The sequence below is a fragment of the Terriglobia bacterium genome (genome assembly GCA_020072785.1).
In the GTDB taxonomy this organism is placed as follows: Bacteria; Acidobacteriota; Terriglobia; order Acidiferrales; family UBA7541; genus Acidiferrum.
Genome location: JAIQGG010000006.1, coordinates 57,672 through 173,014 on the forward strand (window position 1 = coordinate 57,672; position 115,343 = coordinate 173,014).

Genomic DNA, 115,343 nt, shown 5'->3' on the forward strand with positions numbered 1-115,343 from the left:
CGCTGGTCTTCCAGGGTAATGAACATCATGTTCCGATGGTTCTTGGTGCCCACATGCCGGAATGTCACCACCCAGCCGCACAACGCCACGCGTTTCCCGTGCAGTTCCTCCAGGGCGTCGCTCCAGATTTCGCCGTTGCGCGGCAGAAAGTCCAGCGGGTGCCCGCTGACGCAGACCTCCAGGATCTCCCGCTCGTAGCGCAGCTTCTGCTGCGGCGTGTACTCCGGTGCAGGCATCGCCTGCAGCGCCACACCCAGTCCGTCTTCGGACACGGCCTGCGAAAACAGGAGTTCTGACGTCCCGCAGGGCTCCGAGCCGCTGGGGGTTCGGAGCCGGGGGGCCGCTCCGGGTCTTTTTACCTGCAGCAAGTTCCACTGCCAGAGCAGCTCCGGGCGCGTCCTGGCGCAGACCTCCTCGAACGCGCCGCATTTAATCAGCGCCTCGATCTCGTCGCGCTCGAGCGGCACGCGGCGCAGAAAATCCGGGAGGCCGCGAAAGATGCCGCCGGTTTCGCGGGCGCGCAGGATGGCGGTGATGGTTTCGAGGCGCAGGCCTTTCACCTGCAGCAGGCCGATGCGCAGGGCTTTCTTCCCGCCGGTCAAGATCTCTGCGGTGTACTCCATCCGCGAATGATTCACCGACGGCGGGCGCACCGCGATCCCCCAGCGCTTGGCCTCCTCCACGTACGCCGAAACGTGATAGAAGCCCGCGCCGGCGCTGCACATCGCCGCCAGAAACTCCGCCGGGTGGTGCGCCTTCAGATAGGCCATGCGGTAGGAGAGGTCCGCGTAGGTTGCGGCGTGTGCCTTACAGAAGCCGAAACCCGCGAATTTCTCAACCATCTGCCAGGTCTCTTCGCGCGCGCTGCCGGCCAGTCCCATCTGCGCGGCGGCTTTCAGGAATTTGGCGCGCAGGCGCTCGCGTTCACGCTGCCCGGAGAATTTCGCGGCCGAGCGGCGCACGATGTCGGCTTCCGCCAGGGACATACTGCCCACGGCCTGCGCGATCTGCATCACCTGCTCCTGGTAGATGCACACGCCCAGGGTGCCGCCGAGGATCTTCTCGAGCGCCGGGTGCGCGTAGGTAATCCGTTCTTTTCCGCGCAGGCGCTGCAGGAACAGCTCTTTCGAGCCGTACTCCGACGCGCCCGGGCGGATCAGCGCCAGCGCCGCGGCGATCTCCTCGAGCGTGCGCGCGCGCATGGCCCGCAGCAGCCCGCGCATGCCCGGCGATTCGATCTGAAAAACGCCCATGGTGCGGCCTTCGGAGAGCATTGCGCAGGCGGCCGGGTCGTTCTCGGGAATGGCGTCGAGGTCGATCTGACGGGGGCGCGGGCGCGGCGTCGCGCCGTCCGGAGCAACCTGGACCTCCCGCGCAACGGCGCGTTCGCTCGCGCGTTCGATGTCGCGCGCGATGTCGCGCTCGCTAGCGCACTCGATATTGTCCAGCGCCAGGGACATGGTGGTCAGGCCGCGCTGGCCGAGCAGGTCCATCTTGATCAGGCCCAGGGCCTCCACGGCGTTCATGTCGTACTGCGTGACGACGATGCCTTTCGTGGCGCGTTCGAGCGGCGCCAGTTGCGTCAGCGGCCGCGCGGAAATCACCGTGCCGCAGGGATGAATTCCCAGGTGGCGCGGCGCGTCGTCCAGGCGCTCGGCGACGTGCAGAATCGTTGGCCACGGTTCGTGGTTTACCGGCAGGTCGCGGCATTGCGGCAGCGCAGCGATGGCCGCGCGGATCTCGCGCACCGGGCGGTGCGGCAGCCGTTTGGTGAAGTGGTTGACCTCGCCGGGCGGCACGCCGAAGACTTTGGCGACCTCGCGGATGGCCAGGCGGGCATGCATGGTGATGAAGCTGCCGATCATGGCCACATGCTCCGCTCCCCAGCGCGCGTAGACGTAATCGAGCAGTTCATCACGGCGCGCGCCGCAGATGTCGATATCGATGTCCGGACAATCGCCGCGCTGCTCGTTGAGGAAGCGCTCGAAGTACAGCCCCCAGCGCAGCGGGCAGACGCAGGAAATGCCCAGGCAGTAGGTCACGATGGAGCTGGCCGCCGAGCCACGCGCCACCGCGGGAATCCCGCGGCGCCGCGCCTCCTCCACGATGTCCCACACCAGCAGGAAATAAGGAGCCAGGTGCAGCTTCTCGATCACTTGCAGTTCGTGCGTGAGCCGCGCCAGCACCTCCGGGCGCAGAGGGTTGACCGCTTCGCGGTCAGACTTGAAGTCGTAGCGCCGCCGCGCGCCCTCGAAGCTCAGCTTCCAGAGATAGGAGAAGGGCGTTTCGCCCGCGGGCACGGGAAATTCCGGGAAGAGCAGCTTGCCCAGCTCGAGCTGCAAGTTGCAGCGCTCGGCGATCTCCAGCGTCGCCCGCAGCGCGTCCGCCCGCCCGTGCTGCTCGGCAAAGAGCCGCTGCATCTCCGCGGCGGGTTTGAACCAGGCTTCGCCGCTGGTGATCTCCGGCGGCGCGACGGTGGTCAGCAGCCCGCCGGTGCGGATAGCGTTCACCGCGCGGTGGTGCAGGTGCTCTTCGGGGCGCAGGAAGTGCACGTTGTTGGTGGCCGCGAGCGGCACGCCCAGCGCGCGGCCTAGTTGTTGCGCTTCGCGCAGCGCGCGCCCATCGCCCGGAAAGAGCAGCTGCACCTCCAGATACAGCGCGTCGCCGAAGATCTCCTTCAGCCGCGCGTAGTGACTGGTGACGGGTGACTCGTGGTTCGTGACTAGTGCGATCACGCCCATGCTGTGCTCCGCCAGGGTATCGAGCGGAACGGGCACTTCTGCAAGCTGCCTTTGGGTTACAAGCCGGCACATGTTGCTATAGCCTTGTGCATCCGCCGCCAGCAGCACCAGCGGCAGGCTCGCCGAATTTCGAATTTCGTTTTTCGAATTTCGAAACTCGAAACTCGAAACTGGAAAAACGGTGTCCAGCACCGTGCCCACAATCGGCTTCACCCCCGCCTTCTGCGCCGCCTGATAAAACGGCACGGCCGCGTACATCCCGCCCGTGTCCGTGAGCGCCACGGCGGGCATCTGCTGCGCGGCCGCCGCGGCCACCAGCTCCTCGGGCGATCCCACGCCGCGCAGGAACGAGTAGTGACTGTGGCAATGGAGATGGATGAACATGGTGGTTCGTGACCCGTGACGCGTGCCTGTAACCCGGGCGGAGACACTCGCGCAATGCGAGGTCTTCCACGAGTCACGGGTCACCAGTCACGAGTCACTACACGTGCGGGCGCACGCCTTTCTGTTGGTTCAACTCAAGGTAGGGAAGGGATGTAAAAACCGGCTACCGCGACAGGCACGGCGTCGAAAGCACCAGCCCGTCCGGCTTGGTGGCGTAGTGCTCGCGCAAGGCGAGCCCCTTGCCGTAAAAGACGGCGTTCCAGCCGTAGCGCCCGCGCACCGTGTCCACGCCGTGATTCAGTTCCCGGCGGCGGTTGGCGGCGGTATCGAAGAGCTCGTTCTGGCGGCGGTCGGGCTCAAGGTTGGTCACGCTGACGCCCACCAGACGCACGGCCACGCGCCGGGTGAAGAGTTCGCCAAAGAGTTGCCGGGCCGCGGCCAGCAGTTCGCGCTCGTCGTTGGTCGGGCGCACGAGCCGCTCGGTGCGCTGCGCGGAGAAAGAGTCGGCGTAGCGCAGGCGCAGGCCGATGGTGCGCGCCTGGCGGCCGTAGTCGCGCAGCGTCGCGCCGATGCGCTCGGAGAGATACTCGAGGAGCCCGCCAAGAAATTCCGTGTCGATGGTGCCGCCCTCGATGGTCGTCTCGCGGGAGACCGATTTCGGCGTTCCCGGGGCCAGCACTTCGCGCCCGTCGAGGCCCCGCGCGCGTTCCCAGATCTGCCGGCCGACGGCTTCACCGAACGCCGCCGCCAGCGCCGGCTGGGGAATCCGCCGCAACTCGCCGATGGTTTGCACGCCGCGCTCGGCCAGCTGCGCCGCGTGCACGTGGCCGATGCCGTGCAGTTTTTCGACCGGCAGCGGCGCGAGGAATTCCTCTTCATCGCCGGGGGAAACGATGTGGAAGCCGCGCGGCCGCTGGAGCCGCGAGGCGATTCCCGCCACTACCTTGCTCGTTGCCGCGCCCACGGAAACGCTCAGGCCCGTGCGCCCCAGGATCTCCGCCTGCAGCCGGCGCAGCGCCGCCGGGAAGTCCGGATAGAGCCGCTCGGTGCCGCGGAAATCGAGATAGAAGTCGTCCAGCGCCGCGGTCTCCACCGCCGGGGTGTAGGTTTCCAGGATGCGCCGCACGCGCTCGGCAAAGTCCGCGTAGTGCTCGTACTGCCCGGGGACGACCACCGCCTTGGGGCAGATGCGCAGCGCCTCGCGGAAGCTCATGGCCGTGCGCACCCCGCGGAACTTGGCCTCGTAGCTGGCCGAAGCCACCACGCCGCGTCCCACCAGCACCGGCTTGCCGCGCAGCTTGGGGTTGAGCACCTGCTCCACCGAGGCGAAGAACGCGTCCACGTCCACGTGCACGATGTGGGGATGCTTTGCGCTGCGGAGTTTGCCCAGTCCGAGCCACCGCGCGGGTGACCAGGAGGTTTTTTCCGCCGCGCTTTCCGGGGTTTCGGAAAAAGCCGCAGGGCTGGCGCCCTGCGCTACAGCTTCGTGCGGAATCGCATTGCTGGGTGGGGCAGGGAATGTGCTTTCGACGCAGGTTTGCATGGCAGCTCCTGTTAAGTGTGACCGCAGAGCGGTCAACGCAGGGAAACGAGCGGTTTTTCTGGACGTTCGCCCGCGGGATTTAACGGGTGGCGACCGGCTCCTGCGAGTCGCCAGGACCCTGGAGCCGGAACGCCACCCGCTTCCCGTTTCCTCTACCAGGGGGGACTATAGGCGAACAAAAAGCGAAAGTCAAGAAAACTCTGCGCACTCTTGCCGGGACTAGGGTCTTTCTCAGAACACGCGGCCGAGGCGGAAGAACCACTTCTGGTGGCTGCTGTCGCCGACGCTGCCGCCCAGGAAGATGGGCCCGAAGGCCGTCTGCACCAGGATGCCGCCGGAGAAATCGTTGGGGAGGCGCGCGGCCGTGGAGCCGGGATTGGCCGCGCCGTACATCTTTCCGAGCTCGTACTGGGCCGTGAAGTAGATCTTCTTGCCGAAAAACGGCGGCAGGTCCATGAGGTTGCGCAGGTAGCCGCCCTGGAAGAGGAAATACTGGTTGCCGCGCAACTCGTTCATGCCGTAGGCGGCGAGGCGCTCCGGCCCGCCGAGGGCGAACTGCGGCAAGCCGGTCTGTTGCAAGCCGAAGGTCGTGCCACCCGAGGAGAGCAGGAAGAAGGAATTGGCGCGGGAGAGCGGCTGGAAATAGCCGGTGCGCAGCTCCAGGACGGGGAAGGACTCGCCGGCGCCGGGGCTCTTGACGTACCAGTGGAAATTGGATTCGATGCGCAGGCCGCGGCGGGGGATCTCCGGGTCGTCGGTCCAGTCGGTGCGGTAGCGCAGGCGCGCGGCGCTCCAGGCGCCGTTCAGAGCGGGGAGCAGCGGCGCGCCGATGCGCAGTTTGTTGCTGTAGTAGCCGGCTTCGTAGCCCACGCGCAGCTCGCTGAAGCGGTCGAAAGCGTAGCCCAGATCCGCACCCGTCGCCGCGCGGTTCACGCGGTATTCGGCGAGCGGGTCGTTCTTCTCGTAGATTTTGTACGCGGAGTTGCCCACGCCGATCTCCGGCGCAAGAAACCATTTGCTGGCTGCGGTGAAGGGGTGGAAATATTCGGTGTGCACGCTGTACTGCGAGCCGAAGAGGAAATCGGTGCGCCATTCCGAGCGGTAGCCGCCCACGTCGAGAAACGTCAGCCGCGCCCCCAGCGTGAAGTTGGCCTCCCCGGTTTCCGAGCCCTCCAGTTCGAAGCCGGGCTGCAGCGTGCGCGAGGTGAAGCCTTTCTGGTGCACGTCGATGAGCAAGCCGTCGCGGCCCTCGCTGGCGGTCATGCGGTAGCCGGCCTGGTCGAAGCGGCCCATGCCGGTCAGTTGGGTCAGATCGGCCTCCAGCTTCCGGGTGTCCAGCGGACGGCCCTGATATCGGGCGAGCAGGCTCTCGATATTTTTCTTGGTGTCCGCATCGGCGCCGTGCACTTCCACGAACTGCGGCACGGGCACGGTGTGCCTCTCCCGGGCCGCGCGCTCGCGGAGGTATTCGGCCCAGGCCGCGTCGTCCAGCGCATAGGGCGCCAGCAGGCGCGACTTCTCCTGCGCCGCCGCCAGCCCCTTGGCGATAATGGCTTCGTGGCGCTTGTATTCCGTGGAGCTGTAGCCGGCAAGGTCCACGCTGATGACCAGGTCCGCGTTGGCCAGCCCGCGCAGCTCGTTTTCATTCAGCACCGCGTCAATCGAGCGGTCCAGCACCTCGAACAGCGACTGAATGCTCTCCGCATCCGGTTTTTTCTTCTGCAGGTGCACGGCGATGACGATGTCCGCGCCCATCTGGCGTACGGCGTCGGTCGGCAGGTTGTCCAGCAGGCCGCCATCCACGTAGACGTGCTCGCCGAGGCGCACCGGGTTGAAGACCCCGGGCAGGGAGATGGTGGCGCGCAGGGCCTCCGCCAGCGGGCCGTCGCGAAAGGTCACCTGCTTCCCGCTCACCAGGTCGGTAGCCACGCAGCGGAAGGGGATCGGCAGGGCGTCAAAGTCCTTCACGTTCGAATAGGGCAGCGTCTCTTTTTCGATCAGCAGGCCGATCTGCTGTCCGGTGTTCAGCCCGGCCGGGAGGGTCACCCCGCTGCGCAGGCGCAGGAGCAGCGCATTGGGGAAGGCGCGCTGGTCTTCCTTGCGGCGGAAGGAGATTTCACTGTAGGGGATTTCGGCGCCGAACGTGGCGTCCCAGTCCAGCTCCGCGACCAGTTTGCGCAGTTCCGCCGGGCTCTTGCCGCTGGCATAGAAGCCGCCCACCAGCCCGCCCATGCTTGTGCCGGCGACGTAGTCCACCGGGATGTGGTGCTGCTCCAGCCATTCGAGGACCCCGATATGCGCGAGGCCCAGCGCGCCGCCGCCTTCCAGGGCGATGCCGATCTTCGGCCGCGCCGCCGGTTGGGCGGCTTCCTTCGCCGGTTGTGGAGCTGATTGTTGCGCGCGCAGCGCGCAGGGAACCGCGAGTAAGAGAAAGACGACCAGACTTCGGCGCATCTGGGTGCTCCTTGTTGCGTTCGAACCTTTGTAAGCAGTGTAGCGCGAGGCGCCGATCCCCGGTGGTGCGGGTGTCCCGGGCGGGTGTCGCGGACACCAAGGGAGGCGAAACGCGAAACTCGAAACTCGAAACGCATCCTCTTTCATCGGGCTCTTGCGAATTTCGGATTTCGATTTTCGAATTTCCTCTTTCCGGTTCATGGCAGGTTTCTCTTGAAAAAGACGCTTTGCCGCACGACTGTAAATTTTTTCAGGCGCGCTGGGGAATGGGAAGCCGCGCGCATGGTATGGGGTCCCGCGGGGAATCGCAAAGGAGGACAATCATGAAAATGCTGCGAACGGGAAAGCCAGGAGTTGCGGCTTGTATTCTTTGCGGATTTTCCAGGGTTGCCGCAACAACAGGAAAGCTTCAGGCGCCTTCGCCGGCGTCCGCCTCGGCTGCGGCAATCGCCGCGCTGGCTTCCGAATTGGCTTCGTACTCGGGCGGCTCGGCCGGGCGCGTCTTGCGGTTGGCCAGTCCGATGCCGCCGAGGACCAGCGCTCCGCCGAAGATCTGCGTGGCGGCGAGCGGCTCGCCCAGCAGCAGCGCGGCCAGGACCGCGGTCAGCGGGGCCTGCGCCAGCAGGCTCACGGAAGTCGCCGTCGCGGGCAGATGGCCCATCGCATAGGTCAATCCGAGATAGCCACCCAGTTGCGAGACGAGGCCCAGGCCCAGCAGCGCGGCCCACGTGCGCCCGGAAGGCACAACGAACGACACGCCCATGGCCAGGTTCAGCACAAACAGGAAGATCGTGCTCGAGGCGATGGCCACCCGCAAAAACGCCAGCGTGCCGGTCGAGGAGCGCACGCGTTCGGTGACGATCAAATAGACGGCGAAGCAGCCGGAAGCGCCGAGCGCCATGGCATCGCCCACGCCGAGCCGCGCCAGCCGCGCCAGGTCGCCCCAGAGAATGATGAGCGTGCCCGACAAGGCCATCGCCAGCCCGATCCAGAACGCCGCCGCGGGCCGCCGCCGGAAAACCAGCCAGGTGATCAGACCCACGAATACCGGTGTGTTGTTGCCGAGCAGCGTGGCATTGGCCGCCGAAGTCTGCAGGATCGATGTGTTGTAGAGGGCGAGGTCCATCCCGAAGAAAACGCCGCCCATAGCAATAATCGCCAGGGTCGCGCGCGAAATGCGCTGCGCGGGCGGCTTCCGGAATCGGGCCGGCAAAAGCCGCGTTGGCAGAAACCACGTGGGCAGAAGAATGACCGCCGCAATCAGAACGCGGTAGAACGCCGACGCCGGTCCGGGGATGTCCGTCCAGCGCACGAACAGCGCCGACCAGGCGATGCACATCATTCCCGCAACCAGCGCCAGGTAGGGCAGGGAGCCGCCGGAGTGCGGCGCAGCGTTCGGATTGTCAGGCGCGGCCATGGGAATTGCACGCAGTATGGCACATGCGGCCAGTGCGCCGTAGCGCGGGGCGCCCCGCCGCACCCGGCCAATCTGGCCCGTGCTCGAATTTCTCGCGGAGGCGCAGCATCGGCGGCCGCAGGTGTACTAGAATCCTCGCTCGGTCCTTTCCCCGAGCAGGTGGCCTGACGACATGACAAATGCGGAAGCAAGAGACGCCCTGGAAGCGCTGCAGCCTCTTGAAAATGTGCGCGTCACCGGCCTGGCGCTGAATCTGCCCGGGCCGGTGGCCGCCGCGCGGCTGGCGCGCATGGGGGCCAGGGTCATCCAGATCGTGCCGCCTGCGGGCGATCCCATGGAGAGCTACAATCCCGATTTCTACCGCGCGCTGCATGACGGCCAGGAGATCATCCGCCTCGATCTGAAGAATTCCGCGGACCGCGAGAAGTTCGAGGCCATTCTGGCCACCACGGATGTGCTGCTCACGGCCTTTCGCCCCGCGGCGCTCGAGCGGCTTGCGCTGGGCTGGATGGCGCTGCATGCGCGGCATCCGCGGCTGTGCCAGGTGGCGCTGGTGGGCGACGCCGCGGGCGCGGAAAACGTGCCGGGGCACGACCTCACCTACCAGGCGGCGTGCGGCTTGCTCTCGCCTCCGGCGATGCCGCTGACTCTGCTCACGGACATGGCCAGCGCCGAGCGCATGGTGAGCACGACGCTGGCCCTGCTGCTGGCGCGGGCGCGCTCCCAGCAGGGCGGCTACGCGCAAGTGGTGATGACGGCAGTGACCGAAGATTTTGCTCTGCCGCTCTACCGGGGGATGACCGCGCCGGGCGGGTTCCTCGGCGGGGGCTCGCCCTTCTACAACCTGTACCGCGCGCGGGATGGCTGGGTGGCGGTAGCTGCGCTGGAGCCTCATTTTCAAAAGCGTCTCCTCGCCGAGTTGCATCTGGAATCCGCGGTGTACGAGAAGTTCTCCTCCCTTTTCGCGGAGCGCAGCGCGGCGGAGTGGCAGCGCTGGGCTGCCGAACGCGACCTGCCGCTGGTTGCCGTGCGTATGCCGCCGCCCGCTTCGCCCACCGCCGGCGGGTGAGCCCCCGGTTGAAGAGGGTGTTCGTTTAGCGGCGGGATGCTGCGCGGCCCCTTGTGGCGGCACTCGGTAAAGACTACGGTTCCCAGATAGAGGATGCGCCACCGGCAGGAACAAGGGAGAATCAGCGATGAGCGAAACGCTTCCGGCCGCGGCGGAGAAGCCTCCCGTAAGCCTGTGGGTGTGGCTCTTCCGCATCCTGCGCTGGAGCACTTACGCCGCGGCGCTCGTCACCGTGGCGCTCGCTCTGCACAAGAGTGCGCCTCCGCCGATCCAGGCCAGCCCGCTGGCCGCCGAGCGCGCCGAACAGAAAATCCGCCAGGTGGATGAGGCGCTGGCCTCCGGCACGCCCGCCACGCTGCGCCTGGACGAATCTGAACTCAACTCCTTCCTCGCAACACACCTCGATCTTGCGCCCAGCGCGAGCCCCGTTGCCGGAATCGCTTCCGCGCCCGCCACGCAGCCCGCCGCCGAGCCCACTGAGGGGCAAGTGCGCTCTTCGGTCCGGGACGTCAAGGTGCAGCTCATGGAAGACCGCATCCGCGCCTACATTGTCTTTGATTTGCACGGCAAGGAGATGACCTTGTAGCTCGAGGGCCGGCTCCATGACGTGAGCGGCTATCTGCAATTTGTCCCCACGGAGGGAGCCATCGGATCGCTGCCCATACCGCAATACGCCTTGGAGAACGCCCTGCGACGGGTGATGGAGTCGCCGGAAAACCGAGAGAAATTAAAGTTGCCAGCCGGTTTGGACGATATCCGGATCGAAAACGGGGAAGTCGTGATTTCGTACAAGTGAAGAGAGGCGCGGGAGTGGACAGGTTTGACTGTACTTTAAGCCTTTATTTTGTTGAAGGTACATTGTGCAAGAGCCTGCGAGTGGATTGCCCGGCTCTCGTTCTAGTACGCTGGTACTCTTTTTCCAGCAAACGATTTTGTACCCGCAGTCCTATTGTCGATTGGGACTCTCCCCACTAGAATCTGTACTCGTCCCAGGAGGCTCTGCCTTGACAGACGCCGAACGTCGCAATTCTCAGCGCTTTCAGATGCGCTTGCCGATCACCGTCCGCTGGAGCACCGGCGCCGCCGTGGCGGAAACCAGCACGGAGTCCCGCGATGTCAGCTCACGCGGGGTCTATTTCTTCCTCTCCAAGGATGTCAAGGAAGGTTCGGCGGTGGAGATCATTCTGACCTTGCCCAACGAGATTACGATGGCCGGTCCGGTCAAAGTGCGGTGCCTGGGCCGCGTCCAGCGCACCGAAGAGCGCGCGGAAGGCGCCATGGGCGTGGTCGCCGCCATTGAGCGCTACGAATTTCTGCGCAGCGATGAGGGCGAAAAGTAACGGATTTCTTGTCCGCTACCTGCGGAGGCGGGCAGGATAAGCCGGGGCGCCTCGACCCCTCAGCGGAGCGCCCCGGTTTTTTGCTCTGACGGCCAGCCCAGGCGTCCTTCCCGCCCAACGAAACATACGGCACTCGCGTTCCGTGAACCGCCTGCCTTTCAAGGGTGTACGCCCTTTCCACGGCGAAGCAACCGGCTCGCGGGGTTATCTTTGCGCCGCCTGCCCTTCGGGGCAGGCGATTTCCACAGGCTCTTTCATGGATCATTGCGGCAGCTAGAAATCCTGGGAAAGGAGCCCACTCGCTTCGTGGCTTGCTCGACGCCGTTGCGCCACGCACGCCGGCTGCCTTCATGGCCCTCTTCAATCCATTGACCGCACAAGACAGTGACGCGTCTGCATCCCCTTTCGCGGGCGAGGAGCGGGGAAACGTCTCTCTGGAAAGCGAGGAAGCGGGAGATGCGCCGGTCGGGGAAAGCGTTCCGGAAGCCATCCCGCTTCTGGAACTCGCCGAGCTTCTCGACCAGCATCGGGAGTGGGTGGAATCCGCGGGCCAGCATGGCAAGAGAGCGGATTTACGCCACGTCGATTTGGAGCATGCGGAACTCGCGGGAGTGAATCTGCAGGGCGCCGATCTGCGCAAGGCCAAACTGCGCGGCGCCGACCTGTCCATGGCCAATCTGCAGGGCGCCTCGCTGGTGCAGGCCGATCTGCAGGAGAGCAGTCTGCTGGGCACGGAGTTGCGCGGCGCCAATCTCATGGGCGCGAATCTGCTCGGCGCGGCGGGACTGTGGCTCGGGCGCATGGGGCGCACCAATCTCTTCGGCGCGGTGCTTCCGGATTCCGCCTTCGACCTGGACGGCACCAAAGCCGCGGACCAGGCCACCACCCGCGCGCGCTGGTTCTACGCCGCGCTCTTCGCCTGCGCCCTGCTCGCCGCCTTGGGCATTTTCACCACCAGCGATTTGCGCCTCCTGCAGAATGCTTCCACCATCCCCTTGCCGGCCCTCGGCAATGTCCTGCCGATGAGCGGTTTCTATCTGGGCGGTCCCCTGCTGCTCTTCGGCCTGTACCTGCGCTTTCATTTTCTGGTGCTGCGCCTGTGGGGAAGCCTGACGGCGTTGCCGGCGGTTTACCCCAACGGGCAGACGATGGAACGCAGCGGCTCGTGGTTTTTGATGGGTCTGGCGCGGGGCCATTTTCCCTGGCAGCGGGAGAGCCGTACGGCCTTTTCCCGCCTGGAGACGGCGGTGTGCGCCTTGCTGGCCTACTGGGTAGTGCCGGCGGTGCTCTTCCTGTTCTGGGTGCGCTATCTGACGCGCCAGGACCTGCGCGGGACGCTGCTGCACGCGGCCCTGCTGACGGCCGCGGTGTTCGTAGCGCTCTCTCTTCCGGGCATGGTCGCGCGCATTCTCGAGACGGGAGAGTTTCCGCCGCAGGGGCGCGCGAGCGCTTTTCGATCGGTCTTTTTTTCGCTGGGTATCGCGGTGGCCCTGGGATGCCTGCTGGTGCTCGTCTCGTTCGGAATTCTGCGCGGTGCGGCGCCGGATGGCCGGAGCGCCGATGTCTCTTCCACGGAGATCCGCCGGCTGGCGGCCCAGGCGCTGTGGTCCGCGGGCTACACCCCGTATGCGGATCTGAACGAAGCCGAGATTTCCTCGCGGCCTTCCAGCGCGGCTTCCGAAGAGGAGACCGTGGCGCAGGCCCAAGGCGCGCATCTTAATCAGATGAGTTTGCGCTATGCCGAGGGCTACCGCGCCTTTCTGGTGAACGCGCGGCTGTGGCGTGCGGATCTCGAAGGCGCGCGTCTTTCCGAAAGCGATCTGCGTTCCGCGAATCTGCGCGAGGCCCGCCTGGTCCGGGCTTTGCTGGATCGCGCGCGCGCCGGGCGCGCGACGCTGGTCGGCGCGGATGCCCGGGGCGCGAATTTCGCCGTCGCCGATCTGCGCGGCGCCGATCTGTCCTACGCCGTGCTCGAGGATGCCATCCTGGCGCAGGCCAAGCTCGGTGGCGCCACCCTCTATGGCGCCGACCTGCAGCGGGCCCGGCTGCTGCGCGTTGACCTGGATAAGGCGGACCTGCGCGATGCCAACCTGGAAAATGCCGTGCTCACCCTGGCCGACCTGCACGACGCCGATTTTTCCCAGGCCAAACTCGCCGGCGCGCGCCTGACCGGCGCGCACATGAAGGGCACCATGTTCCTGGAAGCCGATCTGCGCCGCGCCGATCTGCACGACGCGGTATTGCCGGAGGCGGTGTTGCGCGAGGCCCTGCTGGACGGCGCCAACCTGGATGGCGCGGACCTGCGCGGCGCGCTGGGCCTGACTGCGGCCCAGGTCTGTTCCGCGAACTGGCGCGGCGCGCAGATGGACGAGGCCTTGCGCCAAGAAGTGGAACACCGCTGCGGTGATCTCCGCTGAATGGGTCCGCAGAGCGGGCTGTGAGTGTTCGGCGCTGTTGACTTCGCCGGTTTGGTGAGGAATTTTGCGCTGCGCTTTGTGCATCCGAGCCCGTAGCGCCGGCGAATTTCGCGTGCTCTTGATCCCCTCGAAGACCTCCGGTCTTAGACGGGCACGGTTACCGGCGCCTTCTTCGACGTGGCGGCGCGGCGCTTCCGGACAATACGCACGGTGCTGGCTTGCGGGCCGTTCTCCCCGGCTTCTTCGGCAAAGGTCACCGGCGAGCCGACTTCCAAGCGGTCAAAACCTTCGAGCAGCACACTCTGCTTGTGGAAGTAGATCTCCCGCCCGTCGCTGGTTTCCAGAAAGCCGAAGCCCCGCGCGGGAAAGATCTTGCTGACGCGGGCCTGCGGCAGCGGCTCGTGGATTTTGGTCTGCCCGCGGCGGCGGCGCACGTAGTCCTGCAGGCGCCGGCCGGCGATCTTGAAGGCGTCGTTGAGCGCCAGGTACATGTCCTTGTGGGACGCTTCCACCTCCAATTGCTTCTTCTCCTGCAGCCGGTCGGTCTGGCGCATCGTGGTGTACAGGCTGGGCTGGTGCTTGACGACGATCTCCTCGCCCGGCACGGTCAGATCGATGCGCACGTGATAGGGGTTGCCCTCCACGCGATGGCGGTGCGGTAATTCCACCATCACGCGGCAGCGCATGATACTGCCGTAAAATTTATCGAGTCCCTTAGTCATCTCTCGGACCCAGTCCTCGACATGGGCAGGACGATCTACATTGCGAAACCGGATATCGATAGGCAGTTTCATGGTGTGCGCTCCTGGCGGGGCAGCAGACCCCGGGGGTAGGGAAGACCCGTATTAGATTGATCGGATTCTCCCCAATTAGAAACAAAAAAAGAAGTGCACGCCCGCTGCCAGTCGGCACCCCCTATACGCTCTGTAAGCGCTCTCTTTTCGCGGGGATACGTTTTCTGGGGGGCTTTCGGCAGGTACCTTTACCGGGGGGTGGGCCGTTTTTCACACTCTATGGGTCATTTCAACCAAGGCCGCGGCAGGCTCCCGGCCCGAGGCCCCTAAGGCAAGTGTTTGCGATGGCTTTTCAACGCGCTGGGACGGGCACGGAATTGCTCCTCTAATGTGCCAGGGACCTGGGGCGAGGTGTGCGGGGGGATTTCGCTTCCCGCATGAGGGGGGAACATGGAGCCGATGGTTTTCCGGGACAGGAAGCAGGCCGGCGAGCTCCTCGCCCGCAAGCTCACCAAGTACGCCAACCGGGAGGACGTCGTGGTCCTGGCGATTCCCCGTGGCGGCGTGCCCGTCGGTTTTGAGGTAGCCCGGGCGCTGCACGCGCCGCTGGACGTCTTTATCGTGCGCAAGCTGGGCGTGCCATGGCAGGAAGAGCTGGCCTTTGGCGCCGTGGCCACCGGGGGCATTCGCGTCCTGGATGAGCAGATCGTGGAATCCTTACAGCTCACCCCGGAGCAGATCGACAAGGTCACCGAGAGGGAAAACAAAGAACTGGAACGCCGCGAGCGGGTCTACCGCGGCAAGCGCGCGGCCCTCGCGGTAAAGGGGAAGCTCGTGCTTCTGGTGGACGACGGCATCGCCACGGGCTCGAGCATGCTCGCGGGGATCACGGCGCTGCGCCAGCTTGAGCCGGCGCAGATTGTCGTAGCAACTCCCGTGGCCCCGCCGACCACCTGCGCACGTCTGCGCAAGAAGGCCGATGACCTGGTATGTGTCTCCATGCCTGCGTCGTTTTTCGCCATCGGCCAGTTTTACGAAAATTTTCTGCCCACCAGCGACGCGGAGGTGTGCACGTTGGTGGAAGAGGCAAGCGCATCGACCGCGCGCAGCGCGGTCTGAGCAAGGAAGGGGGAGACCATGAGTCCGGCGACGCAAGTGAAACACAAGATTACGGAAACCAGCATTGAGGTGCGCCTCGGCGCCATATTACTTCCCGGTGATCTGGCAATTCCCGAGGAGACAACCGGCATCGTGCTTTTTGCCCACGGCAGCGGCAGCAGCCGGCACAGCCCGCGCAACCGCTTCGTGGCGCGCATGCTGCAGGAACGCGGCCTGGGCACGTTGCTCTTCGACCTGCTGACCATGGAGGAAGAGGCGCATGACCGCATTGCCGCGCACCTGCGCTTCGACATCCATTACCTGACGCGCCGCCTCGTGGGCGCCACCGACTGGGTGCGCCAGAACGCCGCCACGCGCGCTCTGCATCTCGGCTACTTCGGCGCCAGCACCGGCGCGGCCGCCGCGCTGGTGGCCGCCACGCAGCGCGTCGACGACGTCGCCGCGATCGTCTCCCGCGGCGGACGCCCGGACCTCGCCGGGAAGGCCCTGGCCAAAGTCAAGGCGCCGACGCTGCTCATCGTCGGCGGCGATGATGAGCCGGTTCTGGGCATGAATCGCGAAGCCTACACCGCTCTCGGCTGCGCCAAGAAAGAGCTGGTCGTCGTTCCCGGCGCCACGCACCTTTTCGAAGAGCCCGGCACACTCGAACAGGTCGGCAAGGAGGCCGGCGAATGGTTCGCCCGCTTCCTCATGGGCGAAAATCCGGTCATTGCCACCCTCTAGCAACGGCTCGCGAGGGTGCGGTTCGCCAGTGTCATCTCAGGGCGCGGACAGTAATTTCTCCAGCCGCGCGTATAGCCGAGCCCTGACTCAAAATTTGGCCTCGCGGACTTTCGCTTTTTCATCGACTGCATACCGGCCGCCCTTTATACTGCTCCCGTGCATTCCAGGACCGAGCTGCTGGGGGCGCTGCGCCGCTACTGGGGTTACGATTCGTTTCGCCCGTTGCAGGAGCGCATCGTGGGCAGCCTGTTTGGCGGCCGCGACACTTGCGTGATCATGCCCACCGGCGGCGGCAAATCCCTCTGCTACCAGTTGCCCGCGGCCATGCTCTCCACGCAGACCGTCATCGTGGTGTCGCCGCTGATCGCCCTGATGCAGGACCAGGTGGCGCAGCTCACGCAGATGGGCCTTCCCGCCGCGCTGCTGAACAGCTCGCTCGCCGCCGGCGAGCAGTCCCAGGTCATGCGCAAATCCCTCGCCGGCGAATACCGCCTGCTGTATCTTTCTCCGGAACGCCTCGCCCGCCCGGACACTGTCGCCTGGCTGCAGCGTGTCCCGGTCTCCTTCTTCGCCATCGACGAAGCCCACTGCATCTCCGAGTGGGGTCACGAGTTCCGCCCCGAGTACCGCCAGCTCAGCAGCCTGCGCAAGCACTTTCCCGACCGGCCCATCGCCGCCTTCACCGCCAGCGCCACGCGCCGCGTGCGCCACGACATCATCGAGCAGCTCCAGCTGCGGGCCCCGGACAAGTACATCGTCAGCTTCCACCGCCCCAACTTGCGCTACATCGTCAACGAGTGCAACGCGCGCACGCAGTCCGCGCTGCTCGTGAAGTCGCTGCGCCGCTACAGCGGCAGCAACGTCATCGTCTACGCCCCCACCATCGCCCGCGTCGAAGAGACCGTGGATTTTCTCGAAGAGCAGGGCATTCCCGCCATCGCTTATCACGGCCGGATGGACAGCGGCGAGCGCCGCCGCAATCAGGAGCGCTGGATGTCCGACGAAGTGCGTGTGCTCGTGGGCACCGTCGCCTTCGGCCTGGGCATCAACAAAGCCGCCGTGCGCGCCGTCATCCATCTCTCGCTGCCCAAATCCATCGAGCAGTATTACCAGGAAGCCGGCCGTGCCGGCCGCGATGGCCTGCCCGCGGACTGCCTGTTGTTCTGGCAGAAGCGCGACGCCGGCCTGCTGGCGCACTTCATCGGGCAGCTCAGCGACCCCGCGGAAAAGGATCGCGCCTGGCAGCGCTATCACGAAATCCGCGGCTTCGCCGAAGCGCAGGCCTGCCGCCACCGCCAGATCTGCTCGCACTTCGGTGAAAAATTTAAATTGGATTACTGCGAAGCCTGCGACGTCTGCGGCTGCGACACCGAGTGGCTGGCCACGCCGGCCGAAGAGAAGCGCTCCCGGCGCCGCAGAACCGCCGTGCCGTCCCCCGGCGTGGCCCGGCCGCGGCGCTCCCCCTCGCTGGATAAGAGTCTGGTTCCGGGCGGCGGCGCCTCGGATGTGGACCCCGAATTGCGCGACTATCTCCGCGAGTGGCGGCGCGAAATGGCCAAAGAGAACAACGTTCCCGCCTACGTCGTAATGCACGACACCTCGCTCGAAGAGCTCTGCCGCGCGCGCCCCACGGCGCTCTCCGGAATTCGCAGCGTCAGCGGATTTGGCGAGCGCAAGACCGAACTATACGGCCGGCAGATCCTGGATGTGCTGAAGCGCTTCCGCGACGGCGTCCGGGCCAGCGCGGCGCCGGAAAAAAAGCGCAAGCCCGTGGACGAAACCCTGCAGTTGCTCAAAGTAGGCCGCAGCTTCGCGGAGATCGCGGAGATTCGCAGCCGGCAGGTGACCACCGTGATCAGCATGGTCGCCGACCTGGTGGAGCAGGGCGACGTGGAATTTCAGCCCGCCTGGGTGGAAGCCGCGAAGCAGGCCCGCATCGAAGCGGCCTGCGCGGGTCTCGGAATCGACCGCCTCCGCCCCCTCAAGGAAGCGCTCCCGCCGGAAATCTCCTTTGAAGAGATCCGCCTGGTCGTAGCCCGTTTGCGCCGCCTGCAGGCTTGACCTCGTACCAGGCGAATGCGGGCGAACCTCGTTTTTCTCTGTGCCTGCGATACTTTGCCGGTTCGCGTGATTGCCGGGGGTCCGCGGGTTGCTTGCCGGTTAGATCGAGACCTGTCAGAGGCCCGCGACCAGCAGTCCGCCCAGGGATTCTTGCTGCTGCTGTGGCTGGAAGCCGGCGTTCGTCAGCGCGGATTCAAACAGCGGGATGCGCGTGGCCCGCAGGCCGGGTGTCGCACGACCTCCTCGGCGCGGGCGGCGCCGCCCGGAGCGACCACGAGAGAGGTCATCGCCTGGATCGCAGATTGGCATGGGCGAGAAAAGACCATAGTGGATAACTGTATCTATTATTCCAGTCCTAAAGCGTTCGCATCAAGAACCCAAGAAACACCTTGAATGGCAGGCTAGAGGAGGTTTCTTCCACAGGCAAAAGAAATGTGACTTGACAAACAACAAATACTGGAATACAAGGTAAAGAATTCCCGAATGGGGATTCGTTAACTTGCTCCTCCAACACGCTTCCGAACTCGCCATTCGCGCAACGCTCTTCCTGGCGCAGCAGGAGCCCGGGAAGCTTTCGCCGGTCCGCGAAATCGCTGCGCACACGGGTGTTTCGGAGGCGTACCTGGCGAAGATTTTCCAGCGGCTCGGGGCTTCCGGTTTGGTCCGGTCCTTCCGCGGTCCCGGAAAGGGTATGGAACTCGGCCGCGCACCGAAGAGCATCTCGCTCGCCGCGGTAGTCCGCGCCGTGGAAGGTGCGAAGGAGCCGGACATATGCGTTCTGGGCCTCGGGGTGTGTTCCGAGGAGAATCCTTGTCCGCTCCATGAAGAGTGGCTGCCTCTGCGGGCGGCTATCCACAACTTCCTCGAACAAACGACGCTCGCCGATCTGGTCCGTGTGGTGAATGAGAAATCACGCCACCAAAAACCGGGCGTGCTCAATTTGATCGCTGCGGAGGCCGCGGCAGTCCGAGCGCGAGAAAGGAAGCGGTTGTGATGAAATTCGGATGGTTGCTAAGCGCTTTGCTGTTGCTGTTTTTCTTGTGCCCCAGAGCACTTGCCCAACAGCCGGCCGACTTTTTTCAACAGAACTGCACCAGTTGCCACACGATTGGCGGCGGGCGGATAACGGGCCCCGACCTGAAGGATGTGACGAAGCAAAAGGATCGTGCCTGGCTCGAGCACTTCATCCAAAACCCAAAGGCAGTCATTGATGGCGGGGACCCTTTCGCTTTGCAACTGCAGCAAGACGCCCGCGGAGTCGTGATGCCTGCGATTCAAGGTTTGACACCGCAAATGGCGAAAGGACTGCTCGATATGATTGAGGCGGAATCGAAGCTTGCCAAGTCCCGATTCGCCGGGGTGAGTATCAGTGACCGGCCATTTACAGCGGCCGATGTAACCCTGGGGACGGAAATTTTCGCGGGCACCCGGAAGTTGAGTCAGGGCGGTCCGCCCTGCATTTCCTGCCATACGCTCGGCACGATTGGCGGTCTGGGAGGGGGCCGGCTGGGACCGGATCTGACGCGGGTTTATGAGCGCCTGGGCGGACGAAAGGCAGTGGGCGCGTGGCTTTCCGCTCCCGTTACGCCGACGATGCAGGCTGTATTTCGCCAGCACCCTTTGCAATCCGAGGAAATCCTGCCGCTGCTCTCCGTGTTTGAGGATGCCTCGCGGCGCTCACAGCCCGCGGACACGGGGACGCAAGTGAATTTTTTCATAGGCGGTTTTGCGGGTGCATCCCTCGGTCTCCTGGTCATGGGCTGGGTGTGGCGAAACCGGATGCGAACGGTGCGGCGGAGCATGGTGACTGCGGCGCAACGAGGTGCGGAATGAAGCGCAAGAATGGCGTGAGCTGGATCAAGGATGAAAGCAACCCGCAGTTGCGTAGTTGGGAAGAGTTCTATCGCAACCGCTGGCAGCACGACAAGATCGTTCGCAGCACCCACGGCGTCAACTGCACGGGCGGCTGCACCTGGCAGATTTTCGTCAAAGACGGAATCGTCACCTGGGAGATGCAGGGGCTGGATTATCCCCTGCTCGAAGCAAGTCTTCCGCCGTACGAGCCGCGGGGCTGCCAGCGCGGAATTTCCTATTCGTGGTACCTCTACAGCCCACTGCGCGTGAAGTACCCCTACATGCGCGGGGCGCTGCTGGACTTGTGGAAAGAAGCGCGGGGCAAGTTTGACGATCCCGTCGAAGCCTGGCAATCGCTGGTGGAGAACCCCGAGGCGCGGCAGCGCTGGCAGAAGGCGCGCGGCAAGGGAGGATTCCGCCGCAGCGATTGGGAGACCGTGAAGGAGCTGATCGCGGCAAGCTGCCTGTATACCGCACGGAAGCACGGGCCCGACCGCATCGCGGGCTTTTCGCCGATTCCGGCGATGTCCATGATCAGCTACGCCTCCGCGAGCAGACCGACGTGAACGAATCCGCCGACTGGTACAACGCCAAGCTGCTGGCGGTGATGGGCTCGAACCTGAACATGACGCGCACGCCGGATTGTCATTTCGCCGCCGAAGCGCGCCACAACGGCAGCAAGATGTGGGTCTTCGCGCCGGACTTCAGCCAGGTTTCGAAATATGCGGACGAATGGGTGCGCATCAATGCGGGGCAGGATGGCGCGTGGTGGATGGCGGCGAACCACGTCCTTCTGAAAGAGTTTCACCACGAACAGAAGATTCCCTATTTCCTGGATTACACGAAGAAATATACGGACGCTCCGTACCTCGTCGAACTGAGCCAGGACGGCAACGAGTACCGCGCCGGGCAGTTGCTCCGCGCCGGACGTCTTGCCGCCTATCAGGGCGCCGAGAACGGGGAATGGAAGTTTCTGATGTGGGATGGGGCGGAGCAGCGGCCGAAGATGCCGATGGGCAGCTCCGGATTCCGCTGGGGCCAGGAGAAAGGGAAGTGGAACCTCGAACTGAAAGACGGCCGCGACGGTTCGGCGATTGACCCCGCGCTGACCTTCCTCGGCGAAGGCGACGACGTCGTACAGGTGCGCTTCGACGATTTTGCCGAGGGGAAAACGATTTGCCGCGGCGTGCCGGTGCGCAAGATCCGGACAGCGGACGGCGGCACGGTGACCGTGACGACGGCGTACGACCTGCTGATGGCGCAATACGGCGTGCCGCGCGGCTTGCCGGGCGCCTATCCCCGGGATTATGACGATGCCGACGCGCCCTATACCCCGGCGTGGTCCGAGAAATTTACCGGTTTGGGGCGAGATGTGCTGATCCGCTTCGCGCGGGAGTGGGGAAGCACGGCGAATCATACCAAGGGCAAGTGCACGGTCATCATCGGCGCGGGGATCAATCACTGGTATCACGGCAATCTCATGTATCGCGCCGCGATCCACGCGCTGATGTTCTGCGGCTGCGTGGGCGTGAACGGCGGAGGACTGGCGCATTACGTGGGCCAGGAAAAACTGGCCCCGATGGAGTCCTGGTCTTCGATTGCATTTGCCCGGGACTGGATGCCCGCGGCGCGGCTGCAGAATGCGCCGAGCTGGCACTACGTCAATTCCGATCAATGGCGCTATGAGAAGCAGTTCACCGATTACCATACCGTTCCTCCCGGCCAGGCTCCCGGATCGCTCGCCGGCGGGCACACGATGGACGCGCAGGTGCGCGCCGTGCGCAATGGCTGGCTGCCGTTCTATCCGCAGTTCAACCGCAATCCGCTGGAAGTGGTCCGCGAAGCGCAGCAGGCCGGCGCCGACACGCCGGAGAAGGTGGCCGAATACACCACGAAAAAGCTGAAGAGCGGCGAGCTGAAATTTGCGGTCGAAGACCCCGACGCGGAGGAAAACTGGCCGCGCGTATGGTTCATCTGGAGGGGCAACGCGCTGATGGCCAGCGCCAAAGGCCACGAATACTTCCTGAAGCACTATCTCGGCACGCACACCAATAGCATCGCCACGGACATGGCGGAAGGTTCGGTGAAGGAGGTGGTGTGGCACGAGACGGCTCCGCAGGGAAAGATGGATCTGATCGTGGATCTGAATTTCCGCATGGACACGTCCGCGCTTTATTCCGACATCGTGCTGCCGGCGGCCACCTGGTATGAGAAGGCCGATCTGAATTCGACCGACATGCACAGCTTCATCCATCCGCTCTCCGCGGCGGTGCCTCCCTGCTGGGAATCCAAGAGCGACTGGCAGATCTTCGGCTCCCTGGCGAAGAAGTTTTCGGAATTGGCCGCCCGGCATTTCCCCAAGCCCATGTGGGACCTGGTGGCGACACCGCTGGCGCACGACACGGCGGCGGAGATCGCGCAGCCGCAAATGCTGGATTGGAAGAGCGGCGAAGTGGAAGCAATTCCCGGGAAAACGATGCCCGGGCTGAAGCTGGTCGCGCGCGACTACAGCAACCTCTATAACCAGTACATCTCGTTCGGGCCGCAAGTCCGCGCGCAAGGCTTGGGGGCCCACGGCACGCATTACAACTGTGAGGATCTCTACGATGAGGCCGCGCGCAATTTGCCGGTGAGTGTGTGGAACGGCCAGCGCTATCCCTCGATGGCTGCGGATGAAGATGTCTGCAATCTGATCCTGCGATTCGCGTCGGTTACCAACGGAGAACTGGCCTACCGCTCGTATCGCGATATGGAAGCCAAGGTGGGCTTGCCGCTCGCGCACCTGGCCGAGCGCAATCGCGGGTCACGCATCTCCTATAAGGAACTGCAAACCAGGCCGCACCGCCTTTTGAACAGCCCCATGTGGTCCGGGCTGACGGAAGACGGCCGGGCCTACGCGCCCTTCACTTATAACGTGGAATGCCTGGTGCCCTGGCGAACGCTGACCGGCCGGCAGCATTTCTATCTCGACCATCCCGGCTACATCCAGTTTGGCGAGCACCTGCCGACCTATAAGCCGAAGCCGCTGCCGGTGCAGTACAGCGATCTGCGTCTGAGCGAGGAAGTGGGGCCGACCAAGACGCTGAACTATCTGACGCCGCACGGGAAATGGCACATCCACTCGACCTACGGCGACAACCACCGCATGACCACGCTTTCGCGGGGCATCGAGCCGCTGTGGATGAACGATAAGGACGCGGTGGACATCGCCATCAACGACAACGACTGGGTGGAAGTGCACAACGACAACGGCGTGGTGGTCACGCGGGCGGTGGTGAGCGCGCGCATCCCGCGCGGCATCTGCATCCAGTATCATTCGCCGGAAAGAACGTTTTCCGTTCCGACTTCGCCGCTGCGCAAGAACCGCCGCGCGGGCGGGCACAATTCGCTGACGCGCACGCGGCTGAAGCCGAATCTGATGGTCGGCGGCTACGGACAATTCACGTTCCATTTTAACTACTGGGGTCCGGTGGGCTGTAACCGGGACACGCACGTCTTCGTGCGGAAGCTGCCCGAACTGAAGTGGTGAGGAGCGCTGCTATGGACGTCCGTTCGCAAGTGGCGATGGTCTTTCATCTGGACAAGTGCATCGGCTGCCACACGTGCAGCATCGCGTGCAAAAACATCTGGACCGACCGCCGCGGCACCGAATACATGTGGTGGAACAACGTGGAGACCAAGCCCGGCACGGGCTTTCCCACCCGCTGGGAAGATCAGGAGAAATACCACGGCGGCTGGGAGGTGCATGACGGGAAACTCCAGCTGCGCTCCACGAGCAAAGCGAAGACGATCTTCAACATCTATCACAACCCCAGCATGCCCACGATGGATGACTACTATGAGCCGTGGACCTACGACTACCAGCATCTGTTCAACGCTCCCGAAGGACCGGACCAGCCGACGGCCCGGCCCATCTCGATGGTCACCGGGGAATTAATCCAGATCGAATCCGGCCCGAACTGGGATGACGATCTGGGCGGCTCACCGGTCTATGCGGAAAACGACCCGAACCTGAAAGGGTTGAGCGCGGAGCAGCGCGCGCAGCTTTCCGCGGTCGAGCGGCTGGTCTTTTTCTATTTTCCGCGCATCTGCAATCACTGTTTGAATCCGTCCTGCGTCGCTTCCTGCCCGTCGGGCGCGCTGTACAAGCGCGGCGAGGACGGCATCGTTCTCGTGGATCAGAAGCGCTGCCGCGGCTGGCGCATGTGCGTGGCGGCGTGCCCGTACAAGAAAATGTTTTACAACTGGAACACGGGAAAATCGGAGAAGTGCATTCTCTGCTACCCGCGGCTGGAAACCGGGCAAGCTCCCGCCTGCTTCCATTCCTGCGTGGGCCGTATCCGGTATCTGGGCGTGGTGCTGTACGACGCATCGCGGATCGAGGCGTTCGCGGCGAGTCCGGACGAGAAGCTCGTCGAAGCGCAGCGCGCGCTGATTCTCGATCCGCACGATCCCGAAGTAATCGCGGGCGCGCGGAAGAACGGCATTCACGAATCGGTCCTCGAATCCGCGCAACGCTCTCCGGTCTATCAATTCGTGAAGGTGTGGAAGATCGCCCTGCCGCCACATATCGAATACCGGACCATGCCCATGCTGTTCTACGTGCCGCCGATGTCCCCGGTGATGTCGAACCAGGCGGAGGGAACGATTCATCACAATTCCGAGGACCTCTTCCACGACATCGACGAATCGCGCGTCCCGTTGCAATTTCTCGCCAATTTATTTGGCGCGGGGCATGAAGGCTTCGTGCGGTACGCGCTGCGCAAGCAGAAAGCCGTCCGCTGGTATCGCCGCGCGCTGACCGTGGGCGATGTGGAGATGGCCACCGCCGAACGGATGCTGCGGGAGGCCGATTGCTCGGCGGCAGAAGCCGAAGCGATCTACAGGCTGACTTCGCTGTGCACCTTCGACGATCGTTTTGTGATCCCGCCGATGCACCGCGAGGAAGCCATCCAGATGCTGGAAGACCCGCTGGAGCACAAGCAGGGTGCTGGATTCGGATTTGTCTCCGGACCGCACCGGGGGACGTGATGAGCGACGCCAATATTTACGCGGGGCTTGCCGTGCTCTTCAGCTACCCGGCGGGCGGCTACCGCCTGCAGGCCGGCGATTGTCTTGGCGCGATGGGCAGCGAGCCGGGCGAAGCCGCCGCTGCCTTCCGGGAGTTTCATGCCGGCATCGAGGGGCTGGGCACGGAGGAGTTGCAGGAACTTTTCACCCGCACGTTTGACCTGAATCCGATGTGTACGCTGGAGATCGGCTGGCAGCTCTACGGAGAGGATTACCACCGCGGCGAATTCCTCGTGAGGATGCGCGAGCAGCTCCGCGAATATGATGTGCCGGAGTCCGGCGAACTTCCCGATCATCTCTCCCATGCCCTCCTGCTGCTCGGAAAGCTGGAGGCGGAGGAAGCCGCCGAATTCGCCAGCCGCTATGTACTGCCGGCGCTCGATAAGATGCGCTCCGCCTGGAAAGAAAATCGCAATGCGTTTGCACCTCTGCTGGAGGCGGCCTTCGCTTTCCTGAAGGACCGGTACCCGTACGATCCCGCGCTGACTCCGAAGCGCGTGCCGGAATTGCACGTATTGCAGTAAGAGGAAAAGAAGATGACTAACCCATTCGTCAATCAGCTGCTGTTCATCGTCTTCCCCTATCTGGCGATGTTCATCTTTTTCCTGGCCACCATCCTGCGCTTTCGCCTGACGCCGTACTCCTACTCGAGCCTGTCCTCGCAGTTCCTGGAAAATCAACGCCACTTCTGGGCGCTTGTGCCCTTCCACTACGGAATCGTCTTCGTGCTGACCGGGCACGTGGTGGCTTTTCTTCTGCCCCAGCAGATCCTGGCCTGGAATAGCCGGCCCTTGCGCCTGTACATCCTGGAGACGACCGCGCTGGTTTTCGGTCTGCTCACGGTCGTGGGATTGCTGGGAGCGATTGCGCGGCGGCTGACTGTTTCCAAAGTTCGCAAGGTAACCAACGGTTTTGACTGGGTGGTGCTGGCGATGTTGCTCGCCGAGGTGTTGCTCGGCGTTTCCGTTGCCGTCTTTCACCCCTGGGGATCGGCCTGGTTCGCTGCGGCGATTTCCCCGTATCTGTGGTCCCTGGTGCGGTTCAATCCGGATCTGGGTTACGTGGCGATGCTGCCGGGCGCGGTGAAAGCGCATATTGTTCTGGCGTACGCCATCATCGGCTTCACTCCGTTCACGCGCATGGTGCACATCCTGGTAGTTCCCAATCCCTATCTCTGGCGCAGGACGCAGGTGGTCCGGTGGTATCGCGCACCGAAAGAAGCGGCGTGAGCAGAAATCTCCAACACGCAGTGGCGAAGCTGGTTCTGGTTTGCGCAGGGATGTGCCCCGGGATCGCTTTTGCGCAATCCGCGGAACCCGCATCTGCACCGGCCCAGCGCGCTGTGGTGCCGCCGAAACTGGAGACTGCGCCTGCTCCGAAGCGCAAGCTTGGTCCTCTGGATATTTCCGGCAGCTGGCGTGTGCGCGTGGAAGGCTGGGACTGGTTCGAAGGCCCGGCAGGCAACAGCAACTATGCCTTCGGCCACTCGCTCTTGCGCGTTGCCATCGGCCAGCAGAGTGCGCGCTTCGATTGGCAACTCGAAGCCGCGCAAGACACGATTCTCGGCCTGCCCGCGGATGCCGTTGTGGCAGCCCCGCAAGGACAGCTGGGATTGGGCGGCACGTATTTCGCCGCCAACGGCAATGGCCGCAACAACGCCAACGGATTCGTCAAGCAGGCCTACATCCGATTCAAGGGGTTGGGTAAAGGAAATCTCCGGCTCGGGCGCTTTGAATTCCTCGACGGCACGGAGGTCGTGCCTAAGGACGCGACGCTGGCCGCGCTAGTGCAGAGCCGTATCGCACAGCGGCTCATCGGCAATTTCGGATGGTCGGCGGTTGGGCGCAGCTTCGACGGCGCGCAGTTCTCCTACAACTTCGGCCAGAACAACCTGACTCTCATCGGAGCCCGGACGACGCGCGGCGTCTTTCAAATCGATGCCATGGGCGAAGTAAATGCGGAGGTGTACTACGGGGCGCTGACGATCCCTGTCGAGGCCCGGCATGGAGCAGGGGAACTGCGGTTGTTCAGCGTGGGCTACGTCGATCGCCGCAGCACAGTACTGAAGACCGACGACCGGCCGCAAGCGGTTCGTGCCGCGGACCAGGACCAGATTCGCATTGGAACCTATGGTCTGGACTATATCCATGTTTTCCATACCGCAACGCGCGGCAAGTTCAACTTTCTTCTCTGGGGCGCGCTGCAAAGCGGCTCGTGGGGAATCCAACAACACGGCGCGGGCGCTTTCATCGGGGAGTTTGGCTGGCAGCCGCCGGTGAAGCACCTGAAACCGTGGCTGAGCGCCGGCTATTCCTACGGCAGCGGCGACGGAAATGCGAACGATGCGCACCACGGCACGTTTTTCCAGATATTGCCGACGCCCCGGCCTTACGCGCGCTTTCCGTTCTACAACATGATGAATAACGAAGATTTCTACGGGACGCTGAATCTTCGCCCGCATGCAAAGCTTTCGCTGCGCAGCGAATTGCATGTGCTGCGCCTCAACAAGTCCACGGATCTCTGGTACCTGGGCGGCGGCGCGTTCCAGCCCAAGACGTTCGGCTATACCGGCCGCCCCAGCAACGGCAACCGCAGCCTGGCCAACGTGGCGGACATCAGCGCCGACTACCAGATGACGCGAAACTTCGGAGTTGGTCTTTACTACGCGCATGCCTGGGGCCAAGACGTGATCGCGAAAATTTATCCGAACGGCCCAAACGGCCAATTTGCCTTTGTGGAAACAAATTTCCGCTTTTGAACCAGGCGCCATGACGCCGCACTGCCGCGGCGAGGGAGGAATGCCGTGAATCGCATCGAAGGATCACCCAAGCGGGCGTTATGGAGCGCGACCCTGGGCTTTTTCGTCGGCTTCGCGGCGGTCGCTCTCTTTGGACCGTCCGCCAAACTTTTTCAGCAGGTGATGGGCCTCGGCCCGCTGGCCATGGGGTTCCTGGTCGCCATACCGGCCCTGTCCGGCTCCCTGTTACGAATTCCGTTTTCGGCGTGGGTGGATACCACCGGGGGCCGCAAGCCGTTTCTGTTGCTGCTGGGTCTTTCCCTGGCAGGGATGACCGGCCTGACACTGGTTGCCCGGTTCCTGTACCCCGCACACCTCTCCGCCGCAAGCTTTCCGCTGCTGCTGGCGCTGGGGGTTCTGTGCGGTTGCGGAATCGCAACGTTTTCCGTCGGGATCAGTCAAGTTGCCTATTGGTTTCCGCAGAAAAAACAGGGGCGCGCTCTGGCCATCTTTGCCGGGGTAGGCAATGTGGCCCCGGGCATCTTCACGCTGATTCTACCCTTCGCGCTGGCGCGGTTTCGCCTTGCGGGGTCCTACGTACTCTGGCTGAGCATTCTCGCCGCCGGAACGCTTCTCTACGCCATCTCCGGCAGGAACAGCCCGTATTTCCAACTATTGAAGCAGGGTCTGGCTCCCGCGGATGCCCGGGCGCGTGCGTGTGAACTCGGCCAGGACTTGTTCCCCGCCGGAAGTTTGAAAGAAAGCCTGCGAGCGTCCGCTCGCGTGTGGCGGACCTGGGCGCTTGTCTGGATCTACTTTACAACTTTCGGCGGCTTCATCGCGCTGACCGCCTGGCTGCCGACCTACTGGATCTCTTTTTACGGCGTCAGCCTGTTGAAAGCCGGGTTGCTGACGGCCGTCTTTTCGATCCTGGCCTCGCTGATTCGAATCGCGGGCGGCGTCCTCTCCGACCAGTTGCACGAGGGTGGAGAAAACACAGCGATTCTTGCGTTGCTGATCACGCTGGTCGGCGCGCTGGTGATGACCAGCTCGCACCAGTTCGAGCTCTCGGTGCCGGGCGAGATCTTGATGGCCATCGGCATGGGAATCTCCAATGCGGCGGTGTTCAAGATCGTGCCGCAGGCTGTGCCGCACGCCGTGGGAGGCGCAGCCGGCTGGGTGGGAGGCTTGGGAGCGTTCGGCGGATTCGTGATCCCGCCGGTGATGGCCTTTGCGGTCCGCAACCTCGGCACTCCAGGATATGCGATCGGATTTGTGACCTTTATTTTCCTGTCCCTTTTCTCGCTCTCGATGGCCTGGATTCTCAAATATACGCGCGAGAGTGCGACACCGCCCGCGGTGCAGGCAGAGCCCGCGGGAGCCGGCCGCTAGGGGGCCACTGATGAACGAGAAAGTCGTCACCATCGTGCTGACTGTGGGGCTGTTGTTCAGCCTGGCCATGTTCGCTGTGCAGGCGAGCTCGTGGCACATTCCCGGCAATCAGCAGGGGTACGAGCCGGTTCAACCCATTGCTTTCTCTCATCGGTTGCACGCAGGGGAACTGCAAATCGCGTGCCTCTACTGCCATTCGGGGGCGGAGACGAGCCGCCATGCCGGCATTCCTCCCGCCAGTACGTGCATGAACTGCCACAAGTTTATCCCGGCGCCGCTCGGTGCGCTGCGCGCCGAAGACGAACTGGCGAAGCGGGAAAACCGCAAGCCGCGGCTGGTCGTGTCACCGGAAATTCAGAAGATCTACGATGCGTTGGCGCTCGACGAGCGCCTGGTGCGCGATCCGCAAAGGACGCCGCAACCGATCGCGTGGACGCGCGTCAACCGGCTGCCGGATTTCGCCTATTTCAACCACAGCGCGCACGTCAGCGCCGGCGTGGCGTGCCAGCAGTGCCACGGCCCGGTCGAAACCATGGACCGCGTGCGCCAGGTGCCGGACTTGACGATGGGCTGGTGCGTGAACTGCCACCGGACGGCGAATGCAGCGGGCGTAGCGAGCAAACCGGTGCAGCCTTCGATTGACTGCTCGACGTGTCACTACTGAGGAGTGCGCATGGCTTCGGGGAAAACGCCGCAATACTGGAAGAGCTGGGAGGAAGGCCCGGGCGCAGCGGATCTCGTACGAATCACCACGGACGAGTTTCCTGAGCCCCTAGATCGTCCGGCTGAGCAATTCAGCCGGCGCTCCTTCTTGAAGGCCGCGGGCTTCACGGCTGCCGTAGCGGCGGCCGGAATCGGCTGTTCGCGCGCGCCCGTCGAAAAAGCGATCCCCTATCTGATTCAGCCCGAAGAGATCGTTCCTGGAGTTTCCTATTTCTACGCGAGCACCTGCGGAGGATGCCCGGCGAGCTGCGGGGTTCTGGCCAAGAACCGCGATGGGCGGCCCATCAAACTGGAAGGCAATCCGCAACATCCGGTCTCGCGGGGCGGACTCTGCGCCGTGGGACAGGCTTCGCTGTTGGAGCTCTACGATTCGCACCGCTGCACAGAACCGCAGCTGGATGGTCAGCCCGCCAACTGGGACGAAGTGGACCGGCAGGTCGCCGCCCAGCTCGCCCTGCACCGCAGCGCGGACAGGCCGGTTCGTTTTCTCACCGGGACGATATCGAGTCCCACGTTGAACGCGGAGATCCGGAAGTTCCTCGCGCCATTCCGCGATGCACGCCACATCGTTTATGACGGGCTGTCCAGCTCCGCGATCCTGGATGCGCACAAAGACACGCACGGGGAGCGATTGCTACCGCACTACCGGTTCGATCACGCCGACGTGATCGTGAGTTTCGACGCGGATTTTCTGGCAACGTTGATCTCGCCGGTGGAGTTTAGCCGCGGCTACGCCGCCGGGCGCCGGCTCGATGTCCATCCGCCGCGGATGTCGTATCACGCGCAATTTGAATCGCGCTTGTCGGTGACCGGAGCCAAAGCCGACCGGCGCGTCCGCGTGTCGCCCCAAGAACTCGGCGAAGCAATGGTGGGCCTCGCTGCGCGCCTGGCTCTTCTCGCGGGCGCGGCGTTTCCTCTCCGTGTCGGCGGGGCGGGCCATCCGCCGGATACATTGCTCGACGACCTCGCGCACCGGCTCTGGCAGGCACGCGGCCGCAGCCTGGTCCTTTGCGGCTCTCAAGACGTCCGGCTGCAGGTGCTCGTCAATTTCCTCAACGACCTGCTGGGGAATTACGGATCGTCGCTGGAGCTGGAGCGTCCTTCGCTGCAGAAGGCTGGCAACGATCGCGAGCTGCAGACACTTCTGGAAGAGCTGCGTGACGGTAAGGTCGCTGCGCTCTTTCTCCATGGAGTTAATCCCGTCTACGACCTGCCCAGCGGAGACGCGCTGGCCGGACAGATTCGAAAAGTGCCGCTGGTAGTGAGCTTTGCCGGCCGTCTGGATGAAACCTCCGCGCTCGCGCGGTTTGTTTGCCCGGACCACCATTCCCTGGAATCCTGGGGCGACGCCGAACCCGTGCGCGGCACGATCGGCTTGTTCCAGCCGGCGATACGCCCTCTGGGCAATACGCGCGCTGTCCAGGAGAGTCTCGCGATTTGGGGAGGCCAGCCGAAAGCGGCCTACGACATCCTCCGGGATTACTGGCGCGAGAATATATTTCCGCAGCGCAAAGGCGATGCGGATTTCCAAACGTTCTGGGATCGTGCCGTCGAAGCCGGGTTTGCGGAAGTGCCTTCCGCGGCGCCCAAGCCTAGCCATTTTCGCGCTGCGGCACTTCAGGCGGTGCCGCCTCCGGCTCCCGCTGGCGGCGAGTTCTCCTTGGTTCTCTATCCTAAGGTCGCGATGCTGGACGGCCGCCACGCGGAAAATCCCTGGTTGCAGGAGCTGCCGGATCCCATCAGCAAGGTGACTTGGGATAACTACGCATGCGTTTCTCCTGCCGCGGCGCAACGGCTCGGACTGAAAGATGGGGACGTCGTTCGCCTCGAAGCGGATGCCGGGAAGGGAAGCGCGGCCGCGCTGGAACTGCCGGTTTATGTGCAGCCGGGACAGCACGACCAAGTGATCGCCGTGGCGCTTGGCTACGGCCGCAAAGCCACGGCGCGATTCGCCAGCGTCGGGCCGAAATGGCTTTTCGGCGGGCCGGACGTGGGCGAAGACGGCCGGATCGGAAAAAATGCCGCAGCGATGCTCATCCTCGCTGGCGGAAGCCTGCAATACGTTCATGAGGGGATCCGTCTGAGTAAGACCGGCAAGCGGCACGCGCTGGCCTCCACGCAGACCCATCACAGCTTGACGATGCCGCAGAACGTGCCGCTGGTCGGCGGCGAACATCGCGAAATCGTGCGCGAAACAACGTTCGGCGCGTTGATCGCAGAGGCCGGGGAACCTTCCCCCGCCGCGTCCGGCAAGAACGGCCTCTGGCCGGCGGACCATCCGTACAACGGCCATCGGTGGTCCATGGCCATTGATCTGACTGCGTGCACAGGCTGTTCCGGCTGTGTCGTCGCTTGCCAGGCCGAGAACAACATTCCCGTCGTGGGCAAGGATGAGGTTCTTCGCCATCGCGAGATGCACTGGATCCGAATCGATCGCTACTACTCGGGCGATGCGGACGTCGACGTGGTGCAGCAGCCAATGATCTGCCAGCAATGCGACAACGCACCGTGCGAAACCGTTTGCCCGGTGCTTGCGACGGTGCACAGCGCCGAGGGGCTCAACCAGCAGATCTACAATCGTTGCGTGGGCACGCGCTATTGCGCCAACAACTGCCCCTACAAGACGCGCCGTTTCAACTGGTTCAACTATGTCCGCAACGATCGTCTGCAAAACCTCGCGCTCAATCCCGATGTGACTGTGCGATCGCGCGGCGTGATGGAAAAGTGTTCCTTCTGCGTGCAGCGAATTGAAGCCGCGCGCATCGAGTCCCGGCGGCGCGGCAAGCCGATTGCCGACGGGCAGATCCAGACCGCGTGCCAGCAGTCGTGTCCATCGCAGGCGATTGTTTTCGGGGACCTGAACGATCCGAACAGCCGCATCGCCCAGATGGCGCGCGATCCACGGCGGTTCGGGGTACTCGAGGAGTTCAACTTCCGGCCGGCGGTGAATTACCTCAGTCTGGTCCGGAATCGCGATTCCGCGGACAGAACCTCAAAAGAGGGCCAGAACAATGGCTGACTTTCCTGTACCGCTGCAAAAGCCTTTGATCACCGGCAACAAGACACCGGCGGATGTCACGCGAGATATCTGCCATTCCCTCGAAGGGCGGCCCACGCCGCTGTGGTGGGGCGGATTTCTTGTGGCTCTTGCGCTCCTGCTCCTCGGCGCATTGGCCGTGAGCTATGAAGTGGCCACCGGAATCGGCACGTGGGGCGTGAATCGCACCGTCGGCTGGGCCGTGGGCATCACTTCCTTCGTTTTCTGGATCGGCATCGGCCACGCGGGCACCTTGATTTCCGCGATCCTCTTCCTGCTGCGCCAGCGTTGGCGCACCTCCGTGAATCGTTCCGCCGAAGCCATGACGATCTTCGCGGTCATGTGCGCGGGCATTTTCCCCGTGATTCACCTCGGCCGGCCCTGGATGGCGTACTGGCTGTTTCCCTATCCCAACACGCGCGGGCCTTTGTGGGTCAATTTTCGTTCGCCGCTGGTGTGGGACGCTTTTGCGGTTGGCACGTATTTCACAATTTCCTTGGTCTTCTGGTACCTGGGACTGATCCCGGATTTGGCGACGGTGCGCGACCGGTTGCGCAGTGGTTTCCGCTGGCGGTTGGCGTCCGTGATGAGCCTCGGCTGGAATGGCTCCTTCCGCACCTGGCATCGCTACGAATCCTTGTATCTGATGCTCGCGGGACTCGCGACGCCGCTGGTCCTCTCGGTGCACACCATCGTGAGCTGGGACTTCGCGACCGGAGTGATTCCGGGCTGGCATGCCACCATCTTCCCGCCGTACTTTGTTGCCGGAGCGATCTTCTCCGGGGTGGCCATGGTTTTGACGCTGGTCCTCGTGGCGCGCAAAACCATGCGTCTGGAAAACTACATTACGCTGCGCCACGTCGATGTGATGTGCAAGCTGCTCCTGCTGACCAGCGGAATTGTTGCCCTCGCCTATGCCACGGAATTTTTCACCGCCCTCTATTCGACGAATGCGTATGAAGAATTCGCGTTTCTGAATCGCGCCTTCGGGCCCTTCGGCTGGGCCTATGGGATCATGGTGGGTTGCAACGTGCTCACTCCGCAGTTGCTCTGGTTCCGAAAGGTGCGGAGCAATCTCTGGCTGGTCTTTCCCATCTCCATCCTGGTGAATGTCGGCATGTGGTTTGAACGCTTCGTCATCATCGTGACCTCGCTGCACCGCGATTTCCTGCCCTCCAGCTGGACGAGTTACCGCCCCACGCCCATCGAGATCTCCATGCTGCTCGGGAGTTTCGGCCTGTTCTTCACCTTATTTCTCCTCTTCTGCCGGTTTTTGCCGGTCATCGCGATGGCCGAGGTGAAAGGCGTGCTGCACGTTGGCCACCAAGCGAAAGTACCGGGTTCCGAGCGGCATCCCGCAGGACGGCCGCTGGAAAAATTGAAGACCGCCGCTGTGCAGACCGGGGAAGGAGGATTCGCATGAGCCGGCGAGTCGTTGTCGGAGTGTTTGACGACGAAGCGAATCTGCTGGGGGTCACGCAGGAGGCCCGCGCCAAGGGATGGAAGGTCATCGACGTCTACACCCCGTATGCCGTGCATGGATTGGACGCGGCGATGGGCTTGCGTCCGTCGCGTCTTCCCTGGGTTTGCTTCCTGGCGGCGATCACCGGGGCCGCGCTGAAACTTTGGTTTGAATTCTGGACCACCATGGTGGACTGGCCGCTCAACATCGGTGGCAAGCCCTGGAACTCTCTCCCCGCCTTCGTGCCCGTGACGTTTGAAGTCATGGTGCTTTCCGCCGGGTTGACGACCATGTTTGCTTTCCTCGTGCTGGCGCGGCTCCGGCCGGGCAAGCGGCCGGTTATGCCTTTTCCCGGCGTCACCGACGACCGCTTTGTCCTGGTGCTGGAAGAGTCGGACGCGCGCTTCGACCTGGCGCGGGTGCGCCGGCTGTTTGAGAAGTTCGGTGTTGTGGCGTTTGAGGAACGGATCGAGGAGGCTGGATGTCCCGGCGAACTCTGAACGTCGCGCTGCTGGCGGTGTTCCTGGCGAGTCTGGCGCTGAACTGGGCGATGCGCCCTCAACCCTGGCGGCCGAACCGCGAGTTTATTCCGGAGATGGTGCGAACCCCGCGCTTCAATGCGTACTCCACGAACCCCAACTTTGCGAACGGGATGACGCTGCAGACTCCGGTTGCGGGAACGATCCCGCGCGGATTTCTCCCGTTGCACTATGCCCCCACCCCAGAAGATGCGGTTCGCGCGGGTGACACTTTGGAGAGCCCCATTCGGCCTGATGACGCCCAAGCTATCTCCCGCGGCTCCGTCGTCTTCGCTAATTTCTGTGTCCCGTGTCATGGCGCCGCGGGCAAAGGCGACGGCCTGGTAATACAGCGAGGTTATCCCGCGCCGCCTTCGCTGTATGCGGACAACGCCAGGAAAATTAAGGATGGCCAGATTTTCCACATTTTGACCTACGGCCAGAAGAACATGCCCTCCTATGCAAGCCAGCTCTCACGGGAGGATCGCTGGCAGGTGATTGCATTTGTGCGCTCTCTCCAGAAGCAAGCCTCGCCTGTTCCGGCGGGAGGTCAGCCATGAATGATCACCAGGTTCCTGCGCGACTGGCCGCTTTGCGGAGGCCGGCAGCCGCGGTTGCCGCGATCGCTGGGGTAATTCTCCTGCTGGGACTCCGGATTGCTCCGGGCCGAGCCTGGCCGGATCTGTTGCTCGCCAGTTTCGCGATGGTGTGCCTCGGCTTGTCCGGCATCTTTTTTGTCGCTCTCCAGTATGCGAGCGGAGCGGTGTGGAGCATTCCGCTACGGCGCGTGGGCGAAGCTCTCGCGGCCGCCCTACCCCTGGGAGGCCTGGGAATTCTGGCGGTACTCCTCGTGCATCCCTCGATTTATCCCTGGTACGGCCATACAGAAATCGTCACGGAAGGATGGGCGGGCTTCAAACACGCCTGGCTTTCCTACCCTTTCTTTCTCGTTCGTGCCGTGCTCTACCTTGCGGCCTGGCTGGGATTTTCGTCGGCGATTCGAAGGAATTCGCGCCGTCAGGATCGGGATGGCGGCATGGAGTTAAGCCGGAAGAACACGCGCCTTTCGGTGGCCTTCCTGGTGGTCTTCGGGGTGACCTTCTGGCTGGCGTCCACGGACTGGATCATGTCGCTCGAGCCCCACTGGGCCAGCACGATCTTCGGTATCTACCACTTTTCCGGGATGTTTCTTTCGGGTTTGGCCATGATCGCTCTGTTGGCCCTGGCCTTGCGTACGACCGGACCGCTGCGCCACGGAGTTAGCGACGATCAGTTTCTGGATCTGGGCCGCATGATCGTGGCCTTCGCAACGTTTTGGGCTTACATCTGGTTCAGCCAGTACATGTTGATCTGGTATGCCAATCTCACTGAAGAAACCTCTTACATGGTGCTCAGGACAAGCTCGGGGTGGGGACAATTGTTTGTCGTGAACCTGCTGCTGAACTGGGCGTTGCCCTTTTTGCTGCTTCTGCCGCGCGCAAATAAGATCAACCCACGGACCCTCGCCGCCGCTTCTACGATCGTTCTGCTAGGCCGTGTTTCCGACCTCTACCTTATGATCATTGCGCCGTTCGCAGCGGCAAGTCCGCGGCCTATGATCTGGGACTTTGCAGCACTCGCGGTTGTGGCGGCGAGCTTGGTTCTGGTGACCCTGCGCGCGTTTTTTGCATCCGAGCCAGTTCCTGTTGGCGACCCGCTCTTCTCTCCAAGCCTGCAGGGCCATGCGCGAAAAACGCGCCCCGCACAAACTTAAGACAGGGTTTTTTGCTTCGGTCGCGAACAAACCTTCGTCAAGAGCATCGTGAACCAAGTCAGAGCCTTCGGAGAGTCCGGTTGTTGTCAGCAAAAACCGGGGTCCAATTGGGGTCCGAATCCTGCCAAATACATGGAAGCGATGAAAAAAGCAGGCAAGTCACTACAATTTCCGCTACCGTGCAATAAGCGCGATGAACGCTAACGTCCACAACGCGTCGAAAGATCTGGTCGGGGCGCCCGGATTTGAACCGGGGACCTCCTGCGCCCAAGGCGGTTGCACAAATACTATCTGCTTGGTCCGTTTAGCTTTGTTTTGCGTCACAGTACACGGTTTTGGACCTAAGTTGTCAGTACTTGGACCCAAGTTGGACCCAAGTGGGTGAGGTGAACCCTATTCTCAATCGGGTTCTTGCGTGACGATGTGGACGTCCACGGCAGGAGCTTGGCGGAGAAAGCGATTGATGGCGTTCATGTAGAGGAATTTCCTCCAGCCGTCGACCGCGGACCTGCCAAAGATCACTTGGGTAACGTGCTTATCGCGCGCGAAAGCCGCAACAGGATCTGCCACGTTGTCGCCTTTCAGGCGCACCATGGTGGCGCCCAGGCTCTCCGCAAACTGCACATTGGCTTCCAGCGTCTTCTGATCTTCCTCGTCCGCATCTTCGCCAAGGTCCACATACACGGCATAAAGCTCCGCGTCGATCCGCCGAGCCATGCGCGCTGCCCGGGCGATCAAGTATTGGGTTCTCGGGTGCGGGCTGATGCACACGGCAATTCGTTCCCGGACGGGCCAGGTCTCCTGAATCTCCTTTTGCTCCATGTACGATTCAAGAGTTCGATCCACCTGCTCGGCCACCTGCCGCAAGGCCAGCTCGCGGAGAGCGATCAGGTTGCCGCGCCGGAAAAAATTCCTGAGCGCTTGATCCACTTGTTCCGTGGCATACACATCGCCTCGTTTCATGCGGTTCTGCAGCGCTTCCGGAGTCAGGTCCACCATGACCGCTTCTTCCGCCGACTGCACAACCCAGTCCGGCACCGTCTCCCGCACCTTGATTCCGGTAATCGCTCCGACCGTGGGGGCGATGCTTTCCAGATGCTGAATATTGACGGTCGAAAGAACGTCGATCCCCGCCGCGATGATCTCCAGCACGTCCTCGTACCGCTTGCGGTGTTTGCTGCCCGGAACATTGGTGTGCGCTAATTCATCGACAACGACGACGTGCGGCTTCCGGCTGAGGATGGCGTCGGTGTCCATTTCCTCGAAGAGGGTGCCTTTATAATCGATTTTCTTGCGCGGGATGGTAACAAGCTGCGCGGCCAGTTCCGCGATTGCCCTGCGGCCGTGCGTTTCCACAACTCCGACAACAACATCTTCGCCCCGGGTGTGGCGGCGAATCGCCTCGCTCAGCATTGTGAACGTCTTGCCTACGCCGGGGGCATAGCCCAAAAAGACCTTAAAGCTGCCGCGAACCTTCTTCGGCGGCGACGCCACTTCCAGCCACTGCTCCGGTGTCTTGGGCATATCTCTCTTCTCGTCGGCAGAACACGCAAAAGCTAAGTTACAATGTAGCCATGCGCGGTTTCCTCACCAGCCGTCTTCCCGGTTTTGTCGTCGCCCTGGGGACCGTGGCAGCGATCACCTTCCTCTGCTACAGGACCACTCACGTCAACGCGACGACAATTGCGCTCATCTTTCTTCTAGCTATTTTAGCAGTCTCCACCGTCTGGGGCATCCTTGTTTCCGTCGTGATGTCTCTGGCGGCGGTCTTCGCGTTCAACTTCTTCCTCCTGCCTCCCGTCCTGACCTTCACGATTGCTGACCCGCAGAACTGGGTGGCCCTGTTCGCCTTTCTGGTCACTGCCGTCATTGGCAGCCATCTTTCCTCCAGAGCCCGCAACCAGGCCGAAGAAGCGGACCGGCGCCGGCGAGAGATCGAAAGGCTCTACGATTTCAGCCAAAAACTTCTCAGCGCCGGAAACGTCATCGAACTCATGAATGCCATCCCGCGCCAGGTTGTGGATTCCTTTGAACTCGGCGCAGCCGCCCTGTTCCTGACGGAAAAGCAAAAGGTATATCGCTCGGGCTTGCTGATTCCACAATTGGATGCGGAGAAGTTGAAAGCCGTGGTTGCCCGCGAAGAATTGCAGGTGGATGGAGCACAGAGTCTATGTTTCGTCCCTGTCCGACTGGGTGTGCGCGTCATCGGCTGTTTGGGAATTTCCGGCCAAATCCTTTCCCGGCAATCCCTGGAAGCGCTTGGCACACTTATCGCCGTCGCCATCGAAAGGGCACGGGCCATCGAACAACTCGGCAAGACCGAAGCCTCTCGCGAGGGAGAGCGCTTGAAGTCGGCCTTGCTGGACTCCATTACCCACGACTTCCGAACTCCACTCACTTCGATCAAAGCTTCGGTGACCAGCCTGCTCTCGGACTCCCGCCTGGATGCGGAGCACCGCACGGAACTGCTCACGATCATTGATGAAGAGACCAACCGCCTTAATACCTTGATCGGCGAGGCGGCCGAGATGGCGCGCCTGGAGGCTGGGGAAGTCGAGCTGAATTTGCAGCCGCACCCCATTTCCGAGCTCGTTTCCGCCGCTCTCGAACAATGCAAGGGTTTGCTCGGCAACCGGCCTGTACAGGTTCAAGTGCCGAAGAACCTCCCTTCCGTGCGAGCAGACATGAACAGCGCCAAGCAGATCCTGGTCCAGCTGCTGACGAACGCCCACAACTACTCGCCACCCGATCTCCCGGTCACCATCAGTGCGGAGGCGAACGGCAATTTCGTCCTGACGAGCGTCGCCGACCGCGGGCCTGGGATTGAAGAGATGGAGCTCGGCCTGATCTTCGACAAGTTTTACCGTGGCAAAGACCAGCGCTACCGCGTACATGGGACGGGGATGGGCTTGCCCATCGCAAAGGCCATCGTGGAAGCCCATGGCGGCACCATCAGCGTCGTCAGCCAGTTGGGTCACGGGTCCGTGTTCACCTTTAGCCTGCCCGTGGAGCGCAGCCAGGGCAGACGGCAATGAGTTCCGCGAATATTCTGGTGGTTGACGACGAGCCTCAGATTCGGCGTGTGATGCGCACCACTTTGGCGAGCCAGGGTTACACGATCAAGGAAGCGCGCAGCGGCGAAGAAGCCCTGGAAATGCTCGGAAGCGAGCAGCCCGATCTGGTTCTTCTGGACGTGAACATGCCAGGAATGGGCGGGCTGGCGGCCTGCCGGGAAATTCGAGAACGTTCCGACGTCCCCATCATCATTCTTACGGTCCGGAATGCGGAAAAAGACAAGGTGCAGGCGCTCGACGCAGGAGCGGACGACTATGTAGTGAAGCCCTTCGGGATCGAGGAGCTTCTTGCCCGCATCCGCGCCGCTCTCCGCCGGTCATCTGCCGCGGAGCCCCTGGCTCCCGTGGATACGCCCGATCTCCACATTGATTTTGAGAGCCGCAAAGTCCTTGTCCAAGGGCGGCCGGTTCGATTGACTCCCAAGGAATTTGGCTTGCTTAGACAACTCGTCGCCAATCCAGGCAAGCCCATTGCGCACCGCAGTCTGTTGCAGGCGGTCTGGGGACCGGACTACGGAGAGGAAACAGAATACCTTCGGGTGTTCATCAATCAGCTTCGCAAAAAAATCGAGCCTGATCCGCACCACCCTCGCTATATTTGCACCGAGCCCTGGGTCGGCTACCGCTTTGAATTGCCCCGGGCCAGCTCCGCAAAAACTCGCCGTTGATTGAGATGCTCCCTTAGTGAAGCGGATGGCGCTGATCCAATTCGAGATTCAGCTCCAGCACATTTACGCGCGGCTCGCCAAGAAACCCGAGATCGCGATCTTTTGTGTGTTTCTTCACTAAACCACGCACCTCGTCCTCTTTAATACCGCGTGCGCTGGCCACGCGTGGAATCTGGAACTCCGCGGCCGCAGGAGAGATGTCCGGGTCCAGACCAGATCCCGATGTCGTCACCAGGTCCACCGGAATCGGCGCACTCGGATTCTCACTTTGGAGCTTTTGCACGTCGCTTTTCACCCGGTCAAGCAGAGTCTTGTTCGTGGGAGCCAGATTGGAGCCGCTGCTGGCCGTGGGATCATATCCAGTTCCGGCTGCAGACGGCCGCGGGTGAAAGTAGCTGGGGCTGGCGAAGGCCTGGCCGATGATTCTGGAGCCTACGAGTTTGCCGTCCTTTTCGATTAGTTGTCCGTTCGCCCGGTCGCGGGAAAAAAGCTGTGCGAGGCCCGTGATTCCGAGCGGGTAGAGGAGACCGAAGATCACGGTTGTCACCAGCGTGAACCACACGGCGATGAGAAGGTTCTTCTTCATAAGTTCCTCTCAGACAATCCCGACGTACGTTAGCAGTACATCGATAAGCTTGATCCCTATAAACGGGGCGATCACTCCGCCGACGCCATACAGCAGCAGATTGCGGCGTAGCAGCGCCGCGGCCCCTACAGGCCGGTAGCGCACGCCGCGCAGAGCCAGCGGAATCAGAGCAATGATGATCAGCGCGTTGAAAATAACCGCGGACAGAATTGCGGACTCCGGAGTGCGGAGCCGCATGATATTCAGAATTCCGAGCTGCGGGAATGCGGCGGCGAACATCGCGGGAATAATGGCGAAGTACTTGGCCACATCATTCGCAACCGAAAACGTGGTCAGCGCGCCGCGAGTAATCAGGAGTTGCTTGCCGATTTCGACGATTTCGATGAGCTTCGTCGGGTTGGAGTCGAGGTCAACCATGTTGCCGGCTTCTTTCGCGGCTTGCGTGCCGGTATTCATGGCCACTCCAACGTCGGCCTGCGCAAGCGCCGGAGCGTCGTTGGTGCCGTCGCCGGTCATGGCAACAAGTTTCCCCTTCGCTTGCTCTTTGCGAATGAGAGCCATCTTGTCTTCCGGCTTGGCTTCGGCGAGAAAATCGTCCACGCCAGCTTCGCGGGCGATAGCCGCCGCGGTTAGCGGATTGTCCCCTGTGATCATCATCGTCCGAATGCCCATGGCGCGGAGATGATCGAATCGTTCGCGCATCCCGCCTTTGACAACATCCGTCAGAGCGATGGCCCCCAGTACGCGGCGATTCTGTGAGACCAGCAGCGGAGTCCCGCCGGCATTGGAGATTTCCTTGACGATCTCCAGGATCTCGGCAGGCACCTCATGGCCCTTCTCCGCCACGTATTTCGCAATGGATTCCGGAGCTCCTTTGCGAATTTCGTGGATGTCCATGTCTACGCCGGACATGCGCGTCTGCGCCGAAAATGGAATGAACGTGGGATTGTGCGCCGCCAACTCACGGCCGCGAAGCCCATATTGTTCCTTGACGAGGACGACAATGGAACGGCCCTCGGGCGTTTCATCCGCTAAGGACGCAAGTTGCGCGGCGCTGGCGAGTTCCACCTCTGCGACATTCGGGCAAGGGTACAGAGCAGTCGCCTGACGGTTTCCCAGCGTAATCGTGCCGGTTTTATCGAGCAGAAGTACGTCCACGTCTCCCGACGCCTCCACGGCGCGTCCGGACATCGCGATGACATTTCTCTGAATCAGCCGGTCCATGCCCGCGATGCCAATCGCGGACAGCAGCCCGCCGATCGTCGTCGGAATCAGGCAGACAAGAAGAGAAACAAGGACAAAGATGCTCTGAGGCGCGCCGGCATAGATTGCAAACGGCTGCAGGGTCACGACGGCGAGCAAGAAGATGATGGTCAACCCTGCTAGAAGGATATTGAGCGCGATCTCGTTGGGTGTTTTCTGCCGGGAAGCGCCCTCGACAAGGTGGATCATGCGGTCGAGGAACGTCTCACCGGGATTCGAAGTGATGCGAACCTTGATCTCATCCGAGATCACGCGTGTACCCCCAGTAACCGCCGAGCGGTCTCCGCCGGACTCGCGGATCACCGGCGCAGACTCCCCGGTAATCGCGGATTCGTCTACCGAGGCCACGCCCTCAATCACCTCCCCGTCTCCCGGAATGAATTCTCCGGCGCTCACCAGAACCTCATCTCCGGCGCGCAACACCGAACTCACTACGACCTCTATGGAACCATCCGGCCGCAAACGACGCGCTTCAGTCTCTGCTCGGGCTTTGCGCAGAGTCTCCGCCTGTGCCTTGCCGCGCCCCTCCGCCATAGCCTCGGCAAAATTCGCAAACAGCACCGTAAACCACAGCCACAAGCTGATCTGCAGGCCGAAACCGATCTGTCCCGCATGATGGAGGGCATTCCACGCGAGTTGGACCGTGGTCAGTGCGGCACCGACCTCAACCACAAACATAACGGGGTTCTTGACAATCGTCCGGGGGTTCAACTTGCCAAAGGAGTCCACCACTGCCCGAGAAAGAATCTTCCTGTCAGTGAACGACTTTTTCCTGATTTTAGCGGCTGGATCCATAGACACCTCAGAAAGATTTCCCTGCGAGCATCAGCAGGTGTTCGAGAATAGGTCCCAGACTAAGAGCTGGGAAGAAAGTGAGCGCACCCACGATCAAGATCGTGGCAACGAGCAAACTTGCGAACAGGCCGCCTGTTACGGGGAATGTCCCGGCCGACTCAGGAAGAATCTTCTTCTTGGCTAGGCTTCCGGCAATCGCCAGCACTGGAATGATCATGAAGAACCGCCCGAGCAATTGGGCGGCGGCCGTGGACGTGTTGTACCACATGGTATTGGCGCCCAGACCTGCGAACGCCGAGCCATTGTTGCCGGCGGACGAGACGTACGCGTAGAGCACCTGCGAAAGCCCGTGCGGTCCCGGGTTCGAGATACTCGAAGTGCCAAAAGGCTTAGCCACGGCAACTGCCGAAAAGCTCAGGATCGTAAACGTCAGGACAAGAATCGCCAGCATGGCCATCTTCACGTCGTAGGATTCGATCTTCTTCCCCAAGTACTCTGGAGTTCGACCCACCATCAGTCCCGCGATGAAGACCGCAAGGATCACAAACACCACGATTCCGTAAAGCCCGGCGCCGACCCCGCCGAACACAACCTCTCCCAGCATAATGTTGATCAAAGGGACCATGCCGCCAAGCGGCGTGAACGAATCATGCATGCTGTTCACGGCGCCGCAGCTCGCATCGGTCGTCACGGTCGCGAACAGCGCGGAGTTCGCGATACCGAAACGCACCTCTTTCCCTTCCATGTTTCCGCCAGTTTGCAGCGCGCTCGCTCGCTGATCCGTGCCGGCTAGGAGTGGATTCCCTCTGGCCTCCGCCCAGTACGCTGTCGTCACACCCGCAAGAAACAGGAACGCCATCGCGGCCCACACGGCCCAGCCGTGCCGCTGAGACCCCGTCATGCGGCCCAGGGTGTACGTGAGACCCGAGGGAATCGCGAAAATCAGCACGATCTGGAAGAAGTTCGAGAGTGGCGTTGGATTTTCGAAAGGATGCGCGCTGTTGGCGTTGAAAAATCCGCCGCCATTCGTGCCGAATTCCTTGATTACTTCCTGTGATGCCACGGGGCCCTGGGCAATTACCTGCTGCGTCACCGTTTGTGTTGTGGTCTTGCCGTCCGGGCCGGTCACCTGCACGGTCTGCGGTTCGATCAACTGCACTGTGGCGTAGGGCTTCAGATTCTGTACGACACCCTGAGACACGAACACCAGCGAGCCCACTATGCAAATGGGCAGCAGAACCCACAGCAGACACCGCGTGGTGTCAACCCAAAAGTTTCCGAGCTTGTCCGTTTCCTTGCGGGCGATTCCGCGAATGACCACGATGGCCAGCACGATACCCACAGCCGCGGAGGCGAAGTTGTGGTACGCCAGCCCCGCCATCTGCGTGAGATAGCTCATCGTGGATTCGCCGCTGTAAGCCTGCCAGTTCGTATTGGTCGTGAACGAAGCCGCCGTGCCAAACGCCAGGCCGGGCTCCACATTGGGGAATTTCTGCGGGTTGAGCGGCAGCCACTTCTGCGTGCGCTCGATGAGATAGAGGAGCGCCATGGAGACGCCGCTGAACAGGAGCATGGCGATGGCGTACTCCGTCCAGCGCATCTCATGCTTCTCGTCCACGCCGGTCAGGCGGTATACGATTCTTTCGACCGGCCGCAGGACCGGATCTAGGAACGTCTTCTCCCGGCTGAATACTCGCGTCATGAAGATGCCGAGTGGCTTGGTGAGCAGAAAAATCACCAGGAGATAAAACGCAATTTGCAACCAGCCATTTGCCGTCATGATCAGAACTCCTCCGCCTTCAGGAGGGCGTAGAGCAAATACCCAAAGAGAAGGGCGCAAATGATCAGCAACACCGCATTACCTGCATTCATTGGCTCGCTCCTACCTCAGCCGTTCGCACCCGCGAACGTAGAGAATGGCTACTCCGACAAACAGCGCCGTCGCGACGATGAAAATGACGTCTAGCATGATTGTTTCTCTCCTCCTGACGATGTGCACTTCACGGCTAACGACGCTGTCGAGAGCCTTTCGGAATCATAGTGACCAAGCGCACTGACTGCGCCCCCTGGAGTTTCGAGTTAGAACCCTGTCGATGAGCTCTATTCGTTCGCTTTGACTCGCGGAAAAACTGAACCAACGCGTACAACATGAACGCAAGACCAAAGCCCGCGAAACTTATGAAGACCCACATCGCCCTCAGATCCTTTTCTTTCGCTGGGCCGCCCTTGTTCACGGTTCACCTGGCGGGTATCCGCCCATGGCTCCAAGCTTCACCTGCGACACGTAAAGAAGTCCTGATGAAGTCGTAAGGATTTCATAAAGTTTCTTTTGCCCTTGGCTGTGCCTGTCTGCCAACGTTCGGTCTCGACACAATTCATTGAATCGAAACCAAGCGTGACTCCGCGAAGGCCGGGTGAAGACGGTACAGCCTATTGAGCGATGGTTTCTAAATGATTTCGGCAGGTGAAGACTTAGGATGAGGTGTCCGCAGCGTGTCTGAAACGATGCTTCCTGGCTGGGAACGGGCTAATCCCACCCCTACAAGACATTATCTGCCCGGTCCCTGCCCGCGCCCTCTGCCGTCACAGGCTACCTCAGTCCGATTTGGATTCACTTGAAGAAATTTTTGCCAGCGAGCGACACATTTTCCTTCCTCACCGCTGATTAGGTAGATAGAGGAGTTGTTCTCCCCTCATTCTCCTGCTGGTGAGGTGAACCCCTAAGCTGGCACAAATTGGCACAGACAGTTCATTGAAAATAAGGAAGTAAGTGGTCGGGGCGTCCGGATTTGAACCGGGGACCTCCTGCGCCCAAGCCAAGCGTGCTATCTCTGGGAAGTCCTTCCTTTTCAGTCTTACTTCGGAAAGCAAAGGATTTAGCTAAAGAATTTGGTAGTGGCACGATGTGCGAGGATGTGCCTCCGCATGCATGGAGTCCCCACACTTTTCCCCACAGCGAATGGGAAGTGAAAAACCATCCGAACGATTCTAGATTCCAAGTGAAATCAATCCTGCTGTTCTGAATCGAAGGGTAGCAATAATATACTGCGATTATATAACGAAAGCGTACTGTGGTAATAACAAAGCAAGCGATTTAATTTTTCAAGACCGCCGGTTTCAACCGCTCACCCACTCCTCCGTTTTTAATTCTTGCGTATTCTGCGATTTAGCGGCCAATTTGCTACAGTGCGGATTCGAACTGCTGCATTTTGATGCAATGTACGGGCAGCTTCTTCTTCGATTGCCCAGCAATATTTAGCAAAACCTCGGGAGATTTCCGCGCTCACCCTTCCAAGTATTTTACGCGGAGTTCGCGCTTTGACAGCTTGCCGGCCGAGTTGCGCGGCAGCTTGTCAACGAAGTCCACGCTCTTAGGCGCTTTGACGCTCCCCAGCCGCTGCTTGCACAACGCGATGATTTCTTCGGCGGTCACCGCCGAACCGGCATTCAGCTCCACCACGGCTTTTACCGCTTCGCCCCACTTATCGTCAGGCACGCCGATGACAGCGCAGTCGCGAACCGCCGGATGGCTGTTGACTACTCCCTCGACCTCGGCGCTAAACACGTTGTAGCCTCCCGTAATGATCATGTCTTTTTTTCGGTCGGTAATATGCAGGTAGCCTTCGCGGTCGAAAAATCCCACGTCGCCGGTGTGCAACCAGCCGTCTATGATGGTCTCCGCCGTCTTCTGCGGGTCCTTGTAGTAGCCCTTCATCAGGATGTCGCCGGCCACGCAGATCTCGCCCACCTCGCAATCCGGCAAAGGCCTGTTCTTGCTGTCCAAAATCGCGCATCGCACTAGAGGGTAGGGGCGCCCGCAGGAAGAAAGGCGCGAGTCGGGGGCGATCTCTCCGTTAATGAAGTGTTCTTCGGGAGCAAGGTAGCTGATCGTGCCCGGGGCTTCGGTTTGGCCGTAGCCCTGCATCATCACCGGCCCAAAAGTCTTGATGGCCCTCCGCAGCTTTTCCGTTGACATAGGCGCTGCGGCATAAATGAAATAGCGCAGGGATGAATAATTTCGCTGGTTGATACCGGGCAGATCCAGTAGTCCGTAGATTACGGTGGGCGGCAGGTAGAGCTCGGTGATGCGATATTTTTCGATTGCGTCCAGGAGCGGTCCCGGTTCCAAGCGCGGAAGGATGACTACAACACCGGCCCGCACCGAGGTCACCAGCGTCATGATTCCGCTGGCGTGCGTAAGTGGCGCCGCCGCCAAATTGACCGGTCGTTGGCCAACCGGGTATGGCATTGCGGCCAGCCAACTGGCTACCAAGGTCTGAATGGCGCGATGCGTGTTCATCACCCCCTTGGGTTTGCCCGTTGTGCCACCCGTTGGTTGCAAACAACAGACGTCCTCCATGGCGTATTCGACAACCGGCGGCAAATCCGGTTTGTCGGCAATCCAGCGATCCAGTGACAACCCCCCTTCCCATTCGCCGTCGATGCAGATGTACTGGCGCACCTTCGGCAGCTTCGGGCGGAGGCTCGCCACCACTTCGCTGAACCGTCGCTGAAAGAACAGCACCTCGCAGTCAAAGGCATCGAGGATATAGCCGTTCTCCTCGGCAGAGTTGCGGGGGTTGATTGGGACCCACGTTAAGCCGGCACGCCAGATGGACAGGGTGCACAGCCAGCCCACTGCATCGTTGCTAGCCCATACCGCGGCATGTGTTCCCTTTCTGCAGCCCAATGCGAGGAGCCCGTTGGCAACGCGATAGCTGAACCGCTGCGCCTCCCGGTATGTGAAGCGGCGCTCCCCGAAGATCAGATAATCACTGTCTGGAGCGATTCGGCAGCCACGATCAAAATAGTCAATGATTGCCATCGTTCGCTCCGCTCCCCAGGTATGCGCGGGGAGAACTACTCTCCGGCAAGGAGGAGAGCTTGCCCCCAGTTCTAGACAGTCCAGATTTCGGTCGGCGCCCGTTTGAAGTTGGAGCCCACAATTCCTTCTTGCTTCTCAACTTCATCCCGCACTCCGCTACTGATAGTTAAGGCGAAGACCCGGCCTAGGCCAGTCGAACGCAGCTAGCCGTCCCGTGGCCAGCAGTGTGACATAGGCCGTTTTCAGATTCTTGCCGCCGAAGCAGAGGTTGGTGGGAGCCATATCCGGCATGGGAATTTTCTGGTACGCGCCATTGCGCGGATGAAAAACGGTTAGGATGCCGGCCCCAGGAGTTGCGACTACGACATAGCCCGCCGAATCCAGCGCCAAGCTATCAAAAAAAGCCATCCCGTCCGGGCCGCCTACGAAATACCCGCCGTGCTCGGGGAAAGGACTGGGGGAACGCTTGATTTCACCAGGGCCGGCAATTTCGAACTTGTAAAGATGGTGCGTGAACGACTCTGCTACATAAAGCCAATTTCCATCCGGCGAGAGTCCGATACCGTTGGGGCCCATGAACGGTCCCATCACTTCGCGAATCAAGCTGCCATCCGCCTTGGCGTAAAAGACGCTGCCACGGTCAACGTTGCGCGGGCGCATGCGGCCAAAATCCGTGAACCAGAATCCACCCTGGGCATCGAAGACCAGATCGTTGGGACCGGTCAGGCCCAGCTCACCGGCGGCTTCGTATAGCATCTCGACCTTGCCGGTATCGAGATCGAAACGCTGAATGTATCCCCGTGCCTCGGGGTCATTCGGCTCATCCTCTTGAACGGGTAAGAGCAAGTCGCCGATCTGGCGCCATCGCGAAGAACCACGATTGCAAACGTAACATTTGCCGTCTGGACCGAGGGCTAAGCCATCCGGCGTACCTCCGGTCACCGCCGCCACAACTTTGCTGCCGTCGGGCATGACACGGGTCACGCGCCCTTCGGCCATCTCGCAGACTAATACACTGCCATCGGCAAGCGCCACCGGCCCTTCTAAGCCGCGCAAGCCATCTGCAAGCACGCGATAATTCTTGATCTCTTTTCCTTTGTGCTTCATATCGACCTCTTACTCCCAAGTAAATGGTTGCGCCGGTGAAATGCTTGCCGCAAGCCTCACAGCCTGCTTTGGCGGACGCAGTGTACGTCCGGGTCTCTTATTTCCCCAGGATATTTACGCAAGCTGCGGCTTCTTCGACGCCGTAGAATCCGCCGCCGTTTGCAGCGATTGCCAGACGCGCACCAGGAACCTGCCGGGTGCCGGATTCTCCACGCAGCTGGCAAGTCAGTTCGCAGATTTGGGCGATGCCCGTGGCACCCACCGGATGTCCCTTGGATTCCAGTCCTCCGGAAACATTGATGGGAATCCGCCCGCCCAAGCGGGTAGCGCCGCTTTCGGCAAGCGCCCCTCCCTCACCAACTCCGCAGAAACCCAAACATTCGCTCTGCAGGATTTCGCCGAAAGCGGTGGCATCGTGCACCTCGGCTACGGACATATCTTCCGGACTCAAACCGGCCTGCTCGTATGCCTGCACGGCGGCGCGCCGAGCAATGTGCTGGTCGAACTGGCCCCATTCCCGTTCAACCCCACTGGCCAAGACACTGGCCAGAACTTTGATTGGCCGGCTCTTGGGGAACCGGCACAGCGCCTCTCGGCTGCACAGTAAGATCGCAGCTGCGCCGTCGCTTATGGGCGAGCACATGGGCAAGGTGAGCGGCCAAGCGACAGTCTTGGCTGCCAAGACCTCTTCAACTGTCATGGGGTGGCGGTATTGTGAGTGTGGATTGAAGACGGAGTGTTCGTGGTTTTTCGATGCCACTATCGCCAGTTGGCGTTCCGTCAGCCCAAAGGTTTTCATGTGATACTTGGCAATAGCGGCATAGACGTCGAGAAACACGCTCTTCAGCTCCTGGTCTTTAATTCCAGGCGGCGGCGAAACTCCATCTCCCAAAGCGAGCAACCGGGCGACTATCTTGTTGGACTCGTGAACATCCCAGCCACCGGAAAATACGGAGAACGTTTTTTGCTTATCAGCGCTGTACATCTTCTCGCAGCCCACCGCGAGCGCCACATCGGCAATTCCGGCTTGGACATAAACGCAGGCCAAATGGAAGGCGGTGCTCCCGCTGGCACAGGCGTTCTCCACATTGGCAATGGGGACGCCGTGAATTCCCATAGCGCGTAACGCAATCTGCCCTCGCACAACACTCTGGCCTTCCAGAATGCCCTGGGTGGCGTTTGCAAAGAATGCCACGCCGATCGGCTCGCTCCCCGAACCGGCGTCGGCGAGAGCCTCCGTCACAGCTTGCCTCGTGAGGTCCTTCACCGTAAGGTTCTCAAGTTTACCAAACGGCGTCATGCCAATACCGGCCACATACACCCGGTTTATCGGTAAAGTCCTGTTACCCAATCCATTGCTCCTTGCCATCCCTACTCGCGCACATGTTCATGAATGAAAGCTGTAATTTCTTGGATCGTGGTACCCGGCCCGAAGATGGCCTTGAAACCCGCCGCTTGCAACAACGGGATATCTTCGGCTGGAATCACTCCCCCGCCGATAAGCAGTACGTCGGTCATTCCCGCTTCTTTCAACAGTTCTGCGACACGGGGAAAGTGGTATTCGTGCGCGCCAGAAAGACAACTGAGTGCGACGACATCCGCGTCCTCTTCGATGGCAGCCTGCACAATCAGTTCTGCGGGCGTTCGAATGCCGAGATAAATGACCTCCATGCCGGCATCCCGAAGTCCCAACGTGAGTACGTGCGCTCCACGATCGTGGCCATCCAGTCCCGGTTTCGCCAGCACCGCTTTGATTGGTCTTTGTCGCGTCATAAATTTGCCCCGGCGCAGGGCCATCAGCGATACTCGCCGTAAACCTCACGCAGGGCGTTGCAGACTTCCCCCATAGTTGCGTACGCGCCTACCGCTTGGAGCACAGGTTCCATGACGTTTGTGCCCATCCGGGCTGCCCGTCGCACCTGCTCAAGTCCCTTCTCCACTGCGGCACAGTTCCGTTTGGCGCGCAAACAACGAACCTTTTCCACCTGCCGAGCCTCTTCTCTCCGGTCCACCCGAGTAACCTCGATAGGTATGGTCTCGTTCATCTGGAACTTGTTGACGCCGACGACTGTGCGGTCGCCGGAACCCACCAGGGTGGATTGCCGGTATGCTTCTTTTGCAATATGTCCAATCTGATAGCCCTGCTCGATGGCAGCGACCGCACCACCCATTGCTTCTATTTCGTCGAATAATTTCATTGCGCGCTGTTCCAGTTCGACGGTCAGCGATTCCAGGTAATACGACCCGCCCAGAGGATCCGCGGTTCCCAGCAGACCACACTCGTTATGAACGATCTGCATGGTCCGCAGTGCCAGGGTGGCACTCTCCTCGGTTGGAATGGACAATGCCTCGTCCATAGTCGCAATGTAGGTGGCTTTAGCGCCGGATAGTACTTGAACAAGCGCCTGGATAGTGCCGCGCACAAGATTGTTCCGCGGTTGCTGGGCGGTGAACAAGCTGGCTTGGGAACCACAGGTAAGCGTCATGGCTAGAACGCGAGGGTTGGTTGCGTCAAACCGCTCTTTCAGCATTCGAGCCCACATGCGCCGAAATGCTCGATGCTTGGCAACCTCTTCGAATAGGTCGAGTCCCGCCACGAATAAACTTCGGGGAAGTGGAAGCTCGTCAACGCTTAGTCCTCGGTTCACGAATTCCTGTACGTAGGCTGCGGCGTTCGACAGGGTGAAAGCGATCTCATGGACGGCGCTGCCGCCGGCTTCGCGAATGTGATATCCGCAATAAAGGATGGGCACCATGAACTTCAGGTGGCGCTTGGCTACGAACTCCATACAATCGACGCTGAGCTTGAGACCTGCCTTCGGCGGAAATATCTGGGTGCCGCGTGCAAAATATTCTTTCAGCACATCATTTTGAACCAGGACCTTTATCTGCTCGAGAGAAACGCCTTGCTTCTCACCCGCCGCAATAATCATGGCAAGCATAACCACACTATTGGCGTTCGCCTGGGCGCCTACGAAGACCTTGTCCAGCGGAATGCCTTCAAAGATGACTTCCACATCGGCCAGGGAGTTGATGGGGCAGCCAATCTTGCTGACTTCCCCTTTGGCCAAAGGGTGATCGCTGTCATAGCCGATTTGCGTGGGCAGATCGGGAGCAATGATCAGTTCCTTGGCCCCCTGCGCCAGAAGGTGCTTGTAGCGGGCATTGGTCTGCTCCGCCGTGGGGCAGCCGGAATAGGCGTAAATGCGGGGCGGAGCGCCGCGATACATAGTGGCGTTGTCACCCCGAGCAAATGGGAACTGACCAGGGAAACCCAGGTCCCGCGTGTAATGCAAGTTATCCGTATCTGAGGGCGTGTACACGCGCTGCACCGGAATTCCAGAATATGTCTCGAACCGATTCGTCCATTCTCCGGTGACGGATAGTTCCGGTTCGAGACACTCCTTCTGCCAGGTTTGTTGAGCGCAGCGAATGGCCGCATCGTCACTGTCGTGCGGCTCTTTCATCTCATCCCGCTTGGGCATATTTGGAACCAGCCGCCAAGGCGGCGCGGACCCCTTCGATGACGTTCTGGGGACTTGGAGCAAGTAACTTCATCAAATCCACCGAGCGTGCAAATGGAACATGCGGCATCCCAAGCCGGATGATTGGCGCCTTCAGCTCGTGAAATAACTCCTCGGAAACAAAAGCCGCGATTTCGCTGCCCGTACTCCCTTGTTTCCAGGTCTCCTGGGCAATCACGAGCGTCCCTGTCTTTTTTACCGACTCTCGAATTGCTTCGCGATCGAAGGGGACCACCGTTCGCAAGTCCACCACCTCTACATCAATGCCTTCTTTGCTCAGTTCTTCGGCGGCGCTCAGTGCGTGATTAACCATGTTGCCGAAACCTACAACAGTAACATCTTTCCCCGGGCGCTTGACCTCGGCTACGCCGATGGGGATGAGGTACTCTTCATCCGGGATTTCACTGCGCTTGCCGGTACAAATGGCCAAATGATCGAGGTACACCACCGGGTTATCGTCACGAATGGCGGATTTCATCAATCCCTTGGCGTCATAGGCATTGGAGGGAGCGACGACTTTGACCCCGGGAATGTGTTGCAGCCAGGCGTGGTAATCTCCCGGATGGCCGCGAGTCACCCCAACGCCATAGCGGGCCCGCACCACCATCGGCACCGTGAGCGTGCCTGCCGAAAAGTAATAAGCGCTGCCCGCGTCCACCGCCAAGTGCCCCATGATCAGCGCGAGGAACTCTGAAAAGAGGATGTCGCAGATGGGGCGCATGCCGGTCATGGCCGCCCCTATACAGGAGCCTATGATGACGAGTTCGGACATGGTGACGTCCACCATGCGCTCCGGAAATTCCTTCTCCATGCCGGTGTAGGCTTGGTAGGCTTGGATCCCCTGGTGACCCACAATTTCTTCTCCGAGCACGAAAACGCGCTCGTCGCGGCGCATCTCCTCACTCATTGCCTCAATCAGCGCTTCATTGGAAGTAAGCCGTTTTGCCATGATGTCAGCTCCTGCCCACTGCATAGACGAGTTCCGGCCGCAACTCCTCGGGCCCGGGTGGCGGATCGCTTTTCGCCTGGGCAATCGCGGCGGTGACTTCGCTGGCCGCCTGCTCGTGAATGGACTTGATATCGCCGTCGGTAACCAGTCCTTCCGCCTTGAGGCGATTCTCGAATACCAGGATGGGATCTCGCTCGCGCCAGTGACGGCGCTCCTCCTGGGGCTGATAGGCGGCGGGATCGGTTGTCCAGTGCCCGCTGACGCGATAGGTGAGCGCATCGATGAGCGACGGACCTTTCCCGGCGCGCGCGTGAGCAACCGCTTGCATTAGGGCTGCATTCACCGCTTCCACGTCGTTCCCGTCGGCAAGAATCCCGGGCATGCCATAGCCAATGGCCCGGTCTACAATGCGCCCTGCGGTGCCGCGCTCCGCGGACATGGAAATGCAAAACTGATTATTCTGGCAAATAAAGACTGCGGGTAATTTCAGGACGCCGGCAAGGTTCAACGATTCGTGAAATTCTCCCTTATTAGCGCACCCATCGCCGAATACCACCACGGCAACTTCGTCGGTCTTCCTGAGTTTCGCGCTCAGAGCGGCGCCGGCGCCGTAGGTGATGGTAGTTCCCAGAAAGCCTCCCATAGTGCTGAAGTTCTTGGGTTCGGCTCGGCCCCGCACCTCGGAGAAAAACCGCCCGCGATCGTACGCCGTAACTTTTCCCAGGACGCCGGCGACGAGCCGGTGCATGGAAGCGCCGCGCACCAGATTTGCCGCCAAGGCCCCGCGGTAATGGGGGATGTAAACGTCGTCGGGCCGGAGACCGAAGGCGCTGCCCACCACAACCGCCTCTTCGCCGACAGCGCTGTGAAAATAGGGATGAAAGCTTATGATGCCATTTTCCAGCTCCCGGGCGCGCACGAGCGCGCGATAGAGCGATAATCTCGTTTCATTCGATGCCATCGTGAATTTCCTTTGTCTAAAGTGATGTTCCTTGAATTCTCGCAACTACGGCGTCCTCCGCCGCAAATTCGTCCACGGGAACCAGGATCTCGGTGATCACGCCGTCGGAAGGCGCTTCGATTTCGAAGTTCACCTTCTCCGTCATTATCTCCACGATGCTCTCACCGGCTCGCACACTGTCACCGGCTTTCTTGTGCCAGTAAACTACCTTTGCCTCTACCGATCCATGTCCAAGTTTTGGGATCTTGATCTCGATCATGCTCTCTCTCTGTTGTTCAGTTCAGAAACTTCAGGACCGGTCTCTGTTCTTCAGCCCTGTGTAAAAACGGAGTGTAGCCCACGTTGGCCGGCTGGCACACGGCCGCCCGGGGACCACGCTGGGCCATCGCGTTCATACCCGCCGATCTGTGGCCGCTGAGAGCTTGGCCTTCAGAAGGAGGGTCGCAGCGGCAATCCTATCGTAGGAGGGCCACTGCTCGAAATCTTCCGGGGTCTTCGCCGCCTGGTCCCGAGTAACCAGCGCCACCTTGCCGGACAGACCAAACATCGCTCTCCCACCATAGTGTCTCTTTGCATTCTGCCGGATCAGCCACTCGCTGTACGCTGTGATCCCTCAGAAGTTGTACTTCAGCGCGAACTGGATCAGCCGCGGCGATACCGCAGTGGAATTGATCACCCCGAAACCAGGGGAACCCACGTCCAGAGACGGATTGTCGAACTGCGGATGATTAAAGGCATTGAAGAACTGCACTCGAAACTCCACGTTCGTTGCCTCGGTGAATCCCTTGACTTTGGTGATTTTGGCCAAGGATATGTCCCAGTTGTTCTGATCTGGCCCCCTCAGCGCACCACGGCCAATGTTGCCGTAGCCGGTGCCATCCCCAATCGCAGGCGGGGGGCAGATTGCGTTCGTGTTGATATAGCCATTCAGCCGTGATTGCACGCTGCCGCTTGTGACCAAGCTGGCATTGCTGGCCCCGGGACAGAAGTTGGCGGGCATATAGAAAAAGCGCGTAAGGCTGGCCCCATAGATGGATCCGGCCCGCGCGTCCACCAGCGTGAGAGGATTCCCGCTTTGGATCGTGGTGACACCCGAGACCTGCCAGCCTCCCAGCAGTTTGCCCCAAAGGCCTGTGCCCCCGTGGACGTTGGAAAAACTGTAGAGATAGCTCAGCACCAGGCGCTGCGGGCGCGAGTATTCTGCTGGGCCGCGGCCGTCGCTCACCATTCTTTGCGAAATGCCCCCGTACAGGGTGCCGATGGAAGCATTTTGAGAAACTACCTGGTTGTCCAGGATTTTGCTGAATGTGTAGGTGGCCTGAATTTGCAGTCCGTGGCTCATACGCTTGCGCACGGTCGCTTCCAGTCCATGGTAGGAACTCGTTCCCGCCGTCTCGGTGGCACGCAGGCCGTCCGGCGTAAAGCCCACGATAGGTACCCGCATCCCGACGTTCTCAACCGTGTTGGTCGTTTCGCCATTTATGGGGTGCTGCGGGCTGGCCAGTTGTGCCTGGTTCAGTTCGGTCAGCTCCAGTAGCCGTGTACCGTGCGAACCAACATAACCAAGCTGGGCCATTACGCCACCCTTAAGCTCGTACTCGAAATTCAGGCTCCACTGCTGTGCCATCGGCGAATCAAAATCGGGTGCCAGAACCACCGTAGACATATTGCTGCCTACTTGCCGAGGTGTCCATATGGGAAAGGCGCTCGCAGGCGGCGGCGCGGGGTTGAACGGCTGCTGCAAACTAGCCAGGGTATTTGCCGGCCCGCTCAATTGGGAGAGGACGAAATAAGGCTGCGCCAAGCTGGTGCCAAAGATCCCACTGGTGCTGGTGCGGGAGTAAAAGACGCCATATCCAGCATGGACCGCGAAGTTCTGATTGCCGGCGATGGGACGCCACGCCAGACCGATACGGGGAGCGACGTTGTGCAGCGGGGTTCCACCGGCTAACGTGCTCTTGTTATCGCTCCGCGTTACGCCTGTGGGTATAGTGCCCGGAAAGTTCGAGGCCACTACGAATCCGCTGAAGGTTCCACCGGGCGGTGGGACGGGATCTGCCAGTGCCGGGTTGAAATTAGTGATCAACCCATTGATTTCCGAGGCAGGCCCGTTAACTTCCCAGCGAAGACCGACATTCAGCGTGAGCTGCGGGTGCAGCTTGTAATCGTCCTGGAAGAACAAGGACCAGTCGTTGATCCGGCGGTGCCGGGCCACTGTTCCGGAGAAGCCGACGGACACTAACAGGTTGCTGAACGGGATGCCGGTCGTGTTTCCGGGGTTAAAGGGATTGCAAGTGGCCGGAAAGGTGCCGGGGGGGCAGCCGGGCAAGCCCAGCAGGAAGTCGGGGAAACTGGGAAGCACCACGAATCCGCGTTCCACTCCGTCGGCATTGTCATTTTGACGGATGCGCTCGAAGCCGAACCCCGCGCGCATGTTGTGCTTGCCCTTCGTCCACGCAATCTGGTCGGCAAACTGAAAGTTTTCAGCGGCTGTCTTTTCGCCGTCATTGATGTCCGCGCCCAATGAAAATAAGCCCGGCATGGCGATGGAAGGCATTTCGCTCGACATCGGGCCTGGCTGCATCCCCACCTGTTGGGCGCTTAGCGGCGCTCCACTCTGGGTAACGCCAACATTGCGAATGAAGCTGAAACGGCCTTCGTTCACGAAGTTGTTCGTAAGAATCGAAGTGAGTTTGGCGGTCAGGGTGTGGTTGCGGAAAGCGCCGAGCGGGCCGTTCCCGGGAACCGCGTTCAAGTTCTGTATGAGGCTGGACTGGGGGAAACCCAGCTTTTCGTCATCCCAACCGGAAAACCAGTGCGCGCTGAAGGTGTGCTTCGCCGAGATCGCGTAATCAACGTTCTCGATCATCTGGTCCTCGGAAAAACGGGAGGGCACACTATAGGTGGACATGCCCAGGCCATTGACGATGATTTGCGGCGTGGGGATGTAGTAGCTGCCGTCGGGCAGTTTGAATTGGAGCAGTGTCAGGGCCACGGGATTGATGTTGCTGCCGTCCGCCAGAATCGCCGGGCCCACGCCCCCGAACAGCATCTGAAACAAACCGCGCTGCCCCGCGAATATCGCGCCCAGCGACCCGGCGGAGCGGTCGTTGGTGAGCGGCGGCAGGTTGATGCTGCGCAGCGAAGAAGCCCCCAACCCGTTCACCTGACGGGTGCCTTGGTAGGAACCGAAGAAGAAAAGCTTGTTGCGTTTGACCGGCCCTCCCAGCGTAAATCCAAACTGGTTCTGTTTCATCACCGGCCGCGGCTGGCCGTTGCGGTTGAGGAAGAAATCGTTGGCGTTAAGCACGTCGTTGCGGAAATACTCGAAAACCGCACCGTGGAAATCGTTGGTGCCGGACTTGGTCACCACGTTTACATTGGCGCCCATGCTCCTGCCCGAGCCGGCGTCGTACTGCCCGGTCTGGATATTGAACTCCTGGATGGCATCCGGATTGGGGACGGGGATTCCACCGAATGCCGTGGTGTCCCCGGCACGGCCACTGTAGGAGTTGTTGATCTGGGCGCCATCCATCTGGTAGTTGTTGTCCAGCGTAGTTCCGCCGTGAACGTATACATCCTGGGTGTTGCGTCCCACCTCCGCGGCGTTCGTGAGGCTGGCCGTTACCCCGGCCGACAGGTGCAGCATCTGGGTGTAATTGCGGTTAGTCAGGGGAATATCCCTGAGATCATTTTCGCCAATCAGTTGGCCAAGCGATGAGGTCTCCGTTTGGACCTGCAACTGATCGGCCTTCACCTGGATGATTTCGCTCCTCATACCTATTTGCAGCGAAGTGTTGACGATCGTCGTTTCCGACACGTTCACCCTGAGGTCGGTCCTCTTGACAGTCTTGAAACCCGAGATGCTGAATTCGACGGAGTACTTGCCGGGTGGGAGCAACGCAAAACGAAATACGCCGTCCGTGTCAGTCACCACAGTACGTCGCGCGCCCGTTTCTTGCTGGAGCAACACGACGGTCACACCCGGCAGCACTGCACCTTGGGAGTCGGCGACCGTGCCGGAAAGCGCGCCGGTAGCCGAGGTTTGTGACAACAATGGCAGCGAGAACAAGACCGCCGCTAGCAGCGAAGCCGTGACTGGTCTGAGCATTCCCCACTCTCCTGCGAGATTCGCATCTCTTTTACGCACGGCTCAGGGGAGTGTCAAGACGGGTGGTCCAAATATGGGACAAAAACTGAGTCTCTGAGGGGTATTTCGCTGAACTCGGTCCAGCTACTTTGACATGAGCTCCTGTTAAGACCCGGATCGGCTCTGCTCAGGCTTGGTGAGCGTAGTGCACAACTGGTAGTTCGAGGATGCGTCCGACGCCGGGAAGGCAGCGTCGCGACATATCAGACAAGAGTCCCACTCCTTCTGCCGAGAGCTGGTCGGGATGGTTCAGCTGCTGCATTAGCATCTGTGCCGCTTCCTTCACCGAGGCCCCTATCTGCGGCAACCTCTCCTCGCGTATATGGCCAACAAATCCGGCCACACCGATGCAACCTTTCAAATGCCCGCAAGGTCCGAAGACCGGGGCGGAAACGAAGCGCAGTCCGTGGATGGTTCTTCCATCATCCACCGTGTAGCCCTGTTCTCGGATCTGTGCGAGTTCCTCCATAAGATGGGACAAGTTGCTAATCTTGATCGGCACACGGCGCATCAGCTGTTGCTGCTCCAGCTTGGCGAGCACTTCCGGCTCGGCACGGTAGGCCAAGGAGAGTTTGCCGCAGGGCGAGGGATGAAACTCATTCTGAGAAATTTTCCAGTTCTCCGGTCTCATGTCCGGCAAAGAGCAATGCAAGATCCAGCCAGAACTGGCCAAACCAGTGCTGAGATGAGTTTGCTCCGTAAGCCACATTAGAACGGGAATCGCCAATCGCTTGATGCGCTTCTCGGTCAAGGATTGGCCGAAAGTTGCCATTTTCATGCTCAGCCGGTAGCGCCCGTCTTCGGCATCTCGCAGCACGTAGCCCTGTGACTCAAGTGTCCGCAGGATGTACCAAGCAGACGTTTTGGGAATCCCCAGGCGGCGGGCAATCTCACGGCAGCTCATTCTGTCGTGTTCACCAAAAGCTTCAACGATCGCCAGCGCGCGCGCCACCGCTCGCGACGTGCTCTTGTTTTCAGAACGCATGATCAATTCCACCCCGGCTTGATGAGACTCGTCTAGCCCGGCCGGCGGCTACATTGCCGTATAGAATCGCAGGGAACATATCACAACAAATTCGCCGTCGCAAGTGAGCGTATCGCGGGTATCAGGTTCAATTGTCCAGTTATTTGCTGGACACTACACCAGGTCGATGAGGATAGAGATGCGCGAGGTCCCCGCAATTTTCCCCACACCCACAAGACGACCTACTCTCAACTTACGTTAATTCAACAATTTCTGAAATTGATCTTCCGGCCATTGCGTTTTTGCATCGACAGCGCGCAGCGAAGTTGTGGGAATTGAACGGCTTGCGAAAACAAACCTCCTGTCTAGGAGAAATCCACAAGAGCAGTGACAGCAAAGTGAGCGTTGCTAAACCATGAGAAACAAAACTCATAAATTGGTCGGGGCGCCCGGATTTGAACCGGGGACCTCCTGCGCCCAAGGCAGGCGCGCTACCAGGCTGCGCTACGCCCCGACACAACGATTCTAGCATCTCTTACCATGGCTGTTCTCGTGAGGATTCCAACTCGCGACTCGAGACCTGTCCGGCTTGCTCAGACCGTCTTGTCCTTCGAATGGCACAGCGGCTCCAGGTTGCACTCCGCGCATTTCGGCTTGCGCGCCTGGCAGACCCGCCGCCCGTGCCAGATGATCTGGTGGGAAAAAAGAATCCATTTCTCTTTCGGAATCACCCGCATCAGATCCGCTTCGACCCCCTTCGGGTCTTCGTGCTGCGAAAGACCCAGCCGCTTCGAGAGCCGCAGCACGTGCGTATCCACCACCACGCCGCTGGCGATCCCGTACGCCGTGCCCAGCACCACGTTCGCCGTCTTCCGCGCCACCCCCGGCAGCGTCAGCATCTCTTCCATCGTCCGCGGCACCTTCCCGCCGAACTTTTCCACGATGGCCTTGCTTGCCCCCATGATCGATTTCGTCTTGTTGCGGAAAAATCCCGTCGGCCGGATCTCCTGCTCCAGCTTGCTCGGCGTCGCATAGGCAAATGCTTCCGGCGCCGGATATTTCGCGTACAGCGTCTTGGCCACTTCGTTGACGCGCACGTCGGTGCACTGCGCCGAGAGGATCGTGGAGACCAGCAGCTGAAACGGATTGTCGTGCTGCAGCTCGCAGCTCGCCGCCGGATACGCCGCATCCAGCCCCGCGAGGATCGCCGCCACCCGCTTGGCGTTCGCCCCGCCTCCCGCCGTTCCTGCTGATTTTGTCTTCTTGGCCGCTGCTGGTTTCTTCGCTGCTTTTTTCTTGGTCGCCATAAGCGCAAAACTATAGCACAGCCCGTTTGGTGCGGCCGCCTTCCGGCGGGCTCCTTCTTCTTCCGCCTCCGCTACACAAACAGCTGCAGCAATTTGCGAAACGCCCGCCCGCGGTGGCTGTACAGGTTCTTTTCCTCAGGGGCCATCTCGGCGAAGGTCTTGCCCAGGGCGGGGAAGTAAAAGATCGGATCGTAGCCGAACCCCCCGCCGCCCCGCGGCGCCTTCAGGATTTCCCCGTCCACCCGGCCGGTCACCACTGCCACCGCGCGCCCGCGTTCAGCCAGCGCAATCGCGCAGACGAAATGCGCCGCGCGCCCTGCTCCCGTCTTGCCGCGCAGCGCACCCAGCAATTTCTGGATTCGCCGCTCATTGCTGGCCTCCGCTCCGGCGTAGCGCGCCGATTGCACCCCCGGTGCTCCGCCCAGCGCCGGAACCACCAGCCCCGAATCGTCCGCAAAGACCAGCCCCTCGCGCAGCCGCGAATAGTACAGCGCCTTGCCCAGCGCGTTCTCCGCGAACGTCGCCGCGGTTTCTTCAAATGCCGGCAGAGACTCGAACCCCGGCAGCAGCTCCAGTTCCAGCGCAACGCCAGGCGCGAACACGCGCGCAAGCGCACGAAACTCCCGCAGCTTTCCGGCGTTGGACGATGCGAGGAACAACTTAGCGGGTGCGCGCACTGAATTGCACGGGCAGGACGGCGCGCTGCTGTTCGGTCAGCCGGCGGATTCCCGCGGCGGCCAGCGCCAGCAGATCCTGCATCTCTCCGCCGGAAAACGGCTGGCCCTCGGCCGTGGCCTGAATCTCCACGAATTTCCCGCTTCCGGTCATAACCACGTTCATGTCCACTTCCGCGCGCGCGTCCTCTTCGTACGACAGGTCCAGCAGCGCGCGCCCGTCCACCATGCCCACGCTCGTGGCGGCCACCGTGTCGGTCAGCGGCAGCGTCTTCAGTATCCCCGCCGCGACCATGCGCTCGAACGCCAGTGCCAGCGCGACGAACGCCCCGGTGATGGAAGCCGTGCGCGTTCCCCCGTCGGCCTGGATCACGTCGCAATCCAGCCACACGGTGCGCTCCCCCAGCGCTTTCTGATCGGTCACCGCGCGCAGCGAGCGCCCGATCAGCCGCTGGATCTCCAGCGTCCGCCCGGACTGCTTGCCCCGCGCCGCTTCCCGCGGCGTGCGCTGCTCCGTGGCCCGCGGCAGCATCCCGTATTCGCTGGTCACCCAGCCCTTGCCGCTGCCCTTCAGAAACGACGGCACCCCGTCATCCACCGTGGCCGTGCAGATCACCCGCGTGTTGCCCAGCTCGATCAGCACGCTGCCCTCCGCCGAGGAAATAAAATCCGGCGTGATCTTCAGGGACCGCATCTGGTCGGCGCTCCGGCCGTCAATTCGCAAGACTTCCTCCTGCCCTTCCCAACTTATCTATTGATCCGCAGTACCCGCAATTCTCATCCCGTCTCTCACCGTCCGCAACGCGTCCCGCCTCACGGTTTCTTCTCCGCCGGGCTCAGTTTGCCGGGCGCCGTGCCGGGTGTCAACTTCGCCGGCGGCCCCGCTGCCGGAGCCGCCGTTGCGGCGGGCGCAACGATAGAGGGCTTCGCCGCGCCCGGCATCGTTCCCGGCGCTGCGGGCGCCGTGCTCCCTCCCGTTCTCACCACAAACGGTTCCGTCAGGTCCAGATGTCCCGCCAGTGTCTCCGTCTCCTGCCCATGTATCAGTATCTTCAGCCGCTGCACCTGCGGCACATTGGCTTCCAGCGTCCGCGTGATGGACTCCACCGCCAGCTTTTCACTTTCGATCCCGGAGGGCAGGGAAGTCGCCAGCGGCTCGGAGAAATCCGCAATCGCTGTGCCGTCCGGCAGGAGATAAAATTCCAGCAGCGCCGCGTCTGGCGGCAGGGTGCGCAGTTCCGTGTCCACCGGTCCCGCGAGCAGCGTGTTCAGCACCTGCTTGGCCCGCAGCACCGGCTCGTTCGTCAGGGGCAGCTCCACCGTCACGGCAGCCAGTCCGCCGTCTTCCTCCGGCGAAGCCCAGAACAGCTGGGCCTTGACCCGCGGCTCCCCTGGCGCAACTGCCACCGGCTGCGAAAGCTCGCGCCGCGCCTGCTCGATCGACTGTGCTTGCAGCCGGGCCGCGCGCTGGATGCGCCGGCGCAGCACCGGAAAATAGATCGCGCCGGCCACTACCGCCGCCGCCAGCCCGGCAACCAGCCAGACACGCCAGCGCGGACTCATGGCTGCGCTCCCGGGACCTGCGCGGCGTCGTAAACCGCCTTGAATTCAGCCACCGCGCGCGCAAGGGCGCTGGCCACGTCCGGTCCCATCTGCTCCAGCACCGCGCTATCTTCCACGGAGACGCTCGAGAGTTCCACGGCGATGGCCGGCAAGGCCAGCGAGCGCAGTTGCCGCACCGGGGCCGTCTGCGCGCTGCTGGGTGATCCTTTGAACCGCTGCGAGAACTCGGCCTGCGCGAGCTCCGCGAGCCTGCGGCTCAGCGGCAGCGCCGCGGCCTGTGCCCGGTCCCACGGCAGCAGCCTGCCCGGCGCCGGCGCCGCAGCCGGAAAGTCCGGCAGCGTATAGACGCGCACGCTGCCGGGCAGCCCGGTCGAACCGATGTGCAAGGTTATAAAGACCGCCCCGCGCTGCGCATTGGCCATGGCCGCCCGGTCGTCGAAGGAAGGATTGTCGTTGCCTTGCCGCGTCAGCAGCACGGAAAAGCCCTGCTTTTCCAGCGCCGCGCGGATCTGCGCCGCAAAGCTCAGCACCAGCTCGCTCTCGCGCATCCCGCCCGTGCCCCGCGCTCCGGGATCCGTCCCCCCGTGCGCCGGGTCCAGCACCACCATCCGCAACCCCGTCCGCTGCTGCGGCGGCTCGGTCTGTGGAGCGGCCTGCGCCGCGGCTGGAATCGTCGCCGGCGTCTGCTGTTGCGCTGCATTCGGCGCGCTCCTGCCTGCGGGCGCTGCCGGCGTCTGCGCGCACGCCCCGGGAATCAGCATGCCGGTCAGAAATAGAAGGAAAGCCGCGATACGCACGTCGAGCAGCATATCAAAAATGCCCGCCCCGCGGTGCCGCCCGCGGCAATCTTATGGCGCAGTCAGCGACTCCAGATGCGCCCGGCGCAGCAGTTCGTTCACGCGCGGCAGGTCCTGCGCTGTTATTTCCTTCCAGCGGGAGACCACGGAGCGCCGCGCCTCCAGGAGCCCGCTGATGGCTGCCGTGGCATCTGCCGATGGCGCGGCGTCCGCGCTTTCCACAATGTTCATCAACGCCCTGAGCGCCTCGGGCAGCGAGCGCGGCGTTTCGTCTTCGTCGCCGGGAACGCTCAGCCCGAAGACCCCCTGGCCCACGCCGCTCTCCGGCGCCAGGACGCCACGCACTTTTGCATCGAGGGCCGCAAGCTCTTCGCCAAGCTTCTTGTTTTTCCCGACCTTGTCGCCGAGGGCCTGAATTTGCGCGCGTACCCGTCCGGCTTGTGTTGCGATGGCCGCGGCCTCCCCATAGGCCCCGGCGAGGCTCTGGTCTGCTTCAAACTGCCCCGCCAGATCTTCCCCCGAAACATTCACCCGCGGGTCCATCTTCACGACGAGCGGCTCGGTCATGCTCTTGCCGTTCACCGTCAGACGCACGCTGTAGTTTCCCGGCAACGCCCACGGGCTGGGTGTATCGTACTGCGAAGAGGGCATCCCGGCGGGCGCCGGATAGCGCAGGTCCCAGACCAGGCGATGCATCCCCGGAGCGGAGGCCAGCGGCGCAGCCGGATGCACCCAGTACATCGGGATAGGGAGCGAGGCCGGAGCAAGACTCTGCGGCTTGTCGTCGCTCGCAAAGCGCCGCACCAGCTTTCCCGCCGCATCGAAAATCTCCAGCAGCACGGGCGTCGCCGGCGTCTCCTTCAGGTAGTAATCGAGCAGCGCGCCGTTTGGCGGATTCTCTCCGAGCGCCTCGTCGAAAGGCAGCGGCGTTCCCTGATCCGAGCCCGGGCGGACGCGATAGGCCGTTTGCGGGCGGAAGAGCCATGCGTCCGCCGCAGCGACCCGCGCGTTGCTCTGCCGCAGCGGCGTCACGTTGTCCAACACCCAGAAGGAGCGGCCATGTGTCGCGATCACCAGATCGTCCTCGTGCACCACCAGGTCGCGCACCGGCGTCACCGGTAGATTCAGCTGCAGCGGCTGCCAATCCTCCCCGTCGTTGAACGACACGAACACGCCCGTCTCCGTGCACGCATACAACAGCCCTTGCCGCGCGGGGTCCTCCCGCACGCAGTTGACGTAGCTGCCCTCCGGGATGCCCCGTGCGATGCGCTGCCAGCTCTTCCCGAAGTCCCGCGTGCGGTAGAGATAGGGCTGCAGGTCGTCGAGGCGGTGGCGGTCCACCGCGGCGTAGGCCGTGGCGGCATCGAAATGCGAAGCTTCCAGGTGCGTCACCTTGCTCCACGCCGTGACTTCCGCGGGCGTCACGTCCTGCCAGGCCTTGCCTTCGTCGCGCGTCACCTGGATGACGCCGTCGTTGGTGCCCGCCCAGATCTCCCCGGCGCGCACCGGCGAGGGCGCGATCGTGTAAATCAGCCCCCGGGTCTTGCCCGGCGCTCTGTTTGCCGCCGCCGAGGCATCCAGATTTCCCGGCACCCCGGGGTCTTCGTGCCCCAGTTCCGGGCTGATGATCTGCCAAGAATTTCCCTCGTCGGCCGTGCGGAACAGCACTTGCGCGCCGAAGTACAGCACATGCGGATCGCTCGGCGAAAAGACCAATGGCAGCGTCCACGTGCGATGATATCTGCCCGCATACGCCAGCGTCGGGGGCACCGCGCGGTTCTGCTCGGTCTTCAGGTCCTGCCGCGAGACGAATCCTCCGTACACCACCCCCGGGTGCAGCGGGTCGGGAGCGATGGACCCGCTCTCCTCGCCGGCATCGATCGGCCGCCAGTCGTGGAAATTCAGCGCCCGGTAGATGCTGCGGCTCGGCGTGGCCGCGGCTCCGCTGTCCTGCTGTGCTCCATAGACCCAGTACGGGAAGCGGTTGTCCGTGGCCACGTGATAAAACTGCCCCGTCGGCTGGTTGTACCAGGAGCTCCACGTCTCCCCGCCATTCCTCGTGACCACCGCGCCCTGGTCGCTTCCCACAATCATCCGCCGCGGCTCATCCGGATCGATCCACAACGAATGATAATCGTCGCCGCCCGGCGCGCCCTTGATCGCCGTGAAATTCTTTCCGCCGTCCTGCGAGCGGTACAGCGATGTATTCGGCACGTACACCGTATCCGCGTCCTTGCTGTCCACGATCACTTCGCCGAAATACCAGCCGCGTCCCCAGATGCGCTTGTCCGTGGAAACCCGCGCCCAGCTCTCCCCGCGGTCGTCGGAACGGTACAGCCCGCCCTCCTTGGCATCCACGATCAGGTATACCCGCCGGGCATCGCTCGGCGCGAAGGCTATGCCCATGCGCCCCAGCCCCTCCGGCGGCAAGCCGTGTCCCGTAATCTGCTCCCAGTGCTCGCCGCCATCCGTCGTCCGGTACAGCCCGCTCCCCGGCCCTTTCGACGGCGGATAGACGTTCCACGGCGGACGCCGCGTCTGCCACAGCGCCGCAAAAATCATTTTCGGATTGCGCGGGTCCATCGCCAGGTCGATCGCCCCCGTGTTTTCGTCATGAAACAGCACCCGCTGCCAGCTCTTCCCGCCATCCCGCGAACGAAACACTCCGCGCTCGCGGTTCGGCCCGTAGGCATGTCCCAGCGCCGCGACGTACACCGTGTTCGCGTCCCCCGGATCCACCACTATTCGCGCGATCTGCCGCGTCTCGCCCAGCCCGATGTGGCTCCAGCTCTTCCCCCCGTCGCTCGATTTGTACATTCCGTTGCCGTAGGTGATGTCCGAGCGCATGTCGGCTTCGCCCGATCCCGCGTAGATCACGCGGGCATCCGACGGCGCCACCGCGATCGCTCCGATGGAGGCAATCGGCTGTCCATCGAAAATCGGTTTCCACGTGCGCCCCGCGTCATTCGTGCGCCACACTCCGCCGCCCACCGCTCCGAAATAGAAAACGTCCGCTTGCCCGCGCACGCCCGTGACCGCCAGCGCCCGTCCCCCGCGAAACGGCCCGATCGGTCGCCAGCGCAGCTCTTGGAACAAACTCGGATCAACCGTCGGACTTTCCGCCGGCGCAGCCGCCACCCGCCCAAGCCCGAATAGAGATGCCAGCAGGAAAAAAATGGCCAGCCACGCACCGTGCACTGTTTTCACGTCAGGTTCTCTCCGCGGAAGTAAGTATGGAACAAGTTTGTCTGGGATCGGGACACAGCGCAGGAATTTTAGAGGTCCCCGCCGGTCAAGTCAACGCGCGGGCTGCGGCTGCGCCGCGCCGGGGTTCGGAACAGAAAAGGCGGACGTCTCTACGCCGGCTGGCGACGGTAGCGGCGATGGCGGCGCCGGTATTCGCGCCGTTCGCGCTCCCTGGCGCGCCAGATCTTCCGCTGGTGCGGATTCAGCGCGCTCATCACCTGCCGGTGCATGGTCCTCCGGATTTGCCGGATCCTCAGCCTCTTCTGCACCGGCGTCAGCGAAGGATTGTTGCGCACCGCCTGCACCTGCGCTCTCCCGTTTTCCCGGATCTGCTGCAGTTGCTTCTTCTGCTCCGGGGACAGGTTCAGTTTCCGGTCGTCCACTTCCTCCGCCTCCGCGCCCGGGCCCTCCTCCTGCGGCGGGGCCTGGGTCTGCGGTTGATTCTGGGGCTCGCTCTGGGATGGGGCTGGCGCGGCGCCGGCGTCCTGCGCAGCCAGCGCCGTCCGCGGCAGCGCCGCGGCAAGAAGCGCAGCCGTCAGAACGGTAAGCAGCAGGGAAAATTGTTTTCGCATGATCGTCCTCACAGACCTCTATAGGACTCTAGCGGATTCCATGGAACCAAGGCTTGGCAGAAACCTCAATATGAATCAACAACCCTTCGGAAGGGGAAAAGTTTCGAAATGGGGCCGTACTAGTCTGCGTGCTCGGTGGTGGCTTCCAACGAGCCGGCCACCACAGGCCCGGCAACCCGCGTCGCCGGCAGCAGCGTGCGCAGGCCATAGATCGCGAATCCCGCCGCGATGATGAGCACGCCAAAGACCAGCCCGTTCATCCCCAGGAACTCCTCGCGCTGGCTGCGCACTACCGAGAGGCTCAGCAGCAGCATGGGAAAGACGCCCAGAAGCACGGCCCCGGCCAGGCCCCCGGGCACGCGAAACGCCCGCCGCAGTTGCGGCTCGCGAATGCGCAGCGCCACCAGCGTCACGAATTCCAGCGACAGGCTGGCCCCGTACAGCATCACGTCCAGCGTCACCAGGCGCTCGAATCCCAGCCCCAGGCACAGCGCCCAGCCCGTCGCGCAGACCAGGATGGCCACCCACGGCGCCCTCGTCTTAGGGTGCACCTTCGCGAAAAACTTCGGCAGCATTCCATCCTGGGCCATGGCCAGCGGCAGCCGCGAATAGCTCATCACCAGGGCGTTGAACATCCCGAAGCCGCTCATCATTCCGCCCAGCACCAGGGCCACGCGCAGCCAGTTCCCGCCGATCAGCCCGGCCAGGTCGGCCCACGACCCGGTTTCGAACGCCGCGGCCGGGATCCCCGTGAGGTACACCGCCAGCACCGGCAGGATGTAAGTCAGCGAAACGAGGATCACCGCCGCCAGCATCGCCCGCGGATAGGTGCGGTGTGGCCGCTCCACTTCCTGCGCAATCGTCGAGGCGTTGTCCCAGCCCATGTAGTTCCACATGGCGATGAGCGTGCCCCCCAGCAGCCCCACCGTGGAGGTCACCGGCGCGGTATGCGCCGCGGCCAGCGCGCCCATCTTAAACGGCGATAACAGCACCACCAGCGCGAACGGCGCCGACAGCAGGAAGAACAGCCACAGCGAGGTCATCCCCACGATCCGGATCCCCGCAATGTTCAGCGCCGCGCAGGCCACCACCACGCCCAGCGCCACCAGCACCCCGCGATGCCCGAAGCCGAACCACGGCTCCAGCCGCGTCAGGTAGGCTACGAACAGCGTCGGGTAGATGGCCATGTCAAATATGCTGGCCACCAGCGACAGCCACGCCTCCTGAAAGCCCCAGAAATTGCCCAGCCCCCGCCGCACCCACGCGTAGTAGCCGCCCTCGGCCGGCAGCGCACTCCCCAGTTCCCCGATCAGGAACGCCGTCGGCAGGCTCCACAGCAGCGGCGTGAACAGCAAAATCAGGATCGCCCGCCCGTAGCCCGCCCCATGCACGATCTCTTCCGTGCCGTAGGTTCCCCCCGACACCATGAAAAACGTGGCGGCGACCAGCGGCCAAAGGGTCAGCTTGACGATTCGCTTTCTTGCTGGGGGGACTGCGGCGGTTGACCGCTTCGCGGTCACGCAGTCGGTTGACCGCTTCGCGGTCACGCCTTCGGAGGATAGCGGGGCGGGAAGCGCTGTGGTTCTCAATTCTTGCTCTTGCGTCCTCCTCGGCGATTTTCGCTTTCGCTCTGAAGCGTGTTCGCATGCGCAGAATACAAGTTTCCTTCCGCCATGCAAGAAGAAAATGCCTTTAGTGACAACTTTTTTTGCGCTCTGAGTGGCGCTCACGTGCCGGCCATCGCCACCCTCCCTGTGCATGCGCTTTCCCGCATCTTTTTCTGGCTTTCCTCCGTCGCCGCTGGCCGGGCCCTGTGCTAAACTCCGCGCCTTGGTCCGGCATTTCCTGCGGTTTCGGGAGGCTTGCGTATGAAGATCGCTTCTGGAGTGCTGTTTCTTGCTGCTCTTCTGGGTATTTCGGCCACAGTTTCCGCGCAAGCTCCGCCGCAAGCCCCGCGCCCCATCACCATTGACGACTACTTCCAGATCCGCGAAGTCAGCGACCCGCAATGGAGCCCGGAGGCCCGTTGGGTCGCCTACACCGTCAAGACGCCCCTGCTCAAGGACGACAAGAACGAAGAGCGCATCTGGATGGTCCCCGCCGCCGGCGGCGCGCCTGTCGCCCTGACCGCCGAAGGCGTCTCCTCCTCCCACCCGCGCTGGAGCCCCGACGGCAACTACCTCGCCTTCCTCTCCGCCCGCTCCGGCGGCAAGCAGCAGGTCTGGCTGCTCAACCGCCTGGGCGGCGAAGCCCAGCGCCTCACCGACACCCCGCAGGACGTCAACGACTTTGCCTGGTCTCCGGACAGCCGCCGCCTGGTCCTGGTTCTCCGCGACGCCTCTCCGGAAGAGCTGGAAGCCGCCAAAGAAGTTGACCGCTTCGCGGTCACACCTGACAAAGACAAAGACGCGAAGAAAGAGCCCAAAACGCCGCGTCCCTGGGTCATCGACCGCCTGCAGTTCAAGCGCGACACCGTCGGCTATCTCGACCGCCGCCGCACCCACCTCTATCTCTGCGACCTTGCCTCGAAGAGCCTCACCCAGGTCACCTCCGGCGACTATGACGACAGCGATCCCGCCTGGTCGCCCGACGGCCGCTCCCTGGCCTTCACCAGCAACCGCTCCGTCCCCGACCCCGACCACAACTACAACACCGACATCTGGGTCGTCGCCGCCGACAACACCGACAAGGGCGCGCATCTCACGCAAGTCTCCACGAACCCCGGCGAAGATCGTTCCCCTGCCTGGTCGCCCGACGGCAAATCGATCGCTTTCGTCAGCCAAATCGAGCCGCGCCTGTTCCAGTACGCCACGAAACATCTCGCCGTGGCCCCCGCCGCCGGCGGCGCGGCGAAACTCCTCACCTTGGCCCTGGACCGCAACGTCAGCGATCCACACTTCGCTCCCGATGGCGCCTCCGTCTATTTCATCGCCGACGACGACGGCACGCAAAATCTCTGCCGCATTCCGGTTGCAGGGGGCGAAGTCACGCGGCCCGTCGGCGGCCGGGTAATGGTGAATGGCTATGCCCTCGCCAAATCCGGAGAAATCGCCGCGCAGATGGCCACCGTTACGCGTCCCGACGAGATTTACGCTCTGTCCGCCGGCCAGCTCACCCAAATCACGCATACCAACGATGCGCTGATGGCGCAGTTGAAGCTTTCTGAGGGCGAGTACGTCCATTTCAAAAGCAAGGATGGCACCACCGTCAGCGGCTACCTCTATAAGCCCCTCGATTACACCCCTGGCAAAAAGTACCCCACCATCCTCCGCCCCCACGGTGGCCCCGTCTGGGCCTACTACGCCGAATTCAGCCACCTCGCCCAGCTCTTCGCCGCCAACGGCTATGCCGTGCTCTTTCCGAATCCGCGCGGCTCTTCCGGCTACGGACAGAGCTATTGCCAGGCGATCTTTGCGGATTGGGGCAACAAGGACTACCAGGACGACATGGCCATGGTGGACTATGCCCTTGCCCAGGGGATTGCCGATCCGGACAAGCTCGCCGTCGGCGGCTGGTCCTACGGCGGCATCTCCACCAACTTCATCATCACCCAGACCACGCGCTTCAAGGCCGCCATCTCCGGCGCCAGCGAGTTCCTCTACGTCACCAACTACGGCCACGACCACTATCAGCGGGATTGGGAGACCGAGCTGGGCCTGCCCTGGGAGAATCGCGCGCTGTGGGAAAAACTCTCGCCCTTCAATAAAGTCACGAAGATCGCCACGCCGACGCTGGTCATGGGCGGCAACATCGACTGGAATGTTCCAGTCATCAATTCCGAGCAGCTCTACCAGTCCCTCAAGCGCCTCGGCATCCCCACCGAGCTCGTCGTCTATCCCGGCGAGTACCACGAATTCCAGATTCCCTCGCACATCAAAGACCGCCTCGAGCGCTACCTCGCCTGGTACGCCCACTACGTCAAAGGCGATCCAACGCCGGCCAGGCCCGTCGCCAAGCCCGCAGACTGACTCAGGCGGCTCAACCCCGCCCTTTCGCCGGATGCTCCCCAGTAGCACAGGCGGAACTTGTCCCGACTCGGTCGGGAGCCTGTGCTCTGCGCCGCAGGGGCCCGGCACCGCCGTGTTCGTTCTTTCTTTTTCTCTTTTTTCCTCCGTCTCCGTCATTGCCCGCGCACCCCGCTCGCGCTATCCTCATCCCCTTCGGGGAGGCGAGCATGATTCTTCAGCGCAACGTGGTGCGATTTCTGGCGGGGATACTCTTTTTCCTGGCGGCTGGCGGCGCGCCCGCCCGCGCCCGGCAGCTCGACCACCAGGTCGGTCAAAATTTCGACCCGAAGCTTTTCTCCGAGATGCGCTGGCGGAGCATCGGCCCGTTCCGCGCCGGGCGCACTGTGGCCATCACCGGCGTGCCGCACCAGCCCAACGTCTTCTACATGGCCGCGGTGAACGGCGGCATCTGGAAGACCACCGACTTTGGCCACACCTGGCAGCCCATCTTCGATGGCCAGCCCACCGGCTCAATCGGAGCGCTGGCGCTGGCGCCTTCCGACACCAACATTATCTATGCCGGCAGCGGCGAAAGCCTGCAGCGGCCGGACCTGGCGGTTGGCGACGGCGTGTACAAATCCACCGACGCGGGCCAGACCTGGCAGCACCTCGGCCTTGCCGACGCCCAGCAGATCACTGCCATCCTCGTCGATCCCAAGGACGCCAGCCGGGTCTATGTCGCCGTCCTCGGCCATCCCTACGGCCCGAACGCGGAGCGCGGCGTCTTCCGCTCCACCGATGGCGGGCAGACCTGGAAGAAAATTCTCTACAAGGACGAGAACACCGGCGCGGCCGATCTGCTCTTCGATCCCGCCAACCCGCAGACGCTCTACGCCGCTCTGTGGGCCGCGCGCGTCGCGCCCTGGGAAGTGCGCGACGGCCGCTCCATCAACGGCCCCGGCAGCGGCCTCTACAAGTCCACCGATGGCGGCGACACCTGGGTCCCGCTGACCAGGGGATTGCCCGCGTTCGCCGATGGCTTGGGCCGCATCGGCGTCGCTGTCGCGCCCAGCCGTCCCAACCGCCTCTATGCCACGGTTACGGCAGCGAAGAATCCCGGAGTCTATCGCTCGGAGGACGGCGGCGAGACGTGGCAGCACGTCAACGACGACCACCGCATCGGCGGGGAAGGCCCGGGTGCCATGGGCATCGCCGTCGCCCCGGACAATCCGGACCTGCTCTACGTCGCCAACACCACCACCTGGCGCTCCAGCGACGCCGGCAAGACCTTCACAGGATTCAAGGGCGCGCCCGGCGGCGACGATTACCAGCACATCTGGATCAGCACGGAGAACCCGCAGATCATCGCGCTCACCAGCGACCAGGGCGCCACGATCAGCGTGAACGGCGGCGCAACCTGGAGCAGCTGGTACAACCAGCCCACCGCGCAGTTCTATCACGTCACCACCGACAACCGCTTCCCCTATTGGGTCTACGGCGCGCAGCAGGAGAGCGGCTCCGCCGGCGTCGCCAGCCGCAGCGACTACGGCGAGATCAGCTTCCGCGAATGGCACTCCGTCGGCGTCTTCGAGTACGGCGACATCGCCATCGACCCGCTGGACTCCAACGTCGTTTACGGCGCGCGCCTCACGCGCACCAATCAGGCCCTCGGCGAAGTCGCGGACATTGCTCCCGAGCCGGTGCGCCGCGGCGAGTACCGCTACGACCGCACGTTGCCGGTCGTCTTTTCGCCGCGCAATCCGCACGCCCTCTATTTCGCCGCCAACGTCCTCTTCAAGACCACCGACGCCGGCCGCAGCTGGACCATCGTTAGCCCCGACCTCACCCGCGAGTCCTACGAGGTGCCCGCGAATCTCGGCGCTTTCACCGCGCTCGACCCGGAAAAGGGCCGGCACCGCGGCGTCATCTACGCCGTGGCGCCTTCCTTCCTGGAATCGAACACCATCTGGGCCGGGACCGACGATGGCCTGATCCACATCACCCGCGACGCGGGAAAGAGCTGGCAGAACATCACCCCGCCGCAGCTCACCCCGTGGAGCAAGGTTTCCATTATCGAAGCGTCGCACTTCGACGCCGGCACCGCCTACGCCGCCGTCAACCGCTTCCGCCTCGACGACCTGCACCCGCACATCTACCGCACCCGCGACTTCGGCAAGTCCTGGCAGGAGATCACCGCGGGCCTGCCGGAGAATGCGCCGGTCAACGCCGTGCGCGAGGATCCCGGGCGCCAGGGCCTGCTCTTCGCCGGGACGGAGACTTCGGTCTATGTCTCCTTCAACGACGGCGGCGCCTGGCAGCCGTTGCAGCTCAATCTCCCGCATACTTCCATGCGCGACCTGGCCATTCACGGCGACGACCTGATCGCCGGTACGCATGGCCGCGGCTTCTGGATCCTCGACGACATCACCCCGCTGCGCCAGCTTTCCGCGGACGTCGCCGCCGCCGCTGTGCATCTCTTCGCCCCGCAGACGGCCATCCGCTTCCGCTGGAACCGCAACACCGATACGCCGCTGCCGCCGGAAATCCCCGCCGGGAAAAATCCTCCCGACGGCGCGATCATCGACTACTCCTTGCAAGCCGCCGCGGCCGGCCCCGTGACCCTCGAAATCCTCGATGCGGAAGGGAAGCTCGTGCGCCGCTACGCCAGCACGGACAAGCCCGAGCCTCTCGAAAAAATCGCCAAGGAATACCCCATCCCGCTGTATTGGGTGCGCCCGGCGCGGATTCTTTCCGCCGCAGCCGGCATGCACCGCTTCGTCTGGGATATGCATTACGCCGCGCCCGATGCTCTCGAAACCGAATTCCCCATCTCGGCGATCTACCGCGATACGCCGAAAGTTCCCCTCGGAGCGCGGGCGCTTCCGGGGCACTACACCGTGAAGCTCACCGCGGACGGCAAGAGCTATACTCAGCCGCTCACCGTGCGGATGGACCCGCGCATCACCACGCCGCTGGGCGAGCTCGCCCAGCAGTTTGCGATGCAAGCGGGTTGCGTGCAGGGCATGAACGAAAGCTACGCGGCGCTGCAGCAGGTGCAGGCGCTGCGCGCGCAATTGAAGGAGCGCGCCGCAAAGGCGGCGCAGGGCAAGCTCGCCGGGCCCATCGCCGCGCTCGACAAACAAGCCGCGGAACTCGAAGGTGAAGTCACGGACAGTTTTGCCGGGCTGCCTCCCAGCGGCAAGCAGCCGGAAAATCTAACGTCGCTCAACCAGCACTTCGGCAGCCTCCTGAATGTCGCCGACAGCGCCGACGCCGCGCCCACCACCCAGGCTGCGGCGCTCTTCGCCGAGCTGCAGGATGCTCGGAAATCGTTGCTGGCGCGCTGGGAGACGCTGAAGACCAGCGGCCTCGCCGGCCTCAACGAGCAGTTGAAGAAAGGAAAAGCCGTTCCAATCACGCTGGCGGAAGACGTCTCTGGGTTCCGCCCGTCCCGCGCCGCGGATGGCGACGACGAGCCGTAACGCGCCTTAGACGCTACTTGAGCTGCGCCTTGAAAAACGCCACCATGCGCTGCCAGGCGTCGGCGGCGGCCGCGGCGCGGTAGCCGGCGGTGTTGTTGGGGTTCTCGAAGGCATGCCCCGCGCCGTCGTAGACCTTCACGTCGGCGGTCTTTCCCGCCGCCTTCATCGCCGCGGCGAAGGCGCGCACCGCATCCGCCGGGATGCCGCGGTCCTCGGCGCCGAAATTGCCCAGCACCGGGGCCTTGATCTTCGCCAGGTTGGCCGCTTCGGTGGGCAGCGGGCCGTAGTTGACGATGCAGGCCGCGAGGCGCGGTTCGGCCACGGCGAACTGAATCGAGTAGCCGCCGCCCATGCACCAGCCGGCCGCCCCGATCTTCTCTGCCTGCACGTCGGGGCGCGCGGCGAGGTAGTCGAAGGCCGCCTGGAGGTCGCGCATCCCGCGGTCCGGCGGGACGCCGCGCATCAGTTCATGGGCCTCCTCGGGCGTGGTGGCCACTTTGCCGCGGTAGAGGTCCACGGCCAGCACCACGTAGCCTTCGGCGGCAAATTTCTGCGCCTGCTCCTTCACCCAGTCGTTCAGCCCCCACCATTCATGGATGATGACGATCGCCGGGTGCTTGCCCGGCGCCTCCGGCGCGGCCAGATAGCCGCTCACGGTCTCTTCGCCGCTCTTGTAGCGCACTGTTTCGGTTTTCGGTGCGGCCGCCAGGAGCAACGGCGCAACGAGCAGCAGCAGACTTGCACAGCAGGCAATGCGCATGCGGTTCATGACGGTCCTCCGGATGGCGATTCGCCGGCCGCGATTGTACAGGGCCGGGAATTGTTTCGCCAGAGTCGTGAACCGCCCGCGCAGCGCAACTCCCGCCGCCCCGTCTCCAGCCGTTGATTACTTACGCAAAGGGCTGTGCATCCCGGTCTTGCCGGGGCCGGCTTTTTGCTACGCTGAAGCAACGGATGCACACACCACTCCGCACTGACGTGCGGAGCCCTCGCTTCCACAGAGCGGGAGGAAAGCCAATCGGTCCAATCGCCCGGAAGGGTGATGGGGGAGTGAAACGTGAGAGTTTTCAATTTTGTACTGTCACAGATGGCCCTGTTCGGGCTCTTGGCTGCGGGAGCGCCCGCGCAGTTGACCGCTTCGCGGTCATCCATACAGTCGTCCAGCCAGGCGGCGCCGCCACAGCAAAAGGAGTCGAGCCCGCTCTATCGCATTACCGTCTCGGCGCGCACCACCAAGGCTATCAACTACCGGCACTTGAGCGGCCCCACGAAGATCGATTTCCGCGGCACCATCCTCCTGCCTTTCGCCCATGGCGTGGCCAAGGTGGAAAGCAAGCGCGGGGCGGTGCGCATCCAGGCGCAATTTGAAAAGGTCGATCCGGCGACGCGATTCGGGCCGGAATTCCTGACCTACGTGCTGTGGGCCATCTCGCCGGAGGGCCGCCCCGACAATCTGGGCGAGGTTCTTCTGGACAATAAGGGAAAGTCCAAGCTGGACGTCACGGCTCAACTGCAGGCCTTTGCGCTGATTGTGACCGCGGAGCCCTATTTCGCGGTGACCCGGCCGAGCGAAGTGGTGGTCATGGAAAACGTGGTGCGCCCGGACACCGTCGGCAACGTGGAAGAGATGGACGCCAAGTTCGACCTGCTGCAGCGCGGGCAGTACTCCTACGTGGAAGCCAGCGCGCAGCCCCCGGTGCTCGACCCGGGAACGCCGCTCGGACTTTTCGAGGCCCGCAACGCAGTGCAGATCGCGCGTGCCGCGGGAGGCGAGCATTACGCGGAAGACAGCTTTCGCAAGGCGGCGCAGCTCCTGCACCAGGCCGAGGACATGCACAAAGGCCGGGCCGACAAGAAGCAGGTGGAGATGACCGCGCGGGAAGCGGTGCAGACCGCGGAGGATGCACGCGCGATTACGGTCAAGCGCCGCGATGAGGAAAAAGTGGAGATGGAGCGGCGGGCGGCGGCGGAACGCGAGGCCCAGGCGCGGGCCGATGCCGAAGCGGCGCAGCGCGCGAAACTGGAGGCGCAACTGGCCACCGAGCGGGCGGCGCGGGAACGCGCGGAAGCGGAAGCCGCGCGTGCCGCGGCGCTGGCGCAGCAACAGGCGGCGCAGGCCCAGGCCGAGCAGTCGCGGCTGGCCGCGGAGCAGTCGGCGCGGGAAAAGGCGGAAGCCGACGCGGCGCGCGAGGCGGCGCAGGCCCAGCAACTGAAGGCCCAGGCCGAAGCCGAGCAGTCGCGGCTGGCCGCGGAACGCGCGGCCCGGGATAAGGCCGAGGCGGAAGCGGAAACGGCGAAGGCGCGCAAGGCCACGGAACAGGCGGAGGCGGAGAAGGCCGAGCTGCGCCAGCGGCTGCTGAACCAGCTCAATACCATCCTGCAGACCCGCGACAGCGCCCGCGGCCTCATCGTGAACATGTCCGATGTGCTCTTCGACACCGGGAGCTCGACGCTGAAACCCGGCGCGCGCGAGAAGCTGGCCAAGATCTCCGGCGTGGTCCTGGCCCATCCCGGCTTGAATTTGCAGGTGGAGGGGCATACCGACAGCGTGGGCAGCGACGAAATGAACCAGCAGCTCTCCGAACGCCGTGCCGCTTCGGTGCGCGACTTCCTGGTGCAAGAGGGGGTTCCGGAGGCTGCGGTCACCTCGCGGGGTTTCGGCAAGACGCAGCCGGTAGCCTCCAACGATACGGCCGAAGGGCGCCAGAGAAACCGCCGCGTCGAACTCGTGGTCACCGGCGACGCCATCGGCTCGACGGCCAAGGAAGCTGCCGCCTCCCCGAAGTAGAGACGGGAGCGGGCGGCATTAGCCCGTCGCCTGAAGCGGAAAATTACCGGCCAACAGAAGCGCTCATGCTTTGCAAACGCACCGGGCAAGGACCGCAAGGTTCCTGCCCGGTGCGTTTCCTTTTGCGGAAAGGGGATGTGGGGCACATGCCTCGCGACTGCAACGCATTTTATGAATACAAAGATCGAAGAGAGATTCCGCGCTTCGCTCGAATGACGGTGTTGGGTCAAGCGTGCCGGTATCTAGGAGGACGGGCTAGTGGGCCGGTTGCGGAGCGCGGGCCAGGAGGGTTTCAGTGCCCTGCAGGTGGAGGACCAGGATCTTGCCGTTGGAACGATAGCTGCCGCCGGTGGCGGTGGTGGCTTCGAGGACCGGGTCCGCCGGCAAAAAGTAATGGGATTCCGCCAGGCGGCTTGCCGTGGCCAGGCATTCCCCGACGAAGTCGCGCTCCTGGTCCACTTCCGGATCGATCTTGTGGGTGAGGGACCATTTATGCTGGTCTTTCTCGATGCCGATGTCGTGCGTCGCGGCGCCCGCCCAGACCGGATAGCCGGCCACCTCGTAGCCGGTCTTCCAGATGCGCAGGTGGTGACGGCGGGTCACCGTGGAAGCGGTGTCTTCCTTGGCATAGCCGTAATCCTGGGGACGGCCGAAGAGGAAGAGACGGCTCATGGGCATGGCCACATTGTTTTTGGGATCGTGCGCGGCGTGCCAGAAGGCATGTGGTTTGGAGCGGATGGTTTCAATCCAGCCGGCCTGTGCGAAAGCCTCTTCGAGCTGCTCCTGGGTGCCGACGAAGACCAGGTTGACCATGTCCCCTTCGTGGCCCTGGCCGTTGAGAACGCGGCGGGGAAGCAGCGTGGTGAGTTGCTCTAGGGTGACTTGGTTTGCCGGGGTTGCCGCGGTGGGCATCGCTGTCGGCCCTGCAGGCTGGGCCGATTCCGCCGTGAGCGCCCGGTTGAATCTGGCGGCATCCAGGGGGAAGTTCCCGTGCACGTGGGCGGTCACTTCCGTGCCCTGCAGCAGGACGCTTTCCTGACCGCGCAAAAAGAGCAGCGCCGGGGCCGCCGGATAGAAAGCCAGGGCGGTGACGGCCATGCCCGTGGCCATAACGGTCTTGTGTCCTCCGCCGCGAACTTCTTTCTCCGAGCGCAGGGCCACGGTCTGGCCGGTGCTTAGACGGATGGAATCGAGGCGCAGTTTGAGCTTGCCGCCGCGCCCCATGCGGCGCTTCTTGTGCACGGCCGTGATGGTGGCTTGGGCCACGCTGCCGCGCGGGATCACCGGAAACCCGTTCAGCAGGACGTCGTAGATCACTTCAAAGTCCACCGTATCGCCGGGATGGGCGTCGGCGGAAGAGACGGTACGCAAGGCGCGCAGCTTGAGGGGCGTGCCGTTGGCGAGGACGAACGGGTGGGAGGCGCTGGCCGCGGCGGCCGTACGGGGAATTTCCGTGGCGGTTGACTGCTTTGCCGTCACACTGACAAGGGACTGCGCGGCGGCAGGAAGCGCGCCCGCCAGTAGCAGGCTCAGAAGTATGGCCGGCCGAATTTGCAGAAGTCTACACACGGCTCTCACGCTCGGACAGGGAATGAGATGCGCTCGTTGCTTGGAACGTAGCTTACGCAGGCCCCGCGGCCGGGCCTATAGCCCCAAAGGACAGTTGTGGGACTGCTGGCCCCGGGGTCTACCAGAGCCCCTTCAAATAAAGTGCTGGGGCGCAAACCGGATTGAGTCGCCAGCGGTTTGCATGGGAAAACCACGCCCGGGTTTGACTTTGCTCACCACAAGTCGGAAGAAAGCGCCCATCGGGGCCGGCGCAGGTGTCAGACGGGGCCGGTTTCCTCGGAAGCTTTGACGAAGAGACGCGCCAGCTCCGCGTGCTCCAGGACCACGGCGGGGTCGCGCTGCAGGGCCTCGAAGTATTTTTTCTGCAGGGCGTCGCCGGATTCCTGGGGCGTGAACATCTTGCCGGCCACGGTGTATATTCCGCGCGCGTCTGCGGGGGTAACCGGCCCTTCCGCGTCCAGCATTTCATCGATGCGCACGACAAACTCCGAGATGCTGTGCAGCCAGGCGAATTGCGGGTGGTCCACCACCAGGCGGAAGAGCTCGCCGGTATTCACCCTCCCGTGCAGGCGCTCGTAGTCGCGGCGCTCCATCTCCAGGAGGGCCTTGTGCACGCGCAGCAGGGCGTGGCGCAGGGCCGTAAGTTCCAGCCGTGCGGGAGTCTCCGGCGCGCCGTCCTGTGCCGGGTTTGCGTCCGAAGGCGTCATGGTCTCCGCAGCATGCGGCGCAGGGCCGCGCCGCATCCAATTTCCTATTTTCCGCCACCCCGCCTCGATTTGCCAGATGCCCGCCCCGCGCCTGCTCCCGCAGCTTCTTCAGGTGACGCGAGCCGCGCCTTCAGGCAAAATAGTTGACGGGGACGCATGCCCGCTCATTCGAAGCGGGCATTGTTGACCGCTTCGCGGTCACAGAAATAGTTGACCGCTTCGCGGTCACACGAAAAATCGTTTGCCGTCCCCAAAGTACTGTAAAGGGACCTGACCATGATTATTTCCATGAAGCTCCATGCCACGCCGCAGGAAATCGACGAAGTGCGCAAGCAGGTGGAGCATTTTGGCTACAAGGTGCACTCCATCGAAGGGGAAGAGCGCGTGGTCATCGCCGTCGTCGGCGTGGGGGACGTCACCCCCTGCCTGGAATCGGTCGAGGCCATGCCGCAAGTCGAAAATGTGGTGCGCATCACCGCGCCCTATAAGTTCGTCAGCAAGGAGTTCCGCAAGGAACGCACCCGCATCCGCGTCAACGGGGTCGAGATCGGCGGCGACCAATTCGTGGTCATGGCCGGCCCCTGTTCGGTGGAATCGGAAGAGCAGATCATGCGCGCGGCCGAGGGCGTGGCCCGGGCCGGGGCCAAGATCCTGCGCGGGGGGGCGTTCAAGCCGCGCACCTCGCCCTATGATTTTCAGGGCATGGAAGAAGAAGGCCTGAAGCTGCTGCGCAAGGCCAAGAAGGCCACCGGGCTGGCCATCATCACGGAGATCATGGGCGACCGCGACGTGAACCTGGTCGCGGAATACGCGGATATCCTGCAGGTGGGCGCTCGCAACATGCAGAATTTCGTGCTGCTCAAGGCCCTGGGCAAATGCGGCAAGCCCATCCTGCTGAAACGCGGCATGAGCAGCACGGTGAAGGAGCTGCTGATGTCCGCGGAATATATCGTGGCCCATGGCAATCCCGAGGTGCTCCTGTGCGAGCGCGGCATCCGTACCTTCGAAACGATAACGCGCAACACCTGCGACATCGCCGCGATTCCCGCGCTGCAGGAGCTGACCCACCTGCCCATCGTGCTGGATCCCAGCCACGCCACGGGGCGGCGCAGCCTGGTGCCGGCGCTCGCCCGCGCGGGCGTGGCCATCGGAGCCGACGGGCTGCTCGTCGAGGTGCACCCCGCGCCGGAGAAGGCGGTCAGCGACGGAGCGCAGTCCCTGGATATCCCACAGTTCCAGCATATGATGCAGGAGCTGAAGCCGTACATCCAGCTGTGGCAGGAGTCGCGGAAGAAAGAAGTGGCCGCCGCGGCGAGCCGCTGAGCGCTTTGCGCGCATATCCCTGGTGAGTGGGATCCGCGGTTGCGCTTCCTGGAGTGTGTGCCGGGCCCTTTTCGATGTGGGCCCGCCGTTTTGATGGAAGCTGAGAAATAACAGTAAATAAGCCCGTTGGCGGACGGGAGAAGCCGGGTATCCCTAGCGCTATGCACCCCACCGCCGCCGCGGCACCGCAATCTCGCAAGAAACCCTTCTACACAAGTTTGTGGGCGCAAGTGCTGCTGGCCATTGCGGCGGCCGTCGCGCTCGGCTATTTCAGCCCCGCCAAAGCCATTGCCATGAAGCCGCTCGGCGATGCCTTCATCCGCCTGATCACCATGATCATCACCCTGATCATTTTCTGCACCGTCGTCTCCGGCATCGCCGGCATGCAGGACATGAAGAAGGTCGGGCGGGTTGGCGGCAAGGCCCTGCTGTATTTCGAGATCGTCTCCACGCTGGCGCTGTTCATCGGCCTGGTCGTCGGCAACGTGGTGCGCCCCGGCGGCGGCTTCAATGTGGATCCAGCCACCTTGGACGCCAGAGCCGTGGCCAGCTACGCCGGCCAGGCCAAGGCCCAGAGCGTGACCGAATTCCTGATGCACATCATTCCGACCACGCTGGTCGACGCCTTTGCCAAGGGCGACATTCTCGAAGTTCTGCTCGTCTCCATCCTCTTCGGCCTCGCTTTATCGGCCGTCGCGCCGCGCTGCAAGCCGCTGCTCGATCTGTTTGACGCGCTCACCCATGCCGTCTTCGGCATAGTAAATATCGTGATGAAGTTTGCCCCCATCGGGGCATTCGGCGCGATCGCCTTCACCGTCGGCAAATATGGCATTGCTTCCTTGGGCCCGCTGCTCAAGGTGATCGGGACGTTCTATCTCACTTCCATTCTGTTTGTACTCCTCGTGCTGGGCGCGATTGCCGGCGCCGCGGGTTTCAGCATTCTCAAATTCCTCGCCTATATCAAGGAAGAGATCCTCATCGTGGTGGGCGTGAATTCCTCGGAAGCGGCGCTGCCGACGCTGATGGCCAAAATGGAGAGGCTGGGCTGCTCGAAACCCCTCGTCGGACTCGTCGTGCCGGCCGGCTATACCTTCAACACCGACGGCAGCAGTCTGTACATGACGCTCGCTGCTCTGTTTGTGGCCCAGGCCACCAATACCCCTCTGACCCTCATGCAACAATTGACCATCCTGGCCGTGGCCACCCTGACCTCCAAGGGCGCCAGCGGTGTCCAGGGCGCTTCGTTCATCGCCCTTGTGGCCACGCTGACTGTCGTGCCCACCATTCCCGTGGCGGGCATGGCTCTGCTCCTCGGCATCGACCGCTTTATGAGCACCGGACGCGCGCTGGTCAACATGATCGGCAACGGCGTAGCCACCCTGGTCGTGGCACGCTGGGAAGGCGAGTTCGATCGCAAAACTCTGCAGCGCGTTTTCGACTGAAACCAGAAACAGACGATGCGCAGGGAAAAAAAGTGCCGGGAAGAATCAGAAGGGGGTCGCCTGTGGCCCCCTTCTGGTGTTTAGTTTTACTAGAAGCTATCTCCTAAATGCCCAGGACGACCGGCCAAACACCGTCATTCCGAACGAAGTGAGGAATCTCTCTTCGGTTTTTGTATTTATGAGCTGCCTTCCAGGAAGATTTTTTTGGTACACCTCAGGCGGCGGCAGCGGATTCCGCGGTGTGCGCAATGGTGGCGCAGCCGCGGAACTCCTCGGTTTCGGTGGAGCCGGCCAGGGCGGTGGTGGAGGACTTGCCCTCCGCCCTTTTTTTTGCTTTTTCGAGTATCCTTTTACTTCTTCCCGCGTTTCTTAAGCCAGAGGTGAGAACCGTATGAAACCCATTTCGCGTGCAGTGACTCTCGTATTGTCGTTTATTTTGCTGGGTTCGCTGGCTCATGCGCAGTCGAAGCCCGCTCCCGCCGCCGGAGTGGAGCCGCTCAAATCGCAGATTCAGGCCATCCGCCGGGCATTTCCCGGCGACATGTCCGTTTATATGAAGAACCTGGCGAACGGGGAAGAGATCGCGCTCGACGCCGATTCGACCTACGAAACCTTCAGCGTCATCAAACTCGCCATCATGGCGGAAGTCCTGCGCCAGGCCGAAGCCGGGAAGTTCTCTCTCGATGATCGCCTCGTCCTGAAACCCGGAGATCAGCGGCTGCCTTCCGGCGTGCTGTACACCCTGCAGCCGGGGCTGAATCCCTCCATTCGCGACCTCGTCACCCTGATGATCATCATCAGCGACAACGCCGCCACGGACCTGCTCGCCGACAAGGTCGGCCGCGCCAGCGTCACCAGCACCATGCACGGCCTCGGCCTGAAGAACACCTCCATCCAATTCTCCGACCTCGATTGGGACCGCACCTGGCTGGGCTCGCTCGACTCCAGCTACAAAAACGCCACCGGCGACAAGACCATCCAGTTTCCCTTCGGCCAATACACCGAAGCGCAGGTACAGCAGGCGTTCGGGAAAACCATCTGGGATGCGGGAATCTATTTCGGCCACAGCACGGCGCGTGAGATCGGCCGGTTGCTGGAGATGATCCAGCAGGGCAAGCTCGTTTCCAAGCCCGCCAGCGAATTCATGCTCGCTACGCTCGAAAAACAGCAGGTCAACAATCGCTTCCCGAAATATCTGCGCGACGTTACGGTCGCCCACAAAACCGGCGACGGCCAGCCCTTCATCGCCAATGACGCCGGCATCCTCTTCGTCAAGAATCAGCCCATCGTCCTCGTCGTCTTCACCGGTCACCATCGCGGCGAGACCGAGCCCCTCCACGACGCCATCGCCCGCGTCGCCGCCCTCGTCGCCAGCCACTACGGCGCCCAGCTCACTTCCGGCTACAAGCCGCAGTAGGGGGATCGTTCCTGCTTCTCTGGGGGCGGGTGGAATTTGTCCCGGCGGGGCCGGGCTTCTGCCCTTTCCTAAGGGCTATGGTGCTGACTTTGCGCAGACGCTTCCCTGAAAAAAAAGAAAGGGGCACGAAATATCGTGCCCCTAGGAAGAAGGAGGTGCGTTACGCCGCGGAGCCGGCCGATGCGGCGGCGGATTCCGCGGCGGCCGGAATGGCGGCGTGGCCGTGGAATTGCTCCCTCTCGGTGGAGCCGGCCAGGGCCGTGGTCGAGGACTTGCCCCCGGAGACCACTTGGGCGATTTCGTCGAAGTAGCCGGTGCCCACGAAGCGCTGGTGCGTCACCCCGCGGTAGCCCAGCTCCTGCGCGGCGAACTCCTCCTGCTGCAGCCTGGAGTAGGCGGTCATTCCGCTCTGTGCGTAGCCGCGCGCGAGATCGAACATGCTCAGGTTCAGGGCATGGAAGCCGGCCAGGGTCACGAACTGGAATTTGTAGCCCATCTTGCCCAGCTCCTGCTGGAAGCCGGCGATGCTGGCGTCGTCGAGCTTCTTCTTCCAGTTGAACGACGGCGAGCAGTTGTAGGCCAGCAGCTTGCCCGGAAACTGGGCGTGGATGGCGTCGGCGAATTTCTTCGCCTCGGCGAGATCCGGCTTGGAGGTTTCGCACCACAGCATGTCGGCATAGGGAGCATAGGCCAGCCCGCGGGCGATGGCCGCCTCGATGCCGCCGCGGAACTGGAAGAAGCCTTCCGGCGTGCGCTGGCCGTGAATGAATTCGCGGTCGCGCGGGTCGGCGTCGGAGAGCAGCAGGCCGGCGCTGTCGGCGTCGGTGCGCGCGATGAGGATGGTGGGCGCGCCGCAGACGTCGGCGGCCAGGCGCGCAGCGGTCAGCTTCTCGATGAATTCGCGCGTGGGCACGACGACCTTGCCGCCCAGGTGCCCGCACTTCTTGGCCGAGGAGAGCTGGTCTTCGAAGTGCACGGCTGCGGCGCCCGCTTCGATCATGGACTTCATCAGCTCGTAGGCGTTGAGGGAGCCGCCAAAGCCGGCCTCGGCGTCGGCGACGATGGGCGCGAGCCAGTGCGTGCCGTTTTTCCCCTCGACACTGTCGATCTGATCGGCGCGCAACAGGGCGCGGTTGAGCTTTTTCACCAGAGCGGGGGCGCTATCTGAGGGATAGAGGCTCTGGTCGGGGTAGACGTCGCCCGCGCTGTTGTTGTCCGCGGCGACCTGCCAGCCGCTGGCGTAGATGGCCTTCAGGCCGGCCTGGACCATCTCGATGGCCTGATTCCCGGTGATGGCCCCGAGTGCGGGAACGTAAGGTTCCGTGTGCATCAGCTCCCAGAGGCGCTCCGCGCCCAGGCGGGCCACCGTGTATTCGATCTGCACGGAGCCACGCAGGCGCAGCACGTCCTCGTGGCGGTACGAGCGGGTGATCCCTGCCCAGCGGGAACTGGTGCTCCACTCCGTGTGCGTTTTCCCGTTCTTGCCGTTTGCGCCGTTCGTGGACATCTGCTTTCTCCTTCCAGTGATCTGTGCTGCCCAATCAAAACCGTTCAAAGACTTTCTTCCGACCGGCCCGGAATCTGCCATTGGCTGCATTCGCCTCGCTCACTCCATTCGGAATCACGGATTCCGGAAGCGGACATATGCCATCACGCCGGGGTGAATTCGCCGCGCTGGATCATGGCCTCGCTGATGCGGCGCGCCTCGCGGAGCTTTCTTGCTTCGCCGTTGGCATCCACCGGGAGCGGAGCCAGCAGGCGCTCCAGCTCCTCGTCGAAGAGGCGCGCGATCAGCTCCGGGGTGTGCGCCACGGGCTTGCCGTCGTCGCCGAGAATGTTTGCCTGCGCGGAGTGCTTCATGCGCTGCGCGATCATCAGACGGTAGATGCGGTCGGTGGCCAAGTCTTCCATGTAACCGTCGAGAAGGCTGGCGCCGCGGCCGTGCAGCACGCCGTTGCGGTAGCGGATGACGGTGCGTACGGCGGCCCGCGTGCCGGCCAGGGTGCGCTGTCCGACGCCCGCGGGCGCGGGGCGCAGATCGGGCCGCGCCGGGGGATTCTCCGGCCGGGCGTGGATCTGGTTCGGGCAGGGGAACTGGCTTACTGCAATTTCGTTTTGATCGGGATGCCCGGTCCAGGCGCCGTCCATGAAGCAGAGCGCCTCATTTTTTTTGTCTGCAGCCAGGACGGTGAGGGCCCGTGCGTTGAGCTCCGCATCCTCGCGGCTCGGATAGAGCGCGGTCATGCCGCCGATGGCCAGCAGGCCATGCTTGTGGCAGATCTCCGGCAAGCGCTCGCGCAGATTCTGGAAGAAAGCCACGTCATGCGGAATGGTATTGCGGTCGGGCAGCACCCACGCCGGATTTTCCAGATGGAAATGGATGAGGCTGGCCATGTAGTCCCAGCGGCCGAGGTTCAAACCCAGAATGTGGTCGCGCAGGTGATAGGCGAACTCCTCCATCTGGTAGGCCAGGGGATGCGCTTCGACCAGCGCCATGCACTTGAAGGCATCGGCGGGGAGACCCTTGGCGCGCGCCGCCATCTCCAAGAGATCGCGCCACCACAGGGCCTCTTCCGCCGATTCGGATTTCGGGATGTAGAACGCGAGCGGATGTTTCAGTGCCGTGAAGTCCGCCTGATAGGCGATCAGCGCCACGTCAAACAGCGCTGCCGGCAGCAGAACCCCGGGGAAAATCCCGCCCTGGTGGAGATGCAGGCCGCGCGGGCGGGTGAAGATCACCGTCGCGCTCGGCTGAATCGCCACGCTGCGGTTGCGCTTGCGATCGAAATAGTTGAGGCGCCCGGTCAGGGCTTCCAGAATGTTGCGCACGCCGCGCTGCAGGTTGCTCCAGGTGTTGGCGGTGGAGTCCTCGAGATCGAGCATGACGCCGGGTGCGCCGCTGTTCAGCATCTTGACCACCAGTTCGGCGTCGTCGGCCGGCCCGGTCATCTGGTTGCGCTGATCCCGGCACCAGGCCGGCAGTTCGATCTGCCAGGGGGTGGTGGTGGCCGGCGAAGCCAAGAGGTAGTCCGGCAGGCGCCCGGCGTGCGCGGCGGCCAGGGCCTGCTCGCGGCGGGCCACCAGGGCTTGCTGCCGCGCGGTCAGCGCTTCGTGCAGGGGCGCGAGGAAGTCCAGGAAGCCGCGCGGCAGCTCGCCGGCGAGATCGCAGCCCGCGGGAGCGTAGTTCACCGGGACGATGCGCTCGGAGAAGGGCAGCATCTCCGTCGAAATGGTTTTCGTGGTTGCGGTCGCCATGGCCATCCCCTTCGTTTCTTAGACTCTGACGAGCGTTCCATATGTTGAACACTAGTTCAGAATGCGATGTTCCCTTGTAGCCCCAGCGGAAATCGGGCGCAAGCCCGCGTTCACGATATTGAACAAATATTCTATATGCTGTACCTTATCCTCGGGAGGCCTTTTGCTTATGACCCTCGCTGAAACCAGCCCCGCCACCGCCGTGGAGCGCGCCCTGAACATCCTGGAAGCCGCGGCCCACCGCCGCGAAGGGCTCACCAATTCCGAAATCAGCCGCCGCCTGAGCATTCCCAAGAGTTCGGCGAGCTATATCCTGCGCACCCTGGAGCGGCGTGGCTACCTGCGGCGGGATGCCGAGAACGGCCGCTACCGCCTGGGGCTGAAGATCCTGAGCCTGGGGCGGGACGCGCAGGCCAATCTGGACATCGCCGCAGTGGCCCAGCCGTTCATGCGCGCGCTCGTGGAGCGCGTGCACTTGACGTGTCACTTGGCGGTGCTGGACCAGGGCGAAGCGGTGTACATCGAGAAGGTGGACGCGCCGGGGTTCTTCAAGGTCAACACCTGGGTGGGCCGGCGGATGTTCCTGCACTCCACGAGCGTGGGCAAGGCGCTGCTGGCCTGGCTGCCGAAGGCCGAGGCGGAAGCGATCGTGCGCGCGCACGGGCTGAAGAAGCGCACGCCGAAAACCATCGCGACGCTGACCCGCTTTCTGACGGAACTGGATACGGTGCGGATGCAGGGCTACGCGGTGGACGACGAGGAGAACAGCCTGGGGGCGCGGTGCCTGGGCGCGCCGATCTTCGACGCGCTGGGCGGGGTGCCGGCGGCGCTGGGGGTGAGCGGGACGATCACCCAAGTGAGCGAGGCGGAACTCCCGCGCATCGCCGAGGCCCTCAAGGAAACGACGCGGCGGATCTCGCGCCAGTTGCTGCGCACGGGAACCACCGGGCCGGCGTGATCCGCCGGGGAGTTCCGGCGCCTTCCGGGTTTAGCAACAAGACGCACGGCGCCGGCAATTCCGGCGAGGCGGACAGCGGTCTGGTAGCATACGATTGCCCGTGCGGAAGCGCGCGGGCTCGCTTGCAAATTATGATCAACCTGCCCATGCGGAGAAGATGACGTGCTGGTGATTGCGCACCGCGGGGCCTCCGGCCATGCCCCGGAAAACACGCTGGCGGCGTTTCGCCGCGCGCTGACCTGCGGAGCCGGATTCATCGAGACCGACCTGCACCTCTCGCGCGACGCGCATTTCGTGGCCATCCATGACGATACGCTGGAGCGCACGACGAATGGGCAGGGTCTGATCCACGACCATTCGCTGGCGGAGCTGCGGCGGCTGGATGCCGGGTCGTGGTTCGGAAGCGAATTTGCCGGCGAGCGCATTCCGACGCTGGACGAGATCTTCGAGTTTTCGCGGCAGAACGACGTGGTGTTCTATCTGGAATTGAAGCTCGCCGGTACTTGGGGAGCGGAGCACGCGCTGGTGAGCGCGCTGCGGCAGTCGGGGGAAATTCCCCGGGCCGTGGTGATGTCGTTCGACCCGCGCGTGCTGGTGTCGCTGCGGGGGAGCGAGCCGATGCTGATGACCGCGCTGCTCTACGACGGCACACTGGCCGAGCCCTTCGAGCAGGCGATCTCCTCCGGGGTGCGGCAGATTGCCGCGCGCAGCGACCTGGTGACACCCGCGCTGCTCCGCGAGGCGCGGCGGCGGGACCTGCAGGTGGTGTGCTGGACGGTGAACCACCCGGCGCAGATGCGCGCGCTGGTAGCCGCGGGAGTGGACGGAATCATCAGCGACTACCCCGATCGCGTGGTCGCCGCAGCCAAGGAAAAGCGCGGCAGCAGAAGCTGATTTCCGCTGGGCCGCGCGGGTTCGGACGAAACTCCCCCAAAAAAACGCAGAGGCGCAGAGAGAGAAGAGAAGAACTATTTTTCTTTCTGCAATCGCTGTGTCCTGGCGTTTGTTCATTGTTCTTTTCCGGCCGGGCTATCCGGGGATGAGGCGGCGGAAGAGGGCGGCGAACTGCTCGACGCTGAGCTGCTCGGCGCGGGCGTCGGGGCGGAGGCCGAGGGAGGCGAGGGCTTCGCGGACCAGCTCCGGGCCGGCGAGGGCGCGCAGGTTGTTGACCAGGGTTTTTCTCTTCTGAGCGAAAGACAATTTCACGAAATCGAGGAAGCGCTGCTCGTCTTGCAGGCCGAGCGCGGCCCCGGCGCCGGGCAGGCGCAGGGAGACGAGCGCGGAGGTGACTTCCGGCGGGGGCTGGAAGGCGCCGCGGGGAATCTGCAGGGCGATTTCGGGGCGGGAGTAGTACTGGGTGAGGACGGAGAGGTAGCCGTAGTCGCGGGAGCCGGGGCGGGCGGCAAGGCGCTGGGCGACTTCGAGCTGGATGACGATGTGGATGGCTTCGATGTTTGCGGCGTGCTCGAAGAGGCGGTGCAGGATGGGCGAGGTGATGTAGTAGGGGAGGTTGCCGTAGACGCGCACGCGCCGGTTGGCGAGGAGTTTTGCGAGATCGAGCTGGAGGATGTCGCCGGAGACGACGGTGAGGTTGGGGAATTTTTCGGCGAGGCGCTGGAGGCCGGCGACGAGCGGGGGATCGAGCTCGATGGTGGTGACGGGAAGACCGGTGGCGAGAAGGTGTTCGGTCATTTCGCCGTGGCCGGCGCCGATTTCGAGCCAGGGGGTTTGCGAGGGCGGGGCGGCGGCGAGGCCGGCGGCGTGGCGGGAGATGCCGATGGCGCGCGCGATCTTTTCGCGCCAGGCGGCGTCGGCGAGGAAATGTTGTCCGAGGCGTTGGCGGGCCATGCGGGAGACAGTGTAGCAGGAGGCGGGGCGTGGTTTATCTTTAGAGCATGCGAAGAGCAAGAGAGATCCCTCGACACCCGATGGTCGCTCTCCGAGAAGCTCGGAGCAGGCGGGATAGATACCCTTCGCCGGGTATCTAGTAAACAGAATGACTCCCACCCCCCTGGTTTTCTTGTAACTGCAGATTGCAAAGGGTTTTAAGTCCAATGATTTGGAACTGCTGATTCCACAAGGGTTGCAGGGGGAATTTTTGGAACTGCAGAAAAGAAAAGGGATAGTGGCGAGTGAGGAGTAGCGAGTGGCGAAGTGGAGGAAGCAAAGCGCGGGCATGGGGGATCAGGATTCGGAGGGGATGGGGGGCAAGGCGCGGCGGAGGGTGTCCTCCCAGGCGGAGAAGCCGTGGGTTTGCTGGATTTCGAGCTGGACGGAATGGCGGTTGTGGAGAAGAAGCTGGGCGATATAGGCGAGGGTGGCGGCCTTGCGGCGGGGGACGCGGTCCTGGGCGAGGAGGTGGAAGAGTTTTCCGAGGACGTGGGAGAGGTCGCTGGCAGTGGTGAATTCGCCGGAAAGGGAGGCGAGTTCGGCGGCGATGGCGGCGGAGTCGAGGAGCTGGCGCTCCTGGCGGGCGTGGAAGGGGCAGAGGGAGGGGTGGGATTCGTGGCGCAGCATGGTGCATTGGCGGCCGTCGGAGGTGGAGAAAAGACAGCGGTCGGCTTGGGTGGGGGAGGGGCGATCTTGGGCAGGGCGGTTTGTTTTCATGGAGATGGTCAGGAGGAAGGAAGTGATGAGGTAAAGAGGTAAGGAGGTAACGAAACGGAACAGGGACAAGGGATGTCGGCGCAGAGCCGCTGAGGGCGAAAATTCATACGGAATTTTAGCATCAGTTTTACTAACTGTCAATAAAACACTATGTTATTTATTAGTAGTTTTCGAATGGTTGTGGAAAAGCGTTCGAAAATTTGAATGCGGGCCAGTGTATCTCGCGTTGATCGTGGTCGAAAAAGTCAAAATCCCCACATGTAAAATCGACGTGTTGGGCACCCAAGTCCTTCTCCTCATTTTGCGCCCGGGCCACCCGCCGCTGGGGATTCTTCCGGGAAAAGTCGGAAGACCCACCCTCAAAAACGGAAATGGGGCACCCGGCAGAAGGAAATTCATAGAATTGAATGTGCCACCCAGTTGGTCTACTAAACTGAGTCGAAATGATCAAGACTTCGGAATAGAGGATCGCTCTACGATATTTCCTCCAACGGGGCTTCAAGAACGTGTTGGCGATGAACCCGACGCCGCCTCGACTCGCAAAAGACGCTCGTCTAGGCATGCGTTGACGTTAGAATGGTTAGAGGTTATTAATTGAAGCCGCTCTTCACCATCCATGCTGGCGAGTTCGTCTCGGGCGACTATATCGAGCGCACGTTTCGGCACGTGAATGTATGGGTCCCAGCGAAAGACACTGGCGTCGATCTTTTAGTTTCGGACAGGAAAAACAAGAAGACAGTGTCTCTTCAAGTGAAATTCTCGCGGGACTTCCTAGCTACGCACATGGCCGCTATTTTTCAGAAGCCGTTGCGTGCTTGCGGGTGGTGGTCGCTGAACCGTCAGAAAATCGTGACCTCTGCTGCCGACTATTGGGTCTTTGTCCTTGTCGGATTCGCACGCCGCAGCACCGACTTCGTGATCATCACGCCTGCTGAGCTGTTGAGGCGGCTTGATGCCATTCATGGAAAGCAGAGAACGGTTCAAAGTTACCTCTGGGTCACTGAAAAGCGCACGTGCTGGGAAACGCGGGGGCTTAGGCGTCAGGATCAACTGTCGATTGCACAAGGCCAGTTCAAGAGTGATGAGCGCGACTTCACCGCGCATCTCAACAACTGGGAGCCGATCAAAGAACTCAACCGGTGACGAACCGATAACCCCTACATTCGATCTGGGCCTGTTGCCAGCGCGATTCCGGGGTATCGTCGCGAACTCGGAAGCTATCCGGAAACGGGGATCTGCGAAGTCCCAACGCTTCCGCGCTGGGCTAACGTGTGTCGCGCCTATGGCGCTGGGGATTCTTCCAGGAAAAGTCGGAAGACCCACCCTCAAAAACGGTAGGTGGGGCACCCGGCTTCAAGGCGGTCGGCCTGCCGGCGGCTTGCCTTTTGTTCTCGAATTTAGATGAATAGCTCCGCGCCAACGTGAAAAAACTCCGCCAGTCTCTTCGCCTGTGCTTTGCTAATGGAACGCTTGCCGTGAAACACCTCGGAGGTAATTCCTTTCGACCCGAAAATCTTCCAGAGATCCTTCTGTGTCAGCTTGCGGGCCTCCATTAAATGCTGAAGCGTCTGCTGTGGGCTGGCTTTCCGAATGGGATAGCGGCGCGCTTCATACTCATCAATCAGTACGGTCAGAAGTTCGGCAAGCTCCTTTTCTTCTGGTGTAAGGTCTTCACGCTCGTCGAGGCGCATCAGTTCGGCGGTCAGGCGATCGCATTCTTCATCCGTATGGAGCACGCGGGGAAGCGTTCGCCGCAACAGTTGCCCATAAGTTTTTTCGTCCAGCTCTGTCGTCATCGTGCTCATTGTTTCCAAGCCCCTTTGTCGTATTCCGCGTGCGTCAACAGGTACAGGACGAAGACTCGCTGGGTTTGGTAGTTCACGCGTGCGATCAGGCGGTACTTGTTGCCAGCGATGTTGAACACCGTTCTCCGTCCGACCAAATCGGCATTGCGGTACACCTGTTTCAATTCCGCAGGGGTTTTCCAATTCGCCCTGCGCACCACCGCGTACCAAGATTCGAGGCTCGTTTTCGCGTCCGGGTGCTGTTGCCAGAATTGTTCGAGAGCGCCGCGCTTTATGATGCGCATCGAGGGTTAGGTTCTCACAATGAGAACAGAAAGTCAAGCGGCGTCAGGTGTACGCCACTCCGGTGCTTGTACGAGGGTTTTAGGTTCGGGCAAAGGTGGCGCCGCGTTCGGCAAGCAACTGCCGCAAGATCAATCTGTGGCAGCGGCTCTCGTCGTGGCAGTAGCATCCCACCGAAAAATCAGTCCGATGGGAGAGCGCGGCCAAAAGATCGAGAATCTTTCCAGCGTCAGGGGCATTCATTTCCGACCGGAACTTGCGCTCAAAAATAGACCACGATCTTTCGTCGTGCGCCGCCTGGCCTGCTTTCATGAGCGCTGGACTGGGCGAAAGATTGGGCAACCAAACATCGTAAAAATCCCTCCTGGCATATTCGGACTTCGGAACTCCTCTGGGGGGTCTGCGAACCGTGCCTAGACGCAAACCTTCCTTTGCTTTTCTCGGGGAACCAAGTCTTACGATAGTGATGGGCATCGTGCTGGGCCTCACGGTTTGAAATAAGTGGGAATCTGTTGAAAGCTGTTTCTTCCAGAAGCCGCAATTATATGACCTCATTGTTCGTTCGCAAGGATTTCCAAGCGGACCCAGCGCTTGCGCGCTGGGCTAACGTGTGGCGCGCCTCCGGACCCAGCGCTTCCGCGCTGGGCTAACGTGTGGCGCGCCTACGGCGCCGGGGGAGGCGCGTGCGACTCCACGGAAAAAGGCGGGATGGGCGGCCTTGACGGGGTGGCGGGGGTCCGGTAGCGTAGGCCGGTTGCGGACCGGACCATGAAAATTCTGTTTGTTGCCAGCGAAGGATTGCCGTATTCGAAGACCGGTGGGCTTGCCGACGTCATCGAAGGGCTGCCCAAGGCGCTGGGGGAGCTGAGGCACGAAGTGGCGGTGGTGCTGCCGCGCTACCGGGGAACGAAGCCGGGGGCGGCGCTGCGCAGCCTGACGATACCGATGGGCGGGCAACTGCGCTTTCCGGTGATTGAAGACGGCGGGACGCAGCACGGGGTGCGCTACTTTTTCGTGGACGATCCGGCGTACTTCGACCGCGGGCATCTGTACGGGGAGCACGGCAAGGATTATCCGGACAACGCGGAACGCTTCGCGGAATTCAGCCGGGCGGCGATCGAGATCGTGAAGCAGGTGTGGCCGGCGGATGTGGTGCACTGCCACGACTGGCAGACGGCGCTGGTGCCGGTGCTGCTGCGCTCGCAGTACGCGGAAGATCCGCAGGTGAAGAATCTGCCGGTGGTCTTCACGGTCCACAACATCGGGTATCAGGGGCAGTGCGGCCGGGAGGCGATCCAAGATGCGGGGATACCGGAAAGCGTGTATCACCCGGGAGGACTGGAGTTCTACGGCAAGGTGAATCTGCTGAAAGGCGGGCTGGTGTATGCGGATTACCTGACGACGGTGAGCCGGAAATACGCGGAGGAGATTCAGACGGCGGAATACGGGCACGGGCTGGACGGCGTGGTGCGGGAGCGGCGGGAGCGGCTGCGCGGGATACTGAACGGAGCGGACTATGGGGTGTGGAATCCGGAGACGGACGAGCACCTCGCGGCGAAATATTCGGCGCAGGACCTGAGCGGCAAGCAGGCGTGCAAGCAGGAGCTGCGGAAGATCTTCCGGCTGCGCGCGGAGGATGGGGAGCGGGCGCTGATCGGGATGGTGTCGCGCTTCGCGGGCCAGAAGGGCTTCGATCTGATCGCGGAGCAGGCGCAGGAATTGATGAAGGAAGAGGTGTCCGTGGTGGCGCTGGGGACGGGCGAGGCGCGCTACGAGAAGCTGTTCCGGGAGCTGGCGAAGGAGTTTCCGGGGCGGTTCGGGGTGAAGATCGCCTACGACAACGCGCTGGCGCACAAGATCGAGGCCGGGGCGGATATTTTCCTGATGCCGTCGCACTACGAGCCGTGCGGGCTGAACCAGATCTACAGCCTGCGCTACGGGACGGTGCCGGTAGTGCGCGCAACAGGCGGGCTGGATGATACCATTGAGGAGTTTGACCTGGAGCACGGGACGGGGACGGGGTTCAAGTTCGCGGAGTACACGGGAGCGGCGATGCTGGAGTGCCTGCGGCGCGCGCTGGAGGCGCACGCGGATGAGCGCATCTGGCGGCGCATCCAGCTGAACGGCATGGCCCGGGATTTTTCGTGGAAGGCCTCGGCCGCGGAATATGCGAAGCTGTACGAGGCGGCACGAAGGCTGCGCGGATCCGGACAGCCGGCACGAAACCAAATTTCATCGGCAACATCCAAGTAGAAGGAAAAAAACGGGGTCGCTTACGGCAACCCATCGAGGATAACGAACATGGCAGAAAACGTTCTGGCAGTGAACGACGGAAATTTCGAAGCCGAGGTGATCGCGGCGAGCAAGACGCAGCCGGTGGTGGTGGACTTCTGGGCGGAATGGTGCCGGCCGTGCAAGATGCTGGCGCCCACGGTGGCGGAAGTGGCCCACGACTACGCGGGCAAGGTGAAGGTGACCAAGCTGAACGTGGACGAGGCGATGAATTCGGCGGGGCGCTTCAACATCCGCGGGATTCCGACGCTGCTGGTGTTCAAGGATGGGCAGGTGGTGGACCAGATTGTGGGCGCGGTGCCCAAGGATCAGATCACCAAGACGCTGGACCGGCATCTGGGGTAAGGCAGCCGGCGGATGCGGCAGTAGCGAGAGGCCGGCGGGACATGCCCGCCGTCACAGGGAGCAAGAGGGAGGGCGGACTTCCGGCTTTGCCGGGATAGATTGCGCCCCATCAGGAAAAATGGCGACAGCGGAACCGGCTACACGAAAGATAAAACCACCCTCGCACCCGCCGATGCTGGCTGGGGAGCGCGGCCCGCAGGCGATGTCGCGGCCGGGGCTGCACTCCACGGTGATGCAGATCCTGGAGCCGATGCCGCGGGGAAGAATCCTGGACTGCCCGGCGGGCGAAGGCGCGCTGGCGGAGCGCCTGGTGGCCGCGGGGTTTGAGGTGCGCAGCTGCGACCTCTATTCCGAGCTGTTCCGGCTGGACGGGGTGGAGATCAAGCGCGGGGACCTCTCGGGGACGCTGCCGTACGCCTCGGAATCGTTCGATTACATCGCCTCGCTGGACGGGCTGGAGCATATCGACTCGCCGCCGAACGCCTTCCGGGAATACCAGAGGCTGCTGAAGCCGGGCGGGCACCTGATCCTCAGCGTGCCGAACATCATGAATATCGAGGAGCGATTGAAGTGGCTGCTCTTCGGGTATACGTCGCATTTCAAGCCGCTCTCCGACCAGTCGAAGACGAAGATCAATTTTGACTATGCCGGGAAGGATGAAATCGCGGTGCACGCGAATCCCATCGGCTACAACGAGATCCGCTACTACCTGGAAAAGAACGGGTTTGCGATTCAGAGCGTCTACCGGGACCGCAAGAAGGCCAACCAGTGGCTGTACTGGCCGATCGTGGCGTTCATCCGTCTGCTGGCGAAGCTGACGCCGGAAGCGCGGCGCAAGGATCGCTGGACGGAAGAGCTGGCGTCCGATGCGGTGCTGCTCGGCGGGAACACAATTATTATCCACTCCATCAAGCAGTAGCCGATACGGAAAGCTTTTGCCCGCTTGTTTTAGGTGGTGATGATGAGTGTGTCCGAAAAGCCGGTGATTCGCTGTCCCTGGGCGAAGAATGCGCTGAACATTCCCTACCACGACGAAGAGTGGGGTGTGCCGCTGCACGACGACCGGGCACTGTTCGAGTTCCTCATCCTGGAGGGGGCGCAGGCGGGGCTGAGCTGGGACACGATCCTGCGCAAGCGCGAGCGCTACCGGGAAGTGCTTGACGGCTTCGATGCGGAGCGCGTGGCGCGGTACGGCAAGTCCAAGGTGCAGGCGCTGCTGAAGGACGCCGGGATCATCCGCAACCGCATGAAGATTGCGGCGGCGATCGGGAATGCGCGGGCGTTTTTGAAGGTGCAGGAGGAGTTTGGGACGTTTGACGCCTACATCTGGCGGTTTGTGGGCGGGCGGCCGAAGCAGAACGCGTGGAAGACGCTGCAGCAGGTGCCGGCGAAGACGGCGGAATCCGATGCGCTGAGCAAGGATCTGAAGAAGCGGGGGTTCGCGTTCGTGGGCTCAACGATCTGCTATGCGCACATGCAGGCGACGGGGATGGTGAACGACCACCTGGTGAATTGTTTCCGGTATCGGGAAGTTTCCCGGTAGGGCCGGCGTCACGCCGCGGGTACCGCTTGCTTGCGTTGGCGGCGGGGCGGGCGTAGGATGCTGTTTCTGCAGTTTTTGCGAGGATTCCCACCTGAAGTTTCCCTGGAGTGCAGAGTTGAAGGGGAAGGGTGCGAGTGGTTCGAGAGGCCAAGGATGAAATCGGTCGTGGTGGTAGGCGCGCAGTGGGGAGACGAGGGCAAAGGCAAGGTGGTGGACTACCTGGCCGCGTCGTTTGATTACATCGCGCGCTGCGCGGGCGGGCACAACGCCGGGCATACGGTCATTTTTGACGGGCAGCGCTTCGTGCTGCAATTGATTCCGTGCGGAATTTTGCGGCCACAGCAGCAGGCGGTGATCGGGACGGGTGTGGTGGTGGACCCGGGAGCGCTGGTGAATGAGATCGAGACGCTGGCGAAGGCCGGGATCGATGTGAACGGGCGGCTGCACGTGAGCAACCGCGCGCACCTGATTTTCCCGTATCACCGGGAGCTGGACAAAGCGGCGGAGACCGCGCGGGGCGAGAACAAGATCGGCACGACGTCGCGGGGGATTGGTCCGGCGTACGAGGACAAGATGGCGCGGCGCGGGCTGCGCGTGTGCGACCTGCTGGATGCGCAATTGTTCCGGGAGAAGGCGCAGCGGGTGATCGCGGAAAAGAACGCGCTGGCCAAGGGCGCTTACGGCGTGGCGCTGAATTTCAGCGGGGCTATCGAAGAGACGCTGCAGATGGGCGAGAAGATCCGCGGGTACATCACGGACACCTCGGCATTGCTGAACGGGGCGCTGGATTCCGGGAAGTCGGTGCTGTTCGAGGGCGCCCAGGGGACGATGCTGGACATCGATCACGGAACCTATCCGTACGTGACGTCGTCGAATGCGACGTCGGGCGGGGCCAGCACGGGGCTGGGTGTGGCGCCGACGAAGATCAAGGCGGTGCTGAACGTCTCGAAGGCCTATACGACGCGCGTGGGCGGCGGGCCGTTCCCCACGGAGATGCCGGACCTGGACGCGAAGGAAGTGCGGGACCGGGGCAAGGAGTACGGAGCGGTGACCGGGCGTCCGCGGCGCTGCGGGTGGCTGGACCTGGTGGTGCTGCGCTACGCGAAGATGATCAACGGGATGGATTCGCTGGTGATCACCAAGCTGGACGTTTTCGATACGCAAAGCGAGATTCAGGTGTGCACCGGGTACAAGTACAAGGGGACGCCGCTGCGGGAGATGCCGGCCTCGGCGGAGGAGTTCGCCCACGTGACGCCGGAATACAAGGCCATGCCCGGGTGGCGCGAGTCCACGTACGGCGCGCGCGACGGGGGAAAGCTGCCGAAGGCGGCCCTGGATTATCTGCAGTTCATCGGGGAGTTTCTGCAAGTGGAGATCGGGATGATCTCGACGGGGCCGGAGCGCGACGCGACCATCATTCCCGCCGGGACGCTGTTTGCCTCGTGGTTGTGAAGGGCAGGCAGCCAGGAGCGGATGGCGGGATAAAACCGCCACTATGAAGGAACGGATGGCGGGCGGAGCCCGCCATATTTTCATGCAAGCCATGATTTCCTACCAACAGGCGCGGCAGCTGGTGATTCGCGAAGTCTCCGCGCTGCGGAAGACGACGGGGGCGGAGCGCCGCGCGCTGCGCGAGGCGCTGGGGTATGTGCTGGCGGAGAGCGTGGCGGCGGACCGGGAGTATCCGCCGTTTGACCGGGCGACGCGCGACGGGTATGCGGTGCGCGCGGCGGAGGCCCAGCCGGGAGCGGCGCTGCCGTGCTTCGGGGAATGGAAGGCGGGCGATGCGTCGCTGGTACCGCTGGTGCCGGGGAGCTGCGTGCAAATCATGACCGGAGCGGGTGTGCCGCCGGGGGCGGATGCCGTGGTGATGGTCGAGCACACGTCGCGCGAGGGCGAGCGCGTGAAGTTTGCGCGCGCGGCGGTGGCGGGGCAGAACATCGTGCCGCGGGGCAGCGAGGCCAGCGCGGGGGCGATCCTCCTGCGGGCGGGGCAGCGGCTGGGCTTTGCGGAGATCGGGCTGGCGGCGCAGGCGGGGGCCTGCGAGGTGGCGGTGCACCGGAAGCCGCGGGTGGCCATCCTTTCCACGGGTGACGAAGTGGTGGCGATGGAGGATACGCCCGGAGCGTTTCAGATCCGCAACAGCAACAGCCTTTCGCTGGCGGCGCAGGTGCGCATCGCGGGTGGCGAACCGGTGGAACTGGGCAACGCGCCGGACCGCATGGAGGTGCTGCGCTCGCACATCGAGGAGGGGTTGCAGGCGGATGTGCTGGTACTTTCGGGCGGGGTGTCCATGGGGAAGTATGATCTGGTGGAGCCGGTGCTGCGCGAACTGGGGGCGGAATTCTTCTTCGATGCGGTGGCCATCCGGCCCGGCAAGCCGGCGGTGTTCGCAATCTGCCAGGGCAAGCCGGTGTTCGGGCTGCCGGGGAATCCGGTGTCCACGATGGTGACCTTTGAGCTGTTCGCGACGGCGGCGGTGGACCTCTTGAGCGGGATGGAGGCGCGGGAACTGCCCCTGCTGCGGGCGCGCCTGGGCGAGGCGGTGCGGCAGAAGAATGCGCTGACGCATTTTCTGCCTGCGCGGCTGGAGTGGAGCAGCGGAGAAGCGGTAGTGCGGGAGTTGCACTGGAAAGGGTCGGGGGATGTGGCGGCGCTGGGGCGCGCCAACTGCTTTCTGGTGGTGGATGGCGACCAAGGCGAGCTGGCGGCGGGGGAGTGGGGGGTGGTGTTGCCGCGGCGGGATGTGCTCTGATGGGGCGAGACGAAATTCGAAATACGAAATGCGAAACTCGAAATAGGAAATTCGAAATACGAAATTCGAAACGCGAAATACGAAACTCGAAATTCGAAATTCGGCCGGCAGTGGAACAGGTAGAAGAGAGGGGCGAAGAAGACAGGCAGGAATGCCGGTCCTGGTGAGATGAGCAAACTGACGCATTACGGGAAGAGCGGGGAAGTGCGCATGGTGGACGTGACGGGGAAAGCGGTGACGTCGCGGACGGCAGTGGCGCAGGGGTTTGTGAAGATGGCGCCGCGGGTGGTGCGGGAGGTACGGCGGTTGCGGAACCCCAAGGGCAATCCGCTGGAGATCGCGCGGATTGCGGGAATCGCGGCGGCCAAGCGCACAGCGGAGTGGATACCTCTTTGTCACCCTCTGCCCCTCACGCGGATTGATGTGACTGCGCGGCTATGCCAGAATGGCGTGGAACTTCGCTCCCGGGTGACAGCCACGGCCCAGACGGGCGTGGAGATGGAAGCGCTGGTCGCGGTCTCCGCCGCAGCCCTCACGGTCTACGACATGTGCAAAGCTCTCGATAAGAGCATGGAAATCCGGGAGATCTTTCTGGTCGAGAAGACGGGCGGGAAGAGCGGGCCGTATTTGCGGAAGAGGCCAGAGGCGAAGGGCGCGAGGAGCGGAAAGCGATGAGCGCGGCGGGGTCCACAACGGTACGGCTGCTGGTGGCGGAGGACAATCCGCTGGTGCTGGAGCTGATCGTCAAGGGCCTCGAGCCGCACTGCGAAGTGACCGCCGCGAAGGACGGGGGCGACGCGCTGCTGAAGATCGTGGATTCCCCGCCGGACGTGATTCTCTGCGATTACAAGATGCCGGGGCTGGACGGGCGGCAACTCTACGAGAAGCTGCGGGCGCGGGAGCAGACGCGGCAGATACCATTTCTGTTCATCGCCAGCCGCGCGGATATCGAAGAGAAGCTGCGGCCGCTGGTGGAGGGCGTCGAGGAGTTCATCCCCAAACCGTTTTTCGTGAAGGACCTGGTGCGCATCGCGAAGAAGGTGGTGGACCGGCTGCACCTGGAGAAATTGCAGAAACGGGCGTCACGGCCGGGTGTGATCCAAGGGCGGCTGGAAGAGATGAGCATCATCGACCTGATGCAGTCGCTGGAAATCGGCGCGAAGTCCTGCCGGCTGCTGGTGCGCCGCGGGAATGAGCAGGGGGAGATGTACTTCGCGAACGGGCAGTGCAACGACGCGAAGCTGGGGGCTCTGGAGGGCGACGAGGCGGCCTACAAGGTCATCCTGTGGACCGCCGGCGAATTCGAAATCGATTTCAACGCGGCGAATGCTTCGACGCGGACCACCACCACGAAAAACACCACGGGCCTCCTGATGGAAGCGATGCGGCTGATGGACGAAGCCAACCGCGACGCGGTCGAAACGCAGTAACCCCTCCCATGCGAGTAGCCGTCCTTACAGTGAGCGATTCGGTGAGCCGCGGCGAGTACGAAGACCGCTCCGGGCCGGCCGTGGGCGATTTCTGCCGCGCGCGGCTGTGGACCGTGGGGGTAAGCGCGGTGGTGCCGGACGAGCGGGAACAGATTGAAGGGCGGCTGCGCGAGTGGGCGGACTCCGGCGCGTATGACGTGCTCTTGACCACCGGGGGAACTGGCATTGGGCCGCGCGATCTGACGCCGGAAGCGACCACGGCGCTGTGCCAGCGGCTGATCCCGGGACTGGCGGAAGAGATGCGGCGCCGGGGCGTGCAGTCCACGCCGCGGGCGGTGCTGTCGCGCTCGGTGGCCGGGGTGCGCGGCACCACGCTGATCGTGAACCTGCCGGGAAGCCCGAAGGGAGCGGTGGAGTCGCTGGCCGCTATTGCCGATTTGCTGCCGCACTGCGCCAAGGTAGTGCGCGGCGCCCGCCACGAGTAGGACCCTTTCCCTCCAAAGCACAGATTGATTCTTGTTCCGAACAGAGTGGGTTCGTTTCATCGGCGAACGAAGAGAGATTCCCCGACTTCGCGAGCCGATACGGCCGGGGAATGACGAAGCCGCTCATTAGAAATTTGTGAGGCAGCAGGCAGGACGGCGCAGCCATTCTTATTGAAGATGTCAGCGGGGAACGATGGGGAAAACGATGCGGGAGGGGTGGCGGGGGTCGTGGAGGATGCGGATGTGGCCGAGTCGCGAACGGGCGGAGGTCATCTCCGATTCGCCGGTTTGCAGGTTGCGGGAGAAATGGGGGTGGAAGGCGGCGGAGATCTGCACGCGGATGCGGTGGCCGGCGCGGAAGAGGTTGCTGGTGAGCATGCGGTCGAGGACCAGGCGGTAAGGGCGGCCGGGAACGAGGAGTTGAGGCTGCCGGGTGTTGTTGCGGGAGCTGGCGCGGAGGACGTCGAGGCCGGGGCTCATGAGGTTCCAGGCGGAGCCGTCGGGGGCGACATCAAGAACGCGGACCCACAGGTCGAGGTCGGGAACGTCGGCGGAGAGGAACATTTCGGCGCGGATGGGGCCGGTGACTTCGGTGTCGGCGGGGAGCGGCGTGGAGTCGAAGACGAGGACGTCGTCGCGGCCGGCGAGCGAGCGGTAGTCGTGGGCGCCGAAGGAGTCGTAGGGGTCGGTGACGGGGTGCGCGGGGTCGGAGCGGAATTCGCTGTAGGCGGCGGAGGATTTCGGCGGAGCGGGACGCAATTGCCCGGCGCGTGCGGCGGTGGAATCCGCGGCGAGATAGAGGGGCCGGGAATGAGCGCGGGCGAGGGGCCAGGCGTCTTCGTCGCGCCAGGCATTTTCGCCCATGATGAAAAGACGCACGGGCTTTTCGGTATCCGTTCCGTTAGCGATGCCCCGGAGGTAGTGGTCCATCCAGCGGAGAATCAGTTCGTCGTAGTCGATGGCGGCGCCAGGGCCGAAGCCGACGTCGCCGGCTTTCGACTTTTCCTGGCCGCCATGCGTCCAGGCGCCGATGATGGTGCGGGTGCGGGGATTTTTCCCGGCGCGGCGGGCGGCGCGCAGGCCGTTGAAATTGGTGGTGGCGCCGTCGGGGCCGTAGGCCTCGTCGTACCAGCCGGAGAGGTTGAGCACGGCGGCTGTGACGCGGGAGTATTTGGTGCGCAACTCGGCCCAATCCCACCAGGGATCGGCGGGCGGGTGGGCGAGCCAGTCGTAATAGAAGGGCGCGGCGTCCTTGAAGTCGGGGAGGTCGCGCAGAGGCAGGAAACCCTGCAGGCGCGGGGCTTCACGCTTCCAGGAGGCGGCGGCCTCGTCGCGAGTGCGATCGCCGGGGAGATTTTTGCGGCGGCGGGCGTCGGGAGCGATGTTCAGCCAGATCCAGTCGAGCCAGGAGCAGTCGAAGACGCCGCCGGAATAGAAGAAATTGCGCGGGGTGGAGAAGGTCATGGCGGGAACCATGGCTTTGAGGTGTGGAGGGTTCTCGACGGCGGCGAGCCACTGCACGGCGCCGGGATAGGAGAGACCGAAGGTGCCGATGTTGCCGTCGGACCAGGGCTGGCGTGCGGCCCACTCGATGGTGTCGTAGCCGTCGCGCCCTTCGTTCTGGTAGGCGCGGAATTCGCCGCCGGAGGCGTAGCGCCCGCGGACGTCCTGGACGACGACAGCGTAGCCGCGGGCGACGGCTTTGGAAAAGGTGGAGTATTCGGCGAGCGCGGCTTCTTTGCCGTAAGGGGTGCGATAAACGAGGACGGGGAATTTCCCGGCGGCCTGGGGGAGGAGGAGGTCGGCCCGGAGGATGACGGCGTCGCGCATGGGGACGGGGACGTCTCTGGTGACGACGGCGGCGCCTGGCAGCGCGGAAGGCTGCTGGGCGCGCGGGGTGAGAGGGAGGATGGCGGCGAAGAGGAGTACGCCGGTGAGATAGAGAAGTCTGCGCATGGCGGGGAAAGTCCTCCGGAAATGCATCGTGGGGCAGCCGGCCACGCGGCAGATTGTACTAGAAGAGGAGGAGAAATGCCCGCGGGAGAAAGGATCGGAGCCAAAAAGGTTGATTGACGTTCGTGCCGCCGTCGTCAAGAATAGTTGTATCATGGCCAAAAAACTTTCGGAACGGAAACTGGCGGTGCTGGGCGCAGGCAAGCTGGGCGGAATCCTGTTGCGCGCGTATCTGAAGCAAGGGCTGTTTGCGCCCAGGCACGTGACCGCGACGGTGCACCACGGGGAGAAGGCGGCGGCGCTCGGCAAAGAACTGGGCGTGGCGGTGAGCACGGACAACCGCAAAGCGGTGCAGGGCGCGGAGATCGTGTTGCTGTGCGTGAAGCCGCAGGTGGTGGGCGAAGTGCTCAAGGAGATCCGGCCGAAGCTGGGGCCGAAGACGCTGGTGATCTCGGTGGCCGCATCGGTGCCAACGAGCTACATGGAAAGGCACCTGGGCGGGAAAATTCCCGTGGTGCGGGCGATGCCCAATACCTGCTCGACCGTGGGTTGCGGGATGACCGGCATCTGCCGCGGGTCGCACGCGACGGCGGAGGACCTGGAGACGGCGCGGGCGATGTTCGAAGCGGTGGGGCGCACCGTGGTGGTGGACGAGAAGCACATGGATGCGGTGACCGGGCTGTCGGCCAGCGGGCCGGCGTTTGCCTACATCATTCTGGAGTCGCTGGCGGAGGCGGGGGTGAAGGTGGGCCTGCCGCGAGACGTGGCCACGCTGCTGGCGGCCCAGACCATGAAGGGTGCGGCCAGCGTGGTGCTGGAGACGGGCGAGCACCCGGCGCAACTGAAGGACGCGGTGACGACGCCGGCGGGCTGCACCATCGACGGAATCCTGGAGCTGGAAGAAGGCAAGCTGCGGGTGACGCTGATCAAGGCGGTGGTGAAGGCCACGCACCGCGCGGGAGAGCTGCTGTTCGAAAAGTAGAGCCAACCGGGTTGTGGCCGTGCCCGCGTAAATGCCCCGGGCACGGGCGGGTGTGGTAGGATGCGGCGCAGGCAGGAAGCAGAGAGAGACTTATGCCCAGTGCATACATTCCGGTGCTGATCTTCGCGGTGCTGGTGGCGGCCTTTCCGGCGGTGACGCTGCTGCTGTTCAAGTTCATCCGGCCCGAGGCGCGAGCGGTGGGGGACAAGCTGAAGCCGTATGAGTGCGGCGTGCTGCCCGAGGGCGGATCGCGCGGGCGCTATTCGGTGCGCTTTTACATTATCGCGATGCTCTTCGTGATTTTTGACGTGGAGACGATGTTCCTGTTTCCGTGGGCCATCCAGTTCAAGGCCCTTGGAATGCTGGGGCTGGTTTCCATGTTTGTGTTCCTGGGGATCCTCCTCGTTGGTTACGTGTGGTTGTACAAGAAGGGCGCGCTGGAGTGGGTGTAGGGTGCGTTCCCGGCGGCTGGTGCGGCTTCTTCTTCCTTCCTAAGCGGACACGGTGACGTGCCGTCCTACTTCTAGAAGCGAAATTCGAAGAGCGGAAAAGGCCGCAGGGCTGCGCCCTGCGCTACAGGGTCCGTTACAAGTTGTGGGTCAGGGCTGAAGGGCGGTTCTGACGGCGGGCTTGATCTGCGCGGAGGCGAGGCTCCCGGCGTCCCAGCCGCCGCCGAGGGCTTTCACCAGCAGGACGGAGGTGACCAGGCGCTCGCCCTGCAGCTGGGCGGCCTGGCGCTCGCTGTTCAGCAGGGTCTGCTGCGCGGAGACGACGTCGAGGTAGCTGACCAGGCCGCCGGTGTAGCGGCTGGTGGCGATGTCCAAGGCACGGCGCGCGGCGGCCACGGCGCGCGCCTGGGTTTCCGTGGCGTCGTTGAGGACGCGCAGGCCGGAGAGATCGTCTTCGACTTCGCGGAAAGAGTTGAGGACGGTCTCGCGGTAGTCGGCGACGGCCGCATCGTAGCCGGATTTGGCGTATTGCACCTGGGCGCGGCGGGCGCCGCCGGTGAAAATGGCCTCGGCGGCGGTGGCGCCGAGAGCCCAGAACGTGCTGGAGACATTGAGGAGCTTGGCGACGTCGGCGGTCTGCCAGCCGCCGTTGGCGAAGAGATTGAGCGAGGGGAAGTAGGCGCTGCGGGCCACGCCGATCTGGGCGTTGGCGCGGGCCATGCGGCGCTCGGCGGAGGCCACGTCGGTGCGGCGCTCCAGCAGGTCGGAGGGGAGGCCGGTGTCGAGGGATGGCGGGGCGATAGCCAGTTCTTGCGCGGGCAGATGAAATTCCGGGGCGGGGGCGCCGGTAAGGACGGCCAGGGCGTTTTCGAATTCGTCGCGGTTCTGCACGAGAAGGGTAGCCTGGGTGCGGGTGGATTCGAGGAGGGTTTCTTCCTGGGCCACGTCGAGGCCGGAGGCGATGCCGCCGTCGTGGCGGGCGCGAACGAGTTGCAGGCCCTTTTCCAGCGATGCGATGGTGCGCTGGAGAATGGTCAGCTCGGAATCGAGGCGGCGGAGCGAGTAGTAATCGGCGGCCAGCTCGGCGGTGATGACCAGGCGGACGTTTTCGAGATCCGCGGCGGATTCCTGCAGGGCGGCCTGCGAGGCTTCGATGCTGCGGCGTCGGTGGCCGAAGAGGTCGGCTTCGTAGCTGACGGTAAAGGGCAGCAGGACGTTGTTCTGCGAGATGGGGATGAGGTTTTGCTGGCTGGTGTTGCGCGGGCGGTTGCCGGAGAGGCGCTGGCGCTCGGCGAGGGGCGCGACGCCCATCTGGGGGTAGAGCGAGGAAAGGGCGAGGGTGGTGAGCGCGCGGGCCTGTTCGTAGCGCGCGGCAGCGGAGTGCAAAGTTTCGTTGGCGGCGAGCGCTTTGGTTTCCAGGGCGTTGAGCTCCGCATCCTGAAACACTTTCCACCACTCCCCTTTGGGAATGGCGTCCTTGGGAGCGCCCGGGCGCCAGGGTTGCGGCGCTTGCCACTGCGGGGGAACGGGCACGGCGGCGCGCTGGTATTTCGGTCCCGTCGTGCAGCCGGAGAGTGCGAGAGCGAGAAGGCCAGGGAGGAGAGCGAGGCGAGCGCTCACCGGCGCGCTCCGGCGGGTGCGGGCTGTTGTGGGAGTTCCCTGGTGCGCACTTCCTGGCCGTCTTCGAGCGAGTCCGGAGGATTGAGGACGATCCAGTCGTCCTTGGAAAGGCCCTGCAGGATTTCGAGGGAGGTGCCGTAGTCGCGGCCGATGACGAGCGGGCGGAGATGGACGCGATGCTGGGCGTCGACGGTGACGGCGCGGAGGCCCTCGGAGCGGAAGAGCAGGGCGTTAACGGGAACTTGCAGGCGGGTGCTGGCGGCGCGCACCTGCAGGTGGACCTGAGCGTAGCCGCCGGGGAGCAGCTGGCCCTGGTGGTTGGGAACGTCCACTTCGGTGAGCAGGGTGCGGGATGCCTGGTCGATGGCGTTGGCGGTGCGCACGACGCGGCCTTCGAAGCGCTGCCCGGGAAACTGCGCGAGCTCCAGCCAGGCGGCGAGCCCGGTGCGAATGGAGGCGGCTTCCACCTCCGGAACGGAAAGGTAGACGCGGATGGGATCGATCTGCGCGAGGTAGAAGAGCTCCTGGCGCGTGCCGGTGTTGCCGGCGTTGATCAGCGTGCCCACGTCGACGTTGCGGCGGGTGATCACCCCGCTGAAAGGAGCGTCGATGTGCCCGAAGGACTCCATATCCTGTAGGCGGCGGACGTTGGCGTCTGCGGCGGCGAGGCTGGCCTGTATCTGGGTGTAGTGGCTGGCGCGCTCGTCAGCTTCCTGCTGGGAGACGGAGTCGGATTTGCGCAAGCCGGCCCAGCGCTCGGCGGAGGACTTGGCGAGCTCGAGGTTGGCGGCGATCTCCTGGCGCGCGGCGCGGGCCTGCGAGAGCTCCTGATCGATTTCCGGGGTTTCGATATCGGCGAGGCGCGCGCCCTGCTTCACCCGGCTGCCGATGTCGTGGTACCAGCGCTGGAGGTAGCCGTTGGTGCGGGCATAGATGGGCGACTCGACGTAAGCCTGCAGGTTGCCGGGAAGAACGAGGTCTTCCTGTCCGGCTTGCGCCGTGGCGTGGGTGACGGCGACGGTGGGGATGGCCAGGGTTTCCGTTTCTTTGGCCAGGGCCCGGAATTCCGAGCGGCGCTGCAACAGGCGGAAGGCGCCGGCAACGGCGAGCAGGAGCAGCGCGGCGATAGCCACGGTGAGCAGGCGTCCGGCGCCGGCCTGACTCCCGGAAGAAGCATGTCTGCGAAAACCCTGATTCATTTCCTGTGTCCCCAAACCTCGCGAAAGTGTGTGCATCTGCGCCATGGGCTCAGACCCCCGCCGGTGCCGCAGATGGCGCGCCGGGCCGGTTTCTCTTTTCGCGCCGCCCATGAATGATACTGAAGACGCAAGGCACGAAGAAGAGCGTGGCGACGGTGGCAAAGATCAGGCCGCCGATAACCGCGCGGCCCAGCGGCGCGTTCTGTTCGCCGCCTTCGCCGAGGCCTACGGCCATGGGTACCATGCCGATGATCATGGCCAGAGCGGTCATGAGCACGGGGCGGATGCGGACGAAACCCGCTTCCAGGGCGGCGTCGAAGGCGCTGCGCCCGAGGCGCATCTGCTCGCGCGCGAAGGAGACGAGGAGGATGCTATTGGCGGTGGCCACGCCCATGCACATGATGGCCCCGGTGAGCGAGGGCACATTGAGCGTGGTCTGGGTGAGAAGGAGCATCCACAGGATGCCGGCGAGCGCGCCGGGCAGCGCGGTGATGATGATGAAGGGATCGAGCCAGGACTGGAAATTCACGACGATGAGCAGGTAGATGAGGATGATGGCGCCGAGCAGGCCGAGGCCGAGGCCGGCGAAAGAGGTCTGCATGGTCTGCACCTGGCCGCGGATGGCGATGCCGCTGCCCCGCGGGAGATCCTTTTCCGCGCCCTGCACCAGGCGGGTGACTTCGCCGGAGACGCCGCCGAGGTCGCGGCCGTCCACCGCGGCGTACACGTTGATCATGGGCTGCACGTTGTAGTGAGAGATGGCCGCGGGGCGGGCCACAGCGCTGGTGCGGACGAGATTGCCGAGAATCTGGCTGGGCGCGCTGGCGGCGCGGACGGGAGTGTTCTGCAGGGCCTGGAAGGAGTCCATGCGGTACTGCGGAGTCTGCACGGCGACGTTGTAGCTGACGCCGTTCTTGGGGTCCACCCAGAAGGTCGGGGCGGTCTGAAAACTGGAGCTGAGGGAGACCAGGACGTTCTGGGCGACATCGCGGGCGTTGAGGCCCACGGACTGCAGGCGCGAGCGGTCGAACTCCATGCGCAGGGCGGGCTCATCGAAGGCCTGCTGGACGTGGATATCCACGGCGCCGGGGATGTGGCGCATCTGGTTGGCAAGTTTCTGGGCGGCGGCATAATTGCCGGCCTCGTCCATGCCCACGATCTCCACGTCGATGGGAGCAGGGGTGCCGAAATTGAGGATCTGCGCGACGATATCCGCGGGCTGAAAGAAAAATTGAACCCCGGGAAATTTCCGGGGCAGGATCTGGCGCAACTGCTGGACGTATTCGCGGGTGGGGCGGCCGTGTTCCTTTTGGAGCTGCAGGAGGATTTCGGCGTCTTCGGTGCCGATGGTGCCGCTGCTGCTGTAGACCAGATTGATGCCGCTATAGGGGAGGCCGATGTTGTCGAGGACGGTAACCAGATCGCGCCTGGGGATGTTCTCGCGGATGACGGATTCGACTTCATCGCAGAGACGCGCGGTTTCCTCGATGCGCAGGCCGGTGCGGGTGCGGACGTGCAGGCGAATCAGGCCGGCGTCCACGCCGGGAAAGAAGTCGCGGCCGAGGCCCAGGCCGATGCCCGCGGAGGCGCCGCAAAAAAGGATAAAAATGAGGGCGACAAGAGGCGCGTGATGCAGCGCGGACTCCAGGGAGCGGCGGTAACCCTCGCGGAAGGAGTGGAAGCGGCGCTCGAAGCCCTGCTGGTAGCGGCGAAAGAGGCCGGGGCGGCGGCCGGGTTCGTCGTGCCCCTCGTGGCGGAGCAGGTACATGACCAGAGTGGGCACGAGGGTGCGGGAGAGGATATACGAAGCCAGCATGGCGAAGATGACGGCTTCGGCCAGGGGCACGAAGAGAAATTTGGCCACTCCGGTGAGAAGAAACATGGGCACGAAGACGATGCAGATGCACAGGGTGGAGACGAAAGCGGGAGTGGCGATCTCTTCGGCCCCGGCGAGAATGGACTCGATCAGTTCCTTGCCCATGGCGCTGTGGCGCTCAATGCTTTCGATGGTGACGGTGGCGTCGTCGACGAGAATGCCGACGGCGAGGGCCAGGCCGCCGAGGGTCATGATGTTGATGGTCTGGCCGAGGGCGCTGAGGGCCAGGACGGAGCTGAGGATGGACAGGGGAATGGAGATGGCGATGATGAGCGTACTGCGCCAGCTGCCGAGAAAGAGCAGGATCATGATCGCGGTGAGGCAGGCGGCGATGATGGCTTCGTTGAGCACGCCCTGAACGGCGGCGCGCACGAAAAGGGACTGGTCGAAAAGCTGGGCGATGTGCAGGCCCTCGGGGAAGGATTTGGAGGTCTGCCGCAGGAGGGCGTTGACGCGGGCGACGATGTCCAGAGTGGAGGCGCTGCCCGTCTTGTAGATGCTCATGAGCACGCCGCGCTGCCCGTTAACGCGGACGATGTTGGTTTGCGGGGAAAAACCATCGCGGATGTGCGCGACGTCGCGCATGTAGATGGTGGCGCCGTTCACGGTGCGGATCGGCAGGTCGTTCATTTCGGCGATGGTTTGCGGGCTGCCGTTCATCTCCACGGAGTATTCGAGAGGGCCGATCTTGGCGGTGCCGGAGGGCAGGATAAGGTTCTGTGCGCTGACGGCGTTGACGACGTCCACAGGGGAGAGGCCCTTGGCCTGGAGGGCGGCGGGATCGATGTCCACGGAGATGAGGCGCTGCTTGCCTCCGTAAGGAAAGGGCATGGCGGCGCCCTGGACGGTGGCGAGCTGGGTGCGGATAAAGTTGTTGCCGTAATCAAAGAGCTGCTGCTCGCTCATGGTGTCGCTGGTCATGCCGATCTGCAGGACCGGGACGGTGGAAGCGGAATAAATGATGACCAACGGGGGGGTCGCGCCCGGGGGCAGAAACTTCAGGATGGATTGGGAGATGGCCGTCGTCTGGGCCATGGCGGTCGAAATGTTGGCGCCGGGCTGAAAAAAGATCTTGATGACGGAGGTTCCTGGCAAGGATTGCGATTCGATGTGCTCGACATCGCTGACCAGAACGGTGGTGGCGCGCTCCGACATGTTGGTGATGCGCTGCTCCATCTCCTGAGGAGCGAGGCCGGTGTAGGTCCAGACGACGCTGATGACGGGGATGTTGATGTCGGGGAAAATGTCGGTGGGGGTGCGCTGGAGGGCCACCGGCGCGAGCAGCAGGATGACCAGCGCCAGCACGAGGAACGTGTAGGGGCGGGATAGAGCGATGCGAACGATCCACATAAAGCTTCGAGTCCACCTGTCAGGGGGGCACCGTCCAGCGGCCCACGGCCCGGTATTTCGTTAGATTCGCGGCGCGGCCTCGCGGGTACGGAGTACTTCTGCCATGCGCACCGCTCCCGGCGGCGGCCCAGGCGAATTTTCCGGCGCGTTGCGGCAAGCCGGAGCGAACTGCGCGCGACTATTGTATGCGTGACCGCGAAGCGGTCAACATACGATACCGCGTTTTCGGCTGGAAATTCGACAGGCAGCGTGTGACCCCGCGCCGCGGAAGGGCCGTCCGGGGAAACCCCTGCGAAGATGCGCGGGGAAAAAACCGCGCCCGCGCGGCTGTGCTATGATGTCTCCGGCGTGACCGCACCGCGGTCAGCGCTGTTGTTCTTGCCTCGAGAAGCACGTTCCGGCCTCGCGCTGGAGGTTCCCATGAGCACCAATCGCATTCGTACCCTCGCCATCGTTCTGGGTGTCTTGGTTGTACTACTGCTGCTGCTGCCTTCCCTCATCCCCGTGAATCAATTTCGTTCCACCGTCGAGGAGAAACTTTCCGCCGCGCTGGACCGCAAGGTGCATGTCGGGAATCTAAGTCTTTCGCTCTGGTCCGGCGCCCTGGCGGCCGAGGAGCTGTCTATCGCGGACGATGCGAAGTTCAGCGCCGCGCCGTTTTTGACGGCCAAGGCCCTCAAGGTCAAGGTCGAGGTCATGGCGCTGATTTTCTCGCGTGCGCTGCACATCACCGGTCTGACGATCGAGAAGCCCGAAGTGACGCTGCTGCGCGACGCGGCCGGGCGCTGGAATTTCTCGTCGCTGGGCGGGGCGCCGGCAAAGTCCGAGCCGCGGCGGGCGGCGCAAGCGCCGGCGCAGTCGTCGGATGCCGCCGCGGAACTTCTGGTGCAGAAAATGGAGTTGAAGGACGGGCGGCTGCTGATCGGGACCATGGGGTCGGCGAAGCGCGCCAGCTATGACAATGTGAACGCGGAAGCCTCGGATGTGTCCATGAGCGCGGCGTTTCCGGCGAAGGTGACGGCGAGCCTGCCGGGCGGGGGGAGCTTCAAGCTGGAGGGGCGTGTGGGCCCGCTGAACCCGAACGACGCCTCGCTTTCCCCGGTGGACGCGAAGATTTCCATCGACGGGCTGGACCTGGCTTCGACCGGGGTGATTGATGCCGCGGCGGGGCTTGGCGGAATCCTGGACCTGGATGCCACGCTCACCTCGCAGAAAGGCGAAGTGCAGACCAAAGGCACGATGAAGCTGAAGAAGCTGCTGCTAGTGGCGGGCGGGTCTCCGTCCACGGTTCCCGTTACGCTGGATTTTTCCACGAAATCGGATATGCAGAGAAATACGGGGGTGCTGAACCCCTCGGCGATCAAGGTGGGCAACGCGGCCGCGCGCATCGCAGGAACCTACGAGACGCGCGGAGAAGCCACGGTCGTGAATCTCAAGTTCGCCGGCCAGGACATGCCGGCGCGCGACCTGCAGGGCTTTCTCCCGGCGCTGGGCATCAACCTGCCCAAGGGGGCGTCGCTCTCATCGGGCATGCTCAGCGGGGATCTGAACATTCAGGGGCCGACGAACCGCCTGATCACCTCGGGGACCCTGGGGCTGGCGAATGCCCGGGTGAGCGGGTTCGATCTGGGTTCGAAGCTCGCCGTGATTTCCGCGCTGGCCGGCGTGAAGACGGGATCGGACCTGGACATCGAGAAGCTGACCACGAAAATCCGCATGGCCCCGGACGGGCTGCGCGCCGAGAATTTCAATGCGGTCATCCCCGCGCTGGGCACGCTGGTGGGCGCGGGGACGGTAGACGCGAAGAACAACCTGGACTTCAAAATGCTGGCGACGCTGACGGGCGGGCCGGCAGCCGCTGGTACAACGGGAGGTGCGGGCGCGGCGCCCGCGGGAGGAGCAGCTACGACTGGCGGGGGAGGAGTGGCCGGGATGCTCGGCGCGCTGCTCGGCCCGGCCAAGGGCGGACAGGCGCGGCGCATTCCGTTCCTGATTCAGGGCACGGCCTCCGATCCCAAATTTGTTCCCGATGTGCAGGGGCTGGCCACGGAAATGCTGAAGTCGCAGTTCAGCGGAAGCGGGGCGCAGAAGGACACCCAGCAGCCGGACAGCGGTCCCCTGGGCGGGCTGGGGGAACTGTTTAAGAAGAAAAAGCCGTGAAGAGCGTGAGCCGTGACCCTGGTTGGTGACTTGTAGGCAGGGAGTGCTCGCTGTGCGGGGGCGCGGGTAATCGTTTGCGCGCTTTTTCCTTTGCCGTCTATTCCGGTCCCTTTTTTTCTCCGTGACCTCTGTGACTCGGTGGCTATCCCATCTTGCTTTTTCTGGCGCTGGGGCATCCAATATGAGGCAGAGTTTATGGAGCGAGGTGGGGCATGGCTGAAGCCGTGATTGTTTCCTCGATACGCACGCCGGTGGGCAGGGCGTTCAAGGGCGCGCTGCGCGCGACGCGCCCGGACGATCTTGCCGCGGAAGCCATCAAGGCGGCCCTGGCGCGGGTGCCGGGGCTGGATGCCAAGGAGATCGAGGACGTCATCCTGGGCTGCGCCATGCCCGAGGCCGAGCAGGGGATGAACGTGGCGCGCATCGCTTCGCTGCGCGCGGGCTTGCCTGTCGAGTGTTCGGCGATGACCATCAACCGCTTCTGCTCGTCGGGGCTGCAGGCCATCGCCATCGCGGCGGAACGCATCCGCTGCGGCGCGGCGGAGGTGATCCTCGCGGGCGGCACGGAGTCCATGAGCCTGGTGCCCATGGGCGGGAACAAGATTTCCCCGAATCCCTGGCTGGTGGACAATAATCCGGATTCTTACATCAGCATGGGCCTGGGCACGGAGCATGTCGCCCGGAAGTACGGGATTACGCGCGAGGCGGCGGACAAGTTTTCCTACGCGAGCCACCAGAAGGCCCTGGCCGCGATTGCCGCCGGGAAGTTCAAGGACGAGACCGTGCCCGTGGAAGTGAGGATCACGGCGTGGCCCAGCGGCAACGGCGCCGGAAAAGGGAAGGGCGCGGCCAAGGCGGCGACGCAGACCTTTGTGTTTGACACCGACGACGGCCCGCGCGCGGATACTTCCATGGAAGCGCTGGCCAAGCTGAAGGCCGCGTTTCACGTGCAGGGCACGGTGACAGCAGGGAACAGCTCGCAGATGAGCGACGGTGCGGCGGCGGCGGTGGTGATGAGCGAGGCGCGCGCCAAGGCGCTGGGGCTGAAGCCGCTGGCGCGCTTTGTGTCGTTCGCCACGGCAGGGTGCCCGCCGGAGGAGTTCGGCGTCGGGCCGGTCTATGCGATCCCCAAGGCGCTGAAGCTGGCGGGGCTGAAGCTGGACGACATCGCGGTGATCGAGCTGAACGAAGCCTTCGCGGCGCAGTCGCTGGCGGTGATCCAACAGGCGGGGCTCGATCCGGCGCGGGTCAATCCCAACGGCGGCGCGATCGCTTTGGGCCATCCGCTCGGCTGCACCGGAGCGAAGCTGACGGCTTCGATCATCCGCGAGTTGCAGAGGCGCAATGCGCGCTACGGTCTGGTGACCATGTGCATCGGCGGCGGCATGGGCGCCGCGGGCATCCTCGAGCGGGTGTCGTAGGATGCGCTCCACGAAATCAGCCTGGTTCCTTGCAACGATTCTGTTGCTTTGCGGCGGGATGCTGCGCGGGCAGGCGCCGGCCGCGCCACCTGCTGCGGCGCCGCAGGCGGTTCCAGTGCGGGGCGAGCCGCGGCATCACCTGGCGTTTGAAAACGGCTACGTGCGGGTGTTCGCGGTGGAGGTGGCGCCGCACGACGCCACGCTGCTGCACGAGCACGCTCTCGACTATGTCTACGTCACGCTGGGCACGGCGGACATCGTCAACGCAGTTTTCGGCAAGCCGGAGGTCCATGCGCAGTTGAAGGACGGGGAGGTGCACTTCGCGCGC

General features: G+C 63.1%; 90 protein-coding genes and 1 tRNA gene (2 of these 91 cut by a window edge). 47 read left to right on the plus strand and 44 right to left on the minus strand.

Going from position 1 to position 115,343, the window contains the following annotated elements; all coding sequences use genetic code 11:
- From LAN61_13850 to LAN61_13865, 4 genes are all read right to left on the minus strand, one after another.
- Window positions 1-3,125: the 5' portion of a DNA polymerase III subunit alpha gene (locus LAN61_13850; GenBank protein MBZ5541596.1), read on the minus strand. Its footprint begins 145 nt before the window's first position; only the first 3,125 of its 3,270 coding nucleotides appear in the window; its start codon is at window positions 3,123-3,125; its stop codon lies off the left edge, out of view.
- A 163-nt stretch (window positions 3,126-3,288) separates the two neighbouring features.
- Entirely contained in the window at window positions 3,289-4,668 is a 1,380-nt protein-coding gene (gene dinB / locus LAN61_13855; protein MBZ5541597.1) for a DNA polymerase IV, read from the minus strand.
- 231 nt (window positions 4,669-4,899) lie between these two features.
- A complete protein-coding gene (locus LAN61_13860; protein ID MBZ5541598.1) occupies window positions 4,900-7,122 on the minus strand; it encodes a patatin-like phospholipase family protein in 2,223 nt (740 codons plus the stop codon).
- Window positions 7,123-7,531: 409 nt separating this feature from the next.
- The gene (locus LAN61_13865; protein ID MBZ5541599.1) at window positions 7,532-8,539 is read right to left on the minus strand and encodes a DMT family transporter; all 1,008 of its coding nucleotides are present in this window, start codon (window positions 8,537-8,539) and stop codon (window positions 7,532-7,534) included.
- A 172-nt stretch (window positions 8,540-8,711) separates the two neighbouring features.
- Here LAN61_13865 and LAN61_13870 point away from each other — a divergent pair, with 172 nt between their 5' ends.
- The 5 genes from LAN61_13870 (at window position 8,712) to LAN61_13890 (ending at window position 13,365) form a co-directional block, all read left to right on the plus strand.
- Window positions 8,712-9,608, plus strand: a complete 897-nt coding sequence (locus LAN61_13870) for a CoA transferase (protein ID MBZ5541600.1) — start codon at window positions 8,712-8,714, stop codon at window positions 9,606-9,608.
- A gap of 127 nt (window positions 9,609-9,735) precedes the next feature.
- Window positions 9,736-10,194, plus strand: coding sequence for a hypothetical protein (locus tag LAN61_13875; protein ID MBZ5541601.1), 459 nt, complete (start codon window positions 9,736-9,738; stop codon window positions 10,192-10,194).
- A gap of 21 nt (window positions 10,195-10,215) precedes the next feature.
- Window positions 10,216-10,404 carry a hypothetical protein gene (locus tag LAN61_13880; protein MBZ5541602.1) on the plus strand — a complete coding sequence of 63 codons (189 nt, stop codon included), beginning with the start codon at window positions 10,216-10,218 and terminating at the stop codon, window positions 10,402-10,404.
- Window positions 10,405-10,612: 208 nt separating this feature from the next.
- Complete coding sequence (locus tag LAN61_13885) at window positions 10,613-10,948, plus strand: PilZ domain-containing protein (protein MBZ5541603.1); 336 nt, start codon at window positions 10,613-10,615, stop codon at window positions 10,946-10,948.
- Between the two features lie 350 nt (window positions 10,949-11,298).
- Window positions 11,299-13,365 (plus strand): pentapeptide repeat-containing protein, encoded by a 2,067-nt coding sequence (locus LAN61_13890; protein MBZ5541604.1) that lies wholly within the window; start codon window positions 11,299-11,301, stop codon window positions 13,363-13,365.
- A 143-nt stretch (window positions 13,366-13,508) separates the two neighbouring features.
- On the opposite strand, the gene LAN61_13895 is transcribed toward LAN61_13890, so the two are convergent.
- Window positions 13,509-14,159, minus strand: a complete 651-nt coding sequence (locus tag LAN61_13895; protein MBZ5541605.1) for a cold shock domain-containing protein — start codon at window positions 14,157-14,159, stop codon at window positions 13,509-13,511.
- A 399-nt stretch (window positions 14,160-14,558) separates the two neighbouring features.
- Between LAN61_13895 and LAN61_13900 the strand changes: the two genes are divergently transcribed.
- From LAN61_13900 to LAN61_13980, 17 genes are all read left to right on the plus strand, one after another.
- The gene (locus LAN61_13900) at window positions 14,559-15,218 is read left to right on the plus strand and encodes a phosphoribosyltransferase (GenBank protein ID MBZ5541606.1); all 660 of its coding nucleotides are present in this window, start codon (window positions 14,559-14,561) and stop codon (window positions 15,216-15,218) included.
- An 18-nt stretch (window positions 15,219-15,236) separates the two neighbouring features.
- Window positions 15,237-15,941 carry a dienelactone hydrolase family protein gene (locus LAN61_13905; protein MBZ5541607.1) on the plus strand — a complete coding sequence of 235 codons (705 nt, stop codon included), beginning with the start codon at window positions 15,237-15,239 and terminating at the stop codon, window positions 15,939-15,941.
- Window positions 15,942-16,097: 156 nt separating this feature from the next.
- On the plus strand, window positions 16,098-18,002 hold the full coding sequence (locus tag LAN61_13910; protein MBZ5541608.1) for a RecQ family ATP-dependent DNA helicase: 1,905 nt from the start codon (window positions 16,098-16,100) through the stop codon (window positions 18,000-18,002).
- A gap of 499 nt (window positions 18,003-18,501) precedes the next feature.
- Window positions 18,502-18,996, plus strand: a complete 495-nt coding sequence (locus LAN61_13915) for an Rrf2 family transcriptional regulator (GenBank protein ID MBZ5541609.1) — start codon at window positions 18,502-18,504, stop codon at window positions 18,994-18,996.
- Window positions 18,993-19,835 (plus strand): cytochrome c, encoded by an 843-nt coding sequence (locus LAN61_13920; GenBank protein ID MBZ5541610.1) that lies wholly within the window; start codon window positions 18,993-18,995, stop codon window positions 19,833-19,835. The genes LAN61_13915 and LAN61_13920 overlap by 4 nt, the downstream gene beginning before the upstream one ends.
- Window positions 19,836-20,202: 367 nt before the next feature.
- Window positions 20,203-23,385 (plus strand): nitrate reductase subunit alpha, encoded by a 3,183-nt coding sequence (locus LAN61_13925; protein MBZ5541611.1) that lies wholly within the window; start codon window positions 20,203-20,205, stop codon window positions 23,383-23,385.
- A gap of 11 nt (window positions 23,386-23,396) precedes the next feature.
- A complete protein-coding gene (gene narH / locus LAN61_13930) occupies window positions 23,397-24,887 on the plus strand; it encodes a nitrate reductase subunit beta (protein MBZ5541612.1) in 1,491 nt (496 codons plus the stop codon).
- The gene (locus tag LAN61_13935; protein MBZ5541613.1) at window positions 24,887-25,450 is read left to right on the plus strand and encodes a hypothetical protein; all 564 of its coding nucleotides are present in this window, start codon (window positions 24,887-24,889) and stop codon (window positions 25,448-25,450) included. Before narH ends, LAN61_13935 begins: the two co-directional genes overlap by 1 nt.
- A gap of 12 nt (window positions 25,451-25,462) precedes the next feature.
- Complete coding sequence (narI, locus tag LAN61_13940; GenBank protein ID MBZ5541614.1) at window positions 25,463-26,155, plus strand: respiratory nitrate reductase subunit gamma; 693 nt, start codon at window positions 25,463-25,465, stop codon at window positions 26,153-26,155.
- Entirely contained in the window at window positions 26,152-27,684 is a 1,533-nt protein-coding gene (locus tag LAN61_13945; protein ID MBZ5541615.1) for an alginate export family protein, read from the plus strand. The genes narI and LAN61_13945 overlap by 4 nt, the downstream gene beginning before the upstream one ends.
- A 45-nt stretch (window positions 27,685-27,729) precedes the next feature.
- Window positions 27,730-29,055, plus strand: coding sequence for an MFS transporter (locus tag LAN61_13950; protein MBZ5541616.1), 1,326 nt, complete (start codon window positions 27,730-27,732; stop codon window positions 29,053-29,055).
- Window positions 29,056-29,065: 10 nt separating this feature from the next.
- A complete protein-coding gene (locus LAN61_13955; protein MBZ5541617.1) occupies window positions 29,066-29,719 on the plus strand; it encodes a cytochrome c family protein in 654 nt (217 codons plus the stop codon).
- A 9-nt stretch (window positions 29,720-29,728) separates the two neighbouring features.
- Window positions 29,729-32,797: a TAT-variant-translocated molybdopterin oxidoreductase gene (locus LAN61_13960; protein MBZ5541618.1), complete on the plus strand. Its 3,069-nt coding sequence runs from the start codon at window positions 29,729-29,731 to the stop codon at window positions 32,795-32,797.
- Window positions 32,790-34,238 carry a polysulfide reductase NrfD gene (gene nrfD, locus LAN61_13965; protein ID MBZ5541619.1) on the plus strand — a complete coding sequence of 483 codons (1,449 nt, stop codon included), beginning with the start codon at window positions 32,790-32,792 and terminating at the stop codon, window positions 34,236-34,238. The genes LAN61_13960 and nrfD overlap by 8 nt, the downstream gene beginning before the upstream one ends.
- Window positions 34,235-34,777 carry a DUF3341 domain-containing protein gene (locus LAN61_13970; GenBank protein MBZ5541620.1) on the plus strand — a complete coding sequence of 181 codons (543 nt, stop codon included), beginning with the start codon at window positions 34,235-34,237 and terminating at the stop codon, window positions 34,775-34,777. Before nrfD ends, LAN61_13970 begins: the two co-directional genes overlap by 4 nt.
- Entirely contained in the window at window positions 34,759-35,355 is a 597-nt protein-coding gene (locus tag LAN61_13975; protein ID MBZ5541621.1) for a cytochrome c, read from the plus strand. The genes LAN61_13970 and LAN61_13975 overlap by 19 nt, the downstream gene beginning before the upstream one ends.
- Window positions 35,352-36,548, plus strand: coding sequence for a hypothetical protein (locus LAN61_13980; protein ID MBZ5541622.1), 1,197 nt, complete (start codon window positions 35,352-35,354; stop codon window positions 36,546-36,548). Before LAN61_13975 ends, LAN61_13980 begins: the two co-directional genes overlap by 4 nt.
- A gap of 399 nt (window positions 36,549-36,947) precedes the next feature.
- Here the strand turns inward: LAN61_13980 and LAN61_13985 are convergent, their stop codons facing one another.
- The gene (locus LAN61_13985; GenBank protein MBZ5541623.1) at window positions 36,948-38,072 is read right to left on the minus strand and encodes a universal stress protein; all 1,125 of its coding nucleotides are present in this window, start codon (window positions 38,070-38,072) and stop codon (window positions 36,948-36,950) included.
- 50 nt (window positions 38,073-38,122) lie between these two features.
- Between LAN61_13985 and LAN61_13990 the strand changes: the two genes are divergently transcribed.
- On the plus strand, window positions 38,123-39,583 hold the full coding sequence (locus tag LAN61_13990; GenBank protein MBZ5541624.1) for a DUF4118 domain-containing protein: 1,461 nt from the start codon (window positions 38,123-38,125) through the stop codon (window positions 39,581-39,583).
- Window positions 39,580-40,290: a response regulator transcription factor gene (locus tag LAN61_13995; protein MBZ5541625.1), complete on the plus strand. Its 711-nt coding sequence runs from the start codon at window positions 39,580-39,582 to the stop codon at window positions 40,288-40,290. Before LAN61_13990 ends, LAN61_13995 begins: the two co-directional genes overlap by 4 nt.
- Window positions 40,291-40,303: 13 nt before the next feature.
- On the opposite strand, the gene kdpC is transcribed toward LAN61_13995, so the two are convergent.
- From kdpC to LAN61_14115, 24 genes are all read right to left on the minus strand, one after another.
- A complete protein-coding gene (gene kdpC / locus LAN61_14000; GenBank protein MBZ5541626.1) occupies window positions 40,304-40,876 on the minus strand; it encodes a potassium-transporting ATPase subunit KdpC in 573 nt (190 codons plus the stop codon).
- A gap of 9 nt (window positions 40,877-40,885) precedes the next feature.
- Entirely contained in the window at window positions 40,886-42,934 is a 2,049-nt protein-coding gene (kdpB, locus tag LAN61_14005) for a potassium-transporting ATPase subunit KdpB (protein MBZ5541627.1), read from the minus strand.
- 7 nt (window positions 42,935-42,941) lie between these two features.
- A complete protein-coding gene (gene kdpA / locus LAN61_14010; protein MBZ5541628.1) occupies window positions 42,942-44,714 on the minus strand; it encodes a potassium-transporting ATPase subunit KdpA in 1,773 nt (590 codons plus the stop codon).
- A 2-nt stretch (window positions 44,715-44,716) separates the two neighbouring features.
- The gene (gene kdpF / locus LAN61_14015; protein ID MBZ5541629.1) at window positions 44,717-44,806 is read right to left on the minus strand and encodes a K(+)-transporting ATPase subunit F; all 90 of its coding nucleotides are present in this window, start codon (window positions 44,804-44,806) and stop codon (window positions 44,717-44,719) included.
- A 1,411-nt stretch (window positions 44,807-46,217) separates the two neighbouring features.
- A complete protein-coding gene (locus LAN61_14020; GenBank protein MBZ5541630.1) occupies window positions 46,218-47,759 on the minus strand; it encodes an AMP-binding protein in 1,542 nt (513 codons plus the stop codon).
- A gap of 156 nt (window positions 47,760-47,915) precedes the next feature.
- Window positions 47,916-48,866 (minus strand): SMP-30/gluconolactonase/LRE family protein, encoded by a 951-nt coding sequence (locus tag LAN61_14025; GenBank protein MBZ5541631.1) that lies wholly within the window; start codon window positions 48,864-48,866, stop codon window positions 47,916-47,918.
- Between the two features lie 97 nt (window positions 48,867-48,963).
- Window positions 48,964-50,196, minus strand: a complete 1,233-nt coding sequence (locus LAN61_14030) for a thiolase family protein (GenBank protein ID MBZ5541632.1) — start codon at window positions 50,194-50,196, stop codon at window positions 48,964-48,966.
- 41 nt (window positions 50,197-50,237) lie between these two features.
- Window positions 50,238-50,639, minus strand: a complete 402-nt coding sequence (locus LAN61_14035) for a cobalamin B12-binding domain-containing protein (GenBank protein MBZ5541633.1) — start codon at window positions 50,637-50,639, stop codon at window positions 50,238-50,240.
- Between the two features lie 23 nt (window positions 50,640-50,662).
- Window positions 50,663-52,333: a methylmalonyl-CoA mutase gene (locus LAN61_14040; protein ID MBZ5541634.1), complete on the minus strand. Its 1,671-nt coding sequence runs from the start codon at window positions 52,331-52,333 to the stop codon at window positions 50,663-50,665.
- 1 nt (window position 52,334) lies between these two features.
- Window positions 52,335-53,339 carry an alpha-ketoacid dehydrogenase subunit beta gene (locus LAN61_14045; GenBank protein ID MBZ5541635.1) on the minus strand — a complete coding sequence of 335 codons (1,005 nt, stop codon included), beginning with the start codon at window positions 53,337-53,339 and terminating at the stop codon, window positions 52,335-52,337.
- Window positions 53,340-53,343: 4 nt separating this feature from the next.
- Window positions 53,344-54,300 carry a thiamine pyrophosphate-dependent dehydrogenase E1 component subunit alpha gene (locus tag LAN61_14050; protein ID MBZ5541636.1) on the minus strand — a complete coding sequence of 319 codons (957 nt, stop codon included), beginning with the start codon at window positions 54,298-54,300 and terminating at the stop codon, window positions 53,344-53,346.
- Between the two features lie 16 nt (window positions 54,301-54,316).
- Entirely contained in the window at window positions 54,317-54,559 is a 243-nt protein-coding gene (locus LAN61_14055) for a biotin attachment protein (protein MBZ5541637.1), read from the minus strand.
- 132 nt (window positions 54,560-54,691) lie between these two features.
- A complete protein-coding gene (locus LAN61_14060) occupies window positions 54,692-54,847 on the minus strand; it encodes a hypothetical protein (protein ID MBZ5541638.1) in 156 nt (51 codons plus the stop codon).
- A 66-nt stretch (window positions 54,848-54,913) separates the two neighbouring features.
- Complete coding sequence (locus LAN61_14065) at window positions 54,914-58,411, minus strand: carboxypeptidase-like regulatory domain-containing protein (protein MBZ5541639.1); 3,498 nt, start codon at window positions 58,409-58,411, stop codon at window positions 54,914-54,916.
- 166 nt (window positions 58,412-58,577) lie between these two features.
- A complete protein-coding gene (locus tag LAN61_14070) occupies window positions 58,578-59,435 on the minus strand; it encodes an IclR family transcriptional regulator (GenBank protein MBZ5541640.1) in 858 nt (285 codons plus the stop codon).
- A gap of 416 nt (window positions 59,436-59,851) precedes the next feature.
- A tRNA-Pro gene (locus LAN61_14075) sits at window positions 59,852-59,928 on the minus strand.
- A gap of 79 nt (window positions 59,929-60,007) precedes the next feature.
- Complete coding sequence (gene nth, locus LAN61_14080; protein MBZ5541641.1) at window positions 60,008-60,721, minus strand: endonuclease III; 714 nt, start codon at window positions 60,719-60,721, stop codon at window positions 60,008-60,010.
- 71 nt (window positions 60,722-60,792) lie between these two features.
- The gene (gene rdgB / locus LAN61_14085; protein ID MBZ5541642.1) at window positions 60,793-61,398 is read right to left on the minus strand and encodes an RdgB/HAM1 family non-canonical purine NTP pyrophosphatase; all 606 of its coding nucleotides are present in this window, start codon (window positions 61,396-61,398) and stop codon (window positions 60,793-60,795) included.
- On the minus strand, window positions 61,382-62,119 hold the full coding sequence (rph, locus tag LAN61_14090) for a ribonuclease PH (protein ID MBZ5541643.1): 738 nt from the start codon (window positions 62,117-62,119) through the stop codon (window positions 61,382-61,384). The genes rdgB and rph overlap by 17 nt, the downstream gene beginning before the upstream one ends.
- Window positions 62,120-62,208: 89 nt before the next feature.
- Window positions 62,209-62,958, minus strand: a complete 750-nt coding sequence (locus LAN61_14095) for a GerMN domain-containing protein (GenBank protein ID MBZ5541644.1) — start codon at window positions 62,956-62,958, stop codon at window positions 62,209-62,211.
- The gene (locus tag LAN61_14100) at window positions 62,955-63,767 is read right to left on the minus strand and encodes an N-acetylmuramoyl-L-alanine amidase (GenBank protein MBZ5541645.1); all 813 of its coding nucleotides are present in this window, start codon (window positions 63,765-63,767) and stop codon (window positions 62,955-62,957) included. Before LAN61_14100 ends, LAN61_14095 begins: the two co-directional genes overlap by 4 nt.
- 39 nt (window positions 63,768-63,806) lie before the next feature.
- Window positions 63,807-66,962, minus strand: a complete 3,156-nt coding sequence (locus tag LAN61_14105) for a hypothetical protein (protein MBZ5541646.1) — start codon at window positions 66,960-66,962, stop codon at window positions 63,807-63,809.
- Window positions 66,963-67,111: 149 nt separating this feature from the next.
- A complete protein-coding gene (locus tag LAN61_14110) occupies window positions 67,112-67,573 on the minus strand; it encodes a hypothetical protein (GenBank protein ID MBZ5541647.1) in 462 nt (153 codons plus the stop codon).
- Window positions 67,574-67,692: 119 nt separating this feature from the next.
- On the minus strand, window positions 67,693-69,000 hold the full coding sequence (locus LAN61_14115) for an APC family permease (GenBank protein ID MBZ5541648.1): 1,308 nt from the start codon (window positions 68,998-69,000) through the stop codon (window positions 67,693-67,695).
- Between the two features lie 441 nt (window positions 69,001-69,441).
- Here LAN61_14115 and LAN61_14120 point away from each other — a divergent pair, with 441 nt between their 5' ends.
- Window positions 69,442-71,541, plus strand: coding sequence for a S9 family peptidase (locus tag LAN61_14120; GenBank protein ID MBZ5541649.1), 2,100 nt, complete (start codon window positions 69,442-69,444; stop codon window positions 71,539-71,541).
- Between the two features lie 206 nt (window positions 71,542-71,747).
- Window positions 71,748-75,002 carry a glycoside hydrolase gene (locus LAN61_14125; GenBank protein ID MBZ5541650.1) on the plus strand — a complete coding sequence of 1,085 codons (3,255 nt, stop codon included), beginning with the start codon at window positions 71,748-71,750 and terminating at the stop codon, window positions 75,000-75,002.
- Window positions 75,003-75,015: 13 nt separating this feature from the next.
- Here the strand turns inward: LAN61_14125 and LAN61_14130 are convergent, their stop codons facing one another.
- Window positions 75,016-75,762: a dienelactone hydrolase family protein gene (locus tag LAN61_14130; protein ID MBZ5541651.1), complete on the minus strand. Its 747-nt coding sequence runs from the start codon at window positions 75,760-75,762 to the stop codon at window positions 75,016-75,018.
- A 1,071-nt stretch (window positions 75,763-76,833) separates the two neighbouring features.
- On the opposite strand from LAN61_14130, the gene LAN61_14135 reads away from it, so the two are divergent.
- Window positions 76,834-77,790 (plus strand): OmpA family protein, encoded by a 957-nt coding sequence (locus LAN61_14135; protein ID MBZ5541652.1) that lies wholly within the window; start codon window positions 76,834-76,836, stop codon window positions 77,788-77,790.
- Window positions 77,791-78,045: 255 nt separating this feature from the next.
- On the opposite strand, the gene LAN61_14140 is transcribed toward LAN61_14135, so the two are convergent.
- The gene (locus tag LAN61_14140; GenBank protein ID MBZ5541653.1) at window positions 78,046-79,269 is read right to left on the minus strand and encodes an LssY C-terminal domain-containing protein; all 1,224 of its coding nucleotides are present in this window, start codon (window positions 79,267-79,269) and stop codon (window positions 78,046-78,048) included.
- Between the two features lie 347 nt (window positions 79,270-79,616).
- Window positions 79,617-79,952: a hypothetical protein gene (locus LAN61_14145; GenBank protein MBZ5541654.1), complete on the minus strand. Its 336-nt coding sequence runs from the start codon at window positions 79,950-79,952 to the stop codon at window positions 79,617-79,619.
- Window positions 79,953-80,342: 390 nt separating this feature from the next.
- Between LAN61_14145 and aroF the strand changes: the two genes are divergently transcribed.
- The 3 genes from aroF to LAN61_14160 all read left to right on the plus strand — a co-directional run bounded on the left by aroF (window position 80,343) and on the right by LAN61_14160 (window position 84,248).
- On the plus strand, window positions 80,343-81,389 hold the full coding sequence (aroF, locus tag LAN61_14150) for a 3-deoxy-7-phosphoheptulonate synthase (protein MBZ5541655.1): 1,047 nt from the start codon (window positions 80,343-80,345) through the stop codon (window positions 81,387-81,389).
- 161 nt (window positions 81,390-81,550) lie between these two features.
- Complete coding sequence (locus LAN61_14155) at window positions 81,551-82,831, plus strand: dicarboxylate/amino acid:cation symporter (GenBank protein ID MBZ5541656.1); 1,281 nt, start codon at window positions 81,551-81,553, stop codon at window positions 82,829-82,831.
- 391 nt (window positions 82,832-83,222) lie between these two features.
- Window positions 83,223-84,248, plus strand: a complete 1,026-nt coding sequence (locus tag LAN61_14160) for a class A beta-lactamase-related serine hydrolase (GenBank protein ID MBZ5541657.1) — start codon at window positions 83,223-83,225, stop codon at window positions 84,246-84,248.
- 160 nt (window positions 84,249-84,408) lie between these two features.
- On the opposite strand, the gene aceA is transcribed toward LAN61_14160, so the two are convergent.
- Both aceA and LAN61_14170 read right to left on the minus strand, forming a co-directional pair.
- Entirely contained in the window at window positions 84,409-85,755 is a 1,347-nt protein-coding gene (gene aceA / locus LAN61_14165; protein ID MBZ5541658.1) for an isocitrate lyase, read from the minus strand.
- A gap of 143 nt (window positions 85,756-85,898) precedes the next feature.
- Complete coding sequence (locus LAN61_14170; GenBank protein MBZ5541659.1) at window positions 85,899-87,503, minus strand: hypothetical protein; 1,605 nt, start codon at window positions 87,501-87,503, stop codon at window positions 85,899-85,901.
- Window positions 87,504-87,672: 169 nt separating this feature from the next.
- On the opposite strand from LAN61_14170, the gene LAN61_14175 reads away from it, so the two are divergent.
- Both LAN61_14175 and LAN61_14180 read left to right on the plus strand, forming a co-directional pair.
- Complete coding sequence (locus LAN61_14175) at window positions 87,673-88,461, plus strand: IclR family transcriptional regulator (GenBank protein ID MBZ5541660.1); 789 nt, start codon at window positions 87,673-87,675, stop codon at window positions 88,459-88,461.
- A gap of 162 nt (window positions 88,462-88,623) precedes the next feature.
- Entirely contained in the window at window positions 88,624-89,355 is a 732-nt protein-coding gene (locus tag LAN61_14180; GenBank protein ID MBZ5541661.1) for a glycerophosphodiester phosphodiesterase, read from the plus strand.
- Window positions 89,356-89,490: 135 nt separating this feature from the next.
- Here the strand turns inward: LAN61_14180 and rsmA are convergent, their stop codons facing one another.
- A complete protein-coding gene (gene rsmA, locus LAN61_14185; GenBank protein MBZ5541662.1) occupies window positions 89,491-90,309 on the minus strand; it encodes a 16S rRNA (adenine(1518)-N(6)/adenine(1519)-N(6))-dimethyltransferase RsmA in 819 nt (272 codons plus the stop codon).
- 336 nt (window positions 90,310-90,645) lie between these two features.
- Entirely contained in the window at window positions 90,646-91,068 is a 423-nt protein-coding gene (locus tag LAN61_14190) for a hypothetical protein (protein MBZ5541663.1), read from the minus strand.
- Between the two features lie 594 nt (window positions 91,069-91,662).
- On the opposite strand from LAN61_14190, the gene LAN61_14195 reads away from it, so the two are divergent.
- A complete protein-coding gene (locus LAN61_14195) occupies window positions 91,663-92,211 on the plus strand; it encodes a hypothetical protein (GenBank protein MBZ5541664.1) in 549 nt (182 codons plus the stop codon).
- Window positions 92,212-92,465: 254 nt separating this feature from the next.
- Here the strand turns inward: LAN61_14195 and LAN61_14200 are convergent, their stop codons facing one another.
- From LAN61_14200 to LAN61_14210, 3 genes are all read right to left on the minus strand, one after another.
- Window positions 92,466-92,864 carry a transcriptional regulator gene (locus LAN61_14200; protein MBZ5541665.1) on the minus strand — a complete coding sequence of 133 codons (399 nt, stop codon included), beginning with the start codon at window positions 92,862-92,864 and terminating at the stop codon, window positions 92,466-92,468.
- 5 nt (window positions 92,865-92,869) lie between these two features.
- Window positions 92,870-93,157, minus strand: a complete 288-nt coding sequence (locus LAN61_14205; protein ID MBZ5541666.1) for a type II toxin-antitoxin system HigB family toxin — start codon at window positions 93,155-93,157, stop codon at window positions 92,870-92,872.
- Between the two features lie 79 nt (window positions 93,158-93,236).
- Window positions 93,237-93,629, minus strand: a complete 393-nt coding sequence (locus tag LAN61_14210) for a DUF488 family protein (GenBank protein MBZ5541667.1) — start codon at window positions 93,627-93,629, stop codon at window positions 93,237-93,239.
- 294 nt (window positions 93,630-93,923) lie between these two features.
- Between LAN61_14210 and glgA the strand changes: the two genes are divergently transcribed.
- The 9 genes from glgA (at window position 93,924) to LAN61_14255 (ending at window position 102,005) form a co-directional block, all read left to right on the plus strand.
- The gene (gene glgA, locus LAN61_14215) at window positions 93,924-95,408 is read left to right on the plus strand and encodes a glycogen synthase GlgA (GenBank protein MBZ5541668.1); all 1,485 of its coding nucleotides are present in this window, start codon (window positions 93,924-93,926) and stop codon (window positions 95,406-95,408) included.
- Window positions 95,409-95,456: 48 nt separating this feature from the next.
- On the plus strand, window positions 95,457-95,792 hold the full coding sequence (gene trxA / locus LAN61_14220; protein MBZ5541669.1) for a thioredoxin: 336 nt from the start codon (window positions 95,457-95,459) through the stop codon (window positions 95,790-95,792).
- A gap of 118 nt (window positions 95,793-95,910) precedes the next feature.
- Window positions 95,911-96,711: a class I SAM-dependent methyltransferase gene (locus LAN61_14225; protein MBZ5541670.1), complete on the plus strand. Its 801-nt coding sequence runs from the start codon at window positions 95,911-95,913 to the stop codon at window positions 96,709-96,711.
- A 42-nt stretch (window positions 96,712-96,753) separates the two neighbouring features.
- Window positions 96,754-97,335, plus strand: coding sequence for a DNA-3-methyladenine glycosylase I (locus LAN61_14230; protein ID MBZ5541671.1), 582 nt, complete (start codon window positions 96,754-96,756; stop codon window positions 97,333-97,335).
- 153 nt (window positions 97,336-97,488) lie between these two features.
- A complete protein-coding gene (locus tag LAN61_14235) occupies window positions 97,489-98,787 on the plus strand; it encodes an adenylosuccinate synthase (GenBank protein MBZ5541672.1) in 1,299 nt (432 codons plus the stop codon).
- Window positions 98,788-98,878: 91 nt separating this feature from the next.
- Entirely contained in the window at window positions 98,879-100,090 is a 1,212-nt protein-coding gene (locus LAN61_14240) for a molybdopterin molybdotransferase MoeA (GenBank protein ID MBZ5541673.1), read from the plus strand.
- Between the two features lie 168 nt (window positions 100,091-100,258).
- Complete coding sequence (moaC, locus tag LAN61_14245; GenBank protein MBZ5541674.1) at window positions 100,259-100,765, plus strand: cyclic pyranopterin monophosphate synthase MoaC; 507 nt, start codon at window positions 100,259-100,261, stop codon at window positions 100,763-100,765.
- A complete protein-coding gene (locus LAN61_14250) occupies window positions 100,762-101,520 on the plus strand; it encodes a response regulator (GenBank protein ID MBZ5541675.1) in 759 nt (252 codons plus the stop codon). The genes moaC and LAN61_14250 overlap by 4 nt, the downstream gene beginning before the upstream one ends.
- An 8-nt stretch (window positions 101,521-101,528) precedes the next feature.
- Entirely contained in the window at window positions 101,529-102,005 is a 477-nt protein-coding gene (locus tag LAN61_14255; GenBank protein ID MBZ5541676.1) for a MogA/MoaB family molybdenum cofactor biosynthesis protein, read from the plus strand.
- A gap of 180 nt (window positions 102,006-102,185) precedes the next feature.
- On the opposite strand, the gene LAN61_14260 is transcribed toward LAN61_14255, so the two are convergent.
- Entirely contained in the window at window positions 102,186-103,961 is a 1,776-nt protein-coding gene (locus LAN61_14260) for a CocE/NonD family hydrolase (protein ID MBZ5541677.1), read from the minus strand.
- Between the two features lie 151 nt (window positions 103,962-104,112).
- On the opposite strand from LAN61_14260, the gene proC reads away from it, so the two are divergent.
- Both proC and ndhC read left to right on the plus strand, forming a co-directional pair.
- Complete coding sequence (gene proC, locus LAN61_14265; GenBank protein ID MBZ5541678.1) at window positions 104,113-104,940, plus strand: pyrroline-5-carboxylate reductase; 828 nt, start codon at window positions 104,113-104,115, stop codon at window positions 104,938-104,940.
- 92 nt (window positions 104,941-105,032) lie between these two features.
- Complete coding sequence (ndhC, locus tag LAN61_14270; GenBank protein MBZ5541679.1) at window positions 105,033-105,392, plus strand: NADH-quinone oxidoreductase subunit A; 360 nt, start codon at window positions 105,033-105,035, stop codon at window positions 105,390-105,392.
- Window positions 105,393-105,539: 147 nt separating this feature from the next.
- Here ndhC and LAN61_14275 read toward each other — a convergent pair whose 3' ends face one another.
- From LAN61_14275 to LAN61_14285, 3 genes are read right to left on the minus strand one after another with little or no spacing between them, the layout of a single operon-like run.
- Window positions 105,540-107,009, minus strand: coding sequence for an efflux transporter outer membrane subunit (locus LAN61_14275; GenBank protein MBZ5541680.1), 1,470 nt, complete (start codon window positions 107,007-107,009; stop codon window positions 105,540-105,542).
- Entirely contained in the window at window positions 107,006-108,208 is a 1,203-nt protein-coding gene (locus tag LAN61_14280) for an efflux RND transporter periplasmic adaptor subunit (protein ID MBZ5541681.1), read from the minus strand. The genes LAN61_14275 and LAN61_14280 overlap by 4 nt, the downstream gene beginning before the upstream one ends.
- A gap of 49 nt (window positions 108,209-108,257) precedes the next feature.
- Window positions 108,258-111,434 carry an efflux RND transporter permease subunit gene (locus LAN61_14285; GenBank protein MBZ5541682.1) on the minus strand — a complete coding sequence of 1,059 codons (3,177 nt, stop codon included), beginning with the start codon at window positions 111,432-111,434 and terminating at the stop codon, window positions 108,258-108,260.
- 420 nt (window positions 111,435-111,854) lie between these two features.
- Between LAN61_14285 and LAN61_14290 the strand changes: the two genes are divergently transcribed.
- The 3 genes from LAN61_14290 to LAN61_14300 all read left to right on the plus strand — a co-directional run.
- Window positions 111,855-113,594 (plus strand): AsmA family protein, encoded by a 1,740-nt coding sequence (locus tag LAN61_14290; GenBank protein ID MBZ5541683.1) that lies wholly within the window; start codon window positions 111,855-111,857, stop codon window positions 113,592-113,594.
- Window positions 113,595-113,806: 212 nt separating this feature from the next.
- Window positions 113,807-115,015: an acetyl-CoA C-acyltransferase gene (locus LAN61_14295; protein ID MBZ5541684.1), complete on the plus strand. Its 1,209-nt coding sequence runs from the start codon at window positions 113,807-113,809 to the stop codon at window positions 115,013-115,015.
- Between the two features lies 1 nt (window position 115,016).
- Window positions 115,017-115,343, plus strand: partial view of a hypothetical protein gene (locus tag LAN61_14300; GenBank protein MBZ5541685.1) — the beginning only. 450 nt of this gene lie beyond the right edge of the window; only the first 327 of its 777 coding nucleotides appear in the window; the start codon lies at window positions 115,017-115,019; the stop codon falls past the right edge of the window.

Coding starts and splice junctions, on each gene's coding strand:
- dinB (MBZ5541597.1), bottom strand. CDS start 4,668: ATGCAAACCTGCGTCGAAAGCACATTCCCTGCCCCACCCAGCAATGCG.
- LAN61_13860 (MBZ5541598.1), bottom strand. CDS start 7,122: ATGCGCCGAAGTCTGGTCGTCTTTCTCTTACTCGCGGTTCCCTGCGCG.
- LAN61_13865 (MBZ5541599.1), bottom strand. CDS start 8,539: ATGGCCGCGCCTGACAATCCGAACGCTGCGCCGCACTCCGGCGGCTCC.
- LAN61_13870 (MBZ5541600.1), top strand. CDS start 8,712: ATGACAAATGCGGAAGCAAGAGACGCCCTGGAAGCGCTGCAGCCTCTT.
- LAN61_13875 (MBZ5541601.1), top strand. CDS start 9,736: ATGAGCGAAACGCTTCCGGCCGCGGCGGAGAAGCCTCCCGTAAGCCTG.
- LAN61_13890 (MBZ5541604.1), top strand. CDS start 11,299: ATGGCCCTCTTCAATCCATTGACCGCACAAGACAGTGACGCGTCTGCA.
- LAN61_13895 (MBZ5541605.1), bottom strand. CDS start 14,159: ATGAAACTGCCTATCGATATCCGGTTTCGCAATGTAGATCGTCCTGCC.
- LAN61_13900 (MBZ5541606.1), top strand. CDS start 14,559: ATGGTTTTCCGGGACAGGAAGCAGGCCGGCGAGCTCCTCGCCCGCAAG.
- LAN61_13905 (MBZ5541607.1), top strand. CDS start 15,237: ATGAGTCCGGCGACGCAAGTGAAACACAAGATTACGGAAACCAGCATT.
- narH (MBZ5541612.1), top strand. CDS start 23,397: ATGGACGTCCGTTCGCAAGTGGCGATGGTCTTTCATCTGGACAAGTGC.
- LAN61_13935 (MBZ5541613.1), top strand. CDS start 24,887: ATGAGCGACGCCAATATTTACGCGGGGCTTGCCGTGCTCTTCAGCTAC.
- narI (MBZ5541614.1), top strand. CDS start 25,463: ATGACTAACCCATTCGTCAATCAGCTGCTGTTCATCGTCTTCCCCTAT.
- LAN61_13955 (MBZ5541617.1), top strand. CDS start 29,066: ATGAACGAGAAAGTCGTCACCATCGTGCTGACTGTGGGGCTGTTGTTC.
- LAN61_13960 (MBZ5541618.1), top strand. CDS start 29,729: ATGGCTTCGGGGAAAACGCCGCAATACTGGAAGAGCTGGGAGGAAGGC.
- nrfD (MBZ5541619.1), top strand. CDS start 32,790: ATGGCTGACTTTCCTGTACCGCTGCAAAAGCCTTTGATCACCGGCAAC.
- LAN61_13970 (MBZ5541620.1), top strand. CDS start 34,235: ATGAGCCGGCGAGTCGTTGTCGGAGTGTTTGACGACGAAGCGAATCTG.
- LAN61_13975 (MBZ5541621.1), top strand. CDS start 34,759: ATGTCCCGGCGAACTCTGAACGTCGCGCTGCTGGCGGTGTTCCTGGCG.
- LAN61_13980 (MBZ5541622.1), top strand. CDS start 35,352: ATGAATGATCACCAGGTTCCTGCGCGACTGGCCGCTTTGCGGAGGCCG.
- LAN61_13985 (MBZ5541623.1), bottom strand. CDS start 38,072: ATGCCCAAGACACCGGAGCAGTGGCTGGAAGTGGCGTCGCCGCCGAAG.
- LAN61_13990 (MBZ5541624.1), top strand. CDS start 38,123: ATGCGCGGTTTCCTCACCAGCCGTCTTCCCGGTTTTGTCGTCGCCCTG.
- LAN61_13995 (MBZ5541625.1), top strand. CDS start 39,580: ATGAGTTCCGCGAATATTCTGGTGGTTGACGACGAGCCTCAGATTCGG.
- kdpC (MBZ5541626.1), bottom strand. CDS start 40,876: ATGAAGAAGAACCTTCTCATCGCCGTGTGGTTCACGCTGGTGACAACC.
- kdpB (MBZ5541627.1), bottom strand. CDS start 42,934: ATGGATCCAGCCGCTAAAATCAGGAAAAAGTCGTTCACTGACAGGAAG.
- kdpA (MBZ5541628.1), bottom strand. CDS start 44,714: ATGACGGCAAATGGCTGGTTGCAAATTGCGTTTTATCTCCTGGTGATT.
- kdpF (MBZ5541629.1), bottom strand. CDS start 44,806: ATGAATGCAGGTAATGCGGTGTTGCTGATCATTTGCGCCCTTCTCTTT.
- LAN61_14020 (MBZ5541630.1), bottom strand. CDS start 47,759: ATGGCAATCATTGACTATTTTGATCGTGGCTGCCGAATCGCTCCAGAC.
- LAN61_14025 (MBZ5541631.1), bottom strand. CDS start 48,866: ATGAAGCACAAAGGAAAAGAGATCAAGAATTATCGCGTGCTTGCAGAT.
- LAN61_14035 (MBZ5541633.1), bottom strand. CDS start 50,639: ATGACGCGACAAAGACCAATCAAAGCGGTGCTGGCGAAACCGGGACTG.
- LAN61_14040 (MBZ5541634.1), bottom strand. CDS start 52,333: ATGAAAGAGCCGCACGACAGTGACGATGCGGCCATTCGCTGCGCTCAA.
- LAN61_14045 (MBZ5541635.1), bottom strand. CDS start 53,339: ATGGCAAAACGGCTTACTTCCAATGAAGCGCTGATTGAGGCAATGAGT.
- LAN61_14050 (MBZ5541636.1), bottom strand. CDS start 54,300: ATGGCATCGAATGAAACGAGATTATCGCTCTATCGCGCGCTCGTGCGC.
- LAN61_14055 (MBZ5541637.1), bottom strand. CDS start 54,559: ATGATCGAGATCAAGATCCCAAAACTTGGACATGGATCGGTAGAGGCA.
- LAN61_14060 (MBZ5541638.1), bottom strand. CDS start 54,847: ATGTTTGGTCTGTCCGGCAAGGTGGCGCTGGTTACTCGGGACCAGGCG.
- LAN61_14065 (MBZ5541639.1), bottom strand. CDS start 58,411: ATGCTCAGACCAGTCACGGCTTCGCTGCTAGCGGCGGTCTTGTTCTCG.
- LAN61_14070 (MBZ5541640.1), bottom strand. CDS start 59,435: ATGCGTTCTGAAAACAAGAGCACGTCGCGAGCGGTGGCGCGCGCGCTG.
- nth (MBZ5541641.1), bottom strand. CDS start 60,721: ATGGCGACCAAGAAAAAAGCAGCGAAGAAACCAGCAGCGGCCAAGAAG.
- LAN61_14095 (MBZ5541644.1), bottom strand. CDS start 62,958: ATGAGTCCGCGCTGGCGTGTCTGGCTGGTTGCCGGGCTGGCGGCGGCG.
- LAN61_14100 (MBZ5541645.1), bottom strand. CDS start 63,767: ATGCTGCTCGACGTGCGTATCGCGGCTTTCCTTCTATTTCTGACCGGC.
- LAN61_14110 (MBZ5541647.1), bottom strand. CDS start 67,573: ATGCGAAAACAATTTTCCCTGCTGCTTACCGTTCTGACGGCTGCGCTT.
- LAN61_14115 (MBZ5541648.1), bottom strand. CDS start 69,000: ATGGTGTCGGGGGGAACCTACGGCACGGAAGAGATCGTGCATGGGGCG.
- LAN61_14120 (MBZ5541649.1), top strand. CDS start 69,442: ATGAAGATCGCTTCTGGAGTGCTGTTTCTTGCTGCTCTTCTGGGTATT.
- LAN61_14125 (MBZ5541650.1), top strand. CDS start 71,748: ATGATTCTTCAGCGCAACGTGGTGCGATTTCTGGCGGGGATACTCTTT.
- LAN61_14130 (MBZ5541651.1), bottom strand. CDS start 75,762: ATGCGCATTGCCTGCTGTGCAAGTCTGCTGCTGCTCGTTGCGCCGTTG.
- LAN61_14135 (MBZ5541652.1), top strand. CDS start 76,834: ATGCACAAAGGCCGGGCCGACAAGAAGCAGGTGGAGATGACCGCGCGG.
- LAN61_14145 (MBZ5541654.1), bottom strand. CDS start 79,952: ATGGAGCGCCGCGACTACGAGCGCCTGCACGGGAGGGTGAATACCGGC.
- aroF (MBZ5541655.1), top strand. CDS start 80,343: ATGATTATTTCCATGAAGCTCCATGCCACGCCGCAGGAAATCGACGAA.
- LAN61_14155 (MBZ5541656.1), top strand. CDS start 81,551: ATGCACCCCACCGCCGCCGCGGCACCGCAATCTCGCAAGAAACCCTTC.
- LAN61_14160 (MBZ5541657.1), top strand. CDS start 83,223: ATGAAACCCATTTCGCGTGCAGTGACTCTCGTATTGTCGTTTATTTTG.
- aceA (MBZ5541658.1), bottom strand. CDS start 85,755: ATGTCCACGAACGGCGCAAACGGCAAGAACGGGAAAACGCACACGGAG.
- LAN61_14170 (MBZ5541659.1), bottom strand. CDS start 87,503: ATGGCGACCGCAACCACGAAAACCATTTCGACGGAGATGCTGCCCTTC.
- LAN61_14175 (MBZ5541660.1), top strand. CDS start 87,673: ATGACCCTCGCTGAAACCAGCCCCGCCACCGCCGTGGAGCGCGCCCTG.
- rsmA (MBZ5541662.1), bottom strand. CDS start 90,309: ATGGCCCGCCAACGCCTCGGACAACATTTCCTCGCCGACGCCGCCTGG.
- LAN61_14190 (MBZ5541663.1), bottom strand. CDS start 91,068: ATGAAAACAAACCGCCCTGCCCAAGATCGCCCCTCCCCCACCCAAGCC.
- LAN61_14200 (MBZ5541665.1), bottom strand. CDS start 92,864: ATGACGACAGAGCTGGACGAAAAAACTTATGGGCAACTGTTGCGGCGA.
- LAN61_14205 (MBZ5541666.1), bottom strand. CDS start 93,157: ATGCGCATCATAAAGCGCGGCGCTCTCGAACAATTCTGGCAACAGCAC.
- LAN61_14210 (MBZ5541667.1), bottom strand. CDS start 93,629: ATGCCCATCACTATCGTAAGACTTGGTTCCCCGAGAAAAGCAAAGGAA.
- glgA (MBZ5541668.1), top strand. CDS start 93,924: ATGAAAATTCTGTTTGTTGCCAGCGAAGGATTGCCGTATTCGAAGACC.
- trxA (MBZ5541669.1), top strand. CDS start 95,457: ATGGCAGAAAACGTTCTGGCAGTGAACGACGGAAATTTCGAAGCCGAG.
- LAN61_14225 (MBZ5541670.1), top strand. CDS start 95,911: ATGGCGACAGCGGAACCGGCTACACGAAAGATAAAACCACCCTCGCAC.
- LAN61_14230 (MBZ5541671.1), top strand. CDS start 96,754: ATGAGTGTGTCCGAAAAGCCGGTGATTCGCTGTCCCTGGGCGAAGAAT.
- LAN61_14235 (MBZ5541672.1), top strand. CDS start 97,489: ATGAAATCGGTCGTGGTGGTAGGCGCGCAGTGGGGAGACGAGGGCAAA.
- LAN61_14240 (MBZ5541673.1), top strand. CDS start 98,879: ATGATTTCCTACCAACAGGCGCGGCAGCTGGTGATTCGCGAAGTCTCC.
- moaC (MBZ5541674.1), top strand. CDS start 100,259: ATGAGCAAACTGACGCATTACGGGAAGAGCGGGGAAGTGCGCATGGTG.
- LAN61_14250 (MBZ5541675.1), top strand. CDS start 100,762: ATGAGCGCGGCGGGGTCCACAACGGTACGGCTGCTGGTGGCGGAGGAC.
- LAN61_14255 (MBZ5541676.1), top strand. CDS start 101,529: ATGCGAGTAGCCGTCCTTACAGTGAGCGATTCGGTGAGCCGCGGCGAG.
- LAN61_14260 (MBZ5541677.1), bottom strand. CDS start 103,961: ATGCGCAGACTTCTCTATCTCACCGGCGTACTCCTCTTCGCCGCCATC.
- proC (MBZ5541678.1), top strand. CDS start 104,113: ATGGCCAAAAAACTTTCGGAACGGAAACTGGCGGTGCTGGGCGCAGGC.
- ndhC (MBZ5541679.1), top strand. CDS start 105,033: ATGCCCAGTGCATACATTCCGGTGCTGATCTTCGCGGTGCTGGTGGCG.
- LAN61_14280 (MBZ5541681.1), bottom strand. CDS start 108,208: ATGAATCAGGGTTTTCGCAGACATGCTTCTTCCGGGAGTCAGGCCGGC.
- LAN61_14285 (MBZ5541682.1), bottom strand. CDS start 111,434: ATGTGGATCGTTCGCATCGCTCTATCCCGCCCCTACACGTTCCTCGTG.
- LAN61_14290 (MBZ5541683.1), top strand. CDS start 111,855: ATGAGCACCAATCGCATTCGTACCCTCGCCATCGTTCTGGGTGTCTTG.
- LAN61_14295 (MBZ5541684.1), top strand. CDS start 113,807: ATGGCTGAAGCCGTGATTGTTTCCTCGATACGCACGCCGGTGGGCAGG.